The organism is Olleya sp. AS48, from assembly GCF_038900355.1.
Taxonomy (GTDB): domain Bacteria; phylum Bacteroidota; class Bacteroidia; order Flavobacteriales; family Flavobacteriaceae; genus Olleya.
The window spans coordinates 230,685-346,027 of record NZ_JBBMRD010000001.1 but is presented as its reverse complement, the minus strand read 5'-3'; the positions used below and the strand labels follow the sequence as shown (position 1 = coordinate 346,027).

Here is a 115,343-nt window from a genome sequence, read left to right as displayed (position 1 = left end):
AAACAAAAATTACAACTTGATAAAGATTTAATACAATGTATTGTCGCTAATAATTTTGATGATTCAGAAGTTTCGTTTGGAAAAACACAACAACCAGAACTTTCAGATTACGCAGACGATGTTGACACAATTGCATTTTTATTAAAAATCTAAAGGATAAATTATTAAATTCTTAACTTAATTTAAATCAATAATTAGCACCTTTGTTAATTGATAAAATAAGATAATTTCTGTATAACCAGAAAACTAAATTTGTAACCATGCAAAAACATAATTTTAGCGCAGGACCATGCGTATTACCTCAAGAAGTATTACAAAAAGCATCACAAGCTTTATTAGATTTTGATAACGGATTATCCCTAATCGAAGTCTCGCATAGAAGTAAGTCCTTTGTTGATGTGATGGAACAAGCTAGAGCTTTAGCATTAGAGTTATTAGGCCTAGAAGGTAAAGGCTACAAAGCCTTATTTTTACAAGGTGGAGCAAGCATGCAATTTTTAATGGTCGCTCAAAATTTATTAGAAAAAAAAGCTTCCTATTTAAACACAGGAACTTGGGCAGACAAGGCTATTAAAGAAGCTAAAATTTACGCAGATATTGTAGAAGTAGCATCCTCTAAAGACGCTAACTATAATTATATTCCAAAAGGTTTTGATATTCCAGAAGATCATGATTATTTTCATTGTACATCCAACAACACTATTTTTGGAACACAAATGAAAAGTTTTCCTAAATCACCAATCCCATTAGTATGTGATATGAGTAGCGATATTTTTTCACGCTCATTAGACTTTTCTCAATTTGACTTAATTTACGCAGGAGCTCAAAAAAACATGGGACCAGCTGGTACAACCCTAATTGTTGTTAAAGAAGATATTTTAGGAAAAGTATCGCGTAAAATACCATCAATGTTAGACTATAAAGTACATATAGACAAAAGCAGTATGTTTAATACACCTCCTGTATTTGCAGTCTATACTTCTATGTTAACATTACAATGGTTAAAGGATTTAGGTGGTATTAAAGCTATCGAAAAAGAAAATGACAAAAAAGCAAGATTAATGTATTCTGAAATTGATTTAAACCCATTATTTAAAGGTTTTGCAGCTAAAGAAGACAGATCAGACATGAACGCTACCTTTACATTAGTTAATGAAGATTTAAAAGAAACTTTTGACACCATGTGGAAAGAAGCTGGCGTTAGTGGACTAAATGGACATAGAAGCGTTGGAGGTTACAGAGCAAGCATGTATAACGCCTTATCTTTAGATAGCGTTAAAGTACTTGTTGAAGTAATGAGTGAATTAGAAAGTAAAGCATAAAATTATTGAAAATGAAAATATTAGCAAACGACGGAATTTCACAAAGCGGAATTGACGCTTTAGAAGCTGCAGGTTTTGAAGTTAACACAACAACAGTAGCCCAAGAGCAGTTAATTAACTACATAAACGATAAAGCCATTAGTGTTTTACTAGTAAGAAGCGCTACAACTGCAAGAAAAGATTTAATCGACGCTTGTCCTAATCTTAAAATTATTGGACGTGGTGGTGTCGGAATGGATAACATAGACGTTGACTATGCCAAACAAAAAGGCTTACACGTTATAAATACTCCAGCAGCATCATCGCAATCTGTTGCCGAGTTAGTTTTTGCTCACCTATATGGTGGAGTAAGATTTTTACACGACGCTAACAGAAACATGCCTTTAGATGGTGACACGCAATTTAAAAAATTAAAGAAAAACTACGCTAAAGGAGTTGAGTTAAGAGGAAAAACGCTTGGTGTAATTGGATTTGGTCGTATTGGTCAAGAAGTTGCAAAAATTGGTTTAGGTGTTGGAATGAAAGTTATTGCTGCAGATAAATTTATAGAAGCTGCATATGTTAGTGTTGACTTTTTTGATGGACAATCAGTAACATTTAATATTAAAACTGAAACAATGGAGGATGTTTTAAAACAATCAGACTTTGTTACACTTCACGTACCAGCACAAAAAGACTACGTTATAGCTAAACCTGAGTTTGATGTCATGAAAGATGGATCTGCTATAATTAATGCTGCAAGAGGTGGTGTTGTTAATGAAGTAGATTTAGTAAGTGCGCTTGAAAGCGGAAAACTAGCATTTGCAGGTTTGGATACGTTTCAAAACGAACCTACTCCTGCAGTACAATTATTAATGAATGGTAGAATTTCTTTAACGCCACACATTGGAGCTGCAACTAATGAAGCACAAGATAGAATTGGTATAGAGTTAGCAACTCAAATCAAGAATATACTTTTAAACGGATAAATAATACGTTTTAACGTATACTTATTTAAAACGAAATTTATAAAAAGCCACATTGTTAAAATGTGGCTTTTTTTTGTACTTTTCAACTATCAAATCGTATTAACTATTAATTTTTATATAAAATGGCAGGAATTTTAGACCTATTAAACTCAGATTTAGGAAAAACAATTATCAGTGGTGTATCTGGATCAACAGGAACAGACCAAGACAGAACAGGAAGCGTTTTAACAATGGCTTTACCAGTGTTAATGAAAGCAATGGAACGTAACGCTTCAACACCAGAAGGTGCAGAAGGACTTTTAGGAGCAATTAAAGGAAAGCACAATGGTAGCATATTAGATAATTTAGGAGACCTTTTTGGAGGTGGAGTAAATGAAGAAGTTGTTAATGATGGTGACAAAATTTTAGGTCATGTATTAGGTGCTAAAAGAGATGGTGTACAACAAGTAATAGGACAAAAATCTGGCTTAGATTCTGGATCAGTTGCAAACATATTAAAAGTAGCAGCTCCAATTTTAATGGGTGTTTTAGGAAAACAAGCAAGTCAAAACAACGTAAGCTCTACAAATGACTTAGGTGGTTTACTTGGTGGTTTACTTGGTGGAAACGAAACTAAGAACGAACAAAGCTTTCTAGAAAAAATATTAGATGCAGATGGTGATGGTAGCATTATCGATGATGTAGCAGGAATGGTACTTGGTGGTGGATCTAGTAAAAAAGGAGGATTATCTGGTTTATTAGGTGGTCTTTTTGGAAAATAAACTTTTCATTTTATAATTTATATAAAGCCAAACCTATGTTTGGCTTTTTTTTTGTGACTTACATCAACTTATTTTTTTGTATTTTTAAGAAAAAGAAGCGCATGAAAAACATACTTTTATTTGCAATATTATTAATGATAGCTTTTAGCTGTAATACCAATAAAGTTGCTAGTTCCAAAGATTTATCATTGGCTCAACCTGGTGATACTATTACCATATCAAGTGACAAAACAGAATATGATATTATTATTATAGAGCCAGGTTTTAATACTTGGCTACAAACTGTAGCTAAACCGGAAGGCTATTATACACAACAATATCTAGAAAACAAAAATGTAATGTATGTCTCAGCCTGGAATAATCGTGCATTACAGCCACAACGCTACAACCCAAACTTATACGAACTCCAAATTGACTACCAATCTAACATAGATTATGGTTATGACGTAAATTATAAGTTGTATAATTATTTTGTTTATTTTCAAAACAGATATAAACAAAATCTTTTAGGTGGTCGTATTCCTCCTAATTAAAGCCTTTTCTATATCTTTGCAACGATAAAAATTGCAATGGAAAAATTTAAAAAACGTTGGGAAATCCAACAAAATTGGCAACTATTATTTCCTGTATTAGGATTTTTAGCACTAGCATATTCTAGCTATAAGCTTGCTAATAAAATGATTGACAACAACATATTCTTAGTTATTACTTCTACTATAATAACCACTTCAGTATTATTGAAGTTTGTATTATTTCTGTTTAAAAAACTAGAAAACAAGTGGGAAGTCACTTATAAATGGGAAATGATACGCATATTTATAGTATTTGCGGTTACTGGTAGTTCTTCTTTATTTGTAGGAAGACCAATAATATATTGGTTAGGAATTACTAAAGAAAACTTAAATATTGTGGTCTATTGGATTTTATATATTATCATTGGGCTAATTTTCTATCAAATAATGTTAGTCTTTTTTGGGTGGCTGTCAGGGCAGCACAAATTCTTTTGGGAATTTGAAAAAAAGATGATAAGACGTTTTGGTTTAGGTAAATTCGTAGATTAATTGAAACAACAACAGCACATAGCATTTAAATATATAGCAATAGTTTTACTACTTGCTGTAATGCTACCTTCTGCTGTAAAGTTTACACATGTTTTTGAAAACCATAAGCATGAAGTGTGTTCAGACAATATAACATCTCACATGCATGAGACTGATGTAGAGTGTGAATTTTACAAGTTTAAACTTAACACCCAATACTATACTTTTTTTGAAATTTCTTTATTAAATATAGAAGATAATTTCTTGAAAATAAACAATACATTATATAACTTTAAGTATAATCATCAGCAATTATCGTACTCGCTTCGAGGACCTCCTTTTTTAGTTTAACATAAGTAATTATTTAAACTAAATTTTTTTACAATGAAATATTATTTAATGGTTTTGTGCTGCTGTGTATTCAGTTGGGCACAAAGTCAAGATTGCAATGCTACTTTTTCAGGAGAAGTGCATGATTTTCATGATGGTACACCAATAGTAAATGCTACCATTTTTATTAAAAGCCTTAATAAGTATACCACTACGGATATTAATGGGCGTTTTAATATAGATAATCTATGTAATGCTCTAATAGTTGTGGAGGTTAGCCATCTTGCATGCGAAACCAAAACCGTGGACGTTAACATTATTAACGATACCTTTATCGAAATTAACCTAGAGCATCATATAGAAGAGCTAAATGAGGTTAAAGTTACTGGTGCTTCTGGCATTAAACTGACTAAAACTGCACAAGAAACTCATTTAAAATCCGATGTTATTGATCGTTTTAGTTCACTTAATTTAGGTGATGCTTTAAAACAGATTAGTGGTGTATCTTCCATAAATACTGGTAATAGTATTGTTAAACCTGTAATTAATGGTTTACATAGCAGCCGAATTATTGTAATGACTAATGGTGTAAGGCTTCAGGATCAAGAATGGGGAATTGAACATGCACCAAATATAGATTTAAATACTGCTGGTAGTATCAATGTGATTAAAGGTGCCAATGCACTAGCATATGGTGGTGATGCAATTGGAGGCGTAATCGTTTTAAAACCTTCTAACATCAGTTTAAAAGATTCACTTTACGGTAAAACAATAGTAAGTGGTAACACCAATGGTAGAGGCTATAATTTAAATACCTCATTAACAAAAACATACAAAAAAGGTTGGTATTTAGGTGCACAGGCTTCTTTAAAACGTTCAGGCGATATGGAAGCACCAGATTATAGTTTAACCAATACTGGCTTAAACACCAAAGGTTTTTCTGTTAATGGTGGTTTTAAAACTTTTGAAAAAGGCTTTAATGTATATTATAGTTATTTAGATAATGAAATAGCCATTTTAAGAGCAGCGCATATAGGTAATATTGAAGATTTAGTAAATGCGATTAACAATCCGCAACCATTAGTAATTGAAGATTTTAGTTATGATATTAACGCGCCTAAACAGGACGTTACCCATCATGTTTTTAAAACTGAATTCTATAAACGTTTTAAAAAATTTGGACGCGTAGACATACAGTATGATTACCAAAACAATCATCGTTTTGAGTATGATATACGTGTTGGTGATGATAGAGATAAACCTGCTATAGATTTAACTCTAAAAACACATACTTTAAAAACTAGCGTGACGTTGGATTCTAAAAACAATATTTCTTATAATTTTGGAGTAAATGCAGGATATCAAAATAATTTTGCAGCAAACACAGGTGTTAGACGCCTAATTCCGGATTATGACAAGTATGATGTAGGAGCATTTATTGTTACCGAATTAAAATTAAATAATGACCTATCTATGGATTTTGGTTTACGTTATGATTTTAATCAAATTGATGCTAAAAAATACTACTTAACTAGTCGTTGGAATGAGCGTAACTATGATTCGGATTTTGGAAATATTGTGATTGACGATTTAGGTACACAATTACTGACTAATCCAGTTTTTAATTACCACAATGTTTCAGCATCAGCAGGTATTGCTTATCAATTAAATGAATATAATAGTTTTATATTTAATTATGGATTATCTAATCGTGCTCCTAACCCATCCGAGTTATTTAGTGATGGCTTACATCACTCGGCAGCTAGAATTGAATTAGGAGATTTACGTTTAAAACAAGAAACATCAAATCGTATTTCTGGTAGCTATAATTTTCAAAAAAACAATTTATCATTAAACATTGAGGCTTTTTATAATTATATAAAAGATTACATTTTTATAGAGCCTACTGGAACAGAACAAACCATTCGTGGTGCCTTCCCAGTTTGGAGTTACAATCAAACAAATGCTGCTTTATATGGATTAGATCTTACTGCTAATTATAGCTTTAATGACCATTGGTTTTTAAATAATAAATCCTCAATCACAAAAGGAAAGGATGTTAGCCAAAATGAAGCGTTAATTGATATGCCTTCGTTTAAAACTGTTAACATCATAGGGTATTCTAACCCAAAATGGTTAGATCTTAAAACCGAATTACAAAGTGAGTGGGTTTTTACACAAAATGATTACCCAAATAATAATTTTGAAGTATTTATACCAACTACAGAACAAATGGAATTGGTAGATGTAAGTACTACACCTCCAGCCTACCATTTGTTGCATTTACAAAGTAATATTACATTGGAAATGTCCAAGTCTACAGACTTAAATATTGGGCTAAATATTACAAATATTTTTAATACAAATTACCGAGAAAACCTTAATAGATTACGTTATTTTGCTGATGATGTAGGAAGGAATATAATGTTACAATTAAAATTAAACTATTAACATTTAAAACATTAACAATGAAAAATTTAACACTAAAAACAATTAAACAATTATCGCTATTATTATTAATTTCAATAGCATTTACAGCGTGTTCAAGCGACGATGACAATACAAACAACCCAGAACCTGTTAATGAAGAGGAAGTAATTACAACCTTAACTGCTACACTTATACCTGTTGGTGGAGGTACAACTGTAACAATGCAAACACGTGATTTAGATGGTGATGGACCAAATGCTCCAGTAATAACAGTATCATCAGACTTATTGGCCAACACAGTATATAATGGTAGTCTAGTTTTGTTAAACGAAACTGAATCTCCTGCTGAAGAAATAAATGAAGAAATTGAAGAAGAAAGTAATGACCACCAATTTTTTTATAATGTAACAAATAACATTGCTACTTTTACTTACGAGGATTTTGATGATAACGGAAATCCTTTAGGTTTAGAGTTTACTTTAACTACAGCTGCTACAGCTATGAATGGAAATCTAACAATTACTTTACGTCATGAACCAAGTAAATCTGCTGTAGGTGTTAGCGATGGAGACATTACAAACGCAGGTGGAGAAACTGATGTGCAAGCTGTATTTCCTGTTGTAATACAATAATAGTTAACTAAGTTTACCACTATTTTTAATAAAAACATCCCGTAAATTACGGGATGTTTTTTGTTTTAAACTTAAATAGATTTAAAAAAAATGTAACAAATGCCTTGTTTAAACCACTAATTAAAAAACAACTTAAACTATTATGAAAACAGCATTTTACTTACTATTATTAACCTTTGGGTCTTCTTTTTTAGTATATAGTCAAGACCAACCTTTAAGTCCCAATAACAATACAGCAGATACATCACTTGTCCAACCAGAATCATCTAATATGAACTGGTATATTGTCCAAGACACAGTTAAAGTACTTATTGGAAAAGTAAATACTCAAATTAAAAAAGACAATAAAGACCTTTACGTCGTTACTACTGTGGACATGACCCAAGCCACAACTAAGTGGGTAGACACCACTATTGTATCTATTAAAAACTTTAAACCTATATACCACTCGTCATACAATCAGCAACGTGATATGGTATTACATTTTAACTCTAAGGTTACTGGTTATTATTTAGATAAAAAAACCGATACTAAAACAGCTATCAGTGAAGCTACATTCAAACCTTATTTTGACAGTAATTTTTACCCACAACTTATTAGGTTTTTACCGTTAACGGAAGGTTATCAAAATAGTATTGCCATTTTTGACTATAATCCTACAACTTCAACAGGTGTTATAACAGCTACTATTAAAAACACAGAACTAACAATATTAAACTTAAATGGTCAAGAAACTAAAGTATGGAAAGTGCAAACAACAGACGACATCTCTAAAAATCAAACCATTAGCACTTACTATATTGATGTTACTACCAGAAAAATATTAAAACATGATATTGCTTTTAATGGTAGATTAATGACAATGGAAATAATTGATTAGCATTCTGCATCTTAATAAAAGACTAAGTAAATTTTAACTTGATATTATTTCTAAACCTAAAAGCAACTCAATAATTTTCAATACTTTTGTTAGGCAAACTTTTAAAAATTTCCGCTTGACGGTAAAACAAAAATATATTTCATGAAAAATACAGCTTTAACAGCAACTCACGAAGCCTTAAACGCAAAAATGGTTCCTTTTGCAGGTTACAACATGCCTGTACAATATGATGGTGTAAATATAGAACATGAAGCAGTTAGAAAAGACTGTGGTGTGTTTGACGTATCACATATGGGAGAGTTTTTAATTTCTGGTCCAAAAGCATTAGATTTAATACAAAGCGTAAGCAGTAATGATGCGTCTAAATTGACAATTGGTAAAGCACAATATGCGTGTTTACCAAATGATGATGGTGGAATTGTTGACGATTTAATTATTTACAAATTAAAAGAAGAGCAATATTTACTAGTCGTTAATGCTAGTAATATTGAAAAAGATTGGAATTGGATTACCTCTAAAAACACAGTTGGTGCTGACATGCGAGATTTGTCAGAGGATTACTCGTTATTAGCTATTCAAGGTCCTAATGCTGTATCAAAAATGCAAGCTTTATCAAGTCGTGATTTATCTGCTATTAAGTTTTATAATTTTGAAGTTGGTGATTTTGCTGGAATTGATAATGTAATTATTTCTGCAACTGGATATACTGGTAGTGGTGGTTTTGAAATTTATTGTAAAAATGACGAGGTTAAACAAATCTGGGATAAAGTTACCGAAGCTGGTGCAAAACCAATTGGCTTAGCTGCTCGTGATACTTTACGTTTAGAAATGGGTTATTGCCTTTACGGAAATGACATTGATGATACAACATCACCTATTGAAGCTGGTTTAGGATGGGTAACAAAATTCACTAAAACCTTTACTAATAGTGAAGCTTTAGAAGCACAAAAACGTAAAGGTGTAGATCGTAAGTTAGTCGCTTTTGAATTAGACGAAAGAGGAATCCCTAGACAAGGCTATGACATTGTAGATGGACAAGGCAAAAAAATTGGTGAAGTTACTTCCGGAACCATGTCACCTATGCTTAATAAAGGTATTGGTTTAGGCTATGTACCAACAGTTTTTGCAGATGTAAACAGTAAAATAAATATACAAATACGTAAAAATGCAGTGCCTGCAACTGTTGTAAAACTTCCGTTTTACAAAGTGTAATTATACTTTATGTTAGATTTTAACACAATAATAAACAACATCCATAATAACCTAAAAGACAACGTTGTTAAGGGTGTTGTTGCTTCATATATACCAGAGTTATCAAAACAAGATGTCAATCAATTTGGCATTTACATGCAACACATGGACGGTCGATCGTTTAAGGTTGGTGATGCAGAAGTCCCATTTTCTATACAAAGTATTTCTAAAGTTTTATCATTATCTAAAGCAATTGCTTTTGAAAACAATGATATATGGAAGCGTGTGGATGTAGAACCGTCAGGAAACCCTTTTAATCATTTGTCTTTATTAGAGTTAGAAAATGGTATACCTAGAAACCCTTTAATTAATGCAGGTGCCATAGTGGTTGCAGATATTTTATGCTCTAAATTTAAAAATCCAAAAGCCGATTTTTTACAATTTGTACGTGATATTGCCAACGACCAAACTATTGATTATAATTATAAAGTTGCCGAGTCAGAACGTAAAACGGGATATAACAATTATGCTGCAGCCAACCTTTTAAAATCTTTTAATAATTTAAATAACGATGTAGAAGATGTTATGGATTTTTACTTCCATCAATGTGCTCTAGAGATGACTTGCTCTCAACTGGCAAAAGCATTTTATTTATTTGCTAATAAAGGTAAATGCATAAATAATAAGCAACATATTACAAGTAGTCAAGCCAAACGTATAAATGCAATCATGTTAACTTGTGGTTTTTATGACGAGTCTGGTGAGTTTGCTTTTGAAGTTGGACTACCTGGTAAAAGTGGTGTTGGTGGTGGTATTGTTGCCTTACTACCAAACCATTTTATAATTTCTACTTGGTGTCCTGGTCTAAACGCTAAAGGTAATTCGTTAATTGGAATGCAAGCGTTAGAACAATTTACAACTCAGACCAATTTATCTATTTTCTAAACGTTATCCTTACTAATGAAAGAGATAAATAACAAACATCGCATACTAATTTTAGGTGCCAGTGGTTTTATTGGACAAGCTCTATACAAAGAGCTATGTGGCTATTTTAGAACCTTTGGAACCTATTGCAGAGACAATTACGCCTTTAATAAAAACCAACATTACTTTCAATACAATATTGAAGAAGATGATATTTTTGAAATCCTAGATATCGTAAAACCTACCATTGTAATTTCTGCGATACGAGGTAATTTTTCGGCACAAATTATTGCTCACCAACATATTACCGAGTACATTATTGCCAACAACAGTAAATTAATATTTTTATCATCAGCAAATGTTTTTGATGCCTATAGTAAATTTCCTAGCTATGAAAATGACAAAACATTAAGTCATAGTATGTATGGTCATTTTAAAATAAAAATAGAGAACATGCTATTGCGTTTGCCAAAACAATATTATGCAATTTTAAGACTACCAATGGTCTTTGGAGCGCAATCTCCAAGAATACATGAGATTAAATTTCATATAAAAGAAAAAATACCTTTTGAAGTATTTCCTAATTTGATAATGAATGTCACCACAGATACTAAGGTTACACAACAAATTCATTATTTAATAAACCGAAATAAAAAAGGCATATTCCATTTAGGTAGTGAAGATTTAGTGCATCATGACGATTTTATTAAAGAAATTATCGCGTCGCTAAACATAAAAAACCCACTTTTAAAACAAGTGTACACAACCAATGACGACAGGTATTTAGCAGTCCTTTCTAAAGAAAATAAGCTACCTAAGCATTTACAGTTATTAAGTCAAGAAATTTTAACAGAATTAGAAGTTTAATTTATTATTTTTAAATAAAAAATATGGCACTACTTACACAAACAGAAATAGAACAACGTCTACTTAGACTACCAGAATGGGAACATTATGATAATGCAATCCATGCAGAATTTGAATTTGAAAATTTTAAAGACTGTTTTAGCGCAATGAGCAGAATTGCTTTTGAGTGCGAAGCATTAAACCATCATCCTGAATGGACTAACGAATATAATGTACTTAAAATTACAATAACAACACATGATGCAGGTGGAGTTACAGATAAAGATTTTAAATTAGCCTTAGCAATTGAGCATATTGTTGAAGAGGAAGAGGACTAATACCACTTTATTCACATATTTTTTTAAATTTGTGATTCAATAAAATAATCTAGGTTTTCGCTACAGCGAAACTATAAAAACATATAATCATGGGAAGAGCTTTTGAATTTAGAAAAGCACGTAAAATGAAACGTTGGTCTGCAATGAGCAAGGCTTTTACACGCATTGGAAAAGACATTGTAATGGCTGTAAAAGAAGGTGGACCAGATCCAGCTAGTAACTCACGTTTACGTGCAGTTATACAAAATGCCAAAGCAGTAAACATGCCTAAGGACAATGTTGAGCGTGCTATTAAAAAAGCAAGCGACAAAAGTCAAGGTGATTTTAAAGAAGTAATTTTTGAAGGTTATGCACCTCATGGAATTGCTGTTTTAGTTGAAACTGCAACAGATAATAATACAAGAACTGTAGCTAACGTGCGTAGTTATTTTAATAAATGTGATGGTAGTTTAGGTACATCAGGATCTGTAGTATTTATGTTTGACCATACTTGTAACTTTAGAGTTGCTGCTGAAGGTTTAGACCCTGAAGAATTAGAACTAGAGTTTATAGATTTTGGTGCAGAAGAAGTATTTGCAGATGACGATGGTATTTTAATTTACGCACCTTTTGAAAGTTTTGGAGCTATCCAAGCTGAACTTGAAAGACGTGAAATTGAAATTTTATCTTCTGGATTTGAACGCATACCACAAGTTACTAAAGCTTTAACACCAGAACAGGCTGCTGATGTAGAAAAATTATTAGAAAAATTAGATGATGATGATGATGTACAAAACGTATATCACACTATGGAAGAAACGGATAATGATGATGAGTAATCTAATCTTATAAGTATTAAAAAAGCGACCAATTGGTCGCTTTTTTTAATTTTATTATGTATCGATTTTATTACAACTCTAAAATTTGAGCTGCATGATCTTTAGTTTTAACCTTATCAATAACGTGAGCTACTACTCCATCTTCATCAATTAAAAAAGTTTTTCGGTGGATACCATCGTACTCTTTACCCATAAACTTTTTTAAACCCCAAACACCAAAAGCATTAATCACTTCTTTTTCTTCGTCTGCTAATAACGGAAACGGAAAACTGTATTTGTTTTTAAAATTAGTCTGTCTTTTTTCAGAATCTGCACTTACACCTAAAATCTCATAACCTTTATCTTGTAAGGCTTTATAATTATCGGTTAAATTACAAGCTTCTGCTGTGCAACCAGGTGTACTAGCTTTTGGGTAAAAGAAAACAATTAGTTTTTTTCCTTTATAATCGGATAATGACACAGGGTTTCCGTCTTGATCATTAACTGTAAAATTTGGTACTTTATCACCTTGTTTTAATGTATTCATAGTTGTAATTTTGGTTTCATTCAAAATTACAATTAATGACTAAGCAAGAAAAGGTAGATTTTGTTATAAATACGTTAAATACGCTATATCCCGAAATCCCTGTACCATTAGATCATAAAGATCCCTACACATTATTAGTTGCTGTTTTATTATCTGCACAATGTACTGATGTTAGAGTCAATCAAATCACACCTATATTGTTTGCAAAAGCAGATAATCCATACGATATGATTAAGTTGAGTGTGGAAGAAATTAAAGAAATAATCAGACCTTGTGGCTTATCACCAATGAAAAGTAAGGGTATATACGGATTATCAAAAATGCTAGTGGAGGACTACAATGGTGTTGTACCACAGTCTTTTGAAGCTTTAGAGACCTTTCCAGCAGTTGGTCACAAAACTGCAGGCGTAGTTATGAGTCAGGCTTTTGGTGTTCCTGCATTTCCGGTTGACACGCACATACATAGATTAATGTATCGATGGAATTTAACTAATGGTAAAAGTGTGCAACAAACAGAAAAAGATGCCAAACGTTTATTTCCAGAACATACCTGGAATGATTTACATCTTCAAATAATATGGTACGGACGCGAGTACTCTCCTGCCAGAGGTTGGGATTTAGAAAAAGATATTATAACCAAGACTATTGGGAGAGCATCTGTGCTAAAAGAATATGCAAAAAAGTAATATTGGCATAAAGCTTGTGACTTTTTTTAAATACAAATGTTTATGAGATCAACCATTATATGTATTCTTGTTGTACTACTAACCTCTTGTATACCAACCAAAATAGCGCCTAAAATTGAAAGTTATAAGATTACAACAGGTAAAAAATTTAATAAAGCATTACCAAAATGGCAATCGTTTATTTTTGAAGATCCTAAAAACGCAAACGAATTTTATAATTATATAAACACAAAGTTTAAGCTAAACCATAATAATGTTGATAGTAATGTCAAGATTGTAATAAATAATACAGACTACTATTTATCTTTTTATGAAATAGCAAGGGATACTGAAACATTAAATTTAATTCCTATAGTAATAGATGGTAAGAGAAATCAAAACGGAAATGATGCCTTATTAACTGAGGCGTATACAAGCCAATCTAGCAAATATTACATTGCTTTAACCGTTTTTGATGATGATTTTAAAAATTGCCTTAAAGAAGATTATAAGGATCAAAAAGTTATAATACAATATTTAGAAGCTTTACGTAAACAATATTTGTCGACATATAACTACCAACAATTACTCTTAAAAAAAACGTCCTGAGACTATCAGGACGTTTCCAAGTTTAGTTTTGAAGTGCTTCAAACTTCAAATTTTTATAATTTATAACACTTAAAGCCTTACTATAATTTAAGATAAAACTTATGGTTTCATCTTTAGGTTTTAGTTTAAAACCGTGTTTTTTTGGGGTATTAGAATGTTCAGAGTAAATTTTTGCCATGTATATTAGTTTAAGGTATAAACAAATAACGAGCAAAATTACACTTTATTGTCTTTTAATTAGTCAATACTATATTGTGCTTTTCAATAACCTTTCTCATATTAATTAATGCATAGCGCATACGACCCAAAGCAGTGTTAATACTAACACCTGTACGCTCTGATATTTCTTTAAAACTCATATCATTATACATACGCATTACTAATACTTCTTTTTGATCTTCTGGCAACTCGTCTATCAAACGTCTTACATCTGACTCAACTTGCTCTTTAACCATAACTTTTTCAGCATTTAAAGACGTATCACTAATAACAGAAAAGATATCAAAATCACCAGAATTATCAAATTTTGGCATTCTGTTATTTTTTCTAAAATGATCAATAACCAAATTATGTGCAATACGCATAACCCAAGGTAAAAATTTACCCTCTTCATTATATTTACCTCGTTTTAAAGTACGAATGACTTTAATGAAAGTATCCTGAAAAATATCTTCAGCAATATCTCTATCAAATACTTTAGAATAAATAAAACTATAAATACGTTGTTTGTGTCTAGTAATCAATACTTCTAAAGCAGACTCGTCTCCTTTAATATAGTTACTAACAAGAATAGCATCTGTGATTGTTACTTTTTGCATAATCATTACTTTTTGGACACCAAAAAAAGGTTCTGGCTTGGGGTTTATAAAAAAAAAAGTAATGTTGTAGTATAGGCAAAAATTAAGTTAGGTCATTGATATGCATCAAATATAACAACAATCATTCCGAAAAAGCAAAAAAAATCTAAAGTTTTAACATTTTATTGCACAATAATCTTTTTTACTAGATGATTAAGTTATGTTATCTTTGTAGTCAAGACGTAAAATGACTATGACAACACCGCTTTCTGAAGTAAATCCAAAAGAAAACATTATAATAAAAGGTGCTAAATTGCACAATCTTAAAAACATTGATGTTGTTATTCCGCGACGCAAACTAGTTGTTATAACGGGATTATCAGGATCTGGAAAGTCAAGTTTAGCTTTTGACACTTTGTATGCAGAAGGTCAACGTCGTTATGTAGAAAGTTTAAGTAGTTATGCTAGACAATTTTTAGGACGATTAAATAAACCTAAAGTAGATTATATAAAAGGTATTGCTCCAGCTATTGCAATCGAGCAAAAAGTAAATAGTACCAATCCAAGATCAACCGTTGGAACAACAACCGAGATTTATGATTATTTAAAACTGCTTTTTGCCAGAGTTGGGCGCACCTACTCGCCTATTTCTGGTCAAGAAGTAAAAAAAGATACGGTTACAGACGTTATTAACTACATAAAAGGTTTAGCCTTAAACCAAAAACTGCTGTTATTAGCTCCTATTGTATTGGAGGAAGGTCGTGAGTTACAAGACAAATTAAATGCTTTAAATGCACAAGGGTATGCTAGAATAAAAGTAAAAGATTCTGTAATAAGAATTGACGATGCTAAGGACTTAACGTCTATTAAAGATTTGTTTTTAGTAGTAGACAGAATTGTTACTAAAGACGATGAGGATTTTTATAACAGATTAGCAGACGCCATACAAACTGCCTTTTTTGAAGGAAAAGGTAATTGTTATATCGAAACTCTTGCAGATAACACCAGTCGTCATTTTAGTAATAAATTTGAATTGGATGGTTTACAGTTTCTAGAACCAAACGTGCATTTATTTAGTTTTAACAATCCTTATGGTGCTTGTCCAAAATGTGAAGGTTATGGCGATGTTATTGGTATTGATGATGATTTAGTTGTACCAAATACAGCACTTTCAGTTTATGAAAACGCTATTTTTCCTTGGCGTGGTGACAGCATGAGTTGGTATAAAGATCAATTGGTAAACAATTCTCATAAATTTGATTTCCCAATACATAAGCCATATTTTCAATTAAGTCCAGAACATAAAGCTTTAATTTGGGAAGGAAACCAATATTTTGAAGGTTTAAATAGCTTTTTTGCCGAGTTAGAAAGCAAAGCATATAAGATTCAAAATCGTGTAATGCTCTCTCGATACAGAGGAAAAACACAATGTAAAGTCTGTCATGGTAAACGCTTAAGACCAGAAACAAACTATATAAAAGTTGGTAATGCAACTTTAACAGAATTAGTAGAATTACCGCTAAGTAAATTAGCAGTATTTTTTGACACCATCACTTTAAATGATTATGATGCAAAAATTGCAGAACGTCTTTTAGTAGAAATTAAAAATAGACTAAGTTTTTTACATAATGTAGGTTTAGATTATTTAACCTTAAACCGAAAATCTAACACGCTTTCTGGTGGTGAAAGTCAACGTATCAACTTAGCAACCTCTTTAGGAAGCAGCTTAGTAGGATCCATGTATATTTTGGACGAACCTAGTATTGGATTACATCCAAAAGACTCTGAACGTTTAATACAAGTATTAAAACAACTTCGCGATTTGGGTAATACAGTAATTGTGGTGGAGCATGATGAAGACATCATGAAAGAAGCCGACCAAATAATAGATATTGGTCCAGAAGCTGGGACATTAGGAGGTCAAGTTGTTGCTGTTGGTACGTATGCTGATATTTTAAAATCAACATCATTAACTGCACAATACTTAAACGAAACTTTAAAAATTGAAGTACCTAAAACACGTCGAACTAGCAAGTACAGCATAGACATTATTGGAGCTAGAGAAAATAATTTAAAAAACATAGATGTGTCTTTTCCATTAGAAATGCTAACGGTTATTACTGGAGTTTCTGGAAGTGGAAAAAGTACTTTGGTTAAAAAAATATTATTTCCTGCCATACAAAAACACTTAACTGGCTTTAGTGATAAAGCAGGACAGTTTACTGAGTTAAAAGGAAACTATACTATAATAAAAAATATAGAGTTTATTGATCAAAACCCTATTGGACGATCCTCTAGATCTAATCCTGTGACATACGTTAAAGCCTATGATGATATTAGAGCGTTGTATGCTAAACAAAAACTTAGTACTATACGCAATTACGCTGCTAAACACTTTAGTTTTAATGTGGATGGTGGACGTTGTGAAACTTGTAAGGGAGAAGGTGAAGTAACTATCGAAATGCAATTTATGGCTGATGTCCATTTAGAATGTGAAACTTGTAAAGGAAAGCGTTTTAAAAAAGAAGTTTTAGAGGTCACTTTTGCAGATAAAAATATTGATGATATTTTAAATCTAACTATCGATGACGCTATTGACTTTTTTGATAAAAACGGAGTCTCCAAGATTAAAAACAAATTACAACCTTTACAAGACGTAGGTTTAGGTTATGTTGCCTTAGGACAAAGCAGTTCTACCCTATCTGGTGGTGAAGCACAACGTATAAAGTTAGCAACCTTTTTGGGTAAAGGAATTACTAAAGAAAAAATGTTGTTTATTTTTGACGAGCCTACTACTGGTTTACATTTTCATGACATACAAAAATTATTAAAATCCTTTTATGCGCTAATAGCAAAAGGACATTCTATTATTGTTGTGGAGCATAATTTAGAACTTATTAAATGTGCAGATCATATTATAGATTTAGGTCCTGAAGGTGGTGAAAATGGTGGTCATTTAGTTGCTTTTGGAACTCCAGAAGACGTTATTAAAGTTAAAAATAGTGTGACTGCTAAGTATTTAAAAGACAAATTATAACCGTTTTAGTATTTGATTTTTATTTAATAAGACAAAAACGAAATAAAACCTAAGACCAGAAAAGCAATAGGTACTAACACTACTAAAAAAACTAAAGACACAATTCCGCTTTTTAAAACACTGTAAAATAAACGTTGATTATAAAACCGTTTAACAGCAATTACTAGATATATAAATGTGGATAAGGCTATTAAAAAGTCTATCCAATTAGGTACATCAATAATAAAATTGCTGATTAATAAAATACTAAACACTGTGAAAATAAAGGCGAAAAAGTAAAAAGAAAATACCAAGTGGTAAGCATATCGTCCTTTTTTCCAAAAAAATAGTTTCAAAAAGAAAGCAAAAATTGGTAATAAAATAAATAATGCTATTGGTGTTGTATTTATCATGGACATCCAAATCGTACCAGCTTTTCTATCCTGATGAAACTTTAAAAGTCTAGGATATAACATCCTATCAAACCATCCTGGATTATCATCCATTCCCATAGCTATGTAAATAGATTCCTTTGATGCTCCAACAGTCAATAATGAGTCTATTTTTTGACTCTCGTACCCAAATAAAACGTTATTACTTGATTTAATTTCTTTTTGATTTACAATAGAGTCTATCTGTTTATCTGTCATTCCGGATAGCAACTTATTACTATTTAATGTGGCTCTAATTTCACTTCTTTCAATAGAGTCCATTTCTTTTCTTTCAATTTCATTTAAAACTTTAGTTGATTGCGCTTTAAAATCCTCATTTAAATTTTCTTCTACTTTATTCATTTGAAAGGAAAACAAAAAGAAAAACACAAACGTAACAAATAAATATAATTGTGCAGGATGCAAATAAGATAGACGTTTACCTTCAATAAATCTTTTAGGCAAAAATCCTGGTTTACTCATTAAAGGAATAAAACTCTTTAAAAATTTAGAATCCCACAGCAGATAATTATTTAAGGTATTGTAAAATAAAATTCCAAGTGTTAATTCCTCTTTATCTTTCATTCCACAATGTGGACAAAATTGGAATCCTGATTTAAAATCGCTATCGCAATTTTTACACTTGGTATACTTTAAGGACATTAGTTAGTAGTTTTTATAAAAGTAAATATTTTAATCAATTATATACTTTTCAATATAGAATTAAATTAAAATATACTAAAAAAACGTCTTGGACATACAGTAAAATCAATGCATAACAACTTTGGCACAGCTATTGAAACTACTTAATCAAAATAGCGAATGCCGAAACGCTTAAATAGTAGGCAAAATCTAAATCCTTAATACTATGAAAAAACTAGTACTATTAATTACAGGTATGTTAATTGGATTAACGACTGTAACAGCAGAAGCTAAATCTGCATCGCAAGGTGAAGATTTAGTAATAAACAGAAATTATTACGCACAACCAATCTTGTTTACAGAACGTGGTGTGGAATTTTTAATTTTTCCTGACGGAAGTTTTGATTTTAACACAGCAATAAATCACACGCAAGGAGACTATTATTACAGACGCACTAACACCAATACAAAACGAAGATCAATAAATGTTACAAATGGTGCTCCAGGTACACAAGTAACTTATAATAACCCTAGAGATAGAGGTATGATTATTACACATGATCGTGATGGTAAAGTTAGACGCATAGGAAATGTATTTTTAAATTATAACAGGAGTGGTCAAATTAAGCGTTTAGGCTCTGTTTACATTAGTTACAACCGTCAAGGTTTAGTTAGTCAAATTGGAAGTATGCGTTTATACTACAATAGACAAGGACAATTAATTAAAACTATTGGTCAAGTTAACAGAAGTAATTCTAATCATTACATAGGTCAAACTAATAATGGTCATTATCAATACCAAACAAGTAATAATAATGATACAATGTATTACAGAAAAACTGTCGATACACAACCTACTCAGTTAAAAAAATAGGTAGTAAATCAAATTTATAAATATTATTTAAAGCCATAAACTTTTGTTTATGGCTTTTTTTATGGCCTTCAATAAATTAAAAAACAACCATAATCCCTTGTGAATATTGAGTTTTTTGTTTTTGGCACGATGCTTGTAATTATGTAAGTGTTCAATCTTAAAACAAATAATTATGAAACAAGTATTCCTATTATTATCAGCAATTCTCCTTAGTGGGTTTTCTGTTAATGCAGACACAAACACAACGATAGATAATGGTGTGATTAATAACTCTTATGTCAAAGGTTATGGTAATTCTTTCATTTTTACTGAAGCAGGAATTGAGTTTTCTATTTATGCAGATGGTCAATTTGACTTTTATATGCCTAGCTATGGACCTCAAGTTAGCGTAGAAATTAATAATAGAAACACAAATATTAGCTTTAATACAGGATATGATTATGGCGCATATGTACAATATGACGAGTTTGGAGCTGTTATTCAAGTTGAAAACACACCTATTTATTATGACTATTACGGTCGCGTTAATCAAGTAGGAAATGTTTATATTAACTACAATAACAGAGGCTACATTAGTCGTGTTGGAGGATTATATGTGCACTACAACCGCTACAATCGTTATTCTCATAGTACTGGCTTTATAAATATTTACAACAGAGCTTATGTTTACAGACCTTGGCATGCATATTATGTAATTCCACCAGTAAACTACTGTGTACTTTATACAACACCATATAGAAGACATTATACACCAATTAGATATAGATACGACAGACCTTACGTTAATAATTACAGACGTACTACTGCTGTAGCAAGTCGAAGAGGTAATACGATTTCAAGAAATAGAGCTTTAGCCTCTAGGACAGAAGGAAGAGCACCAAGAGCTACTACTACACCTAGAACTAGAAACAATAGGGCTACTGCAACACCAAGAACAAGAGGTAATGCAACAACATCTAGACCTAGAACAAATAATACTGTAAATACTAAACCTAAAACAAGAGGTAATACGGTTAACACAAAAACTAGAGACAACAAAGTGATTACTGCAACACCTAGAACTAGAGGTAACACTACAAGTATACCTAGAACTAGAGGAAATCAAACAACAACCTCTAAACCTAGAACCAGAACTAATACTAAAGTAAATACAAGAACAAATAGAAGTAATACGCAGGTTAATAAACGTACGACTTCTAAACCTAGAACTACGACTTCAAGAAGTACAACGTCAAGACAAAATACTTCCTCTTCAAGAAGTACTAGATCTAGAAATTAGAAAAGACTAATAACTAGTCGATTGAATAGAATTCCTACTAAGGTTGTTTGCCCTAAAGCAACTTTAAGTAGGTTTTTTTTATGGAATAAAGCGATTTAATATTTTTGAAATATCTTCTGATAAATTAAATTTAAAAACAGTTAATCCATAGATTATAATTAAAATTAACGTTTTAGCGACAATGCTAATAATGGGATTAAAATTAAATTCCCAAAAAAACAAACTTAAACCACAAATCAATATTAGTAGTGTTGTTTTTATGGTAGCTAATGTAAACGGTTGAATTTTAAATTTTTTATACACAAACAATAGTTTGATTGTATTGTATGTAAAAATAGTAATACAACTTGCGTATGCAGCTCCATTTATTCCATACAACGGAATAAAAACAAGGTTTAAAACTACGGTTAGTATTGCTAATAAAATCCCAAAGACTAGCACTACCCTATAATAATCGCTATTAAAAAGTATGGCATTATTATTTCCAATAAGGTTGTCTGATAGTTTAGCAAGACCAATCACTAAAACCACCAAAAAGCCTTCGCTATAATTTTCCGGAATTAAAAGATATAACTTATTGATATTTATTATAATACATAAAAATATAAATCCGCTAATTATAAATAAGTTAATAGAACTTTTTTGATAAAGTGTTTTAAGTTCAACCTTGTGACCTTCATTTAAAAGTTTAGAGGTTAAAGGGTTTGCTATTTGATGCATTGCTCTAGCAGGAACACCTATAACCGTAGCAATATAAATAGCTACACCATAATAGGCAACATTATTAAGCGCCTGAAACTGACCAAGCATAAACTTATCTATCTCTAATATTATATTAGCCACAGAGCCTGCGATTATAATTAAAGCAGAATATTTTAAAATACTTCCAACATTAGGGATTTTAGTTAATTTAAAAACTGGCATCCTAAGACTAAAAGCATATAGTTTCATAATTAAGGCTCTGACAATGTATGTAATAACAATCCCATAAATTAATTGATCTACATTTAGGTAACCAAAATAAAGACTTAAAAGTAATAACGTGGTAATAAATCTGTGAAAGACCTCACTCATAAAATTACCAAATACGCTTTGTAATTGCACCTTACTCCAAGCGTAAAACACTTCAAAATAGGCAAAAGCTGCTGCACAAATGTATATTAACCAAGTATAGTCCTTTATAATAGTATTTTCTTTAGATAGCCAATTGGCAATCAAATCATATGCAAAATGCGTAATTAATCCTAACGGAACTATTAGAAGTAATGGTAAAAGCAACATTAAACTTAAAAAGCTATTTTGTGATTGTCTGGTTTTAAAGGACGAATAAAACTTAACAATTGTATTATGCACGCCAAAAGCCATAAAAGGCATTAAAATACTAGCTGTAGACAAGATAAAAGTGATTAAACCAAAATAAGCTTCGCTTACAAATTGAGTATATAAAAATATAACGTTAACAGCACCAATACCAAACCCAAAATAAGTTATTATAGTATTTTTAATAGATTGATTAACGACTATTCCCATATATTTTATACCATTTATATTTTAGGACTGATTAATCAAATCTGCTAACTTTTTTGTTAACTGTTGTCTTGAGTAACCTTGTAATCCTATTGGATTAGTCTTTAAATTATTTTCAGTGTAAGCTTTATAATACTGCTTAATACTATTTTTTAAAGCATCATAATCATCATAATTAAAAAATTGACCAGTGTTAGTTTTTGTAATAATTGAAGCTACATCTGCTCCTTTTGGTCCAATTGCAACAATTGGTCTATTAGCAACCATATACTCAAACAATTTACCAGGAATAATTGCTTTTGTATCTTCCGAGTTTATTTCAATCAACAATAATAATTGTGATTTTTTCTGAAACTCAATAGCTTTATTGTGAGGCACATATCCAATACAATTTAAACTACCACTTAAACCATTTGTTTTAATAGATTGTATAACATCTTTACCTACTTCTCCAATTAAATTCAACTGAAAATCCTCTGCAAATCTAGTCTCCTCAATCATCAATTCGCTAAGCACTTTCCAAAGTACTTCTGGATTTCGTTTAGATAGTAACGACCCAATATGTGACAATGTAAACTTTTTATCTAAGGTATTTACAACTACTTTTTCGTTATCATAACCATTAGTAATTACATGGATAGGTTGACTTGTAATACCCTCAAATTCGGTTTTAGTACTTGGGCTAGTTACAATAATTTTGTCAGCATTATTAAGCACTTTTTTTTCTAATGCCTTATGTTTATTTTTAGAAGCTTTAGTTAATTTTAGTTGCTTGTGATAACCTATTGTAGTCCATGGATCTCTAAAATCTGCAATCCAATTGACACTATGGTTTTCTTTTAATTTTAAACCAATTAAATGTAAACTATGTGGTGGTCCAGACGTTATAATTGTATCAATATTAAAATCTAAAATGTAAGTAGATAAGTAGTTGTAGGACGGTTTTACCCAGTTTTTTCTGGCATCAGGAATAAAAAAATTACCTCTAACAAACAACATCAAACGCTCCATAAGGCTTTGCTTGCTTTTTTCAGCAATAATCCCTTTACTAATGGTTTTACTTTTTTTAGAAAACAATTGTGCCAATTTGTAAGGCTCCTTTATTGGTTGCTTAAGCACTGTAACACTTGGATTAACTTCACTTTGCAAAGTTGCATCTATAATTGGGTAATTAGCATTGGATGGACAGTATACAACAGGCTCTATATTAAATTCTGGTAAATATTTTACAAATTTTAACCAACGCTGTACACCTGGTCCTCCTGCAGGAGGCCAATAATACGTAATAATTAGCACCTTTTTTTTATCCATAATGTAACGCTTTCGCGGAAATTGAGCCTAGTGTGATTACTCCTCACTAATCTTATTCATGCTTTTTACACCATAAATCAAACCTCCAAGAACTAATAATACCAGTAAAATAGAACTAGCTAACGCTATCGTACTACCAGATTTAACAACATCAGGTTCAAACTTAAATTCAATAATATGTCTACCCTTTGGTACTTCTAAACCTCTTAACGCATAGTTTACTTTAGCATGTGGTTTTAACACACCATCAATATAAGCATTCCATCCAGAACCATAATACATTTCTGAAAACACAGCAAAACCATCTTTTACATTATCCGACTGATATTTAATATAGTTAGGCTTGTAATCTAAAGTTTTTATTGAAGCTAAAGAGTCCACAACTAAAGTTTTAGGAAGATTAGTTTTATCAGAAACACCTTCAGAATAAATAGCTGTTTTTTTAGTATTTAGTGTGTCTAGAGCCAAAATTTCTGCATCAGCAGAACTTACTTTTTTAGTGTTTTCTACAAACCAAGCATTACCATTTGCATCGTTATTTACAAACGGAAACGGACTTCCATCTTCTCCTTGACCAATTATGTATTTCGCGTTAAGCATACTTAATACATTAATATTGTTTTTAGAGATATAAAATTCGTATAAATCTTGATATCGTTTTGGTTTTGCAGCATGATAACCACCTAAAGCATTATGAAAATAGCTAGTTTTAGCTCCTCCAGACGTTAAGTCATACACGCGATAATTAGTATTATCCTTAAGTATCTCTAAATCTGCTTTATTGGCTTGATAAGGACGCTCCATTTGTAACTTAGATACAAAATCTTCGTTATTAACGTAACGTTTATCTACGCTAACTAAATCTATTATAATTAATAATCCAAGAATGACTACAACCTTAGTTTCGTTAAGTTTCTTTTTCAAAAAGAAATAGATAACGCCTGCTGCTAATAGAACAAACAACAAGGTTCTAAGCGTATCTTGTGTAAAAAAGCTAGCTCTATCTTCTCTTAAAGCATCCAAAAACGCTTGTCCATTACCTTCTCTAATACGACCATCAATACCTCCAACAAAATCGATTATTCCAACAGCTTTTCCTAATAAAAATAGGATTGCTAAACCTGCTGTAATAATTACTGTGTTTTTTAAAGCCTTAAGTTTTTCTTCGGTTTTAACAACATCATTAAACAACCTAACTAGAGCAAAAACTGCCAATACAGGAATACATAATTCTAAAATTACTTGTATTGAGCTGACAGCTCTAAACTTATTATATAATGGCACATAGTTAATAAATAAATCTGTTAAGAATTCTAGATTTTTACCATAAGACAATAATAAAGACAGTATAGTTCCTCCTAATAACCACCATTTTAAACGACCTTTAACTAAAAACAAGCCTAACACAAATAAAAATATTACAACTGCTCCAACATAAGCTGGTGCTTCTACTATGGTTTGGCTTCCCCAATATGTTGGTAGACCTTTAGTATATTCTCTAGCGTCTGCTGGTGGTACACCTTGATCAACAATGTATTTATATACTGCAGAATCTTCACCTACATCTTCTCCGCTTCCACCACCTAAAAATCTAGGTACAAATAGGTTAAAAGTTTCTAGTTTACCATAACTATATTCTGTGATATATTCTTTACTTAAACCGTTTGTGTTTTCTCTTTTAGACCCATTGGCATTGATAGTTAACTCACTTTTACCACGTGTACTCTCCTTAACATAATCTTGTGTCGCTAAAATATTAGTTGCATTTAAACCTATTGCCAAGATTACTGCAGCAAATAACACACCTACAGCTTTAAAAAAGTGAGGCAACATATTTTTACGATAAGCATCTACCAAATAAGCGACACCTAAAACTAAGACTAACAACATTAAATAGTAAGTCATTTGGTAATGGTTAGCCACCAACTCTAATCCCATAGCTATGGCTGTCAGGATAAAACCGTAAACGTACTTACCTCTAAACGTTAGTATAATACCACTTAAAACTAATGGCATATAAGCTATTGCATGTGCTTTGCTATTATGTCCTACACCCAAAATTATGATTAAATAGGTAGAAAAACCAAATGCCAAAGCACCTAATCCTGCCAATTTCCAATCCACTTTTAAAACCAAAAGCAGTATATAAAATCCAGCAAAATAAAGAAATAAGTAATCAGCTGGTCGTGGTAAAAAACGCAACGACAGGTCTAACTTTTTAATATAATTGTGTGGGTATTTTGCTCCTAATTGGTAGGTTGGCATACCTCCAAATGCACTATTAGTCCAATAGGTTTCTTCTCCAGAATTAGTTTTAAAATCCTTTTGTTGTTTTGCCATTCCTGTGTAGTGAACAATATCACTTTGGTAAATGACTTTTCCTTGTAAAACAGGACTAAAATAGGCTAAAGAGCAAACAATAAATCCTACCAAAACTAAAAGATGAGGTAAGATTTTTTTAAAAGAAAATTGCATAAAAAGTTTTAAAAAGTATGAGGTTGAAAATTACTCAATTTCTTCGTAATCTACATATTCTCCTACATTTTTATTTGAAGATTTATTATTAGGCATTTTATCTATAGTTATCTCGCCTTCTTTTTGAGCTGGCTCTTGTCTTTGTTGGTTAAACGCACCTCCAAAACGCTCGGTTGCTTTTTTAGCTGCATATTTAAATAATGCAGGTGCAAACAAACGAGATAAGATTTTTAATCCGTAGTAAATTAATGCTATTATAAGTATGGTTCTTAATAAAGCCATGTTGAAATAAAAGTTAAATTATCAATACTTTAACAAAAATACAATTCTTCAGTTTTAAATTGAGTTTTAAATACTTAAAAAAAATATAAAATCTTATATTTGACTTTAAACAAAAACATATGCTTAACCCAAAATTAATTGTAACGTATATTCTCTTATTAGCAAGTTTTACTGCTAATGCCCAATATACTGAAGTAATCAACTCTAACAGACCAGGTGTATCTAGAAGTGCTTTTGCAGTCGGAAAAAATGTGGCTCAGCTTGAGGTTGGACCTTACATTCTTAAAGAAGAGCACACACCATTAAAAAATGAAGCTTCAGGTTTTGGTATTGACTTTGCAGCGCGTTATGGTTTAGTCTGGGAAGAACTAGAATTAAATATAGAAGGTACTTACCAAAATGATACATTTACAGATAATCGATCTACCTTATTTCCATTAGAAACTGATCGTGCAAATTTTAAATATTTAACATTAGGTGCAAAATACTTAGTGTACGATCCATATAAAAAACGTGGTGAGGAGAAACCTAATATTTACAGCTATCATGCTAACAAAAAATTTAAATGGAGTAATTTAATTCCAGCTGTAGCTGTATATGCTGGTGTAAACTATGATGCTAAAGATAATGTTTATGTGCCTTATAGTAATCCGTTTTCAAGCCCAAATTACGAAGGAGGTTTTACACCTAAAGTAATGGTTGCAACACAAAACAACTTTAATAGTGGTTGGGTTTTAGTTATGAATTTTGCCAAGGACAGGATTGGGTCGGATTTTTCAGATTTTCAATACATAGTTACTTTAACCAAGTCCATTACTGACCAATGGGTTTTATTTGGAGAAACTCAAGGCATAAAAAGTGATTATTATGCAGACAATTTATTTAGATTTGGTGGAGCATATTTATGGAGTAAGGATTTTCAGTTAGATACTGCAATTACTTTTAACACAAAGGACACACCTTCGGTTTTTAGCTTGAACTTTGGCGCATCTTATCGTTTAGATTTCCATAAAGATCCTGAAGCTGATATAGATAATGGTACTGATGTACTTGAAGAATACGAAAGAAAAGCGAATAGAAAGAAAAATAAGAATAAAAAAGATAATGATTCTGACACACCAGAAGATTCAGGTAAACGAAAAAAAGAAACTCAAGAGATTGATTTTGATGACGAAAACTAACCCTTTCTTTTTTATATGATTACAACCAAAAAAGTAGTATCAAAAGCAGATTATAAAGCGTTTGTTAAATTTCCCTTTGAAATATACAAAGACTCTAGATATTGGGTTCCACCTATTATTAGTCAAGAATTAGCAACATTTGATGCAAAGAAAAACCCTATTTTTAATGATGCCGAAGCAACACTGTTTTTAGCCTATAAAGACAATAAAGTAGTTGGTCGTATCGCTGCAATTATAAATTGGCTAGAAGTAAAAGACCAAAACATAAAAAAAATGCGTTTTGGTTGGTTTGATTTTATTGACGATCTAGATGTTAGTAAGGCGCTTTTACAAGAGGTTTACACCATTGGTCATGCAAATAAGCTAAACTATACGGAAGGTCCAGTAGGTTTTTCTAACTTAGATAAAGTTGGAGTTATTACAGAAGGATTTGATGCGATAGGTAACATGATTACATGGTATAATCACGACTACTATGTCAACCATTATCAGTCACATGGTTTTTCTGTTGAGAAAAAATATTCTGAAAGTCGTTTTCCTTTTAAAAACGTAAAACCCGAATTTTTCTACAAAGCACAAGAATTAATAAAAAGACGCTATCAGCTTAAAGCTTTAGACTTAAAAAAAACATCCGAAGTCATGCCTTATGCAGATCAAATGTTTGATTTATTTAATGAAAGCTACGCCTCACTATCTTCATTTGTTGCGATTACAGATATTCAAAAAGAATATTTTAAAAAGAAGTTTATAAGTTTTATTAATCCAGAATATATCAAATTTGTTATTGACAAAGACAACAAATTGGTAGCATTTGCTGTAGTTATGCCTAGATTTGCGGATGCATTACAACAAATGAAAGGTAAATTATTACCATTTGGATTTTTAAAATTATTAAAAGCTAAAAAAGAAAGCAAAGACGTTATGTTTTACTTGATAGGTGTCCATCCTGAGTATCAAAATAAAGGTGTACATGCTGTTATTTTTAACGAATATTACAACACGTTTACTGAAAGAGGAATACAAACCTGTTATAGAACACCTGAATTAGAGGATAACGAAGCTATACATAAAATTTGGAAACACTTTGATCCAGAGGTATATATAAGACGTTGTACTTTTAAAAAAGAATTATAAATCATCAAGAGCTTATTATAAATAGATAAGCTCTTTTTTTTTAATAATTATTTTAAGCTATACTCTCTAAGCCTTAATCATAACCTTTAAGAAATAACTATATTTAATCAAAGATGAATTATATAATGAAACATCTGATTATTAAAACAAAAAAATCCGATTCAAATGAATCGGATTTTTAACTAAATTTTATTTTTGTTACTCTCCCATTGCTTTCATTAAAGCAGCAGACATACGCTTGTAAGTACCGTTTTCTAAACGTTCTCTAATAGCATCAAAAGCATCTAAAGTTTCAGTCACATCTTGTAATGTATGCGTTGCAGTAGGAATCATACGTAAAAGTATTAATCCTTTTGGAATTACTGGATACACAACAATAGAACAGAAAATACCATAGTTTTCTCTTAAATCTCTAACTAAAGCCATAGCTTCTGGAATACTTCCATTTAAATATACTGGAGTTACACAACTTTGTGTTGTACCAATATCAAAACCTCTGTCTTTAAGTCCAGATTGTAACGCATCTACAATTTTCCATAAGTTTTCTTTTAACTCAGGCATTGTGCGCAACATATCTAAACGCTTTAATGCACCTACAACCAATTGCATTTGCAATGATTTAGCAAACATTTGCGAACGTAAATTATATTTTAAATAGTCAATAATTTCTTGATCAGCAGCAATAAATGCACCTGTACTAGCTAAAGACTTAGCAAAAGTTGCAAAATACACATCAATATCATCTTGCACACCTTGCTCTTCTCCTGCTCCAGCACCAGTTTTACCTAAGGTACCAAAACCATGTGCATCATCTACAAACAGTCTAAAGTTATATTTTTTCTTTAAAGCAACAATTTCTTTTAATCGTCCTTGCTCACCTCTCATACCAAATACACCTTCAGAGATCACTAAGATTCCTCCTCCAGTTTGTTCTGCCATTTTAGTAGCACGACCTAAGTTTTTCTCTAAACTTTCAATATCGTTATGCTTATAAGTAAATCGTTTTCCGTGGTGTAATCTTACACCATCAATTATACAAGCATGTGCATCCACATCATAAACAATAATATCGTCTTTACCAACTAAGGCATCTACGGTAGACACCATACCTTGGTAACCAAAGTTTAATAAGTAAGCTGCTTCTTTATGTACAAACTCAGCAAGCTCGTTTTGTAGTTGCTCGTGTAAATCTGTGTGACCAGACATCATACGTGCTCCCATTGGATAAGCAGATCCGTATTGTGCTGCAGCTTCTGCATCAACCTTACGGACTTCAGGATGGTTAGCAAGACCTAAGTAGTCATTGATACTCCATGTAATTACATCTTTTCCTTGAAATTTCATACGATTAGAAATTTCACCTTCCAATTTAGGAAACACAAAGTAACCTTCTGCTTGTGCAGCCCATTTACCTAGTGGTCCTTTATCTTTGTATATTTTTTCAAATAAATCTTTCATTGTAAAACGCGATTTTTAAGCTACTATTGTTAGATATATTAGCTTAAGCTATTAAAATTTAGTTAGATGCTACAAAATTATGCATTTTTATTATACGTGCATAACAAATAACCTATGTATTATTAACAAAAAAAGTTAATCTTAATACAACTAAGATTAACTAATCTGTCTATTATTTAATTATTTACTTAATATATTGAATGCTTTGCGCAGCCTCTTCATTTTTACTATCAAAAAAGCCTTGATCACTCATCCATTTGTCACTGTAAATCTTACTCATGTATCTAGAACCATGGTCAGGAAAAATAACAACAACATTATCTGTATCCTTAAATGTGTTAGATTCATTAAGTTGTTTTAAGGCTTGCATTGCAGCACCAGATGTGTAGCCAACAAACAACCCTTCGGTTTGTGCTAACTCTCTAGCAGTATGTGCGCTTTCTTCATCTGTGACCTTGATAAACTCATCTATTGTGTCAAAATCTGTCGCAGTAGGAATTAAATTTTTTCCTAAACCTTCAATTCTGTATGGATAAATTTCTTTATCATCAAACTCTCTAGTTTCGTGATATTTTTTTAATACCGAACCATAAGCATCAACACCAATAACCTTAATGTTTGGATTTTGCTCTTTTAAATACTTAGCTGTTCCAGAAATTGTTCCTCCTGTACCACTACATGCAACTAAATGCGTTATTTCACCTTCTGTCTGGTTCCATATTTCTGGTCCAGTAGAATTGTAATGTGCATCAATATTTAGTTGATTAAAGTATTGATTAATATAAACAGATCCTTTAATTTCTTCGTGTAATCGTTTTGCTACTTGATAATAACTTCTTGGATCATCTGCACTAACGTTTGCTGGACAAACATATACTTTAGCTCCCATGTTTTTTAACATGTCAATCTTATCTGCTGAAGATTTTGAACTAACTGCCAAGATGCAATCATAACCTTTAATTACACTAACCATTGCAATACTAAATCCTGTATTACCTGATGTAGTTTCAATTATTGTGTCTCCTGGTTTAAGTATACCTTGCTTTTCTGCTTGCTCTAATATGTATAAAGCGATTCTATCTTTTGATGAATGACCTGGATTAAAGGCTTCAACCTTTGCTAGATAATTCCCTTTAAAACCTGAAGTAATTTTTTTTAGTTTTATCATTGGTGTATTACCTATTAGGTCTAATACACTATCAAAAACTTGTTTATTTTGTTCCATAAATGCTATTTAAAAGCTACTTATTTTGAGTTTTGAAACTCAAAACCTCGCAAAAATAAGCATTTTTTTTGATTATTTATTGATTCCTTCCAATTCGAATAAAAATACATATTCTAAAGCGACTTCCTTTAATGCTTCAAAACGTCCAGAAGCTCCACCATGTCCTGCATCCATGTCTGTTTTAAGTAGTAAAATATTTTTATCTAATTTACAGTCTCTTAATTTAGCTACCCATTTTGCAGGTTCCCAATATTGCACTTGCGAATCGTGCAAACCTGTAGTGACTAACATATTTGGATATGCTTGAGGTGTTACATTATCATATGGCGAATATGACTTCATGTAATTGTAATAATCTTCTTCATTTGGATTTCCCCATTCGTCATATTCTCCTGTAGTTAGTGGTATACTATCATCTAACATAGTCGTTACAACATCTACAAAAGGTACTGCAGCAATAACACCATTGTATAATTCTGGATTCATATTAATTATTGCTCCCATTAATAATCCTCCTGCACTTCCACCCATTGCATAAAGGTGTTGACTAGAGGTATATTTGTTTTCAATTAAAAATTTAGAACAATCTATAAAATCTGTAAATGTATTTAATTTGGATTTTAGTTTTCCGTCTTCATACCAAGGACGACCTAAATATTCGCTACCTCTAATGTGAGCAATTACATAGATAAAACCTCTGTCTAACAAGCTAAGTCGTATTGAAGAAAAATAAGGGTCTATTGTTGCTCCATATGAGCCATATGCATATTGTAATAACGGACTATTTCCGTCAAGTTTTGTTCCTTTTCTATACACTACAGACATTGGTATTTTTACGCCATCTTTAGCTGTTGCCCAAACCCTTTGTGATATATAATTGTCTTTATTAAATGAATCATCTAATACTTGCTGCTCTTTTTTTACCGTTTTTGTTTTAGTCTTTAAATCATAATCAATTATCGAGCTTGGTGTTGTTAAAGAATTAAAAGAGTATCTTAAATAGTTGCTATCAAAATCTGGATTATTACCTATGTCTGCTGTGTAGGTTTCACTTTCAAAATCTAAATAATAGTCTTCTTTACCATCCCAACTAATAATTCTTAATTGATTTAAACCATTTTCACGTTCGTTTACAATTAAATAATCTTTAAAAATCTCAATATCTTCTAATAATACATCTTTACGATGCGGAATAACATCCTCCCAATTAACCTTATCTGTATTGGTTTCGGCTACTTTTTGAAGTTTAAAATTGGTTGCTTCATCCTTATTTGTAATGATGTAAAAATTATCTTGATAGTGAGCTATTGAATATTCAAGGTTTCTTTCGCGCTCTTGAAAAATTTTAAATTCACCATCAGGTGTATTGGCATCTAAAAATCTATACTCGGTTGTTTGCGTACTTGAACTTCCAATTACTAAATACTTTTTTGACTTGGTTTTATACACAAATGTATTAAAGGTGTCATCCTCTTCATGAAAAACGACAGTGTCATCAACACTATTTTGACCTAGTTTATGCTTATATATTTTATCCGATCGTAAAGTAACTTCGTCTTTTTTAGAATAAAACAGTGTTTTGTTATCATTAGCCCAAGTTGAGCTTCCTGTGGTATTTTCTATTTTATCCTCAAAAACTTCATTTGTAACTAAGTTTTTAATAAACAATGTGTATTGTCGTCTACTAACAGTATCAATAGAATAGCTTACTAATGTGTTATCTGGACTTATTGAGATACCACCTAGTTTAAAATAGCTATAGCCTTTAGCCATTTTATTACAATCAAAAAGAATTTCTTCTTCAGCGTCAAGATTATCTTTTTTTCTAGTGTAAATTGGGTAATCCTTTCCAATTTCGTATCTAGTTATATACCAATACCCATTTAATTTGTAAGGCACACTTTGGTCATCTTCCTTAACTCTTGACTTCATCTCTTCAAATAAAGACTTTTGAAAAGTTTCTGTATGTTTTAAAACAGATTCAGTATAAGTATTTTCAGCATTTAGATAATCTAAAACCTCTTGGTCCTCTCTTTGGTTTAACCAAAAGTAATTATCTACTCTGACATCATTATGTATACTAAGCTTTTTTTCTATTTTTTTTGCAATAGGTGCAGAAACGTTAGTGCTAACTTTCATCATTTTAAATCTTATTTTTCTGAAGAGCACAAATGTAAAACTTAAAATTAGTTTGAATTATACTTTATTGATATTTAATTGCACTTAATATTTACTTATAATTAATAAATTTGCAGGATTAACTTTAAAATCAAATAAAATGTTTGGAGATTTAATGGGTAAATTAAAAGAAACCCAAGAAAAAGTAGAGGCTACAAAAAAAAGGATGGATACCGTTTTAATTGACGAAAAAAGTACAGACGATTTACTTAAAGTAACATTGACTGCCAATCGCGAAATTAAATCTATTACAATTGATGATGCTTTATTAGAAGATAAAGAACAATTGGAAGATTATTTAATTTTAGTACTTAATAAGGCTATAATTAAAGCTACTAATGTAAATGAAGCTGAAGTTGCTGCTGTCGCTAAAGACGGAATGCCTAACATTCCAGGAATGGATATGTTTAAATAATTTATTTTATACAAAGTAAAAAAGGAAGCCAAATTGGCTTCCTTTTTTTTATTTATGAAAAGTATTTACTAAATATTATTCAGCATCGATAACTCTAAATTGAGTACGTCTGTTTGCTAAATGCTCTCTTTCTGTACAAGATACACCATCAGAACATCTGTTAGTTAATCTAGTTTCACCAAATCCATTTGATACAATTCTTGAAGAATTGATTCCTTTAGAGATTAAGTAGTTAGTTACAGCTTGAGCTCTTCTTTCTGATAAAGATCTGTTAGACTCTTTCGAACCTCTTGAATCTGTATGAGAAGCAATCTCTACTGATACACCATTTTGTAAAACTGGTAATAATTTAGCATCGATTTCTCTTTTTGAAGCTGCTGTTAAAGTAGCAGAACCTAATTCCCAGTTTACATTAAGATCATTATAAGCTACTAACTTACAATCTACTTCTGCCCAAGATGTTAATCCACCTTTAGTTTGTAGTACTTCTTTAGTTACAGTTTTGTTAACCGCAGGAACAGTTACTTCTTCTACTCTAGCATCGCTAGCTAAAACCGTTTTCTTGTACGTAGCAGTTTTTTGAGGCACTTCAATAACTCTTGTTGTTGGAGGTGTTACCATTACTGTACGCTTCATTGTAGTAGACGTTGAAGGAATATCAACAACTCTTGTAGATTCTGGAGTTATAACAGTTTTTCTGATTGTAGTCATTTTTGCTGGTACATCTGTCGCTCTTGTTGTTGGAGGTGTAGCCATTACTGTACGCTTCATAGTAGCAGTAACTTCTGGAATAGCTGTTACTCTTGTTGTAGCTGGTTCTAAAACCACAGTACGCTTCATTGTTTTAGTTACAGCAGGAATTTCAATAACTCTTGTTGTTGGAGGTGTTACCATTACTGTTCTCTTAACTTCATTAGTTACAGCAGGTATAGTAATAACTTTTGAAGTTGGAGGAGTTACCATTACAGTTCTCTTAACTTCTTTAGTTACAGCAGGAATATCAATAACTCTTGTTGTTGCTGGAGATACTAAAACTGTTTTTTTGATTGTTTTAGTAATAGCAGGAATATCAATAACTCTTGTTGTAGGAGGTGTTGTCATTACAGTCTTTTTAACTGTTTTAGTTACAGCAGGAATATCAATAACTCTTGTTGTTGCAGGCGTTTGAACTACACGTCTAGTGTAAGTACCCATACCACAATCTTCAGCATTGTTCTCACCTTGATCACATCCTGGTTTAGTAATAACTTGAGCATCATTAGCTAACTCTGTAGTGTTAACTGTAATGTTTTGAGCTGGTATGTTTTTATAACACCAGTATCTACAATCGTTAGGATCGTTTGATTGACAATCAACAGCTGGAGTATCACTCATTCCCCATTTAGCAGTTGCAGGCTTAACTTCGATAGTTTGGTAACCAGAAGTAAACTTAGCAGGTACTACAGTTAAAGTAGAACCAAATTGTTGTTTCTTATAAGATAATGTTTCAGTTCCCCATTTTGCAGGTATAACTTCTAAACGTTGGCTAGCATTTTGTACTACAACTTCAAAACTTTCAGATCCATATTGAGCAGGAACTATCTCTACTCTAGAAGATGCAGGTTGTACAACAACTTCAACATTTTCAGTTGTCCATTTAGCTGGAACAACTTCTAAACGTTGACCTCCAGAATTTACAACAACAGTTTCTGTTCTTGTTTCGTATTGTGCTGGTACAGTTTCTAACTTAGTGTAAGCAGCTTGTACAACTACAGTTTCTGTTCTTGTTTCATATTGAGCTGGTACAACTTCTAAACGTTGACTAGCTTCTTGAACAACAACTTCAAAACTTTCAGATCCTAGCTTAGCTGGAATAACTGATAAAGATTGTGCAGCATCATTAGATACGATTTGAAAATTCTCTGTAGCATATTTTGCAGGTACTACTGATAATTCTTGATAACCTGGTTGAGTCATCATCTCTTCTGTAGTAGTATCTGTAGATCCAGCAACTTTCTCTAATCTCTGAGAAGCTTCTTGCGTCACTACTTCAAAAGATTGAGTTTCGTATTGTGCAGGTACTACAGATAATTCTTGTCCTGCAGACTGTACAACAAACTCCTCATTCTCTGTTCTGTATTGAGCAGGAACAACTTTTAGCTTCTTGTACGCAGGAGCAACTTGCACTGTTACATCTTGGTTAACCCATACATCTGGAGTCACACAACGTTTGTAACATTTTCCTGGTTCAGGATTTGTTGGTAAATCTTGTGCGAATGCAATGGTGCAGACTACAAAAGATAAAAATGTTAGTAATACTTTTTTCATTTTTAATAATTTAAATGGTTATTTGATAAATATATAGCCGAACTAATAACGACTGTTCACTAATTTCAAGCAAAAAAAATACATATCAAACTATTATTACTTTTAATTCTTAATATTTAGTTAAAATTCGCCAAAGAGTAAATAAAAGCGTTAAACAACAATTGTTTTTTAACATATATTAAATCAAAAAAATTACTAAAAAATAAATTTTACAATTTACTTATCACTTCTAACACTCTATCGTGCTGATTATCATCATAATTTAAATGCGTTACCAATCTTAACTTATTGCTTCCCATTCCAATTATCTTAATATTTTTGTCAGAAAGTGCTTCCAAAAATATTTTTTCTGAATATTTATCATTAAGCTCAAAAATTACAATGTTTGTTTCAACAGGTTCTACCTTTTTAACAAATGAAGATTTGGTTAATGCAACTTCTAATTCAATTGCTTTTTTATGGTCTTCAGCTAATCTATTAATATTATTTTCTAGAGCATATAATCCTGCTGCTGCTAAAAAACCACCTTGTCTCATTCCACCACCTAAAATTTTTCTAATTCTAATTGCATTGCTCATTATAGTTTCATCTCCAACTAAAACAGATCCTATTGGACACCCTAAACCTTTACTTAAACAAACCGAAATAGTATCAAATGCTTCTCCATATTGTAAAGTCGTTTCGTTTTTAGCAACTAAGGCATTCCAAAGCCTTGCTCCATCAAGATGAAAACCTAAATTATGATTCTTACAGACTTGTTTGATTTTTAATATTTCATTAAAATCCCAACAGGCTCCTCCTCCTTTATTTGTGGTGTTTTCAATTTCGACTAAAGTTGTTAACGGACTATGGTAAAAATCGGGAGGATTAATGGCTTCAATCACTTGTTTTGCAGTAAACATACCTTGTGTACCATCTAACAAATTACAAGATACACCACTATTAAAAGAGGCTCCTCCACCTTCATAATTATAAATATGTGCATACTTATCGCAAATAACTTGGTCGCCTGGATTAGTATGTAATTTAATGGCTGTTTGATTAGCCATAGTACCACTAGGAAAAAATAAGGCATGAGACTTGCCAAATAACTTAGCAATTTTATCCTCAAGAGCATTTATGGTTTCATCTTCCTTATATACGTCATCTCCTACTTGTGCAGACAACATTGCTTCCAACATTTCTGGACTAGGTTTAGTTACTGTATCGCTTCTTAAATCTATAGTCATATTAAATATTTTATTACAGTATAAAACTATTAAAAATTGTTGGCAAATATTTTTAAATGTTAGTAATAATTCTATTTTTGTTGTAAACCAAAATTAATATATGATCACTTTAGAGAATATAAAAGATCTTAATACTCGCCTGACATCGTTAAGGCAATATCTTTGACATTGATGCTAAGCTAATTGCGCTTCAAAATGAAGAAGAGCAAACTTTTGATCCCAGTTTTTGGAACGATTCTAAAAGTGCAGAATTGGTAATGAAATCCATCCGAGAAAAGAAAAAGTGGATCAATGATTACAACCAATCAAAAGTTTTAATTGAAGATTTAGAAGTTATTTTTGAATTTTTTAAAGAAAACGAAGCTACATTGGCAGATGTAGAAGATCGATATACCAAAGCACTAACTTTAATTGAAGATTTAGAATTTAGAAACATGTTATCTGAAGAAGGTGACAGTCTAAGTGCTGTATTACAAATTACAGCTGGAGCTGGAGGAACAGAAAGTTGCGATTGGGCTAATATGTTAATGCGTATGTATTTAATGTATGCCGAAAAAAATGGTTTTAAAGTAAAAGAACTAAATTTTCAAGAAGGTGATGTTGCTGGAATAAAAACAGTTACCCTTGAGATTGAAGGAGACCATGCTTTTGGATGGTTAAAAGGTGAAAATGGAGTGCACAGATTGGTGCGCATATCTCCTTTTGATAGTAATGCAAAACGACATACTAGTTTTGCTTCAGTTTATGTATATCCTTTAGTTGATGATACTATTGAAATTGAAATAAATCCAGCAGATATAGAAATTACAACTGCAAGATCAAGTGGTGCAGGTGGACAAAACGTTAATAAGGTTGAAACCAAAGTACAATTAACGCACAAACCCTCTGGCATACAAATTTCTTGCTCAGAGACTAGATCACAACACGATAATAGGTCTAGAGCTATGCAAATGCTAAAATCGCAATTGTATGAAATTGAATTACAAAAACAATTAGCACAACGCGAAGATATTGAAGCTGGTAAAATGAAAATTGAATGGGGAAGTCAAATCCGTAATTACGTGTTACATCCTTACAAATTAATAAAAGATGTTAGAAGTGGTCACGAAACAGGTAATGTTGACGCTGTTTTAGATGGTAACATCGAGCCCTTTTTAAAAGCCTATTTAATGATGATGGGACAACAAGAAGTAGATAACGAAAACCTTTAAAAATGATTAAAATTTATCATAATCCAAGATGTAGTAAATCTAGACAAGGATTACAATTATTAGAAGATTCTAATAAAAAATTTGAAGTTATTAAGTACCTAGAAACCCCTTTAACAGAAAAAGAATTAAAGGAAATCTTATCACTTCTAAAAATAAAACCAATAGATTTAGTGAGAAAAAACGAAGCTATTTGGAAAGAAAACTACAAAAACAAAACCTTAACAGATGCCCAAGTAATAGAGGCTTTAATTAATAACCCTAAATTAATTGAAAGACCAATCGTTACTAATAACGACAAAGCCGTTATAGGTCGACCAACAGAGTTAATCTCTAGCATTTTATAGTATATAATTATTAATAGCAACCAAAATTTCCCTTAAACAAATGATAGTAATATATCACAATCCTGAGTCTTCAGACTCAAACGCTTGCTTAAAAATACTTGAAACACATAAACACGATCACGAGGTCATAAAATATCAAGATAAGCCATTAGATAAAATTAAACTTGTTAAAATAATTAACATACTTAACATTAAACCTGAAGAGCTTATTAGAAAAGAAAGTAAAATTTGGGTAGAAAACTTTAAACATTTAGAAGATGATGGTCACCTGTTTAATGATGACAGCTTGATAGATATAATGATTGAGTATCAAGACCTTATTGAAAGACCAATAGTCATAAATGGCGAAAAAGCTGTAATAGGCAAACCTGCAAAACGTATTTTTGATATCATTCCGCAGCAAAAAGCAACGCTATAATTACTCGTTTTTTATTTAACAAACCTTTAACCAAACCTACTTAAACCTATCGGTATTTTTGCGGTCATACTAAGAAAACCAAACTTATGACTAAAAAAATTATTTCATTTTGCGTATTAATTTTATGCCTGAATCTTGCGTTGGCACAAAATAATGATCAAAAAATGGTAACCATTAAAGGAAAAATACTTGAAAAAGATACCAATGCACCTTTAGAGTATGCCACTGTAGTATTTAAAAACACAACTAATCCTGCAGATCTTTCTGGAGGTATTACTGATGCTTCTGGTAATTATTCAATCGAAATTAAATCAGGAACCTACAATGTTAGTTTTGAGTATATTGGTTTTAAAACCGAAATTTTACCAAACAAATCCATAACAGATAATCAAACCTTTAAAACGCAATACTTATCTATTGATGCTGAAGCTTTAGATGAAATTGAAATTATTGCTGAAAAGACAACAGTTGAAATTAGACTGGATAAAAAAATATACAACGTAGGAAAAGATTTAACTGTACGTGGTGGAACTGTAAGTGATGTTTTAGACAACGTACCATCAGTATCTGTTGATGTTGAAGGTAATGTTGCTTTACGCGGAAATGATAACGTACGTATCCTTATTAACGGTAAGCCATCAGGATTAGTTGGATTAAATTCTACCGATGCATTAAGACAATTACCAGCTGAATCTATTGAAAAAGTTGAAGTTATTACTTCGCCTTCTGCTAGATATGAATCCGAAGGAACAGCAGGTATACTTAATATCATATTAAAAAGAAGTAAGTTAGAAGGATTAAATGGTGCCATCACAACTAATGTTGGTTACAATCCTTCAGCAGGAATTAATGGAAACATAAATTACAGAACTGGAGATATTAATATCTTTAATACTACTGGTTACAGCTATAGAGAAGCTCCAGGAAACTCGTTTACATCAACACAATACAAATCAACTGGAAATTTTTTAGACGAAACAAATACTTTTGATCGTATTAGAAAAGGACTTACTACTAATTTTGGTGTAGAATGGTATGTAAACGATTCTGCTTCATTAACAACATCTGTTTTGTACAGAGATAGTGATGATGAAAACAGCACGACCAACCTATTAGAACAATTTGACACAAACCGAAACTTGCTGTCTACAACCGTTAGATTAGATCCAGAGTTTGAAGAAGACAAAACAATACAATACGCTTTAAATTTTCAAAAAAATTATAGCGATAGTGGACACGTTTTAACTTTTGATTTTCAATATGAAGATAGCTCAGAAAACGAAAACTCATTAGTACAAGTAGATAACGTAATATCAGAACGTGTTGCAACTTTAGAAGATCAACAACAAATTTTACTGCAAACAGATTACGTTTTACCTATTGGTGAAAATAGCCAATTTGAAGCAGGTTATAGAGGTAATTTTAACACCACATCTACAGACTTTCAAGTAGAGTTATTAGATACAGATACTAATCAATTTGAATTAAGTACAGATCTTACTAACCTTTTAAACTTTAAAGAATATCTTAATGCTGTATACACACAATATGGTACTAAAATTAATAAATTTTCATTTTTATTAGGTCTTCGTTTAGAAAATACACAGTTAACTATTGATCAACCTACAACAGGAGATTACAACAAAAGAAACTTTACAGGATTATTCCCTACCGTTAATCTTAATTACGAGTTTAGTGATAGAGAAAATTTAACTTTAGGTTACGCAAGACGTTTAAGACGTCCTCGTGGATTTTTCTTAAATCCTTTTCCTTCTAGATCAAGTGTAACTAATTATTTTCAAGGTAATCCTGGTTTAAACCCAAGTTACTCTGGTCAATTTGACTTAGGTTACTTAAAACGTTTTGGAAAATTTACATTTAACTCGTCATTATATTATGCACACGCTACAGATGTATTTAATTTTGTAAGTTTTGATACAGGAGATTCTGCTATAGTAAATGGAGAGTCGTTACCAATCATACAACGTACACCTATTAATTTAGCAACAGAAGACAGGTATGGTTTTGAGTTTACACTAACTTACAACCCATCTAGAAATTGGAGAGTTAATGGTAACTTTAACTTTTTTCAAAACGACACAAAAGGAACAACTCCAAACGGATTATCTTTAGACAACACAAACAACAGCTGGTTTGCACGTATTAATAATAAATATACATTACCAGGAGAAATTGATTGGCAAACTAATTTAAATTATAGAGGTCCAAGTGAAGATGCCCAAACTAAATCTGAAGGTATATTTACAACAACTATGGCTTTTAGTAAAGATTTATTTGGAGATAGCGCTTCAATAGCCTTTAACGTTAATGATTTATTTAATAGTAGAAAACGTCAACAAAACACTACTACTCCAACTTTTGATGCTTACAGCGAGTACCAATGGAGAGAGCGTAGTTTTAACTTAGCCTTTACATACAGATTTAACCAGAAGAAAAAACGTGTAGAACGTGGAAGCTATGGTGGAGACGATGATTTTGAAGGATAGTATATAGTACTTTTACAGAAAAAAAAATGTTGCTAATAATTATTAGCAACATTTTTTTTTGATTGAGTAATTAGTCTCTAAAATAGATTGTAAAAACAAAAAAGGGAAACTCGTTAGAATTTCCCTTTTTTTATATAATTGATTAAAATTAAGCGTTACGCTTAGCTTTTTTCTCTTCTTTAATCTCGTTTAAACGCTCTATTAAACTTCCTCCAATCCAATAAGGAACTACAAAAGTTATTAAAAATATCATTAACCAAAACCCTATGGTTAAGATAGTTAAAAATGCTAAAAAGCCTAAATATTGGTCAAATTCGAACATAATGTGTTTAATTTCTAGTTTATTATTACTGCAAAGATAAAGTAAACTTGTTTTTTATACAATACAAAGTCAAAAATTATTAACATAGTTGTTAATAACCTTTTAAATTATCCTTTGTTACATCAGATATTAGTCATTTTTACTTAGCGTATGCACCTGATGAGTAAGTTAATTCGTAACTGTGTGTGTACACTTCAAACACAATACCAAATGGATCTTCAACGTAGCACATTTTAAATGGTTTGTCTTCTGGATAATAGGCTCTAATTGGCATTCTTTGTTTTCCTCCATACGCCACAATTTTTTCAACTAGCGCTTCAATATTTGGGTCCTGAACGCAAAAGTGAAATAAACCAGTATTAAAAGGACTAAATTCTGGAGCTTCCTTTACACCATTTGGAAAAGAAAATAATTCTATTCCTATTCCATCAGACGTAGCTAAATGTGCAATTTCAAAAGTAGACCAATCATCTCCAAAAACATCTATACACATCTGCCCTATTGCTGTTTCCTTTTCTTTTTTAACAATAGACGGTTCCATAATTACATACCATCCCATAACTTCAGAATAAAATTTAACAGCTTCCTTAATATCAGGAACCGTTATGCCTACATGAGAAAATGATTTTGGATAATTTTTTATTGTTTTCATATTTTATATTTTTTTTCAAAATTACTATATATTTGCCTTGCAGGCAATAACTTACCTAAAAGTAATATAGTCACCCAAACGAGTAAATTATTGATTATTAGAAACATATAACTAATATTTAGATTATAATAATGAAATGTCCTTTAAATTATACCATGGGTTTGATTGGTACTAAATGGAAACCCTTAATATTGTTTCACTTATTAGATGGTGGTTTACGTTCTGGAATGTTACAACGTAAAATTGAAGGCATCTCTAACAAAATGTTTACTCAAACGGTTAGAGAGTTGGAAAAAGATGGCTTAATAATACGTACCGTTTTTCCTGTTGTTCCTCCTAAAGTAGAGTATAAACTTAGTAAACGCGGACAATCTTTAGAGTCTATTTTAAAAAGTATGGATACTTGGGGTTTAGAAGATTGTAAACACGTCGTGTAACTAAAATTAATCAATAAAAAAACTAGCAATATTGGTCTTTTTTCTACTTTAATTCACCAAAGTTATTTTTATTAAAATTTTATAAACAGAGGATATTAAACTCTACAATTTTCGTAATTTCGTAATCTTAAAATTAATCAATCTTTATAATGGAATATAGAATAGAAAAAGATACCATGGGCGAAGTTAAAGTACCTGCAGATAAGCTTTGGGGTGCACAAACAGAACGTTCTAGAAATAATTTTAAAATTGGTAACGTAGCCTCTATGCCTTTAGAAGTGGTATATGGTTTTGCGTATCTTAAAAAAGCTGCTGCTTATACCAACTGCGAACTTGGCGTTTTACCAATTGAAAAAAGAGATCTTATAGCTAAAGTTTGTGATGAGATTTTAAATGGTCAACATGATGATCAATTTCCTTTAGTAATATGGCAAACTGGTTCTGGAACGCAATCTAACATGAATGTTAATGAGGTGATTGCAAATAGAGCACACCAAATTGCAGGAAAAACTGTTGGAGAAGGCGAAAAAACTATCCAACCTAATGATGATGTAAATAAATCGCAATCATCAAATGATACGTTTCCAACAGGAATGCATATTGCTGCTTATACTAAGATTGTAAAAACAACAATTCCAGGTGTAAAACAATTGCGTGATACTTTAAAAAAGAAATCAGAAACTTTTAAAAACGTTGTAAAGATAGGTCGTACCCATTTAATGGATGCAACACCTTTAACTTTAGGTCAAGAATTTTCTGGTTATGTCTCTCAATTAGACCATGGATTAAAAGCTTTAGAAAACACATTGCCTCATTTAAGCGAAATAGCTTTAGGTGGTACTGCTGTTGGAACAGGTTTAAATACACCTAAAGGGTATTCTAAACGTGTAGCAGAATATATAGCAGAATTTACTGGACAACCATTTATAACTGCTCCTAATAAGTTTGAAGCATTAGCAGCACATGATGCAATTGTAGAAAGTCATGGTGCTTTAAAGCAATTAGCTGTATCATTAAACAAAATTGCAAATGATATACGTATGATGGCTTCGGGACCAAGATCCGGAATTGGCGAAATTATTATTCCAGCAAATGAACCAGGAAGTTCTATCATGCCAGGAAAAGTAAATCCAACACAATGCGAAGCGTTAACAATGGTCTGTGCACAAGTAATGGGTAACGATGTTGCTATTACTGTTGGTGGTACACAAGGACATTACGAATTGAATGTATTTAAACCAATGATGGCTGCAAATATTTTACAATCTGCGCAATTAATTGGTGATGCTTGTGTTAGTTTTGATGTAAACTGTGCAGCAGGAATAGAGCCTAACCATGAAGTTATTAAAGAATTACTAAACAACTCATTAATGTTAGTAACTGCTTTAAATACTAAAATTGGATATTATAAAGCTGCTGAAATTGCTAATACAGCGCATAAAAACGGAACAACTTTAAAAGTAGAAGCTGTTAACTTAGGCTATGTAACTGCTGAAGATTATGACGAGTGGGTTAAACCAGAAGACATGGTTGGTGCTTTAAAATAGTACATTACAATATATCTTAAATTAAAAAACCGATAAGCTTACTTATCGGTTTTTTGTTAGTTAGTTATTAATTATAAATAGGGATGGTTTTAAATAACCATTACAAGTTTATAACTAATTAAATTTCTATTCATTAACATATGTTAATAAATACTATAGTTTTGATCTAATCCTACTTAATTGCACTGGAGTGATACTTAAAAATTTTGCAATTTGATATTGAGGTATTAAATTATCTATATTTGGTATAACTTTTCTTAATTTTAAATAACGCTGCTTCGCATTCATTGTTAGTAGCTCAATATGTTTAGCATCATTCTGACACAATAATTGTTCTAAAAACTTAGCATGAAAGCCAAGTACCTCTGCATTAGTTTCACAAAGAGCTTTATACTTAAAGTAGTCAACCTCGTAAATTTCGCAGTCGGTTAAAGACTCATAAATACACTCAGAAGGCGTTTGATTTATTAACGCACGAAATGACGCTAAAATAATTCTAGGTACAAAAATTGATTTTGTTACCTCTTTCCCATTTTCTAATCTAACATAGGAGCGCATAACCCCTTTATTTATCATATATATTTTATTAGGAACGTCTCCTATATTTACTAAAACAGTTCCTGATTTAACTTGCTTAATTTGAGCAATTTCATAAACCAAATTAAAAGACGCTTCGGATATTGGATAAAATGATGTTATATAAGATTTAATTTCATTGTAATACATTGGCTTTTCAGCTACCATAATAATTATTTACACACAGGTTAAATGTATCATTTTAAATGATGGAGCCTATAAGTTTTCGATGTAGCGCATTTATATTAATATAATAAGTAATGTAAAAAGAATTATTCAGTACTATGCATTTTATCTATATTTGAACTTAAATTATTGCCCAATTATGACCATACTTATTACAAATATCAAGGAATTACTTCAAGTAAGAGATGAAACTATTTTAAAAGTTTCTGGTTTACAAATGAAGGAATTACCAACTATAAAAAACGCTTACTTATTAATTGATAATGACACAATCGTAGATTATGGAGAGATGTCTGTCGTTACAGGTATAAATGCGGACCAAATTATTGATGCGTCAGGTAAATTGGTATTACCTACTTGGTGTGACTCGCATACACATATTGTGTACGCTGGCGACAGATCTCAAGAGTTTGTAGACCGTATTAATGGTTTAAGTTATGAAGATATAGCTAATCGTGGAGGTGGTATTTTAAATAGCGCTAAAACACTGCAGGAAACTAGTGAAGATGACCTGTATAACCAATCTGTTGCACGACTTAAAGCTGTTATGAGTTTGGGTACAGGTGCAATCGAAATAAAATCAGGTTATGGTCTAACTCCTGAAGCAGAATTTAAAATGCTACGTGTTATAAAAAGACTTAAAAAAGATTTTCCAATAAAAGTTAAAGCTACCTTTTTAGGTGCTCATGCATTACCATTAGCGTTTAAAAATAATAAACAAGGTTATTTAGATCAGATAATTAATGACATGTTACCTCAAATTGCTAAAGAAAATTTAGCCCAATATATTGATGTATTTTGCGAAAAGGGATATTTTGATTTAGACGATACAGCACAAATACTTAAGGCAGGACAAGACTATAATTTAATTCCTAAAATACACGTTAATCAATTTAATGCTTTTGGAGGTATTGCTTTAGCTGTAAAACACAATGCCATAAGTGTTGATCATTTAGAAGAATTAAATAACGAAGACATTAATGCTTTAAAAGACAGTAATACAATGCCAGTTGCGTTACCTTCTTGCTCTTACTTTTTAAGTATACCATACACACCAGGAAGACAATTAATTGATGCTGGACTACCTTTAGCTTTAGCAACAGATTATAATCCTGGCTCAACACCTTCTGGAAATATGAATTTTGTTGTAAGTACTGCATGTATAAAAATGAGGTTAACACCTGAAGAAGCCATTAATGCTGCAACACTAAATGGTGCTTATGCAATGGGAATATCAAATCAATATGGTAGTATTACCAAAGGAAAAAAAGCTAATGTAATAATTACTAAACCTATATCTAGCTATAATTATTTACCCTATGCTTTTGGTGATAACCATATAGAAACAGTAATAATTAATGGTGAAATAATCTAGCAAAACATAAGTGCCTTATGTTTTAAATATAAAAAAACCTGAACGCATTTGCCTTCAGGTTTTTTGTTATGGAATAAACAATTAATATTAGTTCAAGCTATTATCTAAGTGTAAACTCAGAGCTTGAAACCAATTCGTTTGAGTTAAAAACGTTTACTTGGTAACGTCCTTTTTCAAAATCATCATCTGTACTATTTACTATAAATTCACAGATATCTAGATTTCCATTTTCGTAATTAAACTTACTTATAATACTATAATTAAGTGTTTGTTCACCAAACTTAATTTGTTGATTTACACCTAATATATTGTTTTTAGGATCTATAACTTGTACATACAATTCTTTATCTCCTGACTGTACTAATTTATTTTTAGCAACTGTGTAGCATACTCTAATTTTATCGCTTCTTCCTGCTCTTTCTGTTGGAATAAGTTTACCATTATTACGTTCAATAACTCCAAATCCCTTTAAGTTTGCTGTTGTTAAAACTGCAGCATTTTCTACTACTTCTGCAAGCGCTGTATTTTGTACAACTAGAGAATCATTAAACATTCTACTTTCTTCATATCTAACATTAGTACTATCTAAAGTAGTCGCTAAATGCATATTTTCTACTTTTAATCTATCGTTTTCAGATAATAAAACATCCATTTCATCTTGTAATGCTAAATACTTCTTTTTGTATTTCCATAAACTACTAACGTTGTTTTCAGATACTTTTAACGAGTCTATTAAACTTTGAATACGCTCTCTAGCTTCTACTAAATTTTGATTAGTCACTTGACTTTCGCTTAAAGCGACATCATATTTAGCAACCATTGTATTTAAGTCGTTTAAAACGTCATTTTTTTCTTGTGTTAATTGCTGCTCAGTTTGTTGCTTGTCTTTATACAAAGTCGATGTATAAATTCCGGTTCCGATAAATAAAGCTAAGGCTATACCTAATGCAACCTTCAAACCTGTACTTGCTGTTTTATTTGCCATAATTATTTGTTTTTAAATTGTAATCGTTAATTTTCTAGTTATTCTTTAATAATAAAAACGTAATTTTAATTTTTCAAAACTACATAAAAAGTAAATGGATAAATTAGTTTTATTTGATAACTCAATTATAAATAATCTACTAAATACTCGTCTTGGCGAAACTAAATTTGGAGAACATACTAACACGTTAACCAGCGTTTCAAATATATACGATTCTCTTAAACCTTTGGACGTCAAGTACGTTATTTTTGGTATACCAGAAGCTATTGGTGTTTTTGCAAATCTAGGTAGATCAGGCACTTCAACCGCTTGGGATGCTACAATTAAAGTTTTGTTAAATATCCAAAGTAATGCTTTTACTAATGCCAAAAATGTTTTGGTCCTAGGCCATTTAGACTTTACCGAAGAGCAAAAACAGCTTTCTAAATTAAATCAAGATGATCCTAAGCATATCTCTAAAGCCAGAAAATTAGTGGCTCAAATGGATACACATGTTGTAGATTTAGTGTCCAATATTGTAAAAGCAGGTAAAATACCCATCGCAATTGGTGGTGGACACAATAATGCTTATGGAATGATAAAAGGTACAAGCCTAGCTTTAAAACAACCCATAAATAGTATTAATTTTGATGCACATACAGATTTTAGAGCATTAGAAGGAAGACATAGTGGTAATGGTTTTAGTTACGCTTACGCTGAAGGTTTTTTAAAACGCTATTTTGCATTTGGGTTACACGAAAATTACACATCGTCACAAGTATTTACTCAATTTAAAGACAATAAACATTTAGATTTTAATACTTATGAAGCGCTAGCTGTCAGACAAAATTCAAAATTTAAAAAAGAATTACGACGTGCCAAAAAACATGTAAATACAACCCATTTTGGAATTGAAATAGATTGCGATGCAATTATAAACACTCCTAGTAGTGCGCAAACATCTAGTGGCTTTTCAGCAGAAAAAACAAGACAATTTTTACATTATTTTGCAGCACTTGACAATGTTAAATATTTACATATCTGTGAAGCTGTAGCTAAAAATAAAAAGGCCACACAAGTTGGTAAACTAATTAGCTATTTAATTACAGATTTTATACGCTCAAACTCTAATAAAAATGACTAAATTACAAATAGAATACATTAGACTAGCATTAGCCTTACTAGTCTTTGTTTTTATAATTACACTACTTTTTTTACATATTAATCAAGTTAATTTAAATTGGTTTACAACATTATCAAGTGTTATGACCTTACCTGCTTTAGGATTAAGTATTGCAATTCCTATTTGGATGATTGTTGATTTATTTAGAAAAAAAGTAGCAGACAAGTCAATATTTAACCTGACCTTTTTTATATCTGTAATTTCAATTTTATTGTTATTATTTGCAATTTATATTTTAAAATAAAAATGAAACCTACTATTAACATTATCCCTTTTGATAAAAAATACGCCAAGGATTTTTACGTACTAAACAGAGAATGGTTAGAACAATATTTTTATGTTGAACCTTTTGACGAAGAGGTTTTAAGCAAACCTGACCAATACATCATTGATAAAGGTGGTTATATATTTTTTGCCAAATTTGAAGATCAAATTGTTGGTACCTATGCCTTCATGCCCTTAAAAAATGAAGCTGGTTATGAATTAACAAAAATGGCTGTATCACCAAGTTTAAGAGGTCATAAAATTGGTCAACAATTACTAGAGCATTGTATTAATTTTGCTAAAGCCAAAAACTTTGAAAGACTTCTACTCTACTCTAATCGTAAATTAGAAAATGCTATATATTTATATCATAAGTTTGGTTTTAAAGAAGTCGTGTTAGAAAAAAATACACCATATAAACGTGCTAATATAAAAATGGAATTTGACCTAAAGGAATAAAAAAAGCACTAAAAAATTTAGTGCTTTTAATTTATAAGATATTAAGTAACCGTTTACTTTTTAATAAACTTTAAAGTATTACCATCTTCTAATTTAAATAGGTATAAGTCAATAGATAAATTTTGAATATCTATACTTTCATTTTTTTCAACTTTACCCTTTAACACTTGTTGTCCTAAACTATTATAAACAGTATAATTTAAAGCTTTTTCCATGTTAGACACTTTAATAAAGTTGCTAGAAGGATTAGGATATAATTGTAACGATTTGCTTAAAACAAACCCATCTGCAGATAAAGTCGGTAAGTTATATTTAGAAATTTTATTTGCATCAAATTCAGCTATATAAACTTCGCTAGTGTTAGCTGCTAAACCAATCGGAGTTTGTACTCCAGACACTAAATCTTCCTTAGTTGGTACTGCTGCTAAAATATCAACTTTTGAAACTTTATTTGCAGTATACTCTGCTACATATAACGTGTTTCCGTTTATAGTTAAATCGATAGGAGAATTAAAGCCTGTAATAAAATCTGTACCAGTTGTTGCACCTGATGCGACATCAAGTGTAGACACTTTATTACCTGAAAACTCAGCGATGTACAGTATATCATTTTTAAAAAAGATTCCGTAAGGTGCATTAAATGCGTTAGCAACTAAAACAGCGGTTGGCACTGCATCTGTTAGGTTTATTTTAAAGATTGAATTACTACCTGTTTCTGCGTAATAAAGTTCGTCTCCTTTAATAGCTAATCCTGTTGGATTATTTAAACCAGAAATTATTGTTGACATTGTTGCTGTTGGTGCAGAAATATCAATTCTAGATATTTTATTACCAAAATGTTCTGCCACATAAATATAGTTACCTGTTGCAACAATACCCATTGGTCTATTTAATCCTGTAATAACATTTGATTTGGTCGTTGGTAATGGAGCAGTAATATCTAATTTAGAGATAATACCACTATTAAACTCTGATATGTACAAGTCGTTACCAGACAATGATAACCTATAAGGGTTAGTTGTACCAGTTGTCACAACAGTTGTTTGAGCATTGATTGTAAAGATACCAAACACTAAAAATAATAAATTGTAAATTTGTTTCATAAGCGAATTTTTAAGCCTTAAAAATTAATTTTCGGCAAAATTTAGGAAAGGGGTTTTTAATTAGATTTTGATAAAAATTGAAATAATAGCTACATTATAGCAGTTGCAAAAATATATCTAAAAAGGTTAAAAAAAGTTCCATTTATACCAATTTAATTACCATTGGTCGTTTTTTTCCTACAATAAAAAACCTGTTTACAATAGTAATATTATAAACAGGCTTAATATAATTAATTAGTTTTTTACTTATTTTCCAACGAGTCTATTTTGCGTTTTAATTTAGCAATATCGTCTGCTTCTTTTTGCTTGACCATAGAGTCATATTTACGCTGTAAAGCCTCTAGGGATTCTTTTTCTTTTATTGTGTTACCTTTTAAATCTGTAGTATCAATAGCTATAAATTGATCGTTTAAATCTTTCATTATAGCTTCTACTGCTTTTTCATCGTCCATATAATAATTATCAATACCTTCACTTGCTCGCCAAGCTTCATTTAATTGATCGTAAACAGATTTTTCCCATTGGCTTGGGTGTTTTGCATCTATCCAAACAACATCTCTATATTCGCTATCAATTAAAGCTAAATCTGGTGTTGCAGAACCATCAAATTGTGCTCCTTCTGCTTTTATTGAAGATATAGTCCCTAAAAAGAACATACGTTTACGACCTGCTATATTTTTAATATATGGTCTAAATTCGACAGGCTTATTTACGGACCAATCATATTCTTTTCTGGATTCAATAACCTTTAAAGGCATTGCCGAAACACCAGCATAACCTTGTTTTTTTGAGGCATGATCATAATAATATAGTTTGTTTGTTCCATCAGCTGGTACAAACACGCTAAAGGTTAGACTTGTACGCTCATCGCCAACAGGCTCTAAACCAAACCAATGATACAAACCACTATAAGCATCAGATTTTGAGTCTGAAAAATCAAAATCCGTCACAAATGGTTGTTGGTTTTGATCATCCGGAAGATTAGGTATCTTAACAGCTGTTTCCATGTTCCAAGGTAATGGATCACTAAATCCACCTAAAAACTTAAGCGATTCGGCTTGTAAACGTGATACTTTTTCTGATAATGTGTTTTGACGTGTTAAATAAGGATGATTCTTCATATCTTCTGGTGCTATAAAGGTTCCTTTACCTATCGTAACACGCTCAATATAATCGCTAAAATCATGTGCACCACTATCTATTACCATTACACCTCCAAAGGTTGGATAAGGAAAGAAAAAACCTTTCCATTTAATTAAACTTACCACTTCTACCCATTGACCGTTATCATTTTTCATATAAAACGTGTCACTTGGTTCGTAATTAAATAGCATCCAAGGATTAAAACGTTGTACTACTGCATTGTATGTGTTTCTGCTAAATTTTAAAGACTCACCAATAGAAAATGTGGTTGAAATACGGTTTTCGTTAGAGAAACGAGGAAAAGGTGTCGTACTTGACACTGAAAACACTTCTTCAGTATTATCACTAATGCCTTGCCACACATATTTTTCAGTAGGTTGAATCGCCATAGTCCATTTGTTCTCGTCATCCACTCTTACTAAATGTGGTAATGAGACATCTTTGGTTTCTCCGACGCTTTCATTAGCCATAGAAAAAATGTTTCGTAAAGGCTGAATGCGTTCGTTTTGGGTTAAAGGTAGTTCGTTAATTTCAACTTTATTTAAATTATTAAATACGTTATATGTTTTCATATAATCATACAATTGATAGTGCCAACCTGCTGTGTAAAGCACTCCAAAAAAGACCAATAATCCTGCAAGAATACCTAGACGTTTACCTGTAGATGCCGAGTTTCGGAAGCTACGAAGTCCAAAAAACAATAGTATCGCACTTAATAAAATGACAAAAATATATTTACGGATAAATAACAATACAGGTTGATAATCGTCTCTTAAAAAAAACAATAATGCAATTACAATTATTGCTACAATAATTACAACTGCTTTTTGTTTTCCGCCTTGATTCCAATACTTTTTAATCATATATCTATAATTTAGGTAATTAGCTTTTGCTAAAAACCGAATTGTGTTTTATTTTTATTTAATTTCTAAAAATTACATTAGTCCTTTATCCTTAAGACGTTCTCTAGCGCTTTTTTCTGGTGCTTTAGGTGTTTCTTTTATTTCTTTTTTAGCTTCTTCTACGACTTTAGCATCTTTATTTTTAAAGTCTTCTAAAAACTCTTTCCCTTTATTTAAACCATCTTTTACTACATCTTCTATTGAGTCTGATTGCTGCTCAATCACCTCTCCTGATTTAAGCACAAAGTTTGCAACATAAGTTCCTATTAAAGTTCCGAAAATAGCAGAAGCAAATGCTGAAATACCATAATATGTACTAAAAATAGCTATTGGAGTTAAAAACTGAATGATTAGCGCTGCAATTAAAAATGTAAATGCAACAAACAATACTCTAGGCAAAACAGCTTGCTTGTAGATAAATCCTTTTGGATTTCCTGGTCTCATTTGTAGTTCTTTACTATTAAATACTTTGTTAAAAAAGCGATACACTGCATTACTTTTAGACTCTGTCCAATAAATAAAAATCCCAAAAAGAATTGCTCCAAAAAATATTATAATTTCTAAACCCATGGTTTTAATTGTGTTTTGGTTAATAAAAAGGTGTTTGATTGAAACCTTTACTAAATTAGTCTATAATTTTTAAATATTGTTACTTATGGTTTCTATAACCCAATCTTTAAATGAGTCGTCCCATGTGTTATATTGTCTATAAAACTCTTCTTTATCATACCAATACAAGAATAAAACATCTTTAGGAGCCACATTAATTAATAATTTCCATATTAAATCTTGATGCTTTGCTATTAATGAAGAGTGTGGTAAATGCAATGCATTAAACAAATTAGAATCTACTATATCTGCTATTTTGTATTGGTTACTAACTTCAAGTTTATCCAAATACAACTCCACACCCATGATGCGTTTTCTGGTATTAATATCTAGTTTATTTAGGTAACTTTTAAATAATACTGCATCATTTAAAATATCACGTAATGGATGTTGCGTATCTTTTAACGCCATAGCAAATTCCATTTTTTTAATACGTTGGTAACGATCTGTGTTTAAAGCTTCTTCCAAATCGTGTTCAATAATAACATGATTACGCAATTTGTCCATTAATTCTGGCTGCTCAATATGAAAAATAGTAATGTCGTGAATCGTGTCCTTAATAGCTTCTTTGTACCATTTAAGATTTTCAAAAACAATAATTGGCGAAATAAAATCACGCAAAACATAAACACCTCCAAACGACTTTGTGTAAAATGAATCTGTTTGATATTGTAAACTGTGCAAACTTAAATCGCGTCCACGTAAATCGCCATATGTTTGGGCTGATTCTAAAAGTTTTGCATGTAAATCTTCATCAATAAAATTATTACCTTGTTTAAAAGTATCAATTAATTGCTGTTGTTGCTTTTGTATTTGATCTAAGTTATTTATTAAATGAAATTTGATATAAACCTTATCGTATTTAAGCACATCTAGTGGTTCATAAAAAGCATCAATATCTTGGTCAAAATCTATACATATAGCAGAATCCCTTGTAATATCATTGATTTTTTGACCATGAACTTGAAACACCTGCTTCATCATCTCTCTATCAAAACTATGAAAAGGAGAATAGACAGGTTTTCCTTTTTGTAAAGGTGAAATAATTATGGCATGTGGATTAGCTTCGCCATTATTAAGGTACATTGTTGTTCCTTTTTCTTCTGCAATCTCTGGACTATAACCAATACCATCAATTGAAAAATGGGTTAGTTTTGTTGGTGTAAACCCTAATTTTTGAAGGCATAGATTATAACGATCTACCAACTTACCACTAATGGGAATAAGCTCACTTCTGTAAAGGTTTGCTAATTTTAGTTTATTCATTACACCTAATTATTTTCTTTCTTAATTTTTTTAATCATTTTAATATTACCTTCAATAGGAGATATAATCACTTCTTTATCATCTTTAAGAACATAAAATACATACAAACTGTTTTTACCTAGCATTTTAATATCTTGAGTTAATCCGTCTTCAAAGATTAATTTATGAGTTATTTTATAATTGTTAGTTTCTACTCGTTTGTTAGTTTTATAACCACTTCCTATACCTAAACCTATAAAAACAGAGAATACGTAAAAAGCTATCATTGTAATAACAGCGTCTTTAGCTTTGATTTTGGTTTGTGCTTTTTCTAATTTTAATTTATTTTTACCTGATTGATACTTTGGTTTTTTACTTAACCATTTATAATATTTAGGTGTAATTTTAACCATAAAATAAGCCATAAGCATGCTAAATATGACTGCTAAACCTAAGATTAAATTTCCTGTCATTACAGCTATTGGGCTAATTAACACATCTAAAACGGAGGAATATTCTAAAATGTTAATTCCTAAAAATTTATAATAAATAGACTCGTATACAACACCTAAAATTAGTAAAAATAAATAACCAATAGACAAATAGTCTTGTAATCCAATTTGCGATAATTTACCATCATTTGTATTATTGCTCATATACTTTAATACTAACTGTTGTTAAATATCTTATTTATCTGTGCATACTGCAACAAACAAATGGTTTTAATATCTACTAGTTGACCTGTTTTAATCATTTGTAAAGCTTCTGTAAATGGTATTTCTAAAACTTCAATATCTTCATGCTCACTATCCAAACCACCTCCATCACTAACTTTCATGTCATCTGTATATTCTGCAGTAAAATAATGTAAAATCTCAGTCAAAGCTCCTGGAGAAGAATAGGCCTTAAATATTTTAGTAACTGTGTCAACTTTATAACCAGTTTCTTCTTCAATCTCTCTAATAATACAAGCTTCTGGTTGGTCATTATCCAACATCCCAGCACAAGCCTCTAGAACAAAACCAGAGTCATTTCCGTTTAAAAACGTTGACACTCTAAATTGTTTTGTTAAAATAACCGTTTTTTTAATCTTGTTATATAACAAAACTGTTGCTCCATCACCTCTATCATAAGATTCGCGCTTTTGATTTACCCAAGATTCATTTTTCATTTTATATGAAAACGATACCTCGTTTAACGTTGCCCAACCTTTGTATAAGGTATTTATTACTACATTTTTTAATTTATTGGCCATTACTAAATAAATCTCTTGCTTTAGTTTCTATGTTTAATTGGTTGATTCTAGCGTCTACTTTACGTTTAAAGTCTGTATCTGCAATAGTTGCAACGTTGTCTAAATATCTTACCACTTCTTGTCTTCTAATTTCTGAAAAGTTTAAACCTTTCATGTTAGATTTCATTAATTCTTGTAACATATTGAATTTAGTATCATAATCTTTTTTGAAATACGTTTCTGGATTATCAAACCAGCTTTGTTCTAAATCAAAATCTGTTAAACGTAGCGACACTGCACTTTGGATATTACGCACATCTCTGGAAGAGAAAAATGGAAATATCTTCTGAATCTCTTTATATAAAGTCGCATAAAATTGGTGCGAGTTTGTTTTATGTTGTGTTTCTGCTTTATCGTAAGCTTCTAAAACACGTAATTCCGTTGGTTTATCTGACACGTTTAAGATTTCTCCCATATTGGTTGCTAGTCCTTGATCTTGTAAATATTTATAATCTGCAGGTCCTTGCATGTTAACAAACTCTGGCATAGTCTTATCCAGTTTACTCCACCATAAATGATCTTGATCTAAAAAATCATGTTCACTACGTGCACCATCAATTTTAAAACGACCTTGGACACGTGATATAACTGCTTTATCTAACATTTCTGGAAGGTTAGTAAACAACCCAATCGAGCTGTTACCATAGTTAACTGCGTAAGCTCCTTCTGTATATCTTAAAAAGACACCAATGACCTCTTTTACACCTGCAGACACACCTTGTGCTGTACGTTCTTGTAGGTTATTTTCAGCATCATCGATAGGTGCAAAAATTAATTTTGAAGGATCTTGCATTGGTTTCATCCAATCCACCATCTTCTCGGCAGATCCACCTTGAAATGTACTAATTAAAGTATCTGGCATTGGGTGGAATAAAAACGGAATGTCTAAATGATCACAATGTTCTTTTAATCTAGTTGCTATTGCAGCAATTAACATACTTTTTCCTGTTCCAGGAATACCGTAACCCATAAAAACTGGCATAAAACCACCAAGCTCTTGAAAGGGGTTTTTCTTTGCTTCAAAATCGTAACTCAACATACGTTCCGTCAAACGTCTTGCAAAGTGTTTTGCATCTCTGTTACCTACAATTTGCTCGAATTGAATTTTATTAAACTCAACACTTTTTGCGGTACCTTGAAAGGTGTTTTCCCATCCTGAAATAGCAAAATCACTGTTCTCTAGTTTATATGTTCTGTCAACGATAGTCTCAGTATATTCTAAGTTGCTTCTGCGTAAACTGATTTCGGTTAACAAAGCTTCAAAATATACCACTGTAAAATCTGCAACGTCTTTGTCAGATTTTACAATATCTGGATGTGCTAAATATTTATCATAATAAAATAACGCACAAGAGACCCCTTTTAATGGTGATAGTAATGAGACTTCTGGAATACCAGCAAATTTTTGCTTCATAACACTTAAATCGTCAGAAGCATGAGGTTTTAACAAGTGTAAAATTTTATAAGCAGTCGCAAATAACATAAACGCACTTGCTGTTTGCATCTTACTTTCATACTCACGTCTACCATCATTATCCAAAGCCGATTTACGCTCGTTTAGACTAGATAAACCTGAGGCATCATAATAACTGTCTTTTATCCAAATACCTAAAGTTAGTCCTTCCTGTACTGCGTATAATGTTTGATTTAAAAGAATTGGTATGGCTACCGAATCTGGCAATAATCGTTTTTTTAATGCTAAAATGGTTTTTGAAACCGAAGTGATTGATGCAGACGATCCGTTATTTGCTTTAGACAAGTATAATAATATTGACTCATCTTTAGCGTCTTTATCTTTATTTTTTGCTCGAGAACCTTGTTCCCAACTGATACTTTTTAAGTATGATGAAGCTTCGTCACGTAAAACGTCTAATTCTGATTTTTTTATAGGGAAGGTTGAGTTGTGTTCCATGTAATTTTAGTTTTCGGTTTGTAGTCGCAGTATACAGTGATTACTCAAAATGCTTACGCTTCTTAAACTTTGAATATTTATTTATTTTTAAAATCGCAAGACTACAAAACTGAGACTGCGATGGTAAATTCTTTTTAATTTTTATCAATTTTTAAATCAGATACCTGAAAAGGTGGTTTTGCCAACTTATTCATAATCTCTGGATTTTTATTGTATAGTAATTGGATGATACGATGTGGTGCAAATACGTAACCTTCTTTTATTGGTGTACTCCAATTTTGGAGTGTTTGTTTGCTAAAATATCCACCTTCTTTAAATTGGCCTCCTGTAAATACTTCGTGCACTTTAAAAGACAAAGCATAAGCTTCTAAAGGAATTTCTTTTTTACCTATTGCTTCTAGTATGGTGTGCGTTAAATCGTTATCATCTTTTGCAAATACGTTATGAAAAGCACCTATATCCAAACGTTTTATGTGTTTTGGAAATACATTTTTTAATCGTCTATCAATACCATAAGCCATCGTATCCATATTCATTTTACGATCTGCTACTGTTTTTAAAGTGTCATATATGTCTTCTTTTTCTTTTAATGGATCTTTACCATCATAATCAAAGTACATATAGCAAATAAAGGGACGGTTTAAGGAGACATCGTAAAAACTCCAACTGGTCATGTAAGTTGCCTTACTACCTTCTGGTGCTTTTATAATTTTACCTTGTACAAAACGGTTAAAAATATATTGTTGCTCTACTGATGTGTAATATACTATTGATGCTGCTTGAAATAATTTATCACGCCTAACAGGTTGTTTTTTGCGTAATAATTGGTCCAGAAATTCGTCTTGAAGTTCTGACACATCTTTTAATTTGTTTAAATAGTTGTCGCGTAAAGACAGGTCGTTATATAGGTATCTAAACTCTAAATAATTAGGAAAACCAGAATCTGTAACGTCTACCTTCATGTTGTCTTCCTCATCGTACATGTATTTGACACGCATGGCTTCTATGGAGTATAGTAGTAAGTCGCAGTATTGTTTAAAGAAAACAATTTCTTGTGGAGTACATAAGCCATTTTGTTGTACGCCAACAATTAATTCTTTTAAGGCAAAATCTACCTTTTTGTGATAAAACACATATTGATCTTTACTATCTAATATAGATGAATCTAATGGTGTGACAATGTGGTTTATACTCATTTTAAATGTTCAATATTCAGTTGTTATAGTCCGTTTTAAGTCTGTTATAACTTGATTGTTTTAGTTGTGATTAACTTTTTTATTGGTCATATATTTAATGAAAGCCCAAACTAGAAAACCTGAAAAAAAGATAATATTTGACCAACCTATTATTTGACCTGTAATTGTATTACTGATTTTTAGGATGTAGAAACCAAGTAAAACAAAACCTATCATGATTATGATTGCAATTACTAGTCTTAATTGTTTTGACATTTTACTATTGACTTTTATTTTTGATTTGCACTTTAGGGTTTGAGTAAGCGCGTTAAGGATTGAAGTGGCATCCTTTTGCTTTTTTGCAAAAGATATAACGTAAAGCCTGACCTACTTTAGCCCTTAAAAGCTAAAGTAGGTAACGCTAAACTAATTTTAAGACAATAAATCGTCGTTTGATGCTTCTGGTTTTGGTGCTCCTGCTGGTGCATCATCTCCTGAAGGTGTTGTGTTATCTGAGTTGTAATACTCTTCAAAAATCTCTTTCATGTCAATACCGTAACGGTCTGCAAAATTCTTTTGGATATCCACATCTTTTGCTCTAATCTCATGCAACGCCTCTGCATAACTGCGATAAACGCCTTGCATAACTTTTTCGTGCACTGGAATGTTGTCCATCATTTCTTGACGTGCTCTTGCACTTGCGGTATGCATTGATGCTAAGGTCTCTCCGATATGCTCATCTGTTTTAACTCCTAAATGCTCTAAAATAGCAGCAAACTCTTGATCTGTACGTGCTTTTAAAGCCACGACATAACCGTCGTAATATTTAAGACGCTCTTCTGTGTCTGACTTTAATTTAGCACGATGCGTTTGCAAATTACTACGTAATGAAGTCAATACTTTGATTGTTAAATTATGCTTGTGTACAAAACTATCTTTAGAGGCAGCAAGGGTTGTATAGGCGTTTTTAAGTCCTTCTAACTCTTCAACTTCTTGCTCTAGTTTTGTTACTTTTGATAACGCTTCAGAGTATTCTGTAGATTGTTTATCTGCAACTTCTTCTAGCGCTTGACGTGCTTGTTTAAGTAATGCGTATTGAGTTTCTAATTTAGCTTCAGTTTCGGCTTTTTTCTCTAAAGCTTTGGTATGGTTTTTAGATGCTTCTACGATTGCATCTTGTAACTTATCTTCTACTTCTTTGATTTCTACCTCACGATTTTTAAGACGTGTTACTGCTGCTTGAGATTTGTACGACAACTCACTTAATAGTGTTTGTATATCTGCACTCTCGATACGTTCTTGAAACATTGCTTTTGCTTTGTTGTCTGCTCCTGCACGTACTTTTTCCGCTGCTTCTAAAGCTTTTTCAGCAGCTTTAATTTTGCTTTTACGTCCCCAAAGGTTATTCCACCATGTATCAGGTTTGTTTTGCGCGTCTTCTAACTCGATTTTAGAACGCTCTAATGCTTTTTGAGCATCGTCAATTACTTTTTGTTCTTTATCATTTAATGATGAAAAACGCTCAAATAAAATACCAACCTCGTCTTGGTAATCTGTTAAGTCTTTAATAGCATCTAAAAGTGTGGTACGATCTTTTTCTGCCATACCAACAACGTCGTCCAACGTTGCGTTTAAGATTTTTTGACGACTTTCTGGATCGTCCTCTTGCGCTAATTTGGATTTCATGGTATCAATTGCTTTTCCCCAATTGACATCTACTTTCTCTGTTTTTTCGTTAGCGTTTGTTTCTAATAAATCAAAATCATCAGACATATATATTCTTGTTTTTAAGGTTGGACAAATTTTGTGTAAGCAATTTCGTTAAAAAATATTAGTTGTGGAAATATTTGTTGCTCATATTATAAGTATTAATTGTTATAAAAATGTTACAAATAATTTTGACCAATAAAAAGTAAGTATCTTTATAATAAAATTTTTAAAATGACAAAATTAGCACTACCTATATTAACAATAGCCTTACTATTAGCAAGTTGTAAAGGTGAACCTAAAACGGAAATTGTAAAAACTGAGGTTGACACTACAGAAACTGTTAGTAAAACTTTAGAAATTACACCTATTAGTCACGCAACAATGGTATTAAATTATGGTAACGAGACCATATATGTAGATCCTACAGGAGGAAAAAAAGCGTTTGAAGGTCAAAAAGACCCAACTATTATTTTAATAACAGATATACATGGTGATCATTTAAGTATTGACACTTTAAAAGAGTTGCAACTAAACAATGCCTTGTTAGTTGTACCTCAAGCAGTAGCTGATACATTTGAAGCAGATTTTAAGCCTATGATGCGAATTATAGCTAATGGACAAACTGCTGTGGTAAAGGATATCCCGTTAGAAGCAATTGCAATGTATAATTTACCAGAAGACGAGACCTCTAGACATCCTAAAGGACGCGGAAATGGTTATATTTTAACTTTTGGTCGAGAACGTGTTTACATCTCTGGAGATACTGAGGATATTACTGAAATGAGAGCTTTACAAAATATTGATAAAGCATTTGTATGTATGAATCTACCTTACACTATGACTGTAGATAGTGCTGCAAGTGCTGTTTTAGATTTTAAACCTAAACAAGTATATCCATTTCACTACAGAGGGAAAGATGGTTTGAGTGATGTTGCTAAATTTAAAGCGTTAGTTAATGAAGGTAATCCTGATATTGAGGTTATCCAATTAGAATGGTATCCTGAAGAAAAATAATTATTATATTTGGAATTGTTATATCCCCAAATTGATAAAACATGACTTTAAATGTAATTATATCAGAAATTGATACTATTTGGCTACAAAAATTAACCACAATATTGTCCATAGCCTTATTGATAATGATTGTTTTGTGTGCCCTGAATATTTATAAAGTATACCAACTTAAGAAAGAGATTAAAAGACTTAAAACTAAACAACCATGATCCAAGCTTTTCAAATAATATATGGTATACTGTTTTTTACATTAGTGTTTTTATTACCTATTTACAGATCTTATATTTTAAGAAGAAAATGAAAAAAAGCATTACACCAATTTGATATTAAAAACAATGAAATTGAGAGCATAGATTTATTCAATTACAAAACTAATAATAATCATATTTATTAAAGTGAATACCCACTTAATGCTAAATTAAAAAAAATATAAACATGGATTTGTGGATGATACTTACTTTTTGGATGCTTTGTTTTGCATTTGTTTTGATTATTGTTTTATTAATGAAAAAACAAATGAAAATAGATAGAAAAGAAATTGCGCTTGATCTAGAGAATAAAAAAATAGAAACGTTATTAAAACCACAAAAAGATAGCAATAACTATACAGATTTTACTGATGGTCATTTATATCAATAAAAAGAAGAGATAAAAAAAAGCAGACTAATTAGTCTGCTTTTTTTATGCTTAAAAATTAATAACCTTATCTTACCAATTTTTTATACTTGATACGTTTTGGCATTAAATCTCCACCTAAACGTTTTTTCTTATTCTCTTCATACTCACTAAATCCACCTTCAAAGAAATAGACTTGAGAGTCGCCTTCAAACGCTAAAATATGCGTACAAATACGGTCTAAAAACCATCTGTCGTGAGAGATTACTACTGCACAACCAGCAAAGTTTTCTAGTCCTTCTTCTAATGCACGTAATGTATTAACATCTAAATCATTGGTAGGCTCATCTAAAAGTAAAACGTTACCTTCCTCTTTTAGTGTCATTGCTAAGTGTAAACGGTTACGCTCTCCACCAGACAATAGTTTTACTTTTTTGTTTTGCTCACCTCCTGAGAAGTTAAAGCGACTTAAATAAGCTCTAGAATTTACTTCTTTTCCACCCATCATGATCAACTCTTGCTCATCACTAAAGTTTTGCCAAATGGTTTTTTCTGGATCAATATTAGAGTGTTTTTGATCTACGTAAGCAATTTGAGCAGTTTCTCCTACTTTAAACTCACCTTTATCAGGCGCTTCTTCACCCATTATCATTCTAAAAATTGTGGTTTTACCTGCTCCGTTTGGACCAATAACACCAACAATTCCTGCTTGAGGTAAATTAAAATTTAAATCTTCGTATAATAATTTATCATCATACGCTTTGCTTACACCAATCGCATCAATCACATTAGTTCCTAGACGTGGCCCATTAGGTATATAAATTTCAAGTTTTTCGTCAAGTTGTTTTTGATCTTGACTCATTAACTTGTCATAATTTTTTAAACGTGCTTTTTGTTTTGTTTGACGACCTTTAGCTCCTTGTTTAACCCATTCTAGCTCACGCTCTAAAGTTTTTTGTCGCTTAGATGCTGTTTTGCTTTCTTGAGCCATACGTTTAGATTTTTGATCTAACCAAGACGAGTAGTTTCCTTTCCATGGGATACCTTCACCTCTATCCAATTCTAAAATCCATCCTGCTACGTTATCTAAAAAGTATCTATCGTGCGTTACAGCAATTACAGTTCCTTTATATTGTGCTAAATGGTGCTCTAACCAATGTACTGATTCTGCATCCAAGTGGTTAGTAGGCTCATCCAATAATAAAACGTCTGGCTCTTGTAGTAATAAACGACATAAAGCCACACGACGTCTTTCTCCTCCAGACAATACACCTATTTTTTTATCACCATCTGGCGTACGTAACGCATCCATAGCAATTTCTAACTTTGTATCTAATTCCCAAGCATTAGATGCGTCAATTTGATCTTGAAGCTCTGCTTGACGATTCATAAGTTTTTCCATTTTGTCTGCATCACTGTAGACTTCTTCTAAACCAAACTGATCGTTAATTTTATTGTACTCATCAAGAATAGCAACAGTTTCTGCAGCACCTTCACGCACCACTTCCATAACTGTTTTGTCGTCATCTAATTGAGGTTCTTGCTCTAAATATCCTACTGAATAACCAGGTGAAAAGACAACATCTCCTTGATAATTTTTATCTACTCCTGCTATAATTTTAAGTAATGTAGATTTACCAGAACCGTTTAGACCTAAAATTCCAATTTTAGCGCCATAAAAGAAGCTTAAGTATATATTTTTAAGTACTGGTGTTTGAGCACTTTGAAATGTCTTGGTCAAACCAGACATTGAGAAAATTACTTTTTTATCGTCAGACATATAATTTTTAATTTATTTTTTAATTGCTATTTATTTAAGTCAAAAAGCTTTAAACGCGACCTTTAAGTGCATTAAATACCCAAGCTACAGCGAAAAAACCGACACCTACAGCTGCAAAACCCCATCCAGCAACATCGTCATATCTAAAAGCACCTAATGCTATTAATGCTAATCCTACCATTATCATTATTGTGGTAGCCCAAGCTAACACAGTATTTTTATTCATTGCCATAATCTGTTTTTAGTAAAATGTGAATTACAAATATCGTTTATTTTAACAAAAAAAGCATCCTATTTAGGATGCTTTTTTGATAATATTTACACAAAATTAAGCCATAGGGACTTCAATAAAAAGTAATTGTGCACTGCTTTTAGTATTAATTGTAAAACTATCTGTATCTGATACACCTAAAGCATCTCTGCTAGATAAATCATTATCGTTAATAACAACATCTCCAGAGATTGTCATTATGTATGTTCCGTGTGATTTACTTATGGCTTTATAAGTGTAATCTTGACCTTGGGCTAAATCTATTCTGGACAACTTAGCATCTTGGTGTATTTTCAAACCTTCGTCTTGATTATCAATAGATGACACTATGGTCTGTAACTTACCTTGTCTATCTTCCGCATTAAAAAAACGTTGATCATAACGAGGAGTAACATTTGTTTTGTTTGGTATAATCCAAATTTGAAACAAGCTTAAATACTCGTCTGTTTTAGCATTCATTTCTGAATGCATTAATCCACTACCAGCACTCATAATTTGTACTTCTCCAGATTGAATGGTTTCCCATTTATTTCCCATAGAATCCTTATGTTTAAGCGTCCCTTTTAAAGGTATCGTGATAATTTCCATATTATCATGTGGATGCGTACTAAAGCCCATACTTGGTGCGATAACATCATCATTTAATACACGTAAGGCTCCAAATTGAATTTTTTCGGGATTATAAAACTGTGCAAAACTAAAACTGTGATTAGCTTGCAACCAACCATGATTTGCAAAACCACGATCTGATGCTTTATGTAGTATTGTTTTCATAATTAAAAACTTATTATCTCATTTTATCTAGTAAATCGCTTAGTAAACCAGCTTCGTCTTCCGTTAACTTATCAATTAAATTATGTGATGGATTGTTGGGCTTAATTTTATCCAATAAATCCAATCCACTTTTAGTAATTTCAATTAAAACTACACGTCTATCCTCTGGAAAAGCAATACGACTAATTAATTTTTTATCACAAAGTTTATCCGTCAAACGCGTTAAATTTGGTGCTCGTTCCACCATGCGCTCCTTTATAGTTTGCACTTTTATTGGCTCCTTTGCTCCTCTTAATATTCTTAAAATATTATATTGTTGGGGAGACAAACCGTAGGTTTTAAAAAAGTCGTTTTGATAACTAGTAATATAATTTGCTGTATACAGAATATTTAGCATGGCTTTTATTCTGTTATTTTCAAATTTAGAATTAATGTCTTTGGCAAAATCACCCATGACTTTTAATTTATTATTTATGTATTAAAGACGATCTGATAAAATATTAACAGCTTCTAGTAGTGATGTTTTCAGGTCTGCATCAACAATTTTGTCTTCTTTAAAATTATCATTAAATGATGGTAAGCTAAATTTAGCAACAATGTTTGCATCATGAATTGGGAATCTGTTTTCTGCAATTTCAAAGACTGATTGTCCTCCTCTTGCTCCTGGAGACGTGCTCATTAATAACATTGGTTTTTGCTTAAATAATTTAACATCAATCCTAGACATCCAATCAAACAAACTTTTAAATATTGCAGTATAAGCACCATTATGCTCTGCTAACGAAATGATCAAACCATCCGAAGCAATTATTTTATTTAACAATTGTTGCGCATTGTCTGGAATTCCAGATTTACCCTCTAAATCCACGCTGTATGTTGGTACATCAAAATCGTTTAAATCCAAAACTTCAACTTCTGTGTTTTTTAATAAAGAAGATGCGTATGTTGCTAATTGTTTGTTGATTGAAGTCTTACTATTACTTGCTCCAAATGCTATTATATTTTTCATCTGTAAATTTATTTTATACAAATATACAAAACATATGTTACATGGAAACTAATTCCTTGTTTAATATTTAAAACGAAACAAATTAACTTAAATAGTGTTAGGTAATTAAAAGCAGAATTATTGAATAGAGCGTACAATTAAAAAATTGTAGTTTTATTAGACTATTTTCTTTTGTATTTTTACAACAAACAAAATAACTACAATGGATATTAACTTCAATAAAAACGAAGATCATAACAAATTATTACTTTCTGAACTTAAAACCAAACTAACCAAAGTCAAGTTAGGTGGTGGAGAAAAACGTATAGAAAAACTTCATGCACAAGGTAAAATGACCGCAAGAGAGCGTGTTAATTACCTTTTAGATAGCAACAAAAAAAGTATCGAAATTGGTGCTTTTGCAGGAGAAGATATGTACGCAGAACATGGTGGTTGTCCTTCTGGAGGTGTTGTAGTTAAAATGGGTTACATTAAAGGTAAACAATGTATTGTTGTTGCCAATGATGCTACAGTAAAAGCTGGAGCATGGTTCCCTATTACAGGAAAAAAGAATTTACGTGCTCAAGAATTAGCAATTGAAAACAAATTACCAATTATATACTTGGTAGATTCTGCTGGTGTATACTTACCAATGCAGGACGAAATTTTTCCAGATAAAGAACATTTTGGACGAATTTTTAGAAATAATGCCATAATGAGTAGTATGGGAATTACCCAAATTGCTGCAATCATGGGAAGCTGTGTGGCTGGTGGTGCCTATTTACCAATAATGAGTGACGAAGCTATAATTGTAGATAAAACTGGAAGTATTTTTTTAGCAGGAAGCTATCTAGTTAAAGCTGCAATTGGTGAAACAATAGATAACGAAACACTTGGTGGTGCAGACACGCATTGCGAAATTAGTGGTGTTACAGATTATAAAGCTAAAGATGATAAAGATGCTTTAGAGAAAATTAAACGTATTGTAGATAAAATAGGAGATTACGACAAGGCTGGTTTTAACCGAAATGAGCCACAAAAACCAAAAGAAAATCCACAAGACATTTACGGAATTTTACCAAAATCTAGAGCAGATCAATATGATATGAAAGAGATTATCAAACGATTAGTTGATAACTCAGAATTTGATGAATATAAACAGGACTACGGAAAAACTATTATTACTGCTTACGCAAGAATTGACGGTTGGGCTGTAGGTATTGTGGCTAACCAACGTACTTTAGTTAAAAACGCCAAAGGAGAAATGCAATTTGGAGGTGTAATATATAATGATAGTGCAGATAAAGCGACACGTTTTATTGCTAATTGCAACCAGAAAAAAATCCCATTAGTCTTTTTACAAGATGTCACTGGTTTTATGGTTGGAAGTAAAAGTGAGCACTCTGGTATTATAAAAGATGGTGCCAAAATGGTTAACGCTGTTAGTAATAGTGTTGTACCAAAATTTACTATAATTTTAGGTAATAGTTATGGAGCAGGTAATTACGCTATGTGCGGAAAAGCTTATGACCCTAGATTAATTGCTGCTTGGCCAAGTGCAGAACTGGCAGTTATGAGTGGTAATAGTGCTGCAAAAGTTTTATTACAAATAGAAACTGCATCGCTTAAAAAGAAAGGTGAAACGATTACTAAAGAAAAAGAAGACGAGTTATTTAATAAAATTAAAGCTAGATACGATAACCAAGTATCACCTTACTATGCTGCAGCACGTATTTGGACAGATGGTGTAATAGACCCATTAGATACAAGAACTTGGATTAGCATGGGAATTGATGCTGCAAACCACGCTCCTATCGAAAAACCTTTTAACATGGGTGTTTTACAAGTATAGGTAAATGAAAAAACGTAGTTTATTTTTACTAATTATCACTTTTATAATCAGCTTTGGACTTTACCAAGTCTATGTATTTTATTTTGATAATAATGACAACATACAGTCTATTTATTTAGTACCTAAGGATGCAGTTTACATTATAGAAAGTCAAAAACCAATAAACAATTGGGATGCTATAAGTAAAAATGATATTTGGAAACATTTAAACACAAACACATATTTTAATACCCTTGCCACAAACTTAAATAAGTTAGATACTATATTTAAGCAAAAGCAAGGGATTTTTAATCGTATTGGAAACAGAGAAATATTAATTTCGGCACACGTTTATGCTCCAAAGCAATATGGCCTTTTATATGTAGTCGATTTACAAAAAATAGCAAAGCTAAATGTTATTAAAAACAACTTAAATACTGTTATAAATAGCAATTATAAAGTTAGTAAACGCTATTATAAGGAAAATGAAATCACGGAGATTTACGACGTTAAAAAACACGAAACCCTTTATATAAGCTTTATTAAAAACCAAATGATTGCGTCCTATACGCATACTTTAGTTGAAGCCTCAATTGATCAATATAGTAATCCTGAGATTGGTAGAAATCTTAATTTTATTGAAGTCAAAAAACATGTTGGTTATAACGATATGTTTCGTTTGTACTTTCAATATGATTATTTAGATGAATTTGTTAATGTCTTTTCTGACACACCTGGAGATTTAACTAAAACACTTAGTCAAAGTTTAGAATTTAGTGGTTTTAGTTTTGATATAGAAAAAAACGCTATTGTAGCTAATGGTATTACAAATACTAATGACCAAGCTTCAACGTATTTAAAAGCGCTTCAAAAATCAGGACAAGGTAAACGTACCATTAAAAACGTAGTTCCTAATAATACTGCAATTTACTTCAGCTTCGGTTTTAAAAGTTTTGAAGATTTTTATTCTAATTTTGAAACTATTCAAAAAGAAAATCCTGAACAGTTTAAAAGTTATGCTGAAGGTACTTCTCAAATAGAAAGCTTTTTAAAAATAAATCTCAAAACCCATTTTATGAGTTGGATTGATGATGAGATTGCTTTAATTCAACTTCACTCTAATGTCTCTGACTCAAAAAAAGATGTCGCTTTAATATTAAAAACAAAAGCAATTGACGATGCTAAAGACAACTTAGATTTTATATTAGAACAAATTAGAAAACGTACACCAGTAAAATTTAAAGAAGTTAATTACAAAGGATACGCCATAAATTTTATGTCTATCAAAGGTTTTTTCAAAATCATTTTAGGCGATTTATTTTCAAATATTGAAAAACCTTATTTTACAATTATTGACGATTATGTAATATTTAGTAATGAGCCCAATACCTTAAAAAGTATAATTAATGCTTACACAAACAAAGAGACCTTAAACTATTTTAAAGCCTTTAATGACTTTGATAACAGGTTTAATAATAAGTCTAGTGTGTTTGCTTACATTAATACACCTAATTTATATAATACAGCTTATGACTTTGTAGATATTGCAACTAAAAAACAGCTAAAAACTAATAAAGATTACTTTATATGTTTTCCGCAAATAGGCATACAATTAACACCAAGCAAAAACGACTTTAAAAGCCAATTAATACTAGAGTATCAAACGCCTGAAAAAGTTAAGTCTAGCTATAATTTTGAGGATGATAAACCAAAAACAATTATTACTAATTCTATTAATCTTACAGAAGAGAACATTAATAAAGCTACCGTTTTTAGCATCCCAGAATTATATCCTTCTGATTTAACTGCGCAAATTTTTACAAAAAAATACTCTAACGGAAACCCACGTTTTTCTGTTGAATTAAAAGATGGATTAAAACATGGTAGCTACAAAGCGTATTATCAAAATGGAAATTTAAAAATTTCGGGTAAATATAGAAAAGACAAACAAGTTGGCACTTGGAAAGCGTATGATATTAATGAAAATTTAATTTTTAAAACACGTTTTTAAATACTAACTTTAAAAACAAAACCACCACTTTGATTTATAAAAAAATAGTTTTTCTAGTTACGCTACTTGCTTTTGCTATAAGTTTTTCTCAATCTACAGATTTTAAACCACTTTTAAAAACGGATTATACCATTAAAAAAAATGTAGATACACTTCATATCAAATATCCGTTACACGCTAACGTTACTAGAGACAAAACCATAAAAAGTAAGGATACCAACGCTTTAAGTTTTGTTAAGGATTTTGATTTATTTAAAAATAATTACTTTTTAAGACAATATAAAAGCTTAATTTTTAAGCAAGATAGTAGTGCAATAATTTACCAATGGAAAGATCCTATTGTTGTATACTTTGATGACAACATTCCGCAGAAAATCACAAAAAATATAAGTCAGTTTATTTTATCAATTCCCGAAATAGATAATTTAAACATAACTATTAGCAAAGATATAAACAAAGCTAATTATTACATCAAACTAGCAAATCAAGAGGTATCAGCTTTAACCGACAAGCAAAAAGCAGAAGTGCCAAAAGACCTAATTGACACCTATCCTTTTTCTAAAATAATACACGATTGGAATGGTGATTATAATTATAAAATGTATTCTGGTGTATTACAAATTAGTCCATCCTATATTAACGATCCACAATTATTGGATAACGTTAAAAAAGTGTTTTTTATCTCATTAATACAGTCTAAAGACTATCGTGTTTATGACAACACCTCTATATTATCATCTTCCAACTCCAATTTTTCAACTCTTGGTGCAATTGATATTGTGCTGCTTAAATACCATTACAAAAACTTATATAAATTTAAAGTAGACTATACTGTTTTTACAGCATTAGAAAACTATTACAAACAATTAGCCAATGACTAAATCACTACTTATAGCCATTATATCACTAACTTTAGTGCAATTAGTACAGGCACAAACACCACACCAAACTAAAAACGTCCAATACAGGATGTCTTTAAAACAGTTTAAGGCTAAACATAAAACGCCATTAACTGCAAAAGACACTTTAAACTTTGTTTATGTAAATAATGACACCATGGTTATTGTAAAGGATTATGTCCGTAAACCTGGTGCTAGTGTACCTTACCAATATAAAGACTCTACATTTTTAGACGTGTATAAAACCATAGCATTTAATCATTACAAGGATTCTGTTAGCAAAAAAACCACCATGAAATATTGGAAAGACGATATTGCTATTTTCTTTTCCAATTCTGTAGATAAAAAAGTTAAAAAAGAATTTATGGCTTTTGCCGAAAAGACTTTACAACACGTTGATTCTTTATCCATAAAAGAAGTCAAACATGTCGAAGACTCTAATTATATTGTTTATTACAATGATGGTTTTGAGTACGAATCAAGAATGAGCAATTATAGCAAATCCGACTTCTACATGCATTGGAACAATAAAAATCAAATTTATAGATTATCTATTAGACTTATAAAGGAAGACTTTTTCACACCTAAATTACGCTTAAGTGAATTAAAAAAATATTTTATAAAATCATTAGGGCATTTTGAGTTTAACCAAAGTATAGACAACAAGCACTTTTTTTCTGGTAGTCATGATAATGATTATCAATTATCAGATTTTGATACTGAAATTATTAAATACCATTATTCCTACGGAATATGTAAAGGTACCAACTTAGAAACATTTGAAGACAATCATAAAAAAGCAAAAGAGTTATTAAAAAACAAGCAAATATTACTGACCTTTTATCATGAGTTTGAATAAGTTTTAAAACTGTAATCATAAAAAAAGGAACACTAAATAGTGTTCCTTTTTATTTTAAATAATCCAGAAATAACCAAAAATAAGATTACTTAAAAGTGCTTATTAATCTAACAAATTCTGCTCTGTAACCAGACCTATCTTCACCTCTACCTTTGTTAGCTAAAGCTATAACATCTTGTACATTGGTATTATTATAAAACTGAGACTCTCTTAACTGCATTCCAAATAACGCAACAGCACTAGCAAAATTCATATCTTCAGTAGCTTCTGTTGTTTCATTTTTTTGTACGTGTATCATTTCAATACTTTTATCTTCATCAGGTTTCTTATATCTAAATTTAACGGTAAACAACTCATCATTATATTGGTTTGTAGCAGTTTCATTTTGCGTGTATTTTAAATCTATAGTGTCTTTTGCGTACTCACTTTCAATGCCAACCGGAAGTACTTCATATAAAGCAGTAACTGTGTGTCCTGCACCAAGTTCTCCAGCATCAATGGTATCATTAACAAAATCTTCATCTGCTAACAACCTGTTTTCATAACCAATTAAACGATAAGCTTGTACATGATTAGGATTAAATTCTACTTGTATTTTTACATCCTTAGCAATGGTAAACAAAGTCCCACCAAATTCGGTTTCAAAAATACGTCTTGCTTCTTGCATGGTATCGATATACGCATGATTTCCGTTACCTTTATCTGCTAAAATCTCTAACTTATCATCCTTGTAATTTCCATAACCAAAACCTAAAACTGATAAAAAGACACCTGATTCTCTTTTTTTAACAATCAATTTTTCCATAGCATCATTACTAGATACACCAACATTAAAATCTCCATCAGTAGCTAAAATTACTCGGTTATTTCCTTTTTTATTAAAATTTTCTTGTGCCAATTTATAAGCTAACTCAATACCTTGACCACCTGCTGTAGATCCACCAGAATTTAACTGATCTAAGGCTTCAATAATTTTTGTTTTATGTTTCCCTGATGTTGGCTTTAAAACAACTCCAGCTGCTCCTGCATACACTACAATAGCGACATTGTCCTGTGGTCTTAATTGATTAACTAATAATTTAAAAGCCTCTTTTAAAAGTGGTAACTTGTTTTGATTTCCCATTGATCCTGAAACATCTATTAAAAAAGTAAGATTGGCAGCTGGTAAGTTTTCATTATCATAAATTTTACCTTGTAAACCAATTTTAACCAACTTAGTATCCTTATGCCAAGGGGTTTTTACAACTTCTGTATTGATAGAAAATGGATGTTCATCCGTTGGTTGTGGGTAATTGTAGTCAAAATAATTAACCATTTCTTCAATTTTAACCGCATTTGCAGGAATTAATTGTCCATTGTTAATCATACGTCTTACATTGCTATAACCAGCCTTATCTACATCTATAGAAAAGGTTGACAAAGGTGTTGTAGCTGCTATTTTAAATTTATTTTCATGTATTTTAGTATAGCTTTCGTTTAAAAATTTATGTTGCAATTCTTTATTTGTCTGTACAAATTTTGAAATCTTGGCATTTTCTTTACTACCATCTACTGTCGTGACTATAATTACACCATTGGCACCTTGTGACCCATATAAAGCTGATCCTTCTGCGCCTTTAACAACATGAGTAGCTGTTATTTTTTTTGGTGCTAAATTAACTAATTTTTCAGCCGAAGATATTTTACCATCAATAACAATAAGTGCCTCATTTGTACCTGTTAAAGATCTATTACCTCTAAGTACAATTCTTGTGGTTTGATTAACACCATGATTTTTAGTTTTGATTTTTAAACCAGATACTTTACCTGCTAAACTATTGACTACATTTGGGTTGGAAGCTTGTATAATTTCCTCTGATTTAATGGTTGTCACAGATTTTTTTACTTCGTCTGTTGAGCGTGAAATCCCTAAAACAGTAATTACGACTTCGTCTAAACTACCGTTTTCTTGCAGAACAACATTAATGGTATTAGCATCACTTACAACAACTTGTTCTGACTTGTAACCTAAATAGCTAAATACTAAAACATCATTAACTTTAACAGAAATACTATAATTACCATCAAAATCGGATGTTGTCCCATTTGCTGTTCCCATTTGTAACACTGTAGCAGATGGTAATGGCAAACCATTTTGATCTGTAATAACACCAGATACCGTTTTTTGTTGTGCATGTAATTGTACTACCATAAATAGTGCAATTATTAAATTTAATCCTGTTTTCATGATAAGGTAGTTTTAAAGTTTAAAACAAACCTATAACCAAACTAAGGATTATAAAACCAGTATTGAGGGAAGCGCTATTTTGAATTAGGCAACGCTACTTTTTAAGTAATTTAAGTGTTTCATTTCTGTTAACTTTACCAGAACTTGTTTCAGCGAAAGCAGGAATAGCATACGTTTTTTTAGGCATTTCAATTGCTTTTAAGTCAGAAAACACATGAGCATCTAAAGACGTATTTTCTGCTTCAATTACTAATATTGCAACACTACCAAAAGTTTTATCATCTTCTGAAGTTATAAAAAAACGAGACTTTATTTTTGATTGCAATTTTGCTTCAATCTGTTCCGGAAACAATTTAACACCTCCAGAGTTAATAACATGATCTGCACGTCCTAACCACTCAAAAGTGGTTTTAGAGTGTAATTTAACCACATCATTAGTTACAATTTGGTCCTTGGTTAAAAGTGGTGCGTCTATGACTAAACACGCTTTGTCATTTTGTGAAATTGTAATATTTGGTAATATATTAAAGTATTGTGGTCCATTACTTTTTAATTGCTTAAGTGCAATATGCGTAATAGTTTCAGTCATACCATACGTCTCAAAAACACCTGTTTTTAAGTTTTCTAATTTTAATCTTAAGGGATTAGATAATGGAGCTCCACCAATAATTAGAGTTTTAATATTGCTGAGTCTGTGTACCGTTTTTTCTGCTTGCGCAGGAATCATAGCCACAAAATCATAATGCTTTTCAGGATCAAAAATAGGGTTTGTAGTGGGTTGCACGCTATCTATTTCTAAACCTAAAACCATAGCACGAACCAACATCATTTTACCTGCAATATAAGTTGCTGGTAGGCACAACAAAGCAGAGTTACCAGGTTGCAACTTAAAAAAATCACCTGTTGCAATAGCAGAATTAACCATCGCTTGCTTTTGTAATTTTATGGTTTTTGGCTGACCTGTAGAGCCTGATGTTTTTACTAAAATAAAATTGTTATTATCTAACCAATGGGATAAAAAGTCACCAATCTCTTGCTCAAATGGCAAGCCTTCTTTAATAAAACTATAGGCAACCTCTTTTAGTTCTTCAAAAGAATAATGATTACCATTTAATTTAAATTTACTGTGTACTTTATTAAAATTTGGTATCATTTTTAATCTAAAACTTTATAATCTTCAGTGATTGGTGCTTCTATCGTTCCAAATAATTTTTCTTTCCAATTAGTCCATTTATACACCTTTGCAAAAATTACAAGTAAAATAGGGAATACAACAAACACAGGAATAAAAATATCACCATAGCCTTGTCCAGGCTCTGACACATCTTTTAAAACAGAATGTGTTTGTAATACGGTCCAATCTGCAGATACTAATAAAGCACCAAATAAATTATTAGCAGCATGAAACCCTAATGCGAGCTCCATACCATCGTCCATTAAAGTTAAAATACCTAAAAATAATCCTGTACCTATGTAATATACCATTACACCATAACCTAGCTTACCTACTTCTGGATTAAAAACGTGCATTCCTCCAAAAATAACAGAAGTCATTATTAACGGAAACCATCTGTTTTTTGCCAACATTCCAAAACCTTGCATTAAATATCCTCTAAAAATATACTCTTCTAAACTGGTCTGAATTGGTATTAAAAGCACAGCCACTACTAGTAAAATTAAAAAACGATTTAACTCAAAATTCCATACATAACTCTCTGGACTAGCAAAATAATCTATTAAAATCATCGTAGCAGTAATCACACCCCAAAACAAAAAAGCAAATAGTACACGTTTCCAATCTATTTTTTTTCTGGCAGTCGTAACGGATTTCATTGTTTGATTATGTAAATATTTTACAACAATAATTAGTCCTAAAAATCCAAAAGCAAAGGATAATAACAATAAAAATAAATTTAAATTAGGCTCTAAAACACTCATTAATGCTTGCTCATCCATAGCATCAATAGAGCCTCCATTACTAACATATTTAATCATTGCAGCGATAGCAAATGGAAATTGTCCAATAACTGCAAAAATTGCAATAATTAAAGACCCTACTAAATAACGCCAAAACTCGTGCTTTACATTAAAGGCTTGTTTTATAAAATCCATAGTTTAAAAATTAAATTCCCAATTAGTATTTAAATTATATTGTAACGTTCCATTTTTCACCTTTAAAGGCGACGTAATATTATTAGTAAAAAGGCTACCTGTACCTAAACCTTGAGGTAAATCACTCCCTTTTGTAAAAGTATATTGTGCAATTGCATTTAATCCCACATTACTCTCCAAAGCACTAGTAATCCACCAACCAATATTTTGTTTTTTTGCTAAATTTATCCAAGTATCACTGCCTTTAAATCCGCCTATAAAACTTGGTTTTAAAATAATATATTGTGGATTAATACACTCTAACAGTTGTTTTTTATCATGATCGTTAAAAACACCAATCAGCTCTTCGTCCAAAGCAATTGCTAAAGGTGTTGTCTCACACAATTTAGCCATGTCTTCCGGTTGACCAGCTTTAATGGGTTGCTCAATGGAATGTAAATTAAAGTCTGATAAACGCTTAAGTTTCTCCAAAGCTTCAGTAGTACTAAAAGCGCCATTTGCATCAACACGTAGCTCTATATCGCTTTCGCTGAAATTTTGCCTGATTCCCTTTAAAATATCCAATTCAGTTTGAAAATCTATAGCTCCGATTTTTAATTTAATACAACTAAATCCTAAAGCTATTTTATCTTCAATTTGTTGTTTCATGAAGGCTTGATCACCCATCCAAATCAAACCATTAATATCTATAGCAGCATTTCCGTTTGTAAAATCAGAAGGAAATAAAACAAAAGGATTAGTGCTCTCTAAACTCTTAAAGGCCATTTCTAATCCAATTTGGATACTAGGAAATTGATTATTTTTAGCATACAAATAATCTAAACCTTTTTCAATATCTAAACAAGTGGACTTAAGTTGTGCCTCATAATCAGGTCTATCATCTGCACTTAAACCTCTTAAAATACCACATTCTCCAACACCGCGTTTTCCATCTTTATCGATAATTATAAACCAAGTTTCCTTTGTTTTTAATATACCTCTAGAGGTTCCGCTTGGTTGTTTAAATTCTAATATATGTTTGTAATACGATGCTTTCATAAGGATTTCAAAAATACTTAAATATTTTCGTAATTTCACCTAAAAAACTACGATTACATGACCTTTAAAAATAAAGTTGTTTGGATTACAGGTGCCTCTAGCGGAATTGGAAAAGGGTTAGTTTTAGCCTTATCCAAATTAGATTGTCAAATAATAATTTCTTCAAGAAAAGAAACCGATTTAAATCTAATCAAACAGTTATGTCCTAAACCTGAAAACATTGCTATCTTACCCTTTGATTTGGCTAATTATGACAACATGAAACCTATTGTAGCTAAAGCCATAAGTCTATTTGGATCTGTTGACCTACTAATAAATAATGGTGGAATTAGCCAAAGATCGCTAATAATAGACACAGACATTAGTGTAGACAAAAAATTAATGGAGATTGACTATTTAGGAACCATTGCTTTAAGCAAAGCCTTATTACCACACTTTATTAAAAACCAATCTGGTCACTATGCAGTAGTAACTAGTTTGATGGGTAAATTTAGTTCGCCTTATCGTTCTGGGTATTGCGGAGCAAAGCATGCTTTGCATGGTTTTTTTGATGCAATGCGCATGGAACATGAAAAAGATAATGTAAAGGTGACTTTAATTTGTCCTGGTTTTGTCAATACCAATATTGCTAAAAACGCTTTAATTGGCGATGGATCTTTACAAAACAGTCAAGATAAGGCTACTGAAAATGGATTATCCATTACTGAGTTTAGCACACGCATGCTTAAAGCTATTAAGCAAGAAAAGTTTGAAGCTTATATTGGGAAAAAAGAGATACTTGGAGTTTACTTAAAACGCTTTTTTCCAAGACTATTACATCGTTTTGTGATAAAAAGTCAGGTTAGATAATTATAATAATTGACCTATACCTAATAGTAAACTAAGTAATACCGTTGTTAAGGCTAATTTTTTAAGCTCTGGATCAAAATCCTTTGGATTAGTAACCGACTTCACTGTTTTAAGATGCAATATTAATGGTATATAGGCTATAAAATAGATGAGATTAAATGGTGATTTGTAATACAATACACCAAATAATGCAGATAAAACAATAGCAGTAATAATTAAAACATAGTGATATTTTTTAGCCTTAACAGCTCCTAATTTAACTGCTAATGTAATTTTGTTAGCAGTAACGTCAGACACGATGTCTCTCATGTTATTAAGATTTAATACAGCTGTACTTAGCAAACCTATTGCTATTGCTGGCAAAATAACGATATAGTCAATTTGTTTAGCAAACAATACATAGCAACCTAAAACACTAACTAAACCAAAAAACACAAATACAAAAACATCTCCTTTACCTTTGTATCCATAAGCGTTATTCCCTACAGTATATTTAATCGCTGCATAAATAGATAAAGATGCCAATATAAAAAACACAAAAGCTAATAGAAGATGTTGCGCCTTAAACGAAAAAAATATAAGCCCAATAGTTAAAGCTATACTTATTAAAACATTAATTTTAATAGCATTAAACATTTGCTGTTTAGTAATTGCTCCAGATTGTAAAGCTCTTACAGGACCTATTCTTTGATCATTATCTGTACCTTTTACACCATCACCATAATCATTAGCCAAGTTTGATAAAATCTGATAACTTAATGTTGTAAGTATAGCAAATACAAAAATTATATAATCAAATACACCATTATATTTTGCTAAACAAGCTGCTGCAATAATACCTGATATGGATAAAGGCAAAGTACGTAAACGCATTGCCGACAACCACTTTTTTAAGTTTTTCATATATTATGGAATCCATTGTTTTGGAAAGTTAGGCTTACGTTTTTCTAAAAACGCATCTCTACCTTCCTTAGCTTCGTCTGTCATGTAAGCTAATCGTGTTGCTTCTCCTGCAAACACTTGTTGACCTACCATCCCATCGTCTGTTAAATTCATTGCAAATTTCAACATTTTGATTGAGGTTGGCGATTTTTCTAAAATTTCCTGAGCCCATTGATAAGCTGTGCTTTCTAGCTCATCATGCGGAATAACAGCATTTACCATTCCCATATCATAAGCCTCCTGAGCAGAGTAATTTCTTCCTAAAAAGAAAATTTCTCTTGCTTTTTTCTGTCCTACCATTTTAGCCAAATAGGCAGATCCGTAACCACCATCAAAACTAGTAACATCGGCATCTGTTTGTTTAAAAATAGCGTGTTCTTTACTTGCTAAAGTTAAATCGCAAACCACATGTAAACTATGTCCACCACCAACAGCCCAACCTGGCACAACTGCAATAACAGCTTTAGGCATAAACCTAATTAGACGTTGTACTTCCAATATATTTAGTCTGTGATAACCATCCTCTCCAACGTAACCTTGATGACCTCTTGCTTTTTGATCTCCACCAGAGCAAAAACTATAAATACCATCTTTAGACGATGGACCTTCTGCAGATAATAGCACTACACCTATTGATGTGTCTTCTCCTGCGTCATAAAAAGCGTCATATAATTCTTTTGTCGTTTTTGGTCTAAAAGCGTTTCTTACGTCTGGTCTGTTAAATGCAATTCTGGCAACTCCATTGCATTTGCTATAAGTTATATCCTCATATTCTTTAGCCTTTATCCATTTAATTTGCTCCATAAGATGTCGTTAAGTTTTAAGAGCATAAAAATACGCAAATAAAAATTTTTATCAGAATTAAAATTGATTTTAAGAAACCGAATAATTATGATTATCTATGATGATTAATGAGGATGAAAAAACCCTACAAAAGAAGTAAATCTCTGAATAACAGTATTTAAGTGAATTAAAAATTATTCAAAGACATGTTTTTTAACAGACTTATTTACTTCTTGTCTATTTGAAAAATAAAACACTATATTTGGTTTCAGATTTTATGACCACTTATTATCTTTGATTAAGAATTAATAATCCCTCTATAATGAATATAATAAATTCTGAAATTTATAATCAAATAAAAGAAGTACATAAGTTTCCTATGGGTGATTTATTTTTCTTCGAAAACATGATTATTACACAAGTTAATGAAGGCGAACATGTAAGTTTTAATAGCACAAAATTACCTTTTAAATGTATTTATGATTATTATGAAGCATTAAAAAAACCATTTGGTATAATTTCAAATAGATTAAATAAGTACTCCTTAGAGGTTTTAGATTTACCTAAGTACAGTAAAAATTTACCTAATTTAAAATTTTATGGCGTAGTTGGAAATACTAATTTTAATAACGTAAATATTAGCTTAGAAAAACAATTTAGCAAAATACCTGTATTAGATTTTGATAACATTTCAGAAGCTTATAATACAATTAATGATTATATATTAAATTCAACCAATGATAGCGTGACATTTGATATACCCTAAGGCATTTTAATTAGATGCTTAAATAGCTACCTTTTAGAGCCCTAACCTCTTTTAGGTGGCTTTTTTTTTTGTCGTTTGACCTATTTATACAATTTTTTGTCGAAAAAACTGATTAAAAATACCCAACAAATTGTATGTCAACTAGTTGTTATATAGTTTAGCCTAAACCTACTATACTTATGACAATCATCGATTCAACTTTAGCAGATTCTATTCTTGATGTTCACATCACAGATCAAGGTAATTTTTATTTTCTTGATGGTTTGGTTATATCAGAAATAAATGAAGGCATTACTTACTCCTGGGAAGAAGCTAAAAAAGTGATTCAGGCTGTACATAAATTTTATGGACCAAATATAAGTGTTTGCTATATCTCAAACCGCGTAAACAACTACTCAGTCAAACCATCTGATTGGCTAAAGTTTTATAAAAATAATAACGTGTTAAATGGTTACGCTGTAGTCACAAAAAGCGAACAAAGTTGGTTTAATGCTCTAATGGAAAAGGTATTCTCTACAGTAGAAATCAAACGTTTTGAAGACTTATATGAAGCCATAGAATGGGCTAAAATTAAAAACAATTTGGTAAATAATACTAATCTTGCTTCTTAAGATAAATACCATCGTCTTTTAAATCAACCAGTTTTTGTTTATACAAAGTCCCAATAGCCTTTTTAAAGGTTTTCTTGCTCATTTGTAACACCGTTTTAATTTTTTCAGGATTAGATTTATCTGTTAATGCTAAAAACCCATTGTTATCAGTAAGTTCTTGCATAATCTTATCAGCATTTGGTTCAATATTTCTGTAACCAATTTCTCCTAAGCTTATATCCAATTTGTTACCAGGTCGTATTTTTTTAACAATCCCTTTTAATTTATCACCAACACTAATATCCTGAAAGATATTGTCTTTATAAATTAATCCAGTATGTCTGTTGTTTACAATAACATTCATACCTAGATCACTTGGATGCGACACAATAATATCAACTTGATCAAATTGATCTACTGTTAACTCCTTATTATCTAAAAAACGATTGGTTTTACTAGACGCTACCAAACGCTCTGTAACCTCATCTAGATAACAACGTACCAAGTACCAACCTCCTTTTTTCATAGGGAAAGCTTGTTCTTTAAAAGGACAGAATAATTCTTTAACCAATCCAAAATCCAAAAAGGCTCCAAATTTGGTAACTTCATTACATCGTAACATAGCAAACTCACCATCTAAAATATATGGTTCTGTAGTTGTTGCGATGATACGCTCTTCATTATCTAAATATACAAACACCTCTAATTTATCACCAATTTCAAAATGTTCTGGAACATATCTATTTGGTAATAAAACCTCATTATTATCTGCATCGCCTAAAAATAATCCAGGTTCTGTATCTCTTAAAATCTCAAGTGTATTGAATTGTCCTATTTGTATCATTTTGCAAATGTAAGCATATAAAAAAAACGTTACAGAACTGTAACGCTTTTTTTATGTATTATTTTATAATTTTATTTATAAACAGATTCTTTTTTGAAATGTTTAGCTAATAAATAATAAACCACTGCTCTGTATTTATTTTTATTAGACCTTCCATAAGTTTCCATTACAGAATCTATAGCTTTATCTAAATCATCGCTATCTGCTAAGCCTAATTTTTTAATTAAAAAATTGTTTTTTACAGTCGCTAATTCTGATGCATCAGAACCAGAAACAGTTGCAGAATCTTTGTTATATATTGATGGACCACAACCTATAGTTACTTTAGTTAAAAAATCCATATCTGCAGTTACACCACACTTATCTTTTAGGTCTGTTGCATACTTTGCGATTAATTCATCACGTTTACTCATAATTTTAAATTTAGATTAATATTTTTAGCTTCTTAAAGGTACAATTTTTTTATATCTCTTTTTAAGCGAAAAAAAATAATATTACAATTACGATAAACGTCCAATTTTTTCGTTGAAATTATTTAACAAACTTAAAATAATCTAATAGTATAGCATCATTATCTCTTGAAGGTGTAAATATTTCTAATAATTTAGGTGTTATTGAAGTGTTGTAAAAATCAGACAATGCAACTGAAAGCTCACTTTCTGAAGACGCTGTAGCATATTCAAAACCATACATGTCACATAATTGCTTAGCAGTTAAATGATGCTTGGTTTCGAAAAAATAATCAAAGTTATCTGTGTTTTTATGTCCTGGCAGAATTCTAAAAATCCCTCCTCCTTCGTTATTAATAACTATAATCCTAAAGTTTTTAGGTATGTAGTTATTCCACAATGCATTACTATCGTAAAAAAAGCTTAAATCTCCAGTAATAAATACGGTTGGATTATCTCTTGTTATTGCTGCTCCAATTGCAGTACTTGTACTTCCATCAATTCCGCTAGTTCCTCGATTACAAAAAACGTCCAACGTTGGATTAATATCAAAAAGCTGTGTATATCTAATAGCAGAACTATTACCAACTTGTAATTGCGTTTGATTTGGTATACTTTTTAGTAACACGTCAAATGCTTTAAAGTCGGAAAATGGAATCAACCCCATGTATTGCACATGCTTTTCGCGTCTAATATCCATTTGGTTTTTCCAAAATGGATTATAATCACTTTTTAAAGCTTTAGTTAATGGTATAAAAGATTGAAAAAATGAGTTTATTGATTGCTTAAACACCTTGTTTAGCACAAAAAAGGTGTCATTTGCCCCATTTTCGGACACATGCCAATGTTGTGTTGGTTTATGGGTACGTAAAAATTTCTTTATTTTTTTAGATACTATTAAACCTCCAAAGGTTAATAGTATTTCTGGTTGCAAGCCTTGCAACTCCTGTTCCGTTAACGCACCAATTAATTTATCAATGCTCGGACAAATATTATTGTGATGTAAGTTAGAGGTACTTTCGGTTAATATCAATACACTTTCATCTTCTGCTAAAACGTCAATAAAGTGCTGCTCCACACTGTTTGGAGCCAAAACACCTACTAATACTAACTTCTTTTTGGAGTTATTCCAAATTTCAGCGAAAGCGTTATATTCTTCACTACCTATATTAGGTTTTGGTATCGCCACTACTTCTGGAGTTACCGTAAGCGCATCCACCATTTGGTATAAAGGCTCATCAAACGGAATATTAACATGTACAGGGCCTTGTGTTGTTATTGCAATATTAAAGGCTTTATTAATTTCGGTTTCGTTGTATTGTTGGATCCCTTGTTGTAACCCTAAAAAGCGTTCGACTTTATTCTCAATACTCTTCATTATTGGCAGGTCTTCCGCGAAAGCGTTTTCTTTTTCAGGATTTAAATCTTGCTTTAAATTAGCCGAATATTGAATGTGGTTTTTAAAAACGTTTTCTTGATTTATAGTCTGTCCATCTCCTATTCCGACCAAGTACTTAGGTCTGTCAGCACTTAAAACCACTAACGGAACATGGCTATAATACGCTTCGGACACCGCTGGATAATAATTTAACAACGCACTACCAGAAGTGCAAACCACCGCTACGGGATGCTTTATTTGTTGTGCGATACCTAATGCGAAAAAAGCTGCGCAACGCTCGTCCACAATACTATAACATTTAAAAAAAGGATCGTGAGTAAATCCAATGGTTAATGGCGCATTTCTGCTTCCTGGAGACAGTACAATGTGTTGGATATTCTTGGCTTTACAAAGCTGAATTACCGTTTGTGCTAAAGGTATTTTTGGGTGTTTCATGTGTTATACAAAAATACGAAACCCAAATCCTAAATAAAACCATTATAAGAGGTTTTTAACAGTCTTAGATTTTGCAACGGTTTCTTCCCATTCGTTTTCAGGTACAGAATCTTTTGTAATTCCGCCACCTACATATATTAATGCTTGGTTGTTCTTAATTTGAAGACATCTTAAATTAACAAACAAATTTGATATTGTTTTAACAGATCCGTAAGCGTTATTCTCTACGTTTCTACGATTGGTATTTCTTGTTTTGGCTTGTTTAATATTTATTTCGCCTAAAAAACCGGTATAATATTCACGATTATAGCCTTCGTTTTTTAATATAAACTGTTTAGCGTTTTCTTTAGGTAAACCGCAAACTGCAGGCGTTGGATGTAATTTAGCAATAACAGACTGCAATCCATTTTCAGGCTTTAATAGTCCAGAAATCTTAGTTTGCAAATGCAATAAATTCCCCGCTTTGATAGTTTCTGTAGTGCCCAAATTAATACTACTGACTGACGACTCTAAACTACTTACTATAAAATCCGTAACTAATTGCTGCTCCTCTTGTTCCTTGGATTGCCACTGGACATCAACTGTATTTTTGTATTGTTGCGTACCTGCAAGAGACATGGTTAAAAAGCGGTTACCTTCTACTTTTAATAAGGTTTCAGGCGTTGCGCCTAACCACAGCCCTACTTTTGGATGATACCAACAATATACCATTGCTGTTTTATAAGTCGCTAACAGTTTTTTAAATAGTAAAAGTGTATTGTCTACAGGAAAAGCTTCGGTTTCAACTCGAGATATCACTACTTTTTTAAAACTACCATCTTCAATTTCGGCAATAGCTTTCTCTACTATTTTTATATGTTTCGCTTTCGCTGAAAGATTTATAGCGCTACTTAATTGGTTTTTAGAATCAACCGTAGTACTATCATGCAAACATGAAATTGTTTGACTTTTATTTAAAGGAAATAGTACCGTATTATCTTCGTTTTTAAAAGCTGAAAACACAAAACCACTCTCCTCAAAATTAGTTGTAAAATGAAGCTGATTGCTATCCTGAAGCATTGCTTTTACCGCTACTTGATTGGGCTTTTTATAAGCTACAAAAGGAAGTTGCTTGTCAAATTGTTGAGCAAGCTGATCAAAAAAAATGGAAGAGGTCATAACTTACTTCTTTTTAGGTAAAGAAATGGTTGACAATTTGCATAACGAAATTAGGTTGTCATCTTCATCCGTTACTCTAATATCTAACAATTGCGTTGTACGTCCTTTATGTAAAAAAGTAGCCTTAGCATAAACATAGCCAGAGCTAATACTTTTTAAATGATTAGCTGTAATCTCTAACCCTCTAATCATTAAATTTTCTGAATCTAAAAAGATATGCGACGCAAAACTACCAACACTTTCTGCCAATGCTGCTGTTGCGCCTCCATGCAACACTCCATCTGGCTGATGCACACGTGGTGTCACTGGCATTCTGGATACTAAAAAATCCTCGCCATAATCTACAACTTCTATTTCTAAGGTTTCCATTAAAGTGTTTTTACTTGCCTTATTTGCTATAGCTAATACTTGTGCTTTAGAATACTTCATGTATCTTTAATTTTAATGTAAAAATACAAAACCTAGCGCTAAAATGACAGCTCCAACTCTTGAAAACAATCGTGTAAAACTAATTCCTTTAGACTTAAGTAATTATAAACAATTAACTACTATTGCTAAAGAGACTGATTTAATTTATTATTCGCCTAATACCATTTCTACTCCAGAGACTCTAAAAAATTATGTACAAACTGCAATTGAAGGTTTTTATAATAATACTACACTACCTTTTATTGTTTATGACAAGCAAAAACAAGCTTTTGCAGGTAGCACTCGTTTTGGTTTAATTAACCATAAAAACAAAGTCTTACATATTGGTTGGACTTGGATAGGACATGATTTTCAAGGAACAGGTCTAAATAGCCATATGAAATTTTTAATGCTACAATATGCTTTTGAAACGTTACTTTTTGAAAAAGTAGAATTTAGAATTGATGAGCGTAATATTAAATCTAGAAAAGCAGTCACAAAATTAGGAGCAACACTAGAAGGCATATTACGCCAAGATACAGTAATGACTGATGGTTTTAGACGAAGCACTTGTTGTTATGGTATTTTAAAAAGCGAATGGCTTACTATTAAAACCAATACGTTTAAAGAATTTAATATTTAGTATAACACTCAAAACATGCCTGAAGTTGTTCTGGAAGATTTAAATCTTCAGAGCCTTTTAGACGCTGTGTTACCAAACCTTTTTTATCTATGGTTGTTTTAAATAATTTAGCATAGGACACTAAATTATCTCGTCTTGTTTTTATTTTACTAATGATTTCTTCTCCATCAATATCTAAAATTTGAGAAGGCCAAACTTTTAAAGCTTTTAGTAAAGCCTCATCATTAAGAAGTAATTGCAATTGTTTCGCTTCTTGTATAAATAAATTTTCTTCTGTGTTTAATAAAAAATATTGATCAAATGGATAGACTAATCCTGGCATAAAATCTATTTCGTAATCAAATGGTCTTAACTGTTCAACAACATTTTCATTGGATAAAATAGATGGTATAATACCTTCTAAATTTATAAAAGCATTATCCCTATCTCCTGCAATTGGAATAGCTGTGTAAATTTGATCTGTTTGCTGTATAGCCCAACCCCATTGTTTTGTATGCCTATCCCAATCACCAACTAATAGATCAAACAGTCTAGCTCTAATAAGTGCTGATTTATCAATAAATATATTATTGGTATTACTTAATTTTAATTCTTGAAGGTTTTTAGTGTCAACGATTTCAGAAACATTACTTAAGTTTGTCCAATTGGTCTTACTTTCTGTTTCGTACTCTAATAAAAATAGTCTATTCCCATACTTGTTATTATAGTCTCCCAATAGCGTTTGCTTTGGAAGAAATACCACTTTAGGTTTGGTATTAATTATAGCGGATTTATTAGCTAGCTCAGCAGCCAATATAGCACTATAAGGATGTTGCGCAGAAATACCATCTACGATAATATTTTCTAATCCTAATGTTTTTACAAATTCGGGAATAAGTGGTTTTGGATCTTTATTAATACCTCTAAGTGTTAACTCAACACCTACTTTAGTTTCTAGTTTTAAAGAATGGGTTTGCTTACCACCACCTTCCTTAGTAATTGTAACACCTCCAAATAAAGTGTCTAAAAATAATACAGGTGCTTTAATTGGTGTTGCCCAAGCAGCACGATATTGCTCTCCTTGAAAAAGTATTTTAATCTCATCTGCTTTATATAAAGCGCTTGCTGCTACTAATACAGAATCTAAATCATGAAAATTTATGGCATTAACATTATCAATATTAACTAACTGAGACGTTTTAAATGTTTGATCTGTTGAGGAAGTAGACCAATACACCATACCTATAAATAGTACAAGTATCACAATTAAAAAGTAAATTACTTTTTTTAACAATAGAAATGAAGTTTTGGTTAATATGCTAGCTTTAAAGTTATAACAACTCTTTAAATTTTAAAAACTTGAATTATAAAAATTAAGTTAAAATATAGTCGCTGGATAATTAATGCCTAACTCTTTTTAAAAATTCTTTTTCCGTTTCCCATATTTCTGGAGAATAATCTGAAGCTGTATAATATTCAAATTCTATAATATCGCCATTATTTAAAGTGTCTTTACCTATTAAGTAAAAGTTTTCTCCGACATGCATACTTTTATAGGATTTAGCTGCATAAAAATATATAGTATCACCAATTTGATATTTTTTAACAGACTTAACATCCTCTAAATCATAGTTAGAGTCTTCGTTTTGATTAAGAGTATAATGTTTAAAACGAATATTATTTTTATTCCATCGTATTGTACTTGTACTTCTAACTTGAATTGGTGTATTTAAAAGTTTTGAAAATCTAAAATCATCAGACATGTCTTGTCTCGATTCATATATAACTGATATAAATATGACTACACCTAATACAATAGTAGTTGCTAAGGCAACCTGCAAAACCTTTCTAATAGATTTAGGTTGAATTATCATTAACTTAATTTAGGCTATTAAATTAGCTACAATAGCTTTAACAGGTAAAATAGCTTTAGTATGTTCAATACTTGGTCCTGCAACCCAAACGGTTTTGTACGTTGCTTTTTTAGCTGCATTTTGAGTAGCTTTCATACCTATTGAAAAACGAATCATTTTCACCCATTTTTTCAATTTTTTATTTTTGTTTAATACGCGTTCTAGCCAAGTTTGTTTAGTACCAATTTTTTGTACGTAAGGTGTATTAATTACGGTACATGGAGTACCAGAGATACGCTCTGTCATGATAATATCTTTTTCGCCATAATCCACACATGCTTGCTTATACTCATCTGTAACACCAGCTTCAACAGATGCAATAAATGGACTTCCTACAGATACGCCTTCTGCTCCATAACTTAACATTTTATCAATATCTGCTTTACATCCTACTCCTCCAGCTGAAATAACTGGTATATTTAAAGCTTTACTTAGTTGATTAGTTAATTCTTGTGGCGATAAATTACCTCTGTGTCCTCCTGCTTCATTATTAACTGCAATTGCAGCATCAGCACCTAATTGTTCTACTTTTTTAGCAAAACGTAGGTCTGTCACATCACAAAATACTTTAATACCTGCTTTATGAGCTTGATTAATGGTTTCTTCTGGACTCCCTAAAGACGTTATAATAAAATCGCAACCTTCTTCACATAATACTCTAAGTTGCTCTTTATACTTAATATTAGATTTATTAACTATTAGGTTAAACCCAAAAGATCCACCTTCTACTTTATTAGCTTTTAACTCTTGTATTGCTTCCCTTAATTGATCTAAAGTACGGTAATTAAGTGCAGGAATACAACCAGCAATACCAGCTTTCATACCTTCCGTAACCATTGCTACATTAGACACCAAAAACATTGGCGCTTGGATAATTGGGTATTTTATATTTAAAAGCTGAGTTAATTTAGTTTGCATAATTATAATGTTATTTAAACAAATATAACAATAAATTTATTATGCATGCATAGTTTATTAAAATGAATTATTGTCCTCTATATAGTATTTAACCCTAAAATTAAAACCAATAATAGAACGGTTATAAACAAAAAAACGCAACCAAATTAATGGTTGCGTTTTTAATATTATGAAATTCTAAACTAGTTTAGATATCTATAATTATTTTACTTCTTCAAAATCTACATCTTCAACATCACTACCTTCAGTTGAATCCGCTCCTGCTTCTGGTCCTGGTTGTCCACCTTGAGCATCTGCTTGTGCTTTGTACATTTCTTCACTAGCTACTTTCCAAGCTTCGTTAATTTTTTCTAACGCTGGCTCGATAACTGCTACATCTTTGCTTTCGTAAGCTGTTTTTAACTCTGCTAAAGCTGCTTCGATTGGTGCTTTTTTATCATCAGATAATTTATCACCAAATTCTTTTAATTGATTTTCTGTTTGGAAAATCATAGAATCTGCTTCGTTTAATTTCTTAGCATTATCTGCTGCTTTTGCATCTGCTTCAGCATTTGCTTCAGCGTCAGCTTTCATTTTCTTAATTTCTTCTTCAGTTAAACCAGAAGACGCTTCAATACGAATATCTTGTGTCTTGTTAGTTGCTTTATCTGTAGCAGAAACTTTAATGATTCCGTTAGCATCAATATCAAAAGCTACCTCAATTTGTGGTACACCTCTTTGTGCTGGTGGAAGACCATCTAAATGGAAACGTCCAATAGTTTTATTATCTGCTGCCATAGCACGTTCACCTTGTAATACGTGAATCTCTACTGATGGTTGGTTATCTGCTGCTGTAGAGAAAACCTGAGATTTTTTAGTTGGGATTGTTGTATTTGCTTCAATTAACTTAGTAAATACGTTACCCATAGTCTCAATACCTAATGATAAAGGAGTTACGTCTAAAAGTAATACATCCTTAACATCTCCAGTTAAAACTCCTCCTTGGATACCTGCTCCTAAAGATACAACCTCATCTGGGTTAACACCTTTACTTGGTGCTTTTCCAAAAAATGCTTCTACTGCTTTTTGTACTGCTGGAATACGTGTAGATCCACCTACTAAAATAACTTCGTCGATATCAGATTTTGATAAACCTGCAGCTTTTAAAGCCGATTGACAAGGCTCAATAGTACGTTTTACTAAATCGTCAATTAATTGCTCAAATTTACTACGTGTTAAAGTACGTACTAAGTGTTTTGGTCCACTTGCAGTAGCTGTAATGTATGGTAAATTGATTTCTGTTTGCTCCGAAGATGATAATTCAATCTTCGCTTTTTCTGCAGCTTCCTTAACACGTTGTAAAGACATTGGATCTTTACGTAAGTCCATTCCTTCTTCATTATTAAACTCGTCTGCTAACCAATCAATAATTTTTTGATCAACGTCATCACCACCTAAGTGTGTATCTCCATCTGTAGATAATACTTCAAATACACCATCTCCTAATTCTAGGATAGATACATCATGTGTTCCTCCACCAAAATCAAATACTACTATTTTTTGATCAGTCCCTTTTTTGTCCATTCCGTAAGCTAAAGCTGCTGCTGTAGGCTCGTTAATGATACGACGTACTTTTAATCCTGCAATTTCACCAGCTTCTTTAGTTGCTTGTCTTTGCGAGTCATTAAAGTAAGCTGGTACAGTAATTACTGCTTCAGTTACATCTTGACCTAAATAATCTTCAGCAGTTTTCTTCATTTTTTGAAGAATCATTGCAGATAATTCTTGAGGCGTGTATAAACGACCATCAATATCAACACGTGGTGTGTCATTATCTCCTTTAACTACTTTGTATGGTACACGTTCTGCTTCGTTTTTAGATTCAGAATATTTGTTACCCATAAAACGTTTAATAGAATAAACTGTTTTTGTTGGGTTAGTTACTGCTTGTCTTTTTGCTGGATCACCAACTTTAATTTCGCCTCCTTCAACAAAAGCGATAACTGAAGGTGTCGTACGTTTACCTTCTGCGTTTGGGATGACAACAGCTTCATTACCTTCCATTACAGAAACGCAAGAGTTTGTTGTTCCTAAATCGATTCCAATAATCTTACTCATAATTTTATATAATTTTAAATTTTGTATTGTAATTGTTACGATGACAATAAGTCAATGATTATGCCATAACAAGTTGACTGACATGATGGCAGAAATCTATCAAAATTGAAATGGTTTTAATTATTATATCTGCAACAAAAAACTATATTTGTCGCTCAATACTAAAACGATTTAGTGATATGGAGTGTATTTCGGTTTTTGACATGCTTAAGATTGGTGTAGGACCTTCTAGTTCTCACACTTTAGGACCATGGAGAGCTGCAGAACGATGGATTTATGAACTAAAAGAAGCTAACCTTTTTGACAGTATCCAAAAGGTAACCATCGACCTATACGGTTCTTTATCATTAACTGGTAAAGGTCATGCTACAGATTTAGCAGTCATGTTAGGATTAAGTGGTGCAGATCCAGAACGTATACCAACGGATACTATTGACATAATTATTGCATCCATTAATAATACCTCAAAGTTAGTTTTAAATAACGAGCGTATTATTCCGTTTACTGCCAAATCAGACATTATTTTTAACAGAGCATTTTTACCGTTTCATGCAAATGGAATTAAGTTTACCGCTTTCGCGGAAACCGAAATTCATACATCTACCTTCTACTCTATTGGTGGTGGTTTTGTTATAAAAGAAGAACGTACGGTCGATGCCGAAAATAAAGAATTAAAAAAAGAGTTTCCATATCCAATAGACAAAGCAACCGAGTTGCTAGCGTTTTGTACAAACGAAAATAAAAGTATTTCTGAAATAGTTTTAGAAAACGAACGCTCTCTTAGATCCGATGAAGAGATTGACTTCGAGTTACATCGCATTTGGGACACCATGCTTGAATGTATGTTTATTGGTTGTCATACCGAAGGTAACTTACCTGGAGGATTAAACGTACGACGTCGTGCTTTTGACACACACAAGCGTTTAAACATTGAAATGCCATACACTACACCTCAAGAATGGTTAGAAAGCATTAGAAACAGTGAAGTTAAATTTAGACAAATATTAAAATGGGTAAGCTGTTTTGCTTTGGCTGTAAATGAAGTAAATGCTTCTCTTGGTCGTGTGGTTACTGCACCTACCAATGGAAGTGCTGGTGTTATACCAGCTGTCCTTATGTATTATATGGTTATAGAAAACCATGATGCAGATTTTGAAGACATTAAAAAATTCTTGTTAGTAGCTAGCGAGATTGGTAGCATCTTTAAAAAAGGAGCCACTATTAGTGCTGCAATGGGTGGATGTCAAGCCGAAATTGGTGTGTCTTCCGCTATGGCTGCAGCAGCCTTATGCGAATTGCTTGGAGGTAGCCCAGAACAAGTCATGATTGCAGCAGAGATTGCTATGGAACATCATCTTGGATTAACCTGCGACCCTATTGGAGGATTAGTACAAATCCCTTGTATAGAGCGCAATAGTATGGGAGCAATTAAAGCTATTAATGCAGCCGAATTAGCTTTAGACACCGATCCTAAAAACGTAAAAGTACCTTTAGATAAAGTAGTCGATACCATGTGGGAAACTGCAAAAGACATGAACACTAAATATAAAGAAACTAGCGAAGGTGGATTGGCTGTACGTGTTAATATGGCGGATTGTTAACCGTTTATTCTTGGCATTTTGATCTAGTATCTACTAAATAAAAGATTTTCCACTCTTGATTAACTTTTAGCAATTGAAACGAGTTTATGCCACAATGACTAAGTTTGTCATTGTACCAAAACTGATAAGGCGTCCAAACATTTGCCATATTGCCATCAATTTGCACACTATAGCTTAATAATTTTTCAGAAAACGTTTGGTCTTCTGGAATAGCAACAATCTGTTTTATAAAATCAGAAAAATTAGAGGTCGTTAATTCCAAATTGCCATTAGTGTTTTCATTTATTGATTGCATAACAACAGCTTTATACACAACGCTTTTAATTACCACAGAATCCTGATTATGAAACCCTTCAAAAAAAGTAGTAATAGTTTTAATTGCTTTTTCTTGTTCATCAATTTGAGAAAAACTAAAACTACTACACATTACAAAAAGTACAAGACTAAATAATTTCATAAAAAAATATTATAATTATTAGCTAAATATAAGTCTTTCAAAATAAATTAAAATTCAGAATAAGCCTTTAATTTAGTACATTTACATTCTATAATAAAATTACAAAACATGTCTGTAGCAAAAAAAGAATATAAACGCGTTACCGTTAAATCATTAGTAGAAATGAAAAAAAATGGAGAAAAAATCTCCATGCTGACTGCCTACGATTATACTATGGCTAAAATAGTAGATGGTGCAGGTACAGACGTTATTTTAGTTGGTGATTCTGCTAGTAATGTAATGGCTGGACATGAAACAACATTGCCTATTACTTTAGATCAAATGATATATCACGCATCCTCTGTAGTACGTGCTATTGACAGATCTTTAGTTGTAGTAGATTTACCGTTTGGTAGTTACCAAAGTGATCCAAAAGAAGCTTTAAGAAGTGCTATTAGAATCATGAAAGAGTCTGGTGGACACGCAGTAAAATTGGAAGGTGGTAAAGAAATTAAAGACTCTATTAAACGCATCCTTAATGCTGGAATACCTGTCATGGGACATTTAGGTTTAACTCCTCAATCTATATACAAATTTGGAACTTACACTGTAAGAGCTAAAGAAGAACAAGAAGCAGACCAACTAAAGGAAGACGCACTTATGTTAGAGCGCATTGGATGTTTTGCTATTGTACTAGAAAAAATTCCTGCAAAATTAGCACAAGAGGTTGCACAAAGCGTATCAATACCAGTGATAGGTATTGGAGCCGGAAATGGTGTTGATGGTCAAGTACTAGTCTTACATGATATGATAGGTATGACGCATGAGTTTAACCCTCGTTTTTTACGTCGTTACATGAATTTATATGAAGAAATGAGTCAAGCAATTGCTCAATATGGCGAAGACGTTAAAAGTGGAGACTTCCCTAACGATAACGAGCAGTATTAATAACTTTTAGCTATTAAGACTAATTTGCAATACTATTATATATCCTAATGTCAAAAGTTTTATCTAATAAAGACAACCTTCAAGTTATTTATGAGGACAACCATATTATTGTCGTTAATAAACGTGCTGGAGACCTTGTGCAAGGTGACAAAACAGGAGACACACCTTTAAGTGACGTTATTAAAAATTACATTGCCTTAAAATACAATAAACCAGGCAATGTGTATTTAGGGACTGTCCATAGATTAGATAGACCAACAACAGGCTTAGTCATATTTTCTAAAACTAGTAAAGCCTTGCCAAGATTAAATAAGTTGTTTGTGTCCAAAGACATCTCTAAAACCTATTGGGCTTTAGTTAAAAATAGGCCAGAAAAAGATGCTGATACTTTGATCCATTGGTTAAAGAAAAATCCAAAAAACAACAAGTCTACAGCTTATATAAAAGAAGTACCAGATAGCAAAAAGGCAATCCTACATTACAAGATAATCAAAAAGCTAGACAACTATTTTTTACTTGAAGTTAATCTAGAAACAGGACGTCATCATCAAATACGCTCGCAACTGTCTAGTATAGGTTCTCCAATTAAAGGCGATTTAAAATACGGATTTGATCGCAGTAACAAAGACGCAAGCATAAGCTTACACGCAAGAAACATACAATTTACTCATCCAGTCTCTAAAGACGATTTAAACATTACAGCACCTTTACCTAAAGATCCTATTTGGGACGCTTGTTTGTAATATTTGGGCGTTACCACAAGGGTCGTGTCATCCATTATATCTTTTTTTGCCATTTATGGTAGCAAAAAAAGGATGTCATTACTACCACTAACGCATGAGCAGCAAATCAATAAAATAGTTTATCTTTAATTTTAAAACACCACTATGATTCCTGAATTATTAAACAATCAAAAAGCGTATTTTAAAACAGGTAAAACTTTAAGTGTTCCCTACAGAAAAACACTTTTAAAATCGTTGTTAAATCAATTAAAAACCAGAGAGCAAGAGATTATAGATGCGTTATATAACGATTTTAAAAAACCTGAATTTGAAAGTGTTTTAACCGAAACAGCGATTGTAATTCAGGATTTAAAACACACTATAAAAAAGTTAAATAAATGGGCAAAACCAAAGCGCGTCTTGCCAGCGTTATTAAACTTTCCGTCCACTGATTATTTGTATGCAGAACCTTACGGAAGTGTTTTAATAATAGCACCTTGGAATTATCCCTATCAATTAGCATTGGCTCCACTTGTTGGTGCAATTGCAGCAGGAAATACAGCCATTTTAAAACCTAGTGAGTTAACACCACACACCTCTGTATTAATTAACGATATTATCAATACTGTTTTTAACCCTGAACATGTTGCTGTTGTGCAAGGTGGTGTAGATACCTCTACCAAATTACTAGAGCAACATTGGGATTATATATTCTTTACAGGCAGTGTCGCAGTTGGTAAAATAGTAGCTAAGGCTGCTGCACCAAATTTAACTCCTGTTACATTAGAGTTGGGTGGAAAAAACCCTTGTATAATTGATAATTCAGCAAATATAAAGCTAGCAGCAAAACGTATTGTTTGGGGTAAATTTGTAAATGCAGGTCAAACGTGTATTGCACCAGATTATGTTTTAATACATGATAGTAAAAAAGAAGCTTTTTATAAAGCTATGCAGCATGAAATACAATTAGCATACTCCTCTACTCCAAAACAATCTAAAGATTTTGCGCGAATTATAAATGCCAAAAACTTTGAGCGTTTAGCAAAAATGTTAGTTAATCAAAAGTGCATTATTGGCGGACAAACTGATGCTTCTGATTTGTACATTGCGCCAACTATTATTGATGAGCCACAGCTTGATAGCGAAGTGATGAAAGATGAGATTTTTGGTCCGATTCTTCCTGTGATTTCTTATCAAAAAGATTCGGAATTAGACACTATTATCATGTCATACAATAAACCTTTAAGCTTATACGTATTTGGCTCAAATTCCGCGAAAGCGAAACAATTAATACAAAAATTCTCGTTTGGAGGAGGATGCATTAATGATACCATTGTACATTTTGCTAATCATAGATTACCGTTTGGAGGTGTAGGTAATAGTGGACTTGGTGCTTATCATGGACAGTACACCTTTGACACGTTTAGTCATAAAAAGGGTGTTGTTAAAAAAGCTAATTGGTTGGATATACCTGTACGTTATGCACCTTATAAGAATAAGTTAAACTTTGTTAGAAAGGCTTTAAAATGGCTATAAAAGCAGTCTATTAAGCTTGTTTTATTAAGGGATACTCTAATTGCAACTTAACACCATTTCCTGGTTTTGAAGTTAAATTGTAGTTGGTATTAATAAGTTGGGCACGACTTTTCATGTTTAATAAACCTGATCCTTCTTGTACTGTATTTATATCAAATCCTTTACCATCATCTGTTGCTACTAAAATTAATTTATCTGCCAGATAATTTAAGGTTACAGTCAAGTTTTTTGCTTCAGAATATTTAACTGTATTGGAAAAAAACTCTTGTAAAATTCTGAATATAATAATCTCGTGCTTTTTATCATTAAAAGGAACTACTATCCCTTTTACTTGTAATTCTGCAGAAGCAAATTTCATTTTTTTAAGTCGGTTTAACTCATTGGTAATGGACTGTTCAAAACCAATATTTAGTATCACCTCATTATTTAACGATCGTGATAACATCCTAACTTCTTTTAAACTCTGTTTTACAAAATCTGAGGCTTCAGCAAAGTTTTCGTTTCCTTCAACATTTAATTTAGTTTTAAGGATATTAAGTTGCATGCTAGCTGCTGCTAACAACTGACCTACGTTATCGTGAAGCTCCCAACCAATATTTTTTAGGGTTTGCTCTTGTATTTCGGTTTGTGCATTTGATAGCTCTAAATCAAAAGCGCGTTGTTGTAAAATTTTATCTAACAGTAGTGTGTTTTTTCTTTTTTGAAATACTATAAAAAACAATACTACCAAGGTGGTAACCACAATAAGCACACCAATCATATAAATTAGCAAATAACGTTCTGACTGTGTAGAGGTTGCCTGTGTTTGTATAAAATTTAAAGTATTAATCATTTAATTTTTTTGAGGTTTAGAAGCTATTAGACCCAATACAAAACAAGTATACATAAATATATTAGCAAATAGAAATACGCGACGTTTTAAATTTGCAAAACCCCAGTCTGCAGTGGTATTATAACTTTCGTAAAAAATAATTGGAGTTGTTACTAGCCACCATAAAAACAACCCAAAAGTAGCGTACACGCTAAATGATTTTGAAACATTTAAAAGGTAGTCACTTTTAAGTAATTCTAAACAAAAAAGCGTTACACATATAAAAATTATTGAGGCGTCTAAAATAAAATAAAACGTATGATGCGCATTAAAAAAGGCGTCGTAATTAAAGACTACATGTATAGTAAAAATTAAAACATATAATAAGCTTATATATTTAATCGTAGTCTTAAACATCTTGATTTTAAACAAATTATAATAGTAAAACAAGATAAAAACGACACTTCCAAATAACCAAAACACATTATACCATAGACGGGTTGTTACCCCTAACTGTCTTACAAATTGCACTATTGCGTTGGCTTTAAGATAAGTTAAGATACATCCCACAAACTCGACAAAAACTATGTAAGCTAAAAAAAAAATAAAAATCTTTGTTGCTTTACTTTTATGCTTTTTAAATAAAATAACGCCTGTTATAAACGCAATTAATTCAAAAAAATACACAATAAAATTAAAATGTTTGGTTATAAAATCTATCATCTAATCGTTTTCATGAGGCCTTGAAATTAATAATCCAAAAGTAAAAGTTAAGTACATCATGATATTTGAAAACAAAAATATTTGCCATTTTAAGATTACAAAATTCCAATCTTCATCAGAATTGTAAATACCGTAAAAAATAACTGGCGTTGTAATTAACCACCAAAAAAGCAACGCTATACTAATATAAAAGTCTAATATTTTATAAAACCTAAGCATTTTATCACTTTGTAACAACTCGATAAAATAGCATGTTGTAAATGTTATAATAGAAAAAGCAGCTAACACACTTATTAAAGGTAAAAAGCCATTAAAAAACTGAGCTGTATTACATGCCATATAGATTATTGAAATTACTAAACTTAATATACCTACTGCCAATACTATAATTTTATGTGTTTTGTTTTTTAAAATCTTATGATAATAAAACATATAAAACACTATGCTTCCTAAAATGTAAAAAACTGTAAACAGCCAATAATTATATCTAAATACAGAATTTTGTACAGTAGTTAACCACTCAAACGTATTGTAAAATGAAGGATATTCTCCTAACAGGTCAATAACAAAAACATAGAATAGAAAATATATAAAATACTTACCAGAAGTTAACTTGTATTTTTTATAGCATAATAAAGCAATAAGCACAGCCAATAACTCTATACTGTGGGTTATTAAACTATAATTTTGTTTCAAAAATGTTTCCACAATACGGAATTAATGAGGATAATTAGAATTTGGAGGATTACCAGCAGTTCCCATATTTAAAGGACTAGCTCCTTCAATATCAGTATTAGCTGATGCTGCAAAACCTTTACTTCCATCAACCATTTTAACATCTCCTGTTGGTACCATAAACATGGTAGTATATCCAACCTGATTTTTACTTGTTGGATAGGCTCCTAAATAGACTCTTAATCCACTCATATTATAACCTAAGCTGTCAGATTGGTTTTTAGCATAATCTATATAATTAGTAACATCATCCAAGGACCACCAGCTTGAGCGATTATCGGGTTGTTTTACAATACTGTCGCTAATTAAAGTATGTCTAGAATTGTAGGTAGAATCTAACACTATTGCTTGATTTGGTGTAATGACACCTCTTGGTTTTATAACTGGGTTAATAACGTGAGATCCCTTTAAATTGTTTGAATAAAAATACATTACCAATGCGCCAATAATTAATCCTAAGATTAAGCTGCCTAAGTTTTTCATTTGTTTTAAAAGTTGGTTAATAGCAATTTAAAAGTAATAAAAAAAAATTAGCTAACTATCTTTTACAAAGAAAACTATCTAATAAGAAAACATATTAAATATTATATTATAAGGCTAATACTAGTCTAGTTTAATCAAATTTTCTGGCTCAGAGATTAAAAAACCAATAGCAAATGATATATACATTATAAAGTTTAGAGATAAGTAAATTTCCCACTTTAATAAAATATAATCCCAATCACCATTTACCATATAAACATCATAAAACGTTAATGGTGTCACGACAATCCACCATATAAAAATGGCTATAGCTATGTAAAAATAAAGAAACTTATAAAATTTTATAATTTTATCATTCAACAATAATTCTATAAAATAAAAGACACTACAACTAAGTATTATTAAGGCTCCTGTTATCTGAATTACGGGAAAAAACTGAAAGAAAAACAAATCACGATTATAAATAATATATAGTATAGAAAAAAGAACAAACCCATAAGTACTATATTTTAACACCTTATTATAAAGCTTATTAGGAATAATTTTTTGAAATAAAAGTGAAAATAATACAATACCAATAATATCAAAAGCAATAGTATACCACCAATAATTTTGTCTAAATAATGAGTTATATATTGGCTCTAAAAAGCTAAAATTTTTGTACAACGAAGAGTAGGTACCTATTAATTCTACAATTAAAAAATAGATTAAAACTTTAACAAAAAAAGTAGCAGGTGTTCCTTTATGTTTCTTGTAAGTTACAAGACCAGAAACAACTGCTACTAAAATGAAGAATTTAGTTAAAATACTATAATTGTCCTTTAAAAATTCTTCCATAATAATTAATTTGGATAACCAGCTCCTGGAGGCATTCCTCCTTGTCCTCTATCAATACCATCAGCATCTTTTATATCCATGTTTTTACCATCAACATCTTCTGTTGGCACCATAAATATAGTGGTTAATCCTTTAGATGTTTCCTTATCGGACTGCACACCTAAATAGCATCTTACACCATTTACATTAGGATTTTGTTCTTTAATCATTTCAAGAAATGCTTGCATATCTTCAAGAGAATACCACGAAGACCTATTATCTTCCTGACCTGCAGCAGTATTGTTAGCATCTTGACGTAGTTTAGTCCACGCGTTACTTAGTGTTTCGGCTTCAGTAGCCGAAATTTTTCCAGTTGGTTCTGACATTTTAAAATATGGTTTATAGTTATTAATAGCTGTTTACGAAAGTACAGAAAATCTATTAAACTTTAAACATTTATCCCAACCAACCATCTCTATCTAAACTTCTGTATTGGATTGCCTCACTAATGTGATTACCTTTAACATCTTCACTACCTTCTAAATCTGCTATGGTTCTAGATACTTTTAATATTCTGTCGTACGCTCTTGCGGAAAGATTTAAGCGTTCCATTGCTGTTTTAAGTAATTGCTTTGAAGCCTCTTCCAACTTACAATACACCCTAATTTGCTTGGTAGACATTTGTGCGTTATAATGTACATTTTCAAAAGTTTCAAAACGAGTGGTTTGGATTTTTCGTGCTTTAGTAACCCGTTTTCTTATGTCTACAGAAGATTCGCCTTTACGTTCTTCAGACAATTTTTCAAAAGGTACAGGAGTTACTTCAATATGAATATCAATTCGGTCTAAAAGCGGTCCGGAAATTTTACTTAAATAACGTTGCATTTCGGCTGGACTACTAGTTACAGGAGCATCAGGATCGTTAAAATATCCACTTGGACTAGGATTCATACTAGCAACCAACATAAAAGATGATGGATACGTTACAGTAAATCTTGCTCTAGAAATGGTAACTTCTCTGTCCTCTAACGGTTGTCGCATCACTTCTAAAACACCACGTTTAAATTCTGGTAATTCATCTAAAAATAAAACACCATTATGTGATAGTGATATTTCTCCTGGTTGTGGATATGCACCACCTCCAACAAGTGCAACATCACTAATGGTGTGGTGAGGACTTCTAAAGGGTCTTTGAGCCATTAAGCCAGTGTCCTTAACACGACCAACTACACTGTGTATTTTGGTAGTCTCTAAAGCTTCATGTAAAGTCATTGGTGGTAAAATACTAGGCAAACGCTTTGCTAACATAGTCTTACCTGCTCCTGGAGGACCTATCAAAATAATATTATGTCCACCAGCTGCTGCAATTTCCATGCAGCGTTTTATACTTTCTTGACCTTTTACATCACTAAAATCAAACTCAGGAAAGTCTAAGTTTTTTTCAAATTCTTTTCTTGTATCAATTATGGTTTGTTCTAAAGCTTCTCCTTTATCAAAATAATTAATGACTTGTTTTATATTTTCTACTCCATAAACCTCAAGACCATCAACAATAGCAGCTTCTTTAACGTTTTGTATAGGTAGTATAAAACCTTTATAACCTTCCTCTCTAGCCTTTATTGCAATTGGCAAAGCCCCTTTTATAGGTTGTAAAGTACCATCCAAGGACAACTCGCCCATGATTAAAAAATCCTCTAAATTATCTGCTGCTATTTGTTTAGACGCAGCCAAAATACCCATAGCCAAAGTCAAGTCATAAGCAGAACCTTCTTTTCGAAGGTCTGCTGGTGACATATTTATAATTATTTTTTTACCTGGAATTTTATACCCATTATTTTGAAGTGCAGCAGCAATCCTAAAATTACTTTCTTTAATAGCATTATCCGGAAGTCCAACAAGATGATAGCCAATACCACTATCTACGTTAACTTCAACGGTTACTGTTGTGGCTTCGACACCAAAGACAGCACTTCCAAAAACTTTTCTTAGCATAAAATGGTTAGTTTAGATACTAAAAGTAGGAAAAAAGTTTCAATACTCTACTTTAATACCGTAAACTCTATTGCCGAATCGTTGTAAACTTTGTGTGTTTGCGCTTTAAAATCAGATGCTTTAGCTTCAAATATATTATCAACGTACGTTTGTGGATTGATATCTATGTAAGGAAAAAATGTACTTTGTACTTGTACTTGTATTTTGTGTCCTTTTTTAAAGGTGTGTAGCACATCTTGTAACGTAATATTTACCGCAGTTTTTTGATTTGGAACAAATGGTTCTGGATTAGTCATACTATTTCTAAAACGTCCACGCATCGTTTCGCTTCTAATTAGCATGTGGTAATTACTTAATTTTAAGTGGTCTTGTACGTCTTCAGTATTTTCTGTGTCAGCAGGAAAAACATCAATAACTTTAACAATCCAATCTGCAGATGTACCTGTTGTAGACACCTGTAGTTTAGCTAAAATATCTCCTGCTAAAGTCACATCATTTTCTAAAACTTCAGTTTCAAAAGTTAAAACATCTTGACGTCTTGATGCAAAACGTTGATCGTCGGTCATAAATTTACGTGGTGTAAATACCACTTTTATATCTTCTGTATATGGCACTGGCTTTTTGGGATCACTAATAAAATCGCTAGTAGCAATCATACGATTTGCTTTTTGCGTTAAACGTTGATCTGGTTGCATAAAATAGCTTTCCTTAACACTGTTTTCTGGTGGCCAAGCTGTAAAATCTACCCATTGTTTTGTTCCTGTATTAAAAAAGTGCGCTTCAGGTAAGTCTAAAGTCCCTTCGCCATTATCTTTTAAGAAATGATTAAAGAATTTAGTTTCGATATTTTTCTGGAAGTCATCCGAAATATTATCTCCAAAATGAATATTCCCAATCACTTGACGTTCTTTATTTCTAGCCCAATCACCATGACTCCATGGTCCAAAAACAACACCATTATAGTTTTTGCTGTTTTTCTCGATAGTTTTATACGTGTTAAACGGTCCGTATAAATCCTCTGCATCAAACAAACCTCCAACAATTAAAGTGGCTGGTTTGATATCGTTTAAATGCTGAATAATACCTCTACCCTGCCAAAACTCATCATAATTGGGATGGCTCTTAATTTGATTCCAAAACACATTATCTTCTCCGTAATATTTATTTAAATTACTAAGTGGTCCTGCATCTAAAAAAAACTGGTATTGATCCTCTGTACCAATCTCCGGAAACTTATACCACGCTTCCTTTGTTGGTTGGTCTTTCATGTGTCCAAAAAGCGAAGTTGCTCTCCAATAGCTTAATAAAAAAGCGCCATTATGGAAAAAATCATCAAAAAAGAAATCACTAATACAAGCTTGAGGCGACGCTGCCTTTAAAGCAGGATGTCCTGATAATGCAGAATAAGTTGTGTAAAAACCAGGGTAAGATATTCCCCAAGTCCCCACATTTCCGTTATTATTTTCTACATTATTAACTAACCAATCAATGGTGTCATACGTATCACTAGCCTCGTCAAACTGTTTACCTGTTTTGTTAGGGATAAAGGCTCTCATGTTATCATAAACGCCTTCACTATTCCAACGTCCACGTACATCTTGATACACCACAATATTACCTTCTTTCATTAAATATTGATTAGGAGCGATTGTAGATTTAAACTCGTTTTCGCCATAAGGTCTGCAACTGTAAGGTGTACGTTGCATTAAAATAGGATATTGTTTTGAGGTGTCTTTTGGCGAGTAAATTGTTGTATGTAATTTTACACCATCACGCATAGCAATTGACACTTCTTTTTTATTGTAATGCTCAGCAACAATAAATGTGTCTTTTACAACCTGAGAAGTTGCGGTGTCTAATTTTAGTTGGTCTTTACAAGACGAAAATACTAGCGTTAAAGCTAGTAAAATAAGAATACGTTTCATTAATTTTTAATTTAAAAAAACTAAAGATAGGTATTTTATTACTAAATTGAAATTACATTACTATACTATAAATTAGTAATAAACTGAAGCATTCGTTTTTCAGAATAATAGACGTTTTGTTGATCATAAAAACCAACATGCCCACCATATTTAGGCATTTCTAAATAAAAATTAGTGTTTTCTTCTGCTTCTTGAATTGGGTAACATTCCTTTGATAAAAAAGAATCGTTTTGTGCGTTTATTAATAACGTAGGAATTGAAATGTGTTTTAAATACTGAAGACTACTTGATTGCTCATAATAATCATAAGCATCTTTAAATCCGTGTGCTTTTGAGGTATACACATCATCAAAATCTTTTAATGTTCTGACAGCACTCAAATCTTGATTGTTTATTTTTTGAGGAAATAAGTGTTGTTTCTCTACTAATTTAGTTCTTAAATTTCTTAGAAACTTCTTAGAATACACATAGTTTTTAGAGGACATTAACTGCTCTAAAGACCCTCTTAAATATACAGGAACAGATACTGTTACTGCTGCTTTAATTTGTTTTGGCAAATCTAATGTTTCACCTAAATACTTTAAAATAACATTACCTCCTAAGCTAAATCCATTTAGGTAAATGGTATCATAATCAAATTGGGATGTAATATGTTTTATAACTGAAGCTAAGTCGTCTGTTTTACCAGAATGATACGATTGAAACGTTTTGTTTACCTCTCCACTACATCCTCTAAAATTAACACAAACCGCATCCATATTATTTTGGTTAGCGATTTTAGCCGACCCTAGCATATAATGGCGTTGTGCATTACCTTCTAAGCCATGCAAAACCACAAGTAATTGTTTTGTTTTATTTCCTGCATAACTCCAATCTAAATCTATAAAATCGGTATCTGGTAAAATAATACGTTCTCGTTTCTGAGTCACGCCTTCTACTTTACGCATTACACCTGAATAAATAGTAGAAACATGTCCATTTCTGAACATAAATTTGGGTTTATATGTGGTTTTTAGGATTGGCAATTAGTTCGTTGTTTTAAAAGGCTTTTTATATTGAAACATTTGATCAAAGATAAGTAACAAAAAACCTTTCAGATTTAAAACTGAAAGGTTTTTATTTAAAATTATGTAGTAAAAATTACTTTTTTATAAACTTTATTGACTCTGTATTATTTCCAGATTTAATCTTCAAGAAATACATACCTTGAGATAAATTACTAATATCTAGATTCCCTTTTTCACTTGTAAAAATGACAGTTTTTAATTGTCTTCCGTTTATATCGTAAATAGTAATAGATTCTATAATTGTTTTTCCTTTTATGGTTAGCTCCTTATTTGCTGGATTTGGAAATATTGAAATATCAGTGGTCTCAAACGCACCTACAGATAAACTAGCAACAATTTCTGTAGTCACTGTATTAGTTACAATTGCAGGATTAAAATCGAAATAAATATCTGCTGTGCTATTAAAAATATCACCAACAACAACATTAGTTTTTGGCTTTATTTTATAAGCTATAAAACCATGAGAATTAACTTCATCACTTGTACTATTTACAAGATTAATATCATCGAATACAAAATTAACCAAATTTCCATTTGTAATTTCTACTCTTCCGTTGTGGCTTAAACTTTCCAACTGTATTGTTGTCCAATCTAACTTGCTATCTAACACATTTTCTACATTTAAATTAATGGCACTCGCTGTACCAGTGTTTTGGAAACGAATAATATAATGTAAGTATTTATCTGCGTCTTCAAGTAAAATTTGATCTCCTTCTAAAACTCGAATATCGTTTGGGTCGTACGAACCGATAACAGTTTGGTTTAATGTAAAAACATTATCATCTGCTGTGTTATCTCCTGTAACAGGATTTACTGTTGCAGTTGATACTAAAACATCGTCAATATTTGTAGTTGGTGGTGCAAATACATTAAACTCTAAATCTATTGTTCTTGTTTCGAAAGGATTTAAGTCTGTAAAATTAAACGTTAATGTGTTTATAGTTTGAGAGGTTACTGTTTCGCTTGCGTTTAAGAAGTTCAGTTTTGCATCATCAAACTGGAAAGCAACATCTCCACTTAATTGTGTTGTACCAACGTTATTATAAACTATTTGATATGTGGTGTCGAAACCTGGTCTTGGATCATTAACTGATGGATAGACTACGATGTTTAAGTCGTTACTAGCTGTTGCAGCTGTTAAACAAAAATCAACAGAATTATCAACTTCGCCAACATTAGTAAATTCGGAAATAAAAAAATCTGGAGTTGAAGTAAAATTTGTATTGGGTGCGAGGTAAGTGTACAATTGTCCTTGGCTTACATCTAATTGAAAAGTACCATCCGGCTGAGAAAAAGTTGCAAATGAAAAACCATTACCACCAACAGCTACTAAAGTATTATTCGCTGGAATATCACTTATATCACATCCATCATTATTAAAGTCGTAAGTTACAGATCCAGATATTTGATTCTCTAAAACTCCTAAATTTCTATACCAACCAATTTTACCAATTTTATTACTAGATTCTGAAACAGAATAGATTATATCATTTTTATCATTACCATCTAAATTACCTGCAAATAAAGCACTAAATCTATTACTCTCATCTATATTAATTGGTCCACTAAAATTGCCTTGATCGTTTCTATATAAATTAACCTCTTTATTCTCTGTAGCACTTGAATAATTTTGGTTAACTACATCTAAATCGCCATCATTATCAATATCAATTAATAATTCATAAGTAGAAAAAGTATTATCAATAGAATGGTAATTTGCAAAATTTGCTTGACCGTTTGTATTTTCGAACCAACCTAATTCGTAATTAAAGTATACTAAAATATCGTTATCACCATCTGAATCAACATCATAAGTTTTTAATCTTCTTATATTTTCTGAAGTTTGTATATTTTGAAGAGCACTAAAATTACCACTACTTCCTAAATTTTCTAACCACGAAAATGGTGTGTTTATTACAATATCTAAATCACCATCGTTATCTAAATCTGAAAACTTATAATCGTCTAAATCATCAATAGCTTCTGTAATAATTTGTTCTGTTCCAAAATTACCTAAACCATCAATATTTTTAAACCAGACCAATTTGTCTCCAAAATTTTCTAGCATAACAATATCTATATGACTGTCATTATCTACATCAAAAACATTCATGTTTCTAGAACTTCCGGAACTGTTTACAATAGATTGATGCAAAGTAAAATTACCTAAACCGTCTGTGTTTTTATAAATCCAAATTTTATCATCTAAGCTAGAATTAACAATAATGTCTAAACTTCCATTACTATCAACATCTGCTATCTTTAGAGTACTAAATTTATTTCCTTGTACAGAAATTATTTGTTGCGGTCCAAATACTCCATTTCCATCCAAATTTTCAAACCAACCCAATGTATCATTTAAACCAGAAACAAAAACAACATCTTCATCTCCATCGGAATCTATGTCCGCAGATTGCATGTTATTTATTCCTGTTATATCATTTATTATAGATTTAGAGTTTCCAAAAATTACACTATTATTTTCATTTTGAAACCAGCTTACTTCATAGCCATCTAATCCAGAACATACTAGATCTTGGTAACCATCTCCATTTAAATCTGCTGTATTAAATTTTAAATAAGCTATGGCATTATTAATAACATCTTCACTTGTAAAATTTACCTGCCTTATTATTTGTTCTGTGCTAAATGTACCTAGTCCATCAGTATTTTCAAACCAAATAATTGCACCTTCATTATTGTTGTTAGAAAATGTATCAAAATTATCTACAAAATATAGCATATCCATATCAGAATCTCCATCTATATCTATTGCTTTACCTAAACTACTATTTTCATAAGAAGAATTAAATGTGAATTCCCAAGTAAATATACCAATACCATCATTTTTTAAATAAATATTATCAAATGAGCTACTTCCATATAAATCTAAAACGCCATCTTGATTAAAATCGACCAAGTTAATATCATACATACCTCCAAAGACATCTAACAATAAGTTTGTAGTAGTAAAAGCGCCATTACCATCTGTATTTTCTATCCAATAAATTGATTGATCAGGGCTTCCATAAGGCGCATAAACAATATCTATATCATTATCGTTATCAATATCTCCTGTAGTTATACTTAAAATTAGAGTTGAAGATGATGTGGAAGCATTGGTTATTAACTGCTCCGTTCCAAATGCTCCAGATCCAAGATTTTTGTACCATGCAATTTTTCCATCGAACTTTGAAGAAATAATAATATCCAATTTAGAATCTCCATCAAAATCATTTATATCTAAATCATTATAACTATTAGTACTAATTGTTTGAATATTTCCAAAATTCCCAAGTCCGTCTGTGTTTTCATACCAAGCCAATACAGAGATATTTGTAATAGAATTGTATCCTAAAATAACTAAATCTAAATCTCCATCATTATCTAAATCTCCAATCTTTAATGTATTTACACTAATACTAGCATCTATTACATTTATAACACCCATTGTTCCTGCGCTATCTGTATTTTTAGACCAACTAAAAGGACTAGACTCATAAACTAAGTCTTGATCTCCATCTCCATCAAAGTCAACAGCATATGCTTTACTAATTTCATATTTTGTAGAATCTATAACACTTTCATGAAATGATATTTGTCCACTAACAATTTGTAGACTAAAAAGAGTTACGATAAATAATAGTAGTTTTTTTGTCATAAGAAGTTAAGTTAAGTGTAAATTATAAAGTTACAATAAAATAATTGTAAAATATAAGTACTCTTTTTTGGAAATTATATTAGCAATCTAATTAATTCCCAACTCTACAAACTCAAACTTTCCGCCATCAAACAAGCCTTTATCACTTAATTTTATTGAAGGGATAACTAATAATGCCATAAAAGACAAGGTCATGTAAGGTGCATTTAATGTTGTACCCAATTGTTTAGCAAACGTATCCAATTCCGCGTAAGCGTGACCAATAGTTTCAGCATTTTTATCACTCATAATTCCCGCAACAGGAAGCGATACTATTTTTTGATCTGTATCAGAAACTGCACAAATACCTCCTTTATTTTCAATTATTAAATTAACTGCTTTACAAATAGCTTCGTCGCTAACACCAACCGCAATTATATTATGAGAATCGTGTCCAACAGAACTAGCAATTGCACCTTCTTTTAAACCAAAGTTTTTAATAAACGCTAACGCTGGCTCGTCGTTTTTATAACGGTTAACTACTGTCATTTTTAAGACATCAGTAACTGTGTTTGATACTAAATTTCCGTTTTGGGTTGTTGCTTCTTCGATTAATTGATTAGTTACTAATTGTCCTTCTAAAGCTTCGATTACTCGTATTTGTTTGGCTGTACTTTCGACTTTAAAGTCTTCAACCGTTTTAATTTCTGTATCAAAATTATTAAGATTTTCAAAATCTACATGCTTAATTAAAGACGTTCCATTGTCAAACACTAACTCACCATTTATATACGTTTGTAGTGTTTTAAAATCTTTTAAATCTTCAACAATAATAAAATCGGCATCATCACCTTTTTGTAATAATCCAACTTCTAAATTATAATGTTTTACAGGGTTGACACAAGCTGCTTGCAACACTTTAAACACATCAATATCTTTTGCTACTGCTCTAGCGCAAAGGGCGTTTATATGGTTTAATAATAAATCGTCAGGATGCTTATCGTCACTACAAAACATCATGTTTTGATAATGCTCAGGTAATAAATCTATTAATGCTTCAAAGTTTTTGGCAGCACTACCTTCTCTAATCAAGATTTTCATTCCCTTTTGAAGCTTTTCTAATGCCTCGTCATAGGTAAAACATTCGTGATCTGTGCTAATTCCTGCATTGATATATTTAGTAACGTCATCACCTCTTAAACCTGGTGCGTGACCATCTACGGGTTTATTATAGTGTTTTGCCCAAGCTATTTTTTTTAGTACTTCTTCATCATCAAACAACACACCTGGATAATTCATCATCTCGGCTAGATACTTAATATCTGGATTAGCCATAAGGGTTTTAATGTCGTCAGAATCTATAACTGCTCCTGCCGACTCAAAAGTAGTTGCTGGCACACAACTTGGTGCACCAAAATTAAATTTAAACGGTGTTTTCTTACCGTTTTTAATCATAAACTCCACTCCTGCTGCACCTAATACATTCGCAATTTCATGCGGATCACTAACTGTAGATACCGTACCGTGTTTAACTGCTATTTTTGCAAACTCTGATGGTACTAACATCGAGCTTTCAATATGTATATGCGCGTCTACAAAACCTGGTAAAATATAATGTTTTACATCGTGCTCTTTTTCTGTGATAGACTGTATTTTACCTGAATCCACAGTGATTTCTCCACTAAAAATACGTTTGTTTTGTATGTCTACTATTTGTCCTTGTATTGTTTTCATGTTGTACTATATAACAGTAAAAAAAATCCTGCAATTGCAGGATAGTTTTATTCAATTAAAAATTATTAATTCCTTCTTGTAACCAATTGTAATAGGTGTCGGAATCTGGAGTATAAGCAACTGGAGTATTTAAATTCTCTTCGTTGTGACCCATCAAAACATAATATGGTTGTGTATTAGATTTGTATTTAATGGTTTGAAATTCGCTCCACTTTTGACCAATATACTTAAGTTTTTTACCTGGTCTTAATTTAGAGTCTACAATTTCATCTGCTTCTAATTCTCTTTTATCATCTACGTATAATGAGATTAAAACCACGTCATTTTTTAAGATATTTAAAATATTCCCTTTTGGCCAAACGTTTTGTTCCATTTTTCTACAGTTAACACAAGCCCAACCTGTAAAATCTAACATAACTGGCTTATTCACTTTTTTAGCATAAGCTAAACCTAAATCATAATCATTAAATGCTAATATGTCATGTGGCGCTAATAAATGTGCACCTTCTGGTAAATCATCGTGAGAGTTATTAGCACTGCTTCCTCCTTTTGAGTTACCTACTCCGTAAGGCGACTCGCTGTAATCTAATGGTGGTGGAAAAGCACTAATTAGGTTTAAAGGTGCTCCCCAAAGTCCAGGAATCATATAAATAGTAAACGTTAAAACAATCAATCCAAGACTTAATCTACCAACTGAAATATGTGGTAAAGGCGAATCATGTGGTAATTGTATTTTTCCGAAAAGGTACAAGGCTAAAGTCCCAAAAATAGCAATCCAAATAGCTATAAATACTTCACGCTCTAGCAAATGTAATTGCAATACTAAGTCTGCTTGTGATAAAAATTTGAATGCTAATGCTAACTCTAAAAATCCTAATACGACTTTAACAGTATTTAACCAACCACCTGATTTAGGTAACGAGTTTAACCATCCAGGAAACGCTGCAAATAGTGCAAATGGTAACGCTATAGCGGAAGAAAAGCCAAGCATACCTATAATTGGTGCAATACCACCTTTAGAGGCTGCTTCCACCAATAATGTTCCAACAATTGGTCCTGTGCATGAAAAAGAAACGATTGCTAAAGCTAATGCCATAAAAAAGATACCAATAAAACCTCCTCTGTTAGCTTGCGAGTCTACTTTATTTGCCCAAGAATTTGGCAGCATAATCTCAAATGCACCTAAAAACGAAAACGCAAATACAACTAATAATCCAAAAAAGATAAGGTTAAACCAAACATTAGTCGCTAATGCATTTAATGCATCTGCACCAAAAATAGCTGTAACCGCTGTACCTAAAAGTAAATAGATAGCTATAATACATAACCCGTAGATTATTGCATTTTTAATACCTGACGCCTTGCTTTTACTTTGCTTTGTAAAAAAACTAACTGTCATTGGTATCATAGGAAACACGCAAGGTGTTAACAACGCTGCAAATCCTGATAAGAACGCTATAAAAAAGATACTCCATAATCCTTTATTGTCATTACCTTCTTCATCAATATTATTAGTTGCTTTGGTGTCCTCTGTGGCTAAACCATTTAAATTAATATCTAAATCTATAAAAGCTGGAGCCAAACATTTCTCGTCATCGCAAGCTTGATAATACGATTCGGCTTGAATAGTGTTTAACGTTGGATTTAACACTTCAATTACTTGAGTAAAAACTGCTTGTTTTTCAAAGTATTTTACATTCATTTGAAAAGCGTTTTCAAACTTTTCAACCGTTTCAGATTCTTTTAAATCGCCTATTAGTTTAAAATCTTTATTATCATTTTTAAATGTAATCTCAGTAGGTATTGGACCCATTGGCTCTTTATTATCCTGCGAATAAATATGCCATTTTGAATCTAAAACAGCAGTATATGTTAATTCATATTGCGTGTCATTTAGTTTTTTGACTCCCGTTTTCCAACTTACAGGATCAAATATTTTAGATGTTGGATTAAAAATGTTTTCAGTGGATATTAAAGCGTTAACTGTTTCTGATATTGGCTTGGCTTGCGCAATATTAAAAACAACTTCTTCAAACTCATAAATGCATTTTGAGTCATCGCATGCTTGATAAGCAACCTCACTTTTAATTGTTTTTTGCTCTGGATTTAATAATTTGATTTTTTGAGCAAAAGTTGCTTCGCCATCAAAAAAGGTTAAATCCATTTGGAACACCTTATCAAATTGCGTTATAGATTCGCTTTCAAACGCTTTTCCAATCAATTCATAATTATTGGTTTTATTTACAGAATCGTAAACAAACTCGGTTGGTAACGCACCACCTTCATCTAAATGTTGAGAATATAAATGCCAATGCTCCTTAATGCTTGCTGTATACACTAAAACATACTCTTGATCTGATATTTTCTGAACTTCGTTACTCCATTTTACTGGTTTTAAAACCTGTGCATTAACACTTAAAATAGTGATAAAAAATAGTATAAAAGCGGTTATATGCTTCATTATGATAATTTAATTTTTAGTATTGATTTAGTTTGATTGGTTACCTTAAATCTATCGTCTGCACGATGATTAATAACCCAAACAATTTTATCTTGGCTGCACAATAATAAGACCTTCTCTTTTTCTAATAACGATAACTTTTGGTCTTTAAAATATTTGCTTAACTTCTTTTTACCTTGCATGCCTAAAGGGTAAAAATAGTCTCCTTCTTGCCAATGTCTTACAGTTAAAGGCAATTTTAACGTTTCTTTATCAATATATATCGTAGCGCTGTCAGATTTTTCAATATTTGCTACTGTTTCAAAAGTTAAAGCACCTGACAAAACATTTACTTCGTTTTCAAAATTGTTGATTATAACAGACGCTTCATTTTGATGCAGACTATCCTCATTTTTTAATTCACTTAAAATTAAAGTCTCTCTATTTTTAAGTAATTGATGCGTTGCAGAAAACACTTGCTTCCCACTTTGTGCTGTCAACAAATTAACAATATCTGTCCATTGCGTAAATCCAAAATCTTTAAAAACTTCATATAAATAAGCTTTAGGATTGTTGACTTTAATAAACTCTGATATTTTATAACTAACCTGAGTACCATCAATATCGATAATTGCTCGTTTTAAAACCGCTTGCACACTTTCTTCAACAATATCAGCTGTATCATTAAGATTATTTAATGTGTTTTTAAAATTGGTTAAAACATTATTATTTAGTTCTTTTAAAACGGGAATAACATCATGTCGTAACTTATTACGCAAGTATTTTGTAGATGCATTGCTACTATCTTCTCTCCAAAGTATTTGGTTTGACAACGCAAAATCTTCGATAGTTTCTCTAGAAAATGGCAACAATGGTCTAACTATGTTTTCATTTATTTCCGGAATACCTTTTAAACCTTCTAAACCTGTTCCTCGAGTCAGGTTAATTAAAAAAGTTTCTAAATTATCATCTGCATGATGCGCAGTTAAAATATAGTCAAAATCTAGATTTTTAGCTAAATCCTGAAACCAATCATAACGCAAAGTTCTTGCTGCCATCTGGATAGATTCCTTATTACTTTCGGCGTAAGCCTTAGTATCAAAACTTTCAGTAAACACCTCTAATTCCAAGCTATCAGCTAAATCTGTTACAAATTTCTCGTCACCATCACTTTCAATACCTCTTAAATTAAAATTACAATGTGCCAATGTAATATCTAAACCAGATTTTTTACACAAATGCGTTAAAATAACACTATCCAAACCTCCTGAAATAGCAAGCAGTAGTTTGCTGTTTTTAAGAAAAGGAAGCGTGTTGTTAATGTGATTTTGGAAGTGTTCTATTAAGTTATAAGGCATAAGTAAAAAGGCATAAATTATACTGCCAACTTTTTGATTAAAGCGTTAAGCATTTTTTCTATTTGTAAAGACAGGTCATTAACATCATTTAAATCGTTGCTTTTTAAAAAATCTAAATTAATTGCAATTTGCAACTGTGTCTGCATTTCGTACAATGATCCTCTAGAAATATTTAAAAACCGAATATATTCCTTGGTGTAATTAC

Annotated in this window: 108 protein-coding genes (2 of these 108 cut by a window edge); 47 read left to right on the top strand and 61 right to left on the bottom strand. The window is 31.5% G+C overall.

Annotation, left to right across the window (positions count from 1 at the left end; genetic code table 11):
* From WNY60_RS01625 to WNY60_RS01555, 15 genes are all read left to right on the top strand, one after another.
* Positions 1 to 153, top strand: the end of a protein-coding gene (locus WNY60_RS01625; RefSeq protein ID WP_342861279.1) for an acyl-CoA reductase. 909 nt of this gene lie to the left of the window's left edge; 153 of the gene's 1,062 nt are visible here — the last part of the coding sequence; its start codon lies beyond the left edge, outside the window; its stop codon occupies positions 151 to 153.
* A gap of 107 nt (positions 154 to 260) precedes the next feature.
* The gene (serC, locus tag WNY60_RS01620) at positions 261 to 1,322 is read left to right on the top strand and encodes a 3-phosphoserine/phosphohydroxythreonine transaminase (RefSeq protein WP_145001787.1); all 1,062 of its coding nucleotides are present in this window, start codon (positions 261 to 263) and stop codon (positions 1,320 to 1,322) included.
* Between the two features lie 11 nt (positions 1,323 to 1,333).
* Positions 1,334 to 2,290 carry a D-2-hydroxyacid dehydrogenase gene (locus WNY60_RS01615; RefSeq protein ID WP_342861278.1) on the top strand — a complete coding sequence of 319 codons (957 nt, stop codon included), beginning with the start codon at positions 1,334 to 1,336 and terminating at the stop codon, positions 2,288 to 2,290.
* A gap of 122 nt (positions 2,291 to 2,412) precedes the next feature.
* Positions 2,413 to 3,051, top strand: a complete 639-nt coding sequence (locus tag WNY60_RS01610) for a DUF937 domain-containing protein (protein ID WP_145001789.1) — start codon at positions 2,413 to 2,415, stop codon at positions 3,049 to 3,051.
* 101 nt (positions 3,052 to 3,152) lie between these two features.
* A complete protein-coding gene (locus tag WNY60_RS01605; RefSeq protein ID WP_145001790.1) occupies positions 3,153 to 3,584 on the top strand; it encodes a DUF6146 family protein in 432 nt (143 codons plus the stop codon).
* Between the two features lie 36 nt (positions 3,585 to 3,620).
* Entirely contained in the window at positions 3,621 to 4,112 is a 492-nt protein-coding gene (locus tag WNY60_RS01600; protein ID WP_145001791.1) for a DUF6787 family protein, read from the top strand.
* Positions 4,113 to 4,442 (top strand): hypothetical protein, encoded by a 330-nt coding sequence (locus WNY60_RS01595; RefSeq protein WP_145001792.1) that lies wholly within the window; start codon positions 4,113 to 4,115, stop codon positions 4,440 to 4,442.
* A 33-nt stretch (positions 4,443 to 4,475) separates the two neighbouring features.
* The gene (locus WNY60_RS01590) at positions 4,476 to 6,872 is read left to right on the top strand and encodes a TonB-dependent receptor (protein ID WP_342861276.1); all 2,397 of its coding nucleotides are present in this window, start codon (positions 4,476 to 4,478) and stop codon (positions 6,870 to 6,872) included.
* Positions 6,873 to 6,889: 17 nt separating this feature from the next.
* A complete protein-coding gene (locus WNY60_RS01585) occupies positions 6,890 to 7,483 on the top strand; it encodes a type 1 periplasmic binding fold superfamily protein (protein ID WP_342861275.1) in 594 nt (197 codons plus the stop codon).
* Between the two features lie 142 nt (positions 7,484 to 7,625).
* On the top strand, positions 7,626 to 8,363 hold the full coding sequence (locus tag WNY60_RS01580) for a hypothetical protein (RefSeq protein ID WP_342861274.1): 738 nt from the start codon (positions 7,626 to 7,628) through the stop codon (positions 8,361 to 8,363).
* Positions 8,364 to 8,504: 141 nt separating this feature from the next.
* On the top strand, positions 8,505 to 9,575 hold the full coding sequence (gcvT, locus tag WNY60_RS01575; RefSeq protein ID WP_339807855.1) for a glycine cleavage system aminomethyltransferase GcvT: 1,071 nt from the start codon (positions 8,505 to 8,507) through the stop codon (positions 9,573 to 9,575).
* Between the two features lie 9 nt (positions 9,576 to 9,584).
* The gene (locus tag WNY60_RS01570) at positions 9,585 to 10,499 is read left to right on the top strand and encodes a glutaminase (RefSeq protein ID WP_145001797.1); all 915 of its coding nucleotides are present in this window, start codon (positions 9,585 to 9,587) and stop codon (positions 10,497 to 10,499) included.
* Positions 10,500 to 10,514: 15 nt separating this feature from the next.
* A complete protein-coding gene (locus WNY60_RS01565; protein ID WP_145001798.1) occupies positions 10,515 to 11,345 on the top strand; it encodes a sugar nucleotide-binding protein in 831 nt (276 codons plus the stop codon).
* Between the two features lie 23 nt (positions 11,346 to 11,368).
* Entirely contained in the window at positions 11,369 to 11,662 is a 294-nt protein-coding gene (locus WNY60_RS01560; protein WP_028282044.1) for a 4a-hydroxytetrahydrobiopterin dehydratase, read from the top strand.
* 89 nt (positions 11,663 to 11,751) lie between these two features.
* Positions 11,752 to 12,480 (top strand): YebC/PmpR family DNA-binding transcriptional regulator, encoded by a 729-nt coding sequence (locus tag WNY60_RS01555; protein ID WP_028282043.1) that lies wholly within the window; start codon positions 11,752 to 11,754, stop codon positions 12,478 to 12,480.
* A 70-nt stretch (positions 12,481 to 12,550) separates the two neighbouring features.
* On the opposite strand, the gene bcp is transcribed toward WNY60_RS01555, so the two are convergent.
* Positions 12,551 to 13,006 (bottom strand): thioredoxin-dependent thiol peroxidase, encoded by a 456-nt coding sequence (bcp, locus tag WNY60_RS01550; protein ID WP_145001799.1) that lies wholly within the window; start codon positions 13,004 to 13,006, stop codon positions 12,551 to 12,553.
* 35 nt (positions 13,007 to 13,041) lie between these two features.
* Between bcp and nth the strand changes: the two genes are divergently transcribed.
* Both nth and WNY60_RS01540 read left to right on the top strand, forming a co-directional pair.
* Positions 13,042 to 13,692 carry an endonuclease III gene (nth, locus tag WNY60_RS01545; RefSeq protein ID WP_145001800.1) on the top strand — a complete coding sequence of 217 codons (651 nt, stop codon included), beginning with the start codon at positions 13,042 to 13,044 and terminating at the stop codon, positions 13,690 to 13,692.
* A gap of 42 nt (positions 13,693 to 13,734) precedes the next feature.
* The gene (locus WNY60_RS01540; RefSeq protein ID WP_342861273.1) at positions 13,735 to 14,280 is read left to right on the top strand and encodes a hypothetical protein; all 546 of its coding nucleotides are present in this window, start codon (positions 13,735 to 13,737) and stop codon (positions 14,278 to 14,280) included.
* A 22-nt stretch (positions 14,281 to 14,302) separates the two neighbouring features.
* Here the strand turns inward: WNY60_RS01540 and WNY60_RS01535 are convergent, their stop codons facing one another.
* Together WNY60_RS01535 and WNY60_RS01530 are read right to left on the bottom strand one after the other, a co-directional pair.
* The gene (locus tag WNY60_RS01535; protein ID WP_186439184.1) at positions 14,303 to 14,458 is read right to left on the bottom strand and encodes a hypothetical protein; all 156 of its coding nucleotides are present in this window, start codon (positions 14,456 to 14,458) and stop codon (positions 14,303 to 14,305) included.
* Between the two features lie 55 nt (positions 14,459 to 14,513).
* A complete protein-coding gene (locus tag WNY60_RS01530) occupies positions 14,514 to 15,098 on the bottom strand; it encodes a sigma-70 family RNA polymerase sigma factor (RefSeq protein WP_028282040.1) in 585 nt (194 codons plus the stop codon).
* A 232-nt stretch (positions 15,099 to 15,330) separates the two neighbouring features.
* On the opposite strand from WNY60_RS01530, the gene uvrA reads away from it, so the two are divergent.
* A complete protein-coding gene (gene uvrA, locus WNY60_RS01525) occupies positions 15,331 to 18,114 on the top strand; it encodes an excinuclease ABC subunit UvrA (protein WP_342861272.1) in 2,784 nt (927 codons plus the stop codon).
* A gap of 23 nt (positions 18,115 to 18,137) precedes the next feature.
* Here the strand turns inward: uvrA and WNY60_RS01520 are convergent, their stop codons facing one another.
* On the bottom strand, positions 18,138 to 19,187 hold the full coding sequence (locus WNY60_RS01520) for a DUF3667 domain-containing protein (RefSeq protein ID WP_342861271.1): 1,050 nt from the start codon (positions 19,185 to 19,187) through the stop codon (positions 18,138 to 18,140).
* Positions 19,188 to 19,392: 205 nt separating this feature from the next.
* Here WNY60_RS01520 and WNY60_RS01515 point away from each other — a divergent pair, with 205 nt between their 5' ends.
* Together WNY60_RS01515 and WNY60_RS01510 are read left to right on the top strand one after the other, a co-directional pair.
* Positions 19,393 to 20,040 (top strand): hypothetical protein, encoded by a 648-nt coding sequence (locus WNY60_RS01515; protein ID WP_342861270.1) that lies wholly within the window; start codon positions 19,393 to 19,395, stop codon positions 20,038 to 20,040.
* 172 nt (positions 20,041 to 20,212) lie between these two features.
* Complete coding sequence (locus tag WNY60_RS01510) at positions 20,213 to 21,319, top strand: hypothetical protein (protein WP_342861269.1); 1,107 nt, start codon at positions 20,213 to 20,215, stop codon at positions 21,317 to 21,319.
* 78 nt (positions 21,320 to 21,397) lie between these two features.
* On the opposite strand, the gene WNY60_RS01505 is transcribed toward WNY60_RS01510, so the two are convergent.
* From WNY60_RS01505 to WNY60_RS01490, 4 genes are read right to left on the bottom strand one after another with little or no spacing between them, the layout of a single operon-like run.
* A complete protein-coding gene (locus WNY60_RS01505) occupies positions 21,398 to 22,849 on the bottom strand; it encodes a polysaccharide biosynthesis C-terminal domain-containing protein (protein WP_342861268.1) in 1,452 nt (483 codons plus the stop codon).
* A 21-nt stretch (positions 22,850 to 22,870) separates the two neighbouring features.
* Positions 22,871 to 24,157 (bottom strand): glycosyltransferase family 4 protein, encoded by a 1,287-nt coding sequence (locus WNY60_RS01500; protein ID WP_342861267.1) that lies wholly within the window; start codon positions 24,155 to 24,157, stop codon positions 22,871 to 22,873.
* A 36-nt stretch (positions 24,158 to 24,193) separates the two neighbouring features.
* On the bottom strand, positions 24,194 to 26,632 hold the full coding sequence (locus WNY60_RS01495) for a YfhO family protein (protein ID WP_342861266.1): 2,439 nt from the start codon (positions 26,630 to 26,632) through the stop codon (positions 24,194 to 24,196).
* A 30-nt stretch (positions 26,633 to 26,662) separates the two neighbouring features.
* Positions 26,663 to 26,914: a DUF4834 family protein gene (locus tag WNY60_RS01490; RefSeq protein WP_145001808.1), complete on the bottom strand. Its 252-nt coding sequence runs from the start codon at positions 26,912 to 26,914 to the stop codon at positions 26,663 to 26,665.
* A 119-nt stretch (positions 26,915 to 27,033) separates the two neighbouring features.
* On the opposite strand from WNY60_RS01490, the gene WNY60_RS01485 reads away from it, so the two are divergent.
* Together WNY60_RS01485 and WNY60_RS01480 are read left to right on the top strand one after the other, a co-directional pair.
* On the top strand, positions 27,034 to 28,095 hold the full coding sequence (locus WNY60_RS01485) for a transporter (protein ID WP_342861265.1): 1,062 nt from the start codon (positions 27,034 to 27,036) through the stop codon (positions 28,093 to 28,095).
* 15 nt (positions 28,096 to 28,110) lie between these two features.
* The gene (locus WNY60_RS01480; protein ID WP_339807863.1) at positions 28,111 to 29,229 is read left to right on the top strand and encodes a GTP cyclohydrolase; all 1,119 of its coding nucleotides are present in this window, start codon (positions 28,111 to 28,113) and stop codon (positions 29,227 to 29,229) included.
* Between the two features lie 198 nt (positions 29,230 to 29,427).
* Here WNY60_RS01480 and WNY60_RS01475 read toward each other — a convergent pair whose 3' ends face one another.
* The 3 genes from WNY60_RS01475 to WNY60_RS01465 all read right to left on the bottom strand — a co-directional run bounded on the left by WNY60_RS01475 (position 29,428) and on the right by WNY60_RS01465 (position 34,051).
* Positions 29,428 to 30,687, bottom strand: coding sequence for an aminotransferase class I/II-fold pyridoxal phosphate-dependent enzyme (locus tag WNY60_RS01475; protein ID WP_145001811.1), 1,260 nt, complete (start codon positions 30,685 to 30,687; stop codon positions 29,428 to 29,430).
* Positions 30,688 to 30,871: 184 nt separating this feature from the next.
* Positions 30,872 to 31,912, bottom strand: a complete 1,041-nt coding sequence (locus WNY60_RS01470) for a cysteine synthase family protein (protein ID WP_342861264.1) — start codon at positions 31,910 to 31,912, stop codon at positions 30,872 to 30,874.
* 72 nt (positions 31,913 to 31,984) lie between these two features.
* Positions 31,985 to 34,051: a S9 family peptidase gene (locus tag WNY60_RS01465; RefSeq protein ID WP_339807943.1), complete on the bottom strand. Its 2,067-nt coding sequence runs from the start codon at positions 34,049 to 34,051 to the stop codon at positions 31,985 to 31,987.
* Between the two features lie 139 nt (positions 34,052 to 34,190).
* Here WNY60_RS01465 and WNY60_RS01460 point away from each other — a divergent pair, with 139 nt between their 5' ends.
* A complete protein-coding gene (locus tag WNY60_RS01460; RefSeq protein WP_145001813.1) occupies positions 34,191 to 34,505 on the top strand; it encodes a YbaB/EbfC family nucleoid-associated protein in 315 nt (104 codons plus the stop codon).
* A gap of 75 nt (positions 34,506 to 34,580) precedes the next feature.
* Here WNY60_RS01460 and WNY60_RS01455 read toward each other — a convergent pair whose 3' ends face one another.
* Both WNY60_RS01455 and WNY60_RS01450 read right to left on the bottom strand, forming a co-directional pair.
* Entirely contained in the window at positions 34,581 to 36,812 is a 2,232-nt protein-coding gene (locus WNY60_RS01455; protein ID WP_145001814.1) for an OmpA family protein, read from the bottom strand.
* Between the two features lie 209 nt (positions 36,813 to 37,021).
* Positions 37,022 to 38,041: a GntG family PLP-dependent aldolase gene (locus WNY60_RS01450; protein WP_342861263.1), complete on the bottom strand. Its 1,020-nt coding sequence runs from the start codon at positions 38,039 to 38,041 to the stop codon at positions 37,022 to 37,024.
* A 100-nt stretch (positions 38,042 to 38,141) separates the two neighbouring features.
* On the opposite strand from WNY60_RS01450, the gene prfB reads away from it, so the two are divergent.
* From prfB to WNY60_RS01430, 4 genes are all read left to right on the top strand, one after another.
* A protein-coding gene (gene prfB, locus WNY60_RS01445) for a peptide chain release factor 2 (RefSeq protein ID WP_145001816.1) occupies positions 38,142 to 39,252 on the top strand; the annotation gives its coding sequence in 2 pieces (ribosomal slippage) (positions 38,142 to 38,204 and positions 38,206 to 39,252; 1,110 coding nt in all).
* A gap of 2 nt (positions 39,253 to 39,254) precedes the next feature.
* Entirely contained in the window at positions 39,255 to 39,596 is a 342-nt protein-coding gene (gene arsC, locus WNY60_RS01440; RefSeq protein WP_145001817.1) for an arsenate reductase (glutaredoxin), read from the top strand.
* 40 nt (positions 39,597 to 39,636) lie between these two features.
* The gene (locus WNY60_RS01435; RefSeq protein WP_145001818.1) at positions 39,637 to 40,014 is read left to right on the top strand and encodes an ArsC/Spx/MgsR family protein; all 378 of its coding nucleotides are present in this window, start codon (positions 39,637 to 39,639) and stop codon (positions 40,012 to 40,014) included.
* Positions 40,015 to 40,100: 86 nt separating this feature from the next.
* Positions 40,101 to 42,521: an outer membrane beta-barrel family protein gene (locus WNY60_RS01430; RefSeq protein WP_342861262.1), complete on the top strand. Its 2,421-nt coding sequence runs from the start codon at positions 40,101 to 40,103 to the stop codon at positions 42,519 to 42,521.
* Between the two features lie 148 nt (positions 42,522 to 42,669).
* On the opposite strand, the gene WNY60_RS01425 is transcribed toward WNY60_RS01430, so the two are convergent.
* The gene (locus WNY60_RS01425; protein ID WP_162874834.1) at positions 42,670 to 42,843 is read right to left on the bottom strand and encodes a hypothetical protein; all 174 of its coding nucleotides are present in this window, start codon (positions 42,841 to 42,843) and stop codon (positions 42,670 to 42,672) included.
* Positions 42,844 to 42,982: 139 nt separating this feature from the next.
* Positions 42,983 to 43,495 carry a VOC family protein gene (locus WNY60_RS01420; protein ID WP_342861261.1) on the bottom strand — a complete coding sequence of 171 codons (513 nt, stop codon included), beginning with the start codon at positions 43,493 to 43,495 and terminating at the stop codon, positions 42,983 to 42,985.
* Between the two features lie 131 nt (positions 43,496 to 43,626).
* Between WNY60_RS01420 and WNY60_RS01415 the strand changes: the two genes are divergently transcribed.
* Positions 43,627 to 43,932, top strand: a complete 306-nt coding sequence (locus tag WNY60_RS01415) for a helix-turn-helix domain-containing protein (RefSeq protein ID WP_145001821.1) — start codon at positions 43,627 to 43,629, stop codon at positions 43,930 to 43,932.
* Positions 43,933 to 44,081: 149 nt separating this feature from the next.
* Entirely contained in the window at positions 44,082 to 45,479 is a 1,398-nt protein-coding gene (gene fumC / locus WNY60_RS01410; RefSeq protein ID WP_292944982.1) for a class II fumarate hydratase, read from the top strand.
* 153 nt (positions 45,480 to 45,632) lie between these two features.
* Here the strand turns inward: fumC and WNY60_RS01405 are convergent, their stop codons facing one another.
* A complete protein-coding gene (locus WNY60_RS01405; RefSeq protein WP_342861259.1) occupies positions 45,633 to 46,223 on the bottom strand; it encodes a Crp/Fnr family transcriptional regulator in 591 nt (196 codons plus the stop codon).
* Between the two features lie 157 nt (positions 46,224 to 46,380).
* Between WNY60_RS01405 and hutI the strand changes: the two genes are divergently transcribed.
* On the top strand, positions 46,381 to 47,616 hold the full coding sequence (gene hutI, locus WNY60_RS01400) for an imidazolonepropionase (RefSeq protein ID WP_145001824.1): 1,236 nt from the start codon (positions 46,381 to 46,383) through the stop codon (positions 47,614 to 47,616).
* Between the two features lie 100 nt (positions 47,617 to 47,716).
* On the opposite strand, the gene WNY60_RS01395 is transcribed toward hutI, so the two are convergent.
* Positions 47,717 to 48,601: a chromosome partitioning protein ParA gene (locus tag WNY60_RS01395; protein WP_145001825.1), complete on the bottom strand. Its 885-nt coding sequence runs from the start codon at positions 48,599 to 48,601 to the stop codon at positions 47,717 to 47,719.
* Positions 48,602 to 48,695: 94 nt separating this feature from the next.
* On the opposite strand from WNY60_RS01395, the gene WNY60_RS01390 reads away from it, so the two are divergent.
* The 3 genes from WNY60_RS01390 to WNY60_RS01380 are packed head-to-tail and all read left to right on the top strand — an operon-like array spanning position 48,696 to position 50,486.
* Positions 48,696 to 49,724, top strand: coding sequence for a formimidoylglutamase (locus WNY60_RS01390; RefSeq protein ID WP_342861258.1), 1,029 nt, complete (start codon positions 48,696 to 48,698; stop codon positions 49,722 to 49,724).
* A complete protein-coding gene (locus tag WNY60_RS01385; RefSeq protein ID WP_145001827.1) occupies positions 49,717 to 50,007 on the top strand; it encodes a hypothetical protein in 291 nt (96 codons plus the stop codon). Before WNY60_RS01390 ends, WNY60_RS01385 begins: the two co-directional genes overlap by 8 nt.
* A gap of 2 nt (positions 50,008 to 50,009) precedes the next feature.
* Positions 50,010 to 50,486, top strand: a complete 477-nt coding sequence (locus tag WNY60_RS01380; protein WP_342861257.1) for a GNAT family N-acetyltransferase — start codon at positions 50,010 to 50,012, stop codon at positions 50,484 to 50,486.
* Positions 50,487 to 50,539: 53 nt separating this feature from the next.
* Here the strand turns inward: WNY60_RS01380 and WNY60_RS01375 are convergent, their stop codons facing one another.
* The 9 genes from WNY60_RS01375 to WNY60_RS01335 all read right to left on the bottom strand — a co-directional run bounded on the left by WNY60_RS01375 (position 50,540) and on the right by WNY60_RS01335 (position 61,642).
* Positions 50,540 to 51,589 (bottom strand): T9SS type A sorting domain-containing protein, encoded by a 1,050-nt coding sequence (locus WNY60_RS01375; protein ID WP_342861255.1) that lies wholly within the window; start codon positions 51,587 to 51,589, stop codon positions 50,540 to 50,542.
* A 242-nt stretch (positions 51,590 to 51,831) separates the two neighbouring features.
* Entirely contained in the window at positions 51,832 to 53,595 is a 1,764-nt protein-coding gene (locus WNY60_RS01370; protein ID WP_339807876.1) for a hypothetical protein, read from the bottom strand.
* Positions 53,596 to 53,667: 72 nt separating this feature from the next.
* Positions 53,668 to 54,204 (bottom strand): hypothetical protein, encoded by a 537-nt coding sequence (locus WNY60_RS01365; protein ID WP_342861254.1) that lies wholly within the window; start codon positions 54,202 to 54,204, stop codon positions 53,668 to 53,670.
* Positions 54,205 to 54,273: 69 nt separating this feature from the next.
* On the bottom strand, positions 54,274 to 55,509 hold the full coding sequence (locus WNY60_RS01360; RefSeq protein WP_339807877.1) for a DUF6638 family protein: 1,236 nt from the start codon (positions 55,507 to 55,509) through the stop codon (positions 54,274 to 54,276).
* Between the two features lie 5 nt (positions 55,510 to 55,514).
* Positions 55,515 to 56,144 carry a hypothetical protein gene (locus WNY60_RS01355; RefSeq protein ID WP_342861253.1) on the bottom strand — a complete coding sequence of 210 codons (630 nt, stop codon included), beginning with the start codon at positions 56,142 to 56,144 and terminating at the stop codon, positions 55,515 to 55,517.
* Positions 56,145 to 56,155: 11 nt separating this feature from the next.
* Complete coding sequence (locus tag WNY60_RS01350; RefSeq protein ID WP_342861252.1) at positions 56,156 to 56,743, bottom strand: NUDIX domain-containing protein; 588 nt, start codon at positions 56,741 to 56,743, stop codon at positions 56,156 to 56,158.
* Positions 56,733 to 58,694 (bottom strand): AAA family ATPase, encoded by a 1,962-nt coding sequence (locus WNY60_RS01345; protein WP_145001834.1) that lies wholly within the window; start codon positions 58,692 to 58,694, stop codon positions 56,733 to 56,735. Before WNY60_RS01345 ends, WNY60_RS01350 begins: the two co-directional genes overlap by 11 nt.
* 134 nt (positions 58,695 to 58,828) lie before the next feature.
* Complete coding sequence (locus tag WNY60_RS01340; RefSeq protein WP_292944943.1) at positions 58,829 to 59,890, bottom strand: hypothetical protein; 1,062 nt, start codon at positions 59,888 to 59,890, stop codon at positions 58,829 to 58,831.
* A 411-nt stretch (positions 59,891 to 60,301) separates the two neighbouring features.
* Positions 60,302 to 61,642 (bottom strand): microtubule-binding protein, encoded by a 1,341-nt coding sequence (locus tag WNY60_RS01335; protein WP_145001836.1) that lies wholly within the window; start codon positions 61,640 to 61,642, stop codon positions 60,302 to 60,304.
* Positions 61,643 to 61,810: 168 nt separating this feature from the next.
* On the opposite strand from WNY60_RS01335, the gene WNY60_RS01330 reads away from it, so the two are divergent.
* Together WNY60_RS01330 and WNY60_RS01325 are read left to right on the top strand one after the other, a co-directional pair.
* Positions 61,811 to 62,593: an MBL fold metallo-hydrolase gene (locus WNY60_RS01330; RefSeq protein WP_342861251.1), complete on the top strand. Its 783-nt coding sequence runs from the start codon at positions 61,811 to 61,813 to the stop codon at positions 62,591 to 62,593.
* Positions 62,594 to 63,040: 447 nt separating this feature from the next.
* Positions 63,041 to 63,232 carry a hypothetical protein gene (locus tag WNY60_RS01325; protein WP_342861250.1) on the top strand — a complete coding sequence of 64 codons (192 nt, stop codon included), beginning with the start codon at positions 63,041 to 63,043 and terminating at the stop codon, positions 63,230 to 63,232.
* 64 nt (positions 63,233 to 63,296) lie between these two features.
* Here the strand turns inward: WNY60_RS01325 and ettA are convergent, their stop codons facing one another.
* The 5 genes from ettA to WNY60_RS01300 all read right to left on the bottom strand — a co-directional run bounded on the left by ettA (position 63,297) and on the right by WNY60_RS01300 (position 67,042).
* Complete coding sequence (gene ettA, locus WNY60_RS01320) at positions 63,297 to 64,988, bottom strand: energy-dependent translational throttle protein EttA (protein ID WP_341586746.1); 1,692 nt, start codon at positions 64,986 to 64,988, stop codon at positions 63,297 to 63,299.
* A gap of 49 nt (positions 64,989 to 65,037) precedes the next feature.
* On the bottom strand, positions 65,038 to 65,220 hold the full coding sequence (locus tag WNY60_RS01315; protein ID WP_342861248.1) for a CAL67264 family membrane protein: 183 nt from the start codon (positions 65,218 to 65,220) through the stop codon (positions 65,038 to 65,040).
* 96 nt (positions 65,221 to 65,316) lie between these two features.
* Positions 65,317 to 66,033, bottom strand: coding sequence for a pirin family protein (locus WNY60_RS01310; protein WP_339807885.1), 717 nt, complete (start codon positions 66,031 to 66,033; stop codon positions 65,317 to 65,319).
* Positions 66,034 to 66,046: 13 nt separating this feature from the next.
* A complete protein-coding gene (locus WNY60_RS01305; RefSeq protein ID WP_145001842.1) occupies positions 66,047 to 66,487 on the bottom strand; it encodes a MarR family transcriptional regulator in 441 nt (146 codons plus the stop codon).
* Positions 66,488 to 66,511: 24 nt separating this feature from the next.
* Positions 66,512 to 67,042: an NAD(P)H-dependent oxidoreductase gene (locus WNY60_RS01300; protein WP_339807886.1), complete on the bottom strand. Its 531-nt coding sequence runs from the start codon at positions 67,040 to 67,042 to the stop codon at positions 66,512 to 66,514.
* Positions 67,043 to 67,244: 202 nt separating this feature from the next.
* Between WNY60_RS01300 and WNY60_RS01295 the strand changes: the two genes are divergently transcribed.
* Genes WNY60_RS01295 through WNY60_RS01280 form a run of 4 tightly spaced genes read left to right on the top strand, consistent with a single transcriptional unit; the run spans position 67,245 to position 72,621 of the window.
* The gene (locus WNY60_RS01295) at positions 67,245 to 68,873 is read left to right on the top strand and encodes a carboxyl transferase domain-containing protein (RefSeq protein WP_145001844.1); all 1,629 of its coding nucleotides are present in this window, start codon (positions 67,245 to 67,247) and stop codon (positions 68,871 to 68,873) included.
* 4 nt (positions 68,874 to 68,877) lie between these two features.
* Complete coding sequence (locus WNY60_RS01290; protein ID WP_342861247.1) at positions 68,878 to 70,863, top strand: DUF3352 domain-containing protein; 1,986 nt, start codon at positions 68,878 to 68,880, stop codon at positions 70,861 to 70,863.
* Between the two features lie 29 nt (positions 70,864 to 70,892).
* A complete protein-coding gene (locus tag WNY60_RS01285) occupies positions 70,893 to 71,744 on the top strand; it encodes a hypothetical protein (RefSeq protein WP_342861246.1) in 852 nt (283 codons plus the stop codon).
* A complete protein-coding gene (locus WNY60_RS01280; RefSeq protein ID WP_342861245.1) occupies positions 71,737 to 72,621 on the top strand; it encodes a hypothetical protein in 885 nt (294 codons plus the stop codon). The genes WNY60_RS01285 and WNY60_RS01280 overlap by 8 nt, the downstream gene beginning before the upstream one ends.
* Positions 72,622 to 72,706: 85 nt before the next feature.
* Here the strand turns inward: WNY60_RS01280 and WNY60_RS01275 are convergent, their stop codons facing one another.
* The 4 genes from WNY60_RS01275 to WNY60_RS01260 form a co-directional block, all read right to left on the bottom strand.
* On the bottom strand, positions 72,707 to 74,848 hold the full coding sequence (locus WNY60_RS01275) for a von Willebrand factor type A domain-containing protein (protein WP_342861244.1): 2,142 nt from the start codon (positions 74,846 to 74,848) through the stop codon (positions 72,707 to 72,709).
* 94 nt (positions 74,849 to 74,942) lie between these two features.
* Positions 74,943 to 76,001, bottom strand: coding sequence for an AMP-binding protein (locus tag WNY60_RS01270; RefSeq protein ID WP_342861243.1), 1,059 nt, complete (start codon positions 75,999 to 76,001; stop codon positions 74,943 to 74,945).
* A gap of 2 nt (positions 76,002 to 76,003) precedes the next feature.
* On the bottom strand, positions 76,004 to 76,960 hold the full coding sequence (locus WNY60_RS01265) for a CPBP family intramembrane glutamic endopeptidase (RefSeq protein WP_339807892.1): 957 nt from the start codon (positions 76,958 to 76,960) through the stop codon (positions 76,004 to 76,006).
* A gap of 3 nt (positions 76,961 to 76,963) precedes the next feature.
* The gene (locus WNY60_RS01260) at positions 76,964 to 77,998 is read right to left on the bottom strand and encodes an o-succinylbenzoate synthase (protein ID WP_342861242.1); all 1,035 of its coding nucleotides are present in this window, start codon (positions 77,996 to 77,998) and stop codon (positions 76,964 to 76,966) included.
* A gap of 57 nt (positions 77,999 to 78,055) precedes the next feature.
* On the opposite strand from WNY60_RS01260, the gene WNY60_RS01255 reads away from it, so the two are divergent.
* Positions 78,056 to 78,847, top strand: coding sequence for an SDR family oxidoreductase (locus WNY60_RS01255; RefSeq protein ID WP_339807895.1), 792 nt, complete (start codon positions 78,056 to 78,058; stop codon positions 78,845 to 78,847).
* On the opposite strand, the gene menA is transcribed toward WNY60_RS01255, so the two are convergent.
* On the bottom strand, positions 78,848 to 79,750 hold the full coding sequence (gene menA / locus WNY60_RS01250; RefSeq protein ID WP_342861240.1) for a 1,4-dihydroxy-2-naphthoate octaprenyltransferase: 903 nt from the start codon (positions 79,748 to 79,750) through the stop codon (positions 78,848 to 78,850). It abuts the gene before it with no gap.
* Between the two features lie 3 nt (positions 79,751 to 79,753).
* Entirely contained in the window at positions 79,754 to 80,593 is an 840-nt protein-coding gene (locus WNY60_RS01245; protein WP_145001854.1) for a 1,4-dihydroxy-2-naphthoyl-CoA synthase, read from the bottom strand.
* Positions 80,594 to 80,894: 301 nt separating this feature from the next.
* On the opposite strand from WNY60_RS01245, the gene WNY60_RS01240 reads away from it, so the two are divergent.
* Both WNY60_RS01240 and WNY60_RS01235 read left to right on the top strand, forming a co-directional pair.
* Positions 80,895 to 81,338 carry a hypothetical protein gene (locus tag WNY60_RS01240; protein ID WP_339807897.1) on the top strand — a complete coding sequence of 148 codons (444 nt, stop codon included), beginning with the start codon at positions 80,895 to 80,897 and terminating at the stop codon, positions 81,336 to 81,338.
* Positions 81,339 to 81,517: 179 nt separating this feature from the next.
* Complete coding sequence (locus tag WNY60_RS01235) at positions 81,518 to 81,949, top strand: hypothetical protein (RefSeq protein ID WP_339807898.1); 432 nt, start codon at positions 81,518 to 81,520, stop codon at positions 81,947 to 81,949.
* Here WNY60_RS01235 and WNY60_RS01230 read toward each other — a convergent pair.
* The 5 genes from WNY60_RS01230 to WNY60_RS01210 all read right to left on the bottom strand — a co-directional run bounded on the left by WNY60_RS01230 (position 81,933) and on the right by WNY60_RS01210 (position 86,642).
* Positions 81,933 to 82,772 (bottom strand): S1-like domain-containing RNA-binding protein, encoded by an 840-nt coding sequence (locus tag WNY60_RS01230; RefSeq protein WP_145001857.1) that lies wholly within the window; start codon positions 82,770 to 82,772, stop codon positions 81,933 to 81,935. The two genes, WNY60_RS01235 and WNY60_RS01230, sit on opposite strands and share 17 nt — an antisense overlap.
* A 71-nt stretch (positions 82,773 to 82,843) precedes the next feature.
* The gene (locus WNY60_RS01225; RefSeq protein WP_145001858.1) at positions 82,844 to 83,185 is read right to left on the bottom strand and encodes a DUF2853 family protein; all 342 of its coding nucleotides are present in this window, start codon (positions 83,183 to 83,185) and stop codon (positions 82,844 to 82,846) included.
* 118 nt (positions 83,186 to 83,303) lie between these two features.
* Positions 83,304 to 85,055 carry a thiamine pyrophosphate-binding protein gene (locus WNY60_RS01220; protein WP_342861239.1) on the bottom strand — a complete coding sequence of 584 codons (1,752 nt, stop codon included), beginning with the start codon at positions 85,053 to 85,055 and terminating at the stop codon, positions 83,304 to 83,306.
* 42 nt (positions 85,056 to 85,097) lie between these two features.
* Positions 85,098 to 86,213 (bottom strand): chorismate-binding protein, encoded by a 1,116-nt coding sequence (locus tag WNY60_RS01215; RefSeq protein ID WP_342861238.1) that lies wholly within the window; start codon positions 86,211 to 86,213, stop codon positions 85,098 to 85,100.
* Positions 86,214 to 86,216: 3 nt separating this feature from the next.
* Positions 86,217 to 86,642, bottom strand: a complete 426-nt coding sequence (locus WNY60_RS01210) for a hotdog fold thioesterase (RefSeq protein ID WP_342861237.1) — start codon at positions 86,640 to 86,642, stop codon at positions 86,217 to 86,219.
* 43 nt (positions 86,643 to 86,685) lie between these two features.
* Between WNY60_RS01210 and WNY60_RS01205 the strand changes: the two genes are divergently transcribed.
* Entirely contained in the window at positions 86,686 to 87,264 is a 579-nt protein-coding gene (locus tag WNY60_RS01205; protein WP_342861236.1) for a GNAT family N-acetyltransferase, read from the top strand.
* Here the strand turns inward: WNY60_RS01205 and WNY60_RS01200 are convergent.
* The 4 genes from WNY60_RS01200 to dnaK form a co-directional block, all read right to left on the bottom strand.
* Complete coding sequence (locus WNY60_RS01200) at positions 87,254 to 88,507, bottom strand: hypothetical protein (protein ID WP_342861235.1); 1,254 nt, start codon at positions 88,505 to 88,507, stop codon at positions 87,254 to 87,256. The two genes, WNY60_RS01205 and WNY60_RS01200, sit on opposite strands and share 11 nt — an antisense overlap.
* A 136-nt stretch (positions 88,508 to 88,643) precedes the next feature.
* The gene (locus WNY60_RS01195) at positions 88,644 to 89,117 is read right to left on the bottom strand and encodes a hypothetical protein (protein WP_339807904.1); all 474 of its coding nucleotides are present in this window, start codon (positions 89,115 to 89,117) and stop codon (positions 88,644 to 88,646) included.
* A 9-nt stretch (positions 89,118 to 89,126) separates the two neighbouring features.
* Positions 89,127 to 90,074, bottom strand: a complete 948-nt coding sequence (locus WNY60_RS01190) for a nitronate monooxygenase (protein ID WP_145001864.1) — start codon at positions 90,072 to 90,074, stop codon at positions 89,127 to 89,129.
* A gap of 201 nt (positions 90,075 to 90,275) precedes the next feature.
* Entirely contained in the window at positions 90,276 to 92,171 is a 1,896-nt protein-coding gene (gene dnaK, locus WNY60_RS01185) for a molecular chaperone DnaK (RefSeq protein ID WP_145001865.1), read from the bottom strand.
* Between the two features lie 179 nt (positions 92,172 to 92,350).
* Between dnaK and WNY60_RS01180 the strand changes: the two genes are divergently transcribed.
* The gene (locus WNY60_RS01180) at positions 92,351 to 93,772 is read left to right on the top strand and encodes an L-serine ammonia-lyase (protein WP_145001866.1); all 1,422 of its coding nucleotides are present in this window, start codon (positions 92,351 to 92,353) and stop codon (positions 93,770 to 93,772) included.
* A gap of 4 nt (positions 93,773 to 93,776) precedes the next feature.
* Here WNY60_RS01180 and WNY60_RS01175 read toward each other — a convergent pair whose 3' ends face one another.
* Positions 93,777 to 94,229 carry a nuclear transport factor 2 family protein gene (locus WNY60_RS01175; protein ID WP_339807906.1) on the bottom strand — a complete coding sequence of 151 codons (453 nt, stop codon included), beginning with the start codon at positions 94,227 to 94,229 and terminating at the stop codon, positions 93,777 to 93,779.
* Between the two features lie 108 nt (positions 94,230 to 94,337).
* Between WNY60_RS01175 and panB the strand changes: the two genes are divergently transcribed.
* The 3 genes from panB (at position 94,338) to WNY60_RS01160 (ending at position 97,414) form a co-directional block, all read left to right on the top strand.
* Positions 94,338 to 95,156, top strand: a complete 819-nt coding sequence (gene panB / locus WNY60_RS01170) for a 3-methyl-2-oxobutanoate hydroxymethyltransferase (protein WP_145001868.1) — start codon at positions 94,338 to 94,340, stop codon at positions 95,154 to 95,156.
* A gap of 47 nt (positions 95,157 to 95,203) precedes the next feature.
* Entirely contained in the window at positions 95,204 to 95,899 is a 696-nt protein-coding gene (locus tag WNY60_RS01165; protein WP_145001869.1) for an RluA family pseudouridine synthase, read from the top strand.
* 144 nt (positions 95,900 to 96,043) lie between these two features.
* Positions 96,044 to 97,414, top strand: coding sequence for an aldehyde dehydrogenase (locus WNY60_RS01160; protein ID WP_145001870.1), 1,371 nt, complete (start codon positions 96,044 to 96,046; stop codon positions 97,412 to 97,414).
* 10 nt (positions 97,415 to 97,424) lie between these two features.
* On the opposite strand, the gene WNY60_RS01155 is transcribed toward WNY60_RS01160, so the two are convergent.
* The 14 genes from WNY60_RS01155 to WNY60_RS01090 form a co-directional block, all read right to left on the bottom strand.
* Positions 97,425 to 98,246, bottom strand: coding sequence for a histidine kinase (locus WNY60_RS01155; RefSeq protein WP_342861234.1), 822 nt, complete (start codon positions 98,244 to 98,246; stop codon positions 97,425 to 97,427).
* Positions 98,247 to 98,642 (bottom strand): hypothetical protein, encoded by a 396-nt coding sequence (locus tag WNY60_RS01150; RefSeq protein ID WP_342861233.1) that lies wholly within the window; start codon positions 98,640 to 98,642, stop codon positions 98,247 to 98,249.
* A gap of 306 nt (positions 98,643 to 98,948) precedes the next feature.
* Complete coding sequence (locus WNY60_RS01145; protein WP_342861232.1) at positions 98,949 to 99,656, bottom strand: hypothetical protein; 708 nt, start codon at positions 99,654 to 99,656, stop codon at positions 98,949 to 98,951.
* 9 nt (positions 99,657 to 99,665) lie between these two features.
* A complete protein-coding gene (locus WNY60_RS01140; protein WP_342861231.1) occupies positions 99,666 to 100,166 on the bottom strand; it encodes a hypothetical protein in 501 nt (166 codons plus the stop codon).
* Between the two features lie 120 nt (positions 100,167 to 100,286).
* Positions 100,287 to 101,003, bottom strand: a complete 717-nt coding sequence (locus WNY60_RS01135) for a hypothetical protein (protein ID WP_342861230.1) — start codon at positions 101,001 to 101,003, stop codon at positions 100,287 to 100,289.
* 5 nt (positions 101,004 to 101,008) lie between these two features.
* Positions 101,009 to 101,368, bottom strand: coding sequence for a hypothetical protein (locus WNY60_RS01130; protein ID WP_145001876.1), 360 nt, complete (start codon positions 101,366 to 101,368; stop codon positions 101,009 to 101,011).
* Positions 101,369 to 101,438: 70 nt separating this feature from the next.
* A complete protein-coding gene (locus tag WNY60_RS01125; protein ID WP_145001877.1) occupies positions 101,439 to 102,974 on the bottom strand; it encodes a YifB family Mg chelatase-like AAA ATPase in 1,536 nt (511 codons plus the stop codon).
* A 47-nt stretch (positions 102,975 to 103,021) separates the two neighbouring features.
* Positions 103,022 to 104,899 (bottom strand): CocE/NonD family hydrolase, encoded by a 1,878-nt coding sequence (locus WNY60_RS01120; protein ID WP_342861228.1) that lies wholly within the window; start codon positions 104,897 to 104,899, stop codon positions 103,022 to 103,024.
* A 65-nt stretch (positions 104,900 to 104,964) separates the two neighbouring features.
* Complete coding sequence (locus WNY60_RS01115; RefSeq protein WP_342861227.1) at positions 104,965 to 105,888, bottom strand: alpha/beta fold hydrolase; 924 nt, start codon at positions 105,886 to 105,888, stop codon at positions 104,965 to 104,967.
* A gap of 151 nt (positions 105,889 to 106,039) precedes the next feature.
* Positions 106,040 to 109,627: a T9SS type A sorting domain-containing protein gene (locus WNY60_RS01110; protein WP_342861226.1), complete on the bottom strand. Its 3,588-nt coding sequence runs from the start codon at positions 109,625 to 109,627 to the stop codon at positions 106,040 to 106,042.
* An 87-nt stretch (positions 109,628 to 109,714) separates the two neighbouring features.
* The gene (gene ade, locus WNY60_RS01105; RefSeq protein WP_342861225.1) at positions 109,715 to 111,340 is read right to left on the bottom strand and encodes an adenine deaminase; all 1,626 of its coding nucleotides are present in this window, start codon (positions 111,338 to 111,340) and stop codon (positions 109,715 to 109,717) included.
* 55 nt (positions 111,341 to 111,395) lie between these two features.
* Positions 111,396 to 113,801: a cytochrome c biogenesis protein CcdA gene (locus WNY60_RS01100; RefSeq protein WP_342861223.1), complete on the bottom strand. Its 2,406-nt coding sequence runs from the start codon at positions 113,799 to 113,801 to the stop codon at positions 111,396 to 111,398.
* The gene (gene tilS / locus WNY60_RS01095; protein ID WP_342861222.1) at positions 113,801 to 115,138 is read right to left on the bottom strand and encodes a tRNA lysidine(34) synthetase TilS; all 1,338 of its coding nucleotides are present in this window, start codon (positions 115,136 to 115,138) and stop codon (positions 113,801 to 113,803) included. The genes WNY60_RS01100 and tilS overlap by 1 nt, the downstream gene beginning before the upstream one ends.
* 17 nt (positions 115,139 to 115,155) lie before the next feature.
* Positions 115,156 to 115,343: the 3' portion of a four helix bundle protein gene (locus WNY60_RS01090; RefSeq protein ID WP_282070013.1), read on the bottom strand. 166 nt of this gene lie beyond the right edge of the window; only the last 188 of its 354 coding nucleotides appear in the window; the start codon falls outside the window, past its right edge; its stop codon occupies positions 115,156 to 115,158.

Coding starts and splice junctions, on each gene's coding strand:
- serC (WP_145001787.1), top strand. CDS start 261: ATGCAAAAACATAATTTTAGCGCAGGACCATGCGTATTACCTCAAGAA.
- WNY60_RS01615 (WP_342861278.1), top strand. CDS start 1,334: ATGAAAATATTAGCAAACGACGGAATTTCACAAAGCGGAATTGACGCT.
- WNY60_RS01610 (WP_145001789.1), top strand. CDS start 2,413: ATGGCAGGAATTTTAGACCTATTAAACTCAGATTTAGGAAAAACAATT.
- WNY60_RS01605 (WP_145001790.1), top strand. CDS start 3,153: ATGAAAAACATACTTTTATTTGCAATATTATTAATGATAGCTTTTAGC.
- WNY60_RS01600 (WP_145001791.1), top strand. CDS start 3,621: ATGGAAAAATTTAAAAAACGTTGGGAAATCCAACAAAATTGGCAACTA.
- WNY60_RS01590 (WP_342861276.1), top strand. CDS start 4,476: ATGAAATATTATTTAATGGTTTTGTGCTGCTGTGTATTCAGTTGGGCA.
- WNY60_RS01585 (WP_342861275.1), top strand. CDS start 6,890: ATGAAAAATTTAACACTAAAAACAATTAAACAATTATCGCTATTATTA.
- WNY60_RS01580 (WP_342861274.1), top strand. CDS start 7,626: ATGAAAACAGCATTTTACTTACTATTATTAACCTTTGGGTCTTCTTTT.
- gcvT (WP_339807855.1), top strand. CDS start 8,505: ATGAAAAATACAGCTTTAACAGCAACTCACGAAGCCTTAAACGCAAAA.
- WNY60_RS01570 (WP_145001797.1), top strand. CDS start 9,585: ATGTTAGATTTTAACACAATAATAAACAACATCCATAATAACCTAAAA.
- WNY60_RS01565 (WP_145001798.1), top strand. CDS start 10,515: ATGAAAGAGATAAATAACAAACATCGCATACTAATTTTAGGTGCCAGT.
- WNY60_RS01560 (WP_028282044.1), top strand. CDS start 11,369: ATGGCACTACTTACACAAACAGAAATAGAACAACGTCTACTTAGACTA.
- WNY60_RS01555 (WP_028282043.1), top strand. CDS start 11,752: ATGGGAAGAGCTTTTGAATTTAGAAAAGCACGTAAAATGAAACGTTGG.
- bcp (WP_145001799.1), bottom strand. CDS start 13,006: ATGAATACATTAAAACAAGGTGATAAAGTACCAAATTTTACAGTTAAT.
- nth (WP_145001800.1), top strand. CDS start 13,042: ATGACTAAGCAAGAAAAGGTAGATTTTGTTATAAATACGTTAAATACG.
- WNY60_RS01540 (WP_342861273.1), top strand. CDS start 13,735: ATGAGATCAACCATTATATGTATTCTTGTTGTACTACTAACCTCTTGT.
- WNY60_RS01535 (WP_186439184.1), bottom strand. CDS start 14,458: ATGGCAAAAATTTACTCTGAACATTCTAATACCCCAAAAAAACACGGT.
- WNY60_RS01530 (WP_028282040.1), bottom strand. CDS start 15,098: ATGCAAAAAGTAACAATCACAGATGCTATTCTTGTTAGTAACTATATT.
- uvrA (WP_342861272.1), top strand. CDS start 15,331: ATGACAACACCGCTTTCTGAAGTAAATCCAAAAGAAAACATTATAATA.
- WNY60_RS01520 (WP_342861271.1), bottom strand. CDS start 19,187: ATGTCCTTAAAGTATACCAAGTGTAAAAATTGCGATAGCGATTTTAAA.
- WNY60_RS01515 (WP_342861270.1), top strand. CDS start 19,393: ATGAAAAAACTAGTACTATTAATTACAGGTATGTTAATTGGATTAACG.
- WNY60_RS01510 (WP_342861269.1), top strand. CDS start 20,213: ATGAAACAAGTATTCCTATTATTATCAGCAATTCTCCTTAGTGGGTTT.
- WNY60_RS01505 (WP_342861268.1), bottom strand. CDS start 22,849: ATGGGAATAGTCGTTAATCAATCTATTAAAAATACTATAATAACTTAT.
- WNY60_RS01500 (WP_342861267.1), bottom strand. CDS start 24,157: ATGGATAAAAAAAAGGTGCTAATTATTACGTATTATTGGCCTCCTGCA.
- WNY60_RS01495 (WP_342861266.1), bottom strand. CDS start 26,632: ATGCAATTTTCTTTTAAAAAAATCTTACCTCATCTTTTAGTTTTGGTA.
- WNY60_RS01490 (WP_145001808.1), bottom strand. CDS start 26,914: ATGGCTTTATTAAGAACCATACTTATAATAGCATTAATTTACTACGGA.
- WNY60_RS01485 (WP_342861265.1), top strand. CDS start 27,034: ATGCTTAACCCAAAATTAATTGTAACGTATATTCTCTTATTAGCAAGT.
- WNY60_RS01480 (WP_339807863.1), top strand. CDS start 28,111: ATGATTACAACCAAAAAAGTAGTATCAAAAGCAGATTATAAAGCGTTT.
- WNY60_RS01475 (WP_145001811.1), bottom strand. CDS start 30,687: ATGAAAGATTTATTTGAAAAAATATACAAAGATAAAGGACCACTAGGT.
- WNY60_RS01470 (WP_342861264.1), bottom strand. CDS start 31,912: ATGGAACAAAATAAACAAGTTTTTGATAGTGTATTAGACCTAATAGGT.
- WNY60_RS01465 (WP_339807943.1), bottom strand. CDS start 34,051: ATGAAAGTTAGCACTAACGTTTCTGCACCTATTGCAAAAAAAATAGAA.
- WNY60_RS01460 (WP_145001813.1), top strand. CDS start 34,191: ATGTTTGGAGATTTAATGGGTAAATTAAAAGAAACCCAAGAAAAAGTA.
- WNY60_RS01455 (WP_145001814.1), bottom strand. CDS start 36,812: ATGAAAAAAGTATTACTAACATTTTTATCTTTTGTAGTCTGCACCATT.
- WNY60_RS01450 (WP_342861263.1), bottom strand. CDS start 38,041: ATGACTATAGATTTAAGAAGCGATACAGTAACTAAACCTAGTCCAGAA.
- arsC (WP_145001817.1), top strand. CDS start 39,255: ATGATTAAAATTTATCATAATCCAAGATGTAGTAAATCTAGACAAGGA.
- WNY60_RS01435 (WP_145001818.1), top strand. CDS start 39,637: ATGATAGTAATATATCACAATCCTGAGTCTTCAGACTCAAACGCTTGC.
- WNY60_RS01430 (WP_342861262.1), top strand. CDS start 40,101: ATGACTAAAAAAATTATTTCATTTTGCGTATTAATTTTATGCCTGAAT.
- WNY60_RS01425 (WP_162874834.1), bottom strand. CDS start 42,843: ATGTTCGAATTTGACCAATATTTAGGCTTTTTAGCATTTTTAACTATC.
- WNY60_RS01420 (WP_342861261.1), bottom strand. CDS start 43,495: ATGAAAACAATAAAAAATTATCCAAAATCATTTTCTCATGTAGGCATA.
- WNY60_RS01415 (WP_145001821.1), top strand. CDS start 43,627: ATGAAATGTCCTTTAAATTATACCATGGGTTTGATTGGTACTAAATGG.
- fumC (WP_292944982.1), top strand. CDS start 44,082: ATGGAATATAGAATAGAAAAAGATACCATGGGCGAAGTTAAAGTACCT.
- WNY60_RS01405 (WP_342861259.1), bottom strand. CDS start 46,223: ATGGTAGCTGAAAAGCCAATGTATTACAATGAAATTAAATCTTATATA.
- hutI (WP_145001824.1), top strand. CDS start 46,381: ATGACCATACTTATTACAAATATCAAGGAATTACTTCAAGTAAGAGAT.
- WNY60_RS01395 (WP_145001825.1), bottom strand. CDS start 48,601: ATGGCAAATAAAACAGCAAGTACAGGTTTGAAGGTTGCATTAGGTATA.
- WNY60_RS01390 (WP_342861258.1), top strand. CDS start 48,696: ATGGATAAATTAGTTTTATTTGATAACTCAATTATAAATAATCTACTA.
- WNY60_RS01385 (WP_145001827.1), top strand. CDS start 49,717: ATGACTAAATTACAAATAGAATACATTAGACTAGCATTAGCCTTACTA.
- WNY60_RS01380 (WP_342861257.1), top strand. CDS start 50,010: ATGAAACCTACTATTAACATTATCCCTTTTGATAAAAAATACGCCAAG.
- WNY60_RS01375 (WP_342861255.1), bottom strand. CDS start 51,589: ATGAAACAAATTTACAATTTATTATTTTTAGTGTTTGGTATCTTTACA.
- WNY60_RS01370 (WP_339807876.1), bottom strand. CDS start 53,595: ATGATTAAAAAGTATTGGAATCAAGGCGGAAAACAAAAAGCAGTTGTA.
- WNY60_RS01365 (WP_342861254.1), bottom strand. CDS start 54,204: ATGGGTTTAGAAATTATAATATTTTTTGGAGCAATTCTTTTTGGGATT.
- WNY60_RS01360 (WP_339807877.1), bottom strand. CDS start 55,509: ATGAATAAACTAAAATTAGCAAACCTTTACAGAAGTGAGCTTATTCCC.
- WNY60_RS01355 (WP_342861253.1), bottom strand. CDS start 56,144: ATGAGCAATAATACAAATGATGGTAAATTATCGCAAATTGGATTACAA.
- WNY60_RS01350 (WP_342861252.1), bottom strand. CDS start 56,743: ATGGCCAATAAATTAAAAAATGTAGTAATAAATACCTTATACAAAGGT.
- WNY60_RS01345 (WP_145001834.1), bottom strand. CDS start 58,694: ATGGAACACAACTCAACCTTCCCTATAAAAAAATCAGAATTAGACGTT.
- WNY60_RS01340 (WP_292944943.1), bottom strand. CDS start 59,890: ATGAGTATAAACCACATTGTCACACCATTAGATTCATCTATATTAGAT.
- WNY60_RS01335 (WP_145001836.1), bottom strand. CDS start 61,642: ATGTCTGATGATTTTGATTTATTAGAAACAAACGCTAACGAAAAAACA.
- WNY60_RS01330 (WP_342861251.1), top strand. CDS start 61,811: ATGACAAAATTAGCACTACCTATATTAACAATAGCCTTACTATTAGCA.
- WNY60_RS01325 (WP_342861250.1), top strand. CDS start 63,041: ATGATACTTACTTTTTGGATGCTTTGTTTTGCATTTGTTTTGATTATT.
- ettA (WP_341586746.1), bottom strand. CDS start 64,988: ATGTCTGACGATAAAAAAGTAATTTTCTCAATGTCTGGTTTGACCAAG.
- WNY60_RS01315 (WP_342861248.1), bottom strand. CDS start 65,220: ATGGCAATGAATAAAAATACTGTGTTAGCTTGGGCTACCACAATAATG.
- WNY60_RS01310 (WP_339807885.1), bottom strand. CDS start 66,033: ATGAAAACAATACTACATAAAGCATCAGATCGTGGTTTTGCAAATCAT.
- WNY60_RS01305 (WP_145001842.1), bottom strand. CDS start 66,487: ATGGGTGATTTTGCCAAAGACATTAATTCTAAATTTGAAAATAACAGA.
- WNY60_RS01300 (WP_339807886.1), bottom strand. CDS start 67,042: ATGAAAAATATAATAGCATTTGGAGCAAGTAATAGTAAGACTTCAATC.
- WNY60_RS01295 (WP_145001844.1), top strand. CDS start 67,245: ATGGATATTAACTTCAATAAAAACGAAGATCATAACAAATTATTACTT.
- WNY60_RS01290 (WP_342861247.1), top strand. CDS start 68,878: ATGAAAAAACGTAGTTTATTTTTACTAATTATCACTTTTATAATCAGC.
- WNY60_RS01280 (WP_342861245.1), top strand. CDS start 71,737: ATGACTAAATCACTACTTATAGCCATTATATCACTAACTTTAGTGCAA.
- WNY60_RS01275 (WP_342861244.1), bottom strand. CDS start 74,848: ATGAAAACAGGATTAAATTTAATAATTGCACTATTTATGGTAGTACAA.
- WNY60_RS01270 (WP_342861243.1), bottom strand. CDS start 76,001: ATGATACCAAATTTTAATAAAGTACACAGTAAATTTAAATTAAATGGT.
- WNY60_RS01265 (WP_339807892.1), bottom strand. CDS start 76,960: ATGGATTTTATAAAACAAGCCTTTAATGTAAAGCACGAGTTTTGGCGT.
- WNY60_RS01260 (WP_342861242.1), bottom strand. CDS start 77,998: ATGAAAGCATCGTATTACAAACATATATTAGAATTTAAACAACCAAGC.
- WNY60_RS01255 (WP_339807895.1), top strand. CDS start 78,056: ATGACCTTTAAAAATAAAGTTGTTTGGATTACAGGTGCCTCTAGCGGA.
- menA (WP_342861240.1), bottom strand. CDS start 79,750: ATGAAAAACTTAAAAAAGTGGTTGTCGGCAATGCGTTTACGTACTTTG.
- WNY60_RS01245 (WP_145001854.1), bottom strand. CDS start 80,593: ATGGAGCAAATTAAATGGATAAAGGCTAAAGAATATGAGGATATAACT.
- WNY60_RS01240 (WP_339807897.1), top strand. CDS start 80,895: ATGAATATAATAAATTCTGAAATTTATAATCAAATAAAAGAAGTACAT.
- WNY60_RS01235 (WP_339807898.1), top strand. CDS start 81,518: ATGACAATCATCGATTCAACTTTAGCAGATTCTATTCTTGATGTTCAC.
- WNY60_RS01230 (WP_145001857.1), bottom strand. CDS start 82,772: ATGATACAAATAGGACAATTCAATACACTTGAGATTTTAAGAGATACA.
- WNY60_RS01225 (WP_145001858.1), bottom strand. CDS start 83,185: ATGAGTAAACGTGATGAATTAATCGCAAAGTATGCAACAGACCTAAAA.
- WNY60_RS01220 (WP_342861239.1), bottom strand. CDS start 85,055: ATGAAACACCCAAAAATACCTTTAGCACAAACGGTAATTCAGCTTTGT.
- WNY60_RS01215 (WP_342861238.1), bottom strand. CDS start 86,213: ATGACCTCTTCCATTTTTTTTGATCAGCTTGCTCAACAATTTGACAAG.
- WNY60_RS01210 (WP_342861237.1), bottom strand. CDS start 86,642: ATGAAGTATTCTAAAGCACAAGTATTAGCTATAGCAAATAAGGCAAGT.
- WNY60_RS01205 (WP_342861236.1), top strand. CDS start 86,686: ATGACAGCTCCAACTCTTGAAAACAATCGTGTAAAACTAATTCCTTTA.
- WNY60_RS01195 (WP_339807904.1), bottom strand. CDS start 89,117: ATGATAATTCAACCTAAATCTATTAGAAAGGTTTTGCAGGTTGCCTTA.
- WNY60_RS01190 (WP_145001864.1), bottom strand. CDS start 90,074: ATGCAAACTAAATTAACTCAGCTTTTAAATATAAAATACCCAATTATC.
- dnaK (WP_145001865.1), bottom strand. CDS start 92,171: ATGAGTAAGATTATTGGAATCGATTTAGGAACAACAAACTCTTGCGTT.
- WNY60_RS01180 (WP_145001866.1), top strand. CDS start 92,351: ATGGAGTGTATTTCGGTTTTTGACATGCTTAAGATTGGTGTAGGACCT.
- WNY60_RS01175 (WP_339807906.1), bottom strand. CDS start 94,229: ATGAAATTATTTAGTCTTGTACTTTTTGTAATGTGTAGTAGTTTTAGT.
- panB (WP_145001868.1), top strand. CDS start 94,338: ATGTCTGTAGCAAAAAAAGAATATAAACGCGTTACCGTTAAATCATTA.
- WNY60_RS01165 (WP_145001869.1), top strand. CDS start 95,204: ATGTCAAAAGTTTTATCTAATAAAGACAACCTTCAAGTTATTTATGAG.
- WNY60_RS01160 (WP_145001870.1), top strand. CDS start 96,044: ATGATTCCTGAATTATTAAACAATCAAAAAGCGTATTTTAAAACAGGT.
- WNY60_RS01155 (WP_342861234.1), bottom strand. CDS start 98,246: ATGATTAATACTTTAAATTTTATACAAACACAGGCAACCTCTACACAG.
- WNY60_RS01150 (WP_342861233.1), bottom strand. CDS start 98,642: ATGTTTAAGACTACGATTAAATATATAAGCTTATTATATGTTTTAATT.
- WNY60_RS01140 (WP_342861231.1), bottom strand. CDS start 100,166: ATGAAAAACTTAGGCAGCTTAATCTTAGGATTAATTATTGGCGCATTG.
- WNY60_RS01135 (WP_342861230.1), bottom strand. CDS start 101,003: ATGGAAGAATTTTTAAAGGACAATTATAGTATTTTAACTAAATTCTTC.
- WNY60_RS01130 (WP_145001876.1), bottom strand. CDS start 101,368: ATGTCAGAACCAACTGGAAAAATTTCGGCTACTGAAGCCGAAACACTA.
- WNY60_RS01125 (WP_145001877.1), bottom strand. CDS start 102,974: ATGCTAAGAAAAGTTTTTGGAAGTGCTGTCTTTGGTGTCGAAGCCACA.
- WNY60_RS01120 (WP_342861228.1), bottom strand. CDS start 104,899: ATGAAACGTATTCTTATTTTACTAGCTTTAACGCTAGTATTTTCGTCT.
- WNY60_RS01115 (WP_342861227.1), bottom strand. CDS start 105,888: ATGTTCAGAAATGGACATGTTTCTACTATTTATTCAGGTGTAATGCGT.
- WNY60_RS01110 (WP_342861226.1), bottom strand. CDS start 109,627: ATGACAAAAAAACTACTATTATTTATCGTAACTCTTTTTAGTCTACAA.
- ade (WP_342861225.1), bottom strand. CDS start 111,340: ATGAAAACAATACAAGGACAAATAGTAGACATACAAAACAAACGTATT.
- WNY60_RS01100 (WP_342861223.1), bottom strand. CDS start 113,801: ATGAAGCATATAACCGCTTTTATACTATTTTTTATCACTATTTTAAGT.
- tilS (WP_342861222.1), bottom strand. CDS start 115,138: ATGCCTTATAACTTAATAGAACACTTCCAAAATCACATTAACAACACG.